The organism is Pseudoalteromonas sp. APC 3694, assembly GCF_030407565.1.
Classification (GTDB): domain Bacteria; phylum Pseudomonadota; class Gammaproteobacteria; order Enterobacterales; family Alteromonadaceae; genus Pseudoalteromonas; species Pseudoalteromonas tetraodonis.
Genome location: NZ_JASDDE010000007.1, coordinates 1 through 114,232, shown reverse-complemented (window position 1 = coordinate 114,232; position 114,232 = coordinate 1). Strand labels below are relative to the sequence as shown.

Sequence of the window (114,232 nt, the reverse complement as noted above, 5' to 3'; positions counted from 1 at the left end):
GTTAAGTTAATTTAAAAATGGCTCTACAAAATGATAAATCAAGCGATCAAAGCTGGTGAGAATCGGTGATCAAAGTCATGAGAATACGCAACCAATCGCATCTTTAATTAAACGACCTATGTTATCTGTATCGTGGTTTTCGTTTTTGTTGATATTAGCGGCTACATACAAGCCTGGCGCATCAATATTGCCCCAAATAACACCTGCACCATAAATTAAATCGTCAACAGAGCGGGTTGTTCCGTCGCCATACGTTAATTCAAACTCGCCGCGGTTAATACCCGCGGTCAGTTTTAGCTTATCAGTCACGTTATAGGTTACTGCACCGCCAAACGTATAGTTAAATTCAACTTGTTGTGCAGCAGCATCTCCAGACTCAAAATTTGCTTGGCATTGTGATTCTGTAATATTACTTTCATCACAAGTATAAAAAGCGCTATTTTTTAACTGAGTTTGAACACTAAAGTCAAAGTCGTTGTAGCTATTACGGTATTGCAGTGTTTTATCACCACGACCAGTACCATTTACTGCACCATCGTCTTTGTTGTAAGTGTAAACACCGGCAGCGTTTCCATCCCATACATAGCTGTAGTTTGTTGCATACACAACATCAAACCACGCACCCCATTGTTTACCAATCGTAATTTGGCCGTATTTATCGTGTTTAAGTCCTGCATAGCCTAAACGATTATATAAAAACTCATCTTGAATAGATTCAAAACGGTTGTTATATACAATATCGCTGCTGCCAACAGGGTTGACACCCCATTCAACTAAAGCCATTGCTTCCCAGCCGTTTTTTATTTGGCGTTTAAAATCAAAATTAATTCGTGAGGCACCATTGACGATTTCGTTTTGACCTTGAGTATTTATCACTCGCGCATCAATGTATCCGCCTACTGCGACTGTATTTTTTTCATCCTTAAACACTTCTACTGCTGAAACACTTGGAGCAGCTAAAATACCCGCAATTGCTAGCGATACTAATTTTCTTTTCATTGTGTGTGCCTTGCCTAAATTAAAGGCGTTTTTATAATTACTAAATTCGAAGTCGTGCAGACTAGCAAAGCAATAAAAGGCTCAAAAGTGAAAAATTATCAATGACAATTAGCACAAAACACGCAGCTTGTTCATTTTAAGTTAATGCTGTTTTTATTTTGTAGCCGTATAAACTGCCATTTAATTTTGGAATAAGACATTAGGCTTAAATGCAGGAGAGGGGATATTGAATTTTTTTCATAGTTGCGCCTGTCGGCATGGGTAGAGCTAAGACTCTAATACTATAATACTATAAAAGGAGTTAATATAGCCGTATTAATTGTTAATAAAAGTAAAATGCGACCAAGTCGCCTGTAAACGCGATTAAATAATTTATAAAAGGTTTTATGTTAGTTGTTTTTTTATTAAACATTTTTTTACTGCATCAACAGTACAATAATGAGTTTTACTCACCTTTTCAGCACATATACTCGCCCAGTACTTTGGCTATTTAATTGCTTTTATAGTTAATAAACAGCCACCGTTTACTTTGAGTTTGGTGCTATAAACTTTCATAGAAAAAAACGGTGATTTGGTTTAAACTGCGCGCAATTTAAATACTTCAGTCTCCCTTGGAGGGTAGCGCTATTATTAGTACAGCTAACATCACCATGCAATTTGGTGCTAAACCGTTATTTGAAAATATCTCAGCTAAATTTGGCGAATCAAACCGTTATGGTTTAATTGGTGCTAATGGTTGTGGTAAGTCGACCTTTATGAAAATCCTTAGTGGTGAATTAGAACCATCTTCGGGTAACGTAAGTACTGATCCAAATGAGCGCGTTGCTAAACTAAACCAAGATCAATTCGCCTACGAAGAATATTCTGTTATTGATACCGTGATTATGGGTCATAAAGAATTGTGGGATATCAAACAAGAACGTGACCGTATATATAGCCTACCTGAAATGAGTGAAGAAGACGGCATGAAAGTAGCCGATCTTGAAACTGAATTTGCTGAAATGGACGGTTACTCGGCTGAATCTAAAGCGGGTGAGTTACTATTAGGTGTGGGTATTGCTACAGAGCAGCACTACGGACCTATGTCAGAAATTGCACCAGGTTTTAAACTTCGTGTGCTTCTAGCTCAAGTTTTGTTTTCAGACCCTGATATCATGCTGCTCGATGAGCCTACCAATAACTTGGACATTTATACAATTAAGTGGCTTGAAGATGTATTGAATCAACGTGACTGTACCATGATCATCATCTCGCATGACCGTCACTTTTTAAATTCGGTATGTACGCACATGGCCGATATTGACTACGGTGAACTACGTATTTACCCGGGTAACTACGATGAATACATGTTTGCAGCTACTCAAGCACGCGAACGTTTATTAAGTGAAAACGCGAAAAAGAAAAGCCAAATAGCAGAGCTTCAACAGTTTGTATCGCGTTTTTCTGCCAACGCATCAAAGGCAAAGCAAGCCACTTCACGTGCAAAACGAATTGATAAAATTCAATTAGACGAAGTAAAAGCGTCGTCACGTCAGTCGCCATTTATTCGTTTTGAACAAGAAAAGCAGTTATTCCGTAACGCACTAGAAATGACCAGCTTATCGCAAGGCTTTGAAGAAACTTTATTCTCAGGCCTTGAGGGTTTGGTTGAAGTAGGTGAACGCATTGCTATTATTGGTGAAAATGGTGTGGGTAAAACAACATTATTAAACACTTTAGCAGGACGTTTAGCGCCTAAAAGCGGTGAGTTTAAATGGTCTGAAAATGCAAACATTGGCTACTATGCACAAGATCATGCCGATGAGTTTGAAAAAGACATGAATTTGTTTGAGTGGATGGAGCAATGGCAACAAGAGGGCGACGATGAGCAAGTTGTTCGTAGCTTCTTGGGTCGTATGTTGTTTTCACAAAACGATATCAAAAAATCTGTAAAAGTTATCTCAGGTGGTGAGCAAGGTCGTATGCTGTTTGGTAAAATCATGATGCATAAACCAAATATCTTATTAATGGATGAACCGACTAACCACATGGATATGGAATCTATAGAAGCGCTTAACTTAGCACTTGAAGCATATGAAGGTACCTTGATGTTTGTATCACACGATCGTCAGTTTGTATCATCAGTTGCTACCCGTATTTGGGAAATTAAAGACGGTAAAGTTATCGACTTTAGAGGTAACTACTCAGAATATTTAGCGAGTAAAGAAGCTTAATTGCTGATTGTTTCGCTGTTTAAAAAAAGCCATGTTTAACATGGCTTTTTTATTGCCTGCTGGTCGCATTAGTGCAGCATTTAAGTATATAATACCCGCCATAAAACCGGACATAAGTCCGCTATTTTTAAAATACATTACTGAGGAGTATTTATGACTGTTGGCATTATTATGGGTTCTAAATCAGATTGGCCAACCATGGAACACGCCGCCCTTATGCTAGAAAAATTTGGCATTGAGTATGAAACTAAAGTGGTTTCTGCCCACCGCACTCCTCAATTACTTGCCGATTACGCAAGTTCAGCCGCAGAACGCGGTATTAAAGTTATTATTGCAGGCGCAGGTGGCGCGGCGCACTTACCGGGTATGGCGGCGGCGTTTACATCTCTGCCAGTTTTAGGCGTACCCGTTAAATCTAAAGCGCTAAACGGTGTAGACTCTCTGTTATCTATTTGCCAAATGCCAAAAGGTGTTGCGGTAGGTACTCTTGCTATTGGTGAGCCCGGTGCTGCAAACGCAGGTTTATTAGCGGCACAAATCTTAGGATGTCAAAATCCAGAAATATTCGCAAAAATCGAAGCGTTCCGTAAAGAACAAACTGAGACTGTTTTAGCTAACCCAAATCCTGCAGAGTGATCATGAATATTTTAATTTTAGGGGCAGGGCAGCTAGCACGAATGATGAGCTTAGCTGGTGCACCGCTTAATTTAAATGTGGTTGCTTATGATGTAGGCAGCAAAAAGATTGTACATCCGCTTACCAATGAAGTGTACCCAACAACGCTCGAACAAGCGATAGAAAACGCTGATGCTATTACGGCCGAGTTTGAACATATTCCAGATGATGTACTTACACAGTGTTGTAATAGCAATAAGTTTTATCCGGGCAAACAAGCCATTAAAACCGGTGGCGACCGTACGCTTGAAAAAGCGCTCCTAGATAAAACCGCGGTCGCATGCGCGCCATATCAATTAATTACAGAAAAAGCGCATCTTGAACTCGCGGTTCAAACACTTGGTAAGCCATTAGTCATTAAAACATGCCAAGCGGGTTACGATGGTAAAGGCCAATGGCGTTTAAAATCAGACGATCAAATTGAGCAAATTTGGGCTGAAATGGCTGATTTTATTGCATCAGGCACTGAGCACGCTCCGCACACCATAATTGCAGAAAAAATGATCCCGTTTGATCGTGAAGTCTCTATTATTGGTGCGCGCGATAAACACGGCCATGTTGCTATTTATCCATTAACTGAAAACGAGCACACCGAGGGTGTGTTAACGCTTTCGGTTGCAGGTAAAAACAATAATAGCCAACTAGAGCAACAAGCAATAACGGCATTTACCCGAATTGCGAATGAGCTTAACTATGTTGGTGTACTCGCCATTGAGTTTTTTGATGTGCAAGGTACATTACTGGTTAATGAAATTGCGCCGCGAGTTCATAACTCAGGCCATTGGACGCAACAAGGTGCTCATTGCTCGCAATTTGAAAACCATATGCGCGCTGTTGCCGGCTTACCTTTGGGTAGTACGCAACTTAAGCAACCGACTGCTATGATAAATGTATTAGGCCAAGCACAAATCCCTACTGATGTGTTAAAAACAGCAGATGTAACCAGCCATTGGTACGGTAAAAGTGTAAAACCTGGTCGCAAAATGGGCCACATTAATGTATCTGCTGATAATTTACAGCAATTAGGTGAACGCCTTGGTGAACTCGCAATGTGTTTACCAGAGCAAGATTACCCCGGTGTATTAGCTACCAGCAAATCGCTATTATAAGTTAAAAAACAAAGCGATAAATTGAACTTAACTTCAATATATCGCTTTACCTTCTAAAGGTTCTTTTCAATGATCCATCCAAAGTTTCGTACTATTGTGTTTGCCTTTTTTATGGCACTTTTCATGTCAGGTTTTATGTCGTTAGTTATTTCTTTATTTAATGTTGGTATGGTCGATAACATCGTATCTATCTGGCTTAAAGCGTGGTTATTTGCCTTTTGTATTGCCTTTCCAACGGTTATATTTGTTGCCCCCGTTGTCCATAAACTGACTAATAAACTGATTCGCGCTTAACGTTATGATTATCGCTAAATTACATAAACCTGTATTTATAATATTACTGGCTTTGTGCATCACTCCATTTATTGGCGCTGGTAGTGCCTTGGTTATAGGGGCGTTATTTGCGATTACCTTGGGTAACCCGTTTGCTGAGTTATCACAAAAGGCCAGTAAATGGATGCTAAAGTTGGCGGTTGTGGGGTTGGGGTTTGCTGTTGATTTTAATCAGGTAATTGAGGTTGGTCGCAGCTCTTTAGTGTTAACAATTGTCAGTATTACTGCCATAATTGGGCTTGGCGAAATTTTAACTCAAGTGTTTAAACTTAATCGTAACACAGGCGTGTTAATTTCCTTTGGAACCGCTATTTGTGGGGGTAGCGCTATTGCGGCCATAGCACCGGTTATAAAAGCTAAAGATCATGAAGTGGCTGTGGCGCTGGGTATCGTATTTTTACTCAATGGTGTAGGGTTATTATTATTCCCTGCAATTGGGCATTATTTTGAATTAACCCAAGAGCAGTTTGGATTATGGGCTGCACTTGCAATTCATGATACCAGTAGCGTGGTAGGTGCATCGGCTACTTATGGTGCAGTGGCACTGAGCATAGCAACAACAGTGAAGCTTACTCGTGCTATGTGGATTATTCCATACACTACGCTTGCAGGTGTGTTTATGCGCTCAGATGAAAAGGCGAGTATTCCATTATTTATTGTAGGCTTTTTATTAGCCGCATTAATTAATACCTATGTGCCGTCGCTTTCATCTTATTGGGAGTTGATAAACATTGCAGCGAAGCAAATACTAGTGATGACACTGTTTTTAATTGGCAGTGGTTTGTCGTTATCGGTACTAAAGCAAGCGGGAATTAAACCGTTTTTAATGGCTGTGATTCTTTGGATCGTGGTTAGCAGTGTTATTTTATTATTAATTATAGATGGATTCATATAATGAGACATGATCTCGGTATTAAAATTATTGGTGGCTTTTTATTGTCACTGGTTTCAGCAAGCTATGTTCACGCAGAGTCATTACGGGTCGCAACGTTTAATGTCAGTATGGATGCAACCAATTACACCGCTAAAAATGAAAAAGTAAAAAGCGATGCCTTAGTTAACGCGCTGCGCTCTGACCACCAGCAAATTAAAAATATTGCTGAAATAATTCAACGCGTTCGTCCAGATGTGGTGCTTTTAAATGAATTTGACTACGTCCCTAAATCACAAGGGATAGAATACTTTAAAACCCATTACTTAAATGTAGGGCAAAATGATCAAGCGGCTATCGATTACCCTTATGTCTACATTGCACCAGTTAACACCGGCTTAGCCACAGAGTTTGATTTAGACAACGATGGCAAAAAAAATGGTGTGATGGGCGATGCGCAAGGTTTTGGATTTTTTGAAGGCCACTACGCAATGGCGTTTTTGTCTCGTTACCCCATTGATTTTGACAACATCAGAACCCTGCAAACGTTTAAGCACAAAGATTTACCGAATGTGAAAATGCCGGTAGATCCAAAAACCAATACAAATTGGTATAACGAAGAAGAATGGAGTGCTTTACGTTTAAGCTCTAAATCGTTTTGGGATATACCGGTAAAAGTAAATGATAAAGTAGTTCATATGTTAGCCTCGCATCCTACGCCGCCTGTGTTTGATGGTGATGAAGACAGAAACGGCATTCGTAATCATGATGAAATTAGATTAATTGCTGATTACGTTAATAACGAAAGTTACCTGTATGACGATAACGGTAAAAAGGGCGGTCTTGCAGCAAAATCACGCTTTGTGATTTTAGGTGACCTAAATGCCGCCCCTGAGGGCGATAAAAAGCGCACAAATACAACAGATCAGTTACTTAAAAGCCCGATGATTAATGCCGGTTTTATTCCAACCAGTGAGGGCGCTAAAGAGCAATACCCACAAGCTTATGCTAAAAATTACACTGCTAACTGGCAGGCACGCGTTGATTACGTTCTGCCTTCAAATTATGGACTAACCATTAAAGATGGTGGCGTATTTTGGCCGAAAAAACAAAGCGAATTGTACCGTTTAATCAAAGATAGAAACGCATCAAGTGACCACCGTTTGGTATGGCTTGATTTAACGGTTGAATAAACGGGTTACTCACCCCGATATCAGCGTTGTTTATCTTAAATAATTGCAATTATAAAGGTGCTTCTGCTTAAATACGGTTAATTATAATAACCGTCAAGAAGCACTATGATTTTTAAATTTTCATCTTCTAAAACACTTGTTGCAATGGCTGTTGCGTCAAGTGTTATGTTAGCGGGCTGTACAGCAACCGCCACAACTTCTAATGACTCAGCTATTCAAACAAATACCAAGGTTGCAAGTGTTGTTAACACACCTGCAGACATGGGTGTCTCAAAAATTACGCTTGAACAAGCGATGGCTCACCCTGATTGGATTGGACGTCAACCGCAAGGTGCATTTTGGAGTGCTGACTCAAGTACTGTTATTTACGCGCGAAAACAACAAGGTAGTGAGCTAAGAGATTTATTCACTCAAGCTGTAAACGCTCAAACAGCAGAGCAAGTGGCTTTAAATCAGCTTCACAGCGTAGGCTCAAGTAAAGCTGTTTTTTCTAACGATAAATCACTTCAAGCTTATGTGTTTGAAGGCAACATATTTATTAAAAACGTACAGTCAGGCGTAATTAAGCAAATTACGCAAAGCTCAGCCACCGAGTCAAAACCACAATTTTTAAACGATGGTAATTTAGCGTATCGCCAAGGTAATATCTTTTTTAAAGTAGATTTAACCACAGGTTTAACCCGTGAAATTGCTAATTTAATACTGGCTGACAAACCACAAGGCGTAAAAGAGCCAACAACTTATATTGCCAAAGAACAACATAAGCTGATTGATTACATTGCACTGCAGCATAAAAACAAACAAGACAAGTATGCGCGAAATGAGCAAGTCAAAACTCAAAATAGCTCAATTGCCAACACGCATTACTATTTAGGCGATGGCAACACGGTTGATGAAGCCCAGCTTTCTCCAAATGGCGACGCGTTAATTGTGGTTGTTCAAGAAAAAAGTTCATGGCGTGGTGAAGGCGACATTATGCCTAACTACATCACTGATGATGCGACTATAGAGCCTAAAAAAGTTCGCCGTCGCGTAGCTGATTCTAAAGAGCAAACCTCAGAGCTTGTTTATATTAACCTTGCAGATCAAAGCCAAACCACATTAGGGTTTAACACCTTACCTGGTTTTGATGAAGATGTACTTGCTGAGGTTAAAAAAGAAAACTTCGCCCGTGAAGGTAAAACCTATAAATCTAAAAAACAACCTCGTGGTATAAACGTTATTTCAGATTGGGGTTGGAATCAATCACCCATCAGCTGGAACGATGATGGTAGCCAAGTAGCGATTATGCTTGAAGCATGGGATAACAAAGATCGTTGGTTAGCTACTGTAGATTTTGAAAATAACAAACTTGTCTCTCAACATCGACTACATGACGACGCATGGATTGCGTATGCGTTTAACGACTTTGGTTGGTTAAATGATTCCAATACTCTGTATTATTTATCAGAAGAGTCGGGCTATAGTCAGCTTTATAAAAAGCCACTTGATGGTAAAGCGACTGCGCTTACCATGGGTAAATTTGAAGTATCTAATTTAACCCTTACTGATGACAATAGCGCTATTTACTATAAAGCGAATATTGAGCATCCAGGCCTTTACGAAATATACCGCGTTAATCTACAAACAGGTGATAGCGAGCAAGTAACAGACTTAAACGGTATGACGGATTACACCTTAAGCCCTGATCAATCTAAGTTATTACTTAGACATTCTAAAATCACTATGCCGACTGAACTTTATGTGGCAGAGGCTAAAGCAAACACAACCGCGACTCGTTTAACCAATACGGTATCTGATGCGTTTTTAGGTAAAAAACTCACAGCGCCTAAAATTGTTGCTGTGCCATCAAGTCATACAGATCAGCCCATATACGCCAAAGTCTATTACCCCGCTGATTACCAAGAGGGTGAAACAGGCAAAACCCGCAAAGCAGTTATTTTTAACCACGGTGCAGGGTACTTGCAAAATTCACACATGGGGTGGTCTGGCTACTTCCGTGAATTTATGTTCCATTCATTACTAGCAGATGAAGGTTATGTAGTAATGGATATGGATTACCGCGCATCTAAAGGCTATGGCCGTGATTGGCGAACGGCTATTTATCGCCAAATGGGAACACCTGAAACACAAGATCTAGCCGATGGCGTAAAATGGATGGCGGATAATGCCAATGTTAATACCCAAGCGGTAGGGACTTACGGTGGCTCTTATGGTGGATTTATGACCTTCATGGCGTTATTCACCGCGCCAGATTTGTTTCAATCAGGTGCTGCGCTTCGCCCTGTGACTGATTGGGCACATTACAATACAGGCTATACAGCTAACATTTTGAATCACCCAGATGTTGACCCAATTGCTTATGAACGTAGTTCACCTATTTACTATGCAGAAGGGCTTAAAAAGCATTTATTAATTAATGCGCCAATGGTTGATGATAATGTGTTCTTTCAAGATTCAGTGCGTTTAGTACAGCGTTTAATCGAGCTTGAGAAAGAAAACTTTGAAACAGCAATCTTCCCAGTAGAGCCGCATGGTTTTGTGCAGCCTTCGAGCTGGTTAGATGAATACCGTCGTATTTATAAGCTGTTTAAAGAAACGCTTTAATCGACTAAAAATAAAAACGCCACTTATGTGGCGTTTTTTTAACTGTGTTTAGTATCGTTTTTGATGTGTTTTACAACCAGCGGCACAGCTAATATAACCCCACCAATTGCGCCAATTAAATGCGCATCAACGGCCACTGTTGATTGAATAAGTTGACCAATTTCTGCGCTTGGACCATTAACTTGCTCAAGAATAAGTTTTATCCATACGCCAATAAACAAGATATAACCTGATTTTAACCCAACAGTGACATCTTTTATGGCCCCCCACACGATCACGCCATGCAATAGCGCACTCAGCCCTGTGTAAATTGTAATTGTGGGGCAAAACCAATAAACCCCCAAGCCACACCAAAGCGCAAGGAGTGCAATATTAAAGCTGTATTGCTTAGGTGTAGTGTATTCACCATGTAATAACCAAATAAGCGCGATACCAGCACAATTTAAACCTAGGTGTACCCAGTTGGCATGTACAAATTGGCTGGTAAATAAACGCCACAGTTGGCCTTGTTCAATTAATGGGCGATTAAACTCAAGCTCATTGTTCATACCAAGCGATGCTAAGAGCGTACTTAATACAATTAAACACAAAGGAGGTAAAACATAACGCGGCTGAAGGGGTAAATTAAGCATTTAATGATCATTTTTTTATATTTATTTTTGCATATTGTGCCTGTTTAACTTTAAGATGCCAATTATCTTCCATGCAATTTAAGTTTAATCAGTAATTATGAATTTTAAGCTCAACTCTTTATTTGCTCTCTCTTTAAGTGCACTGTCTTTCCCTTTATTTGCACAGCAAGCAAGCCAAATTGAAACCCGTGAACCAGAAGCCGCCACAGGGGTAGTACAAAAGCAATTAGTACCTGGCGATAAATACATGGTTGCGGCTGCAAATCCTTATGCCTCACAAGCGGGAAAGGCCATTTTAGCCCAAGGCGGAAGCGCCGTTGATGCCGCAATTGCCACCCAATTAGTGCTTACATTAGTTGAGCCGCAGTCATCAGGCATTGGTGGTGGTACGTTTATGATGTATTACAACAAAGCTAACAATAAACTCACTAGTTTTGATGGTCGCGAAACAGCCCCCAGTAATGCCGATGAAAACCTGTTTTTAAATGAACATGGCAAAGCTGTTAAATGGATTGAAGCAGTTGTAGGTGGTCGCTCTGTGGGTGTACCAGGTATTTTACATGCGTTTGCCAGTGCCCATAAACAATATGGTAATTTGCCATGGGCAACGTTATTTAAGCCAGCTATTGCACTAGCTGAACAAGGGTTTGAAGTATCTCCACGATTACATGGCTTACTCGTTAGGCAGTTAAACCCGGGTGTTATGAGTATGCCGGTGATCAATGAGTATTTTTTCCCCAATGGTGAAGTGATCAAAGTAGGCAGTATTAAAAAAAACCAGCCGCTTGCTAATTTATACAAAGACATTGCCTCACAAGGGATTGATGCTTTTTATAAAGGTGATAATGCAAAAGCCATGGTAAGTGCAGTGCAGAAATCAAAAATTGCCCCGGGTAAATTATCTGTACAAGATCTTGCTAACTACACCAGCAAAGAGCGCGCCCCTGTATGTATTAAATACCGCGTTTACAAAGTGTGCTCAATGGCACCACCTAGTAGTGGTGGTGTAGCGGTGCTACAAATTTTAGGCTTGCTTGAACATAAAGATATGGCCAATATTAAAGCGAATAGCGCAGAGGCTATTCATTACTTTAGCCAAGCATCGCGCATTGCGTTTGCCGATCGAAATAAATACCTTGGCGATCCTGATTTTACCCAAGTCCCTACTCAAGAGTTATTAAACAAAGATTACATCGCTACCCGTGCAAAGTTAATTAGCGAAGAAGATAAAAAAGCATTTCCTGGTGATCCAGTTGATTACTTAAGCTACGCAAATGATGACTCTTTTGAACTTCCGTCTACGTCACATGTCTCGATTGTTGATAGCAAAGGCAATGCTGTTTCTATGACCAGCTCTATAGAAATGGCGTTTGGCTCAACAGTGATGGTTAATGGTTATATTTTAAATAATCAGCTGACTGATTTTTCACTCTCGCCGCGTAAAAATGGCAAGTTAGTGGCTAACAGAGTAGAAGCCCATAAACGTCCGCGCAGCTCAATGTCACCCGTGATGGTATTTAATCAAGATGGGAGCTTACGTTTAGTGGTCGGCTCTCCTGGTGGTAGTCGCATTATTGATTATGTAGCGCAAGTTGTTATTGGCGTTTTAGATTGGAATTTAAACGCGCAACAAGCCATTAATTTACCGCGAACCACTAATCGCAACGACTACACCAGCGTAGAAAAAGGCACTGCACTTGAAGCGGTGGTACCAAAGCTTAAAAAGCGCGGCCATGATGTGCGCGTGATTGACTTAAACTCTGGGCTGCATGCGGTAGAAGTTAAAAATAACCGTTTGTATGGTGCCGCCGATCCTCGCAGGGAAGGGATGGCATTATCGGATTTAAGTAGTAATAAAGCCTCATTTAAATTCTAAAACATGTATAATCAACAGCAGGTTTGCAGCTAATGTATTACCTGCTGTTATTTATGTAATAGCTTAATAGTTAATGATTATTTGATTGAAAATAGTATGTTAACTAATGTAAAAAATTAGCAAATCTAAAAAATAACTGACACTGTTGTAACCATTGCACACAGCAAACGCTGGTCTAATGCCCGTTTTAATTTTTATAAACTCACAACAGCCAGCTAACATATTCACCAAATATGAGTGGCTTTATACTAAAGTAGCGCTTGTATTTGTAAATTTTCAATGGTCTGACAAGCTTAAATGTCATTGCAATTTAGCCTTTAACAATGATAATGGCAGATCATTACTTAAGATTCAGTAAAGCTTGGAAATATGACTACAAATACCGATCCAAATTATCTTTATATTCCTTATTCTGGCCCAGGCCTAATTGAAACCCCACTATTGAATAAAGGAAGTGCTTTTAGCCAAAAAGAACGTGAACACTTTAATCTTGCTGGTTTACTTCCTCCTCGTTACGAAACAATAGAAGAGCAAGTTGAGCGTTGTTACCAACAATACTCAAGTTTTAACGACAACTTAAATAAGCACATTTATTTACGCGCCATTCAAGATAATAACGAAACGCTTTATTACCGTTTAGTGCGCGATCATATCGAAGAAATGATGCCTATTATCTACACCCCAACAGTGGGTGATGCCTGTGAAAAGTTTTCTGATATTTATCGCAGTGCCCGTGGTTTATTTATTTCCTATGAAGATCGCTTTCACATTGACGATATTTTACGTAATGCCACAAAAGGCAAAGTAAAAGTGATTGTTGTTACCGACGGTGAGCGTATTTTAGGCCTTGGCGACCAAGGTATTGGTGGCATGGGGATTCCAATTGGTAAACTTTCTTTGTATACCGCGTGTGGCGGTATTAGCCCAGCTTATACGTTACCGGTTATGCTCGATGTGGGAACCAATAACGAAAAATTATTAAACGACCCAATGTACATGGGTGCTCGCCATAAACGTATTGCACAAGACGAATACGATGAGTTTTTAGACTTATTCATTAAAGCAGTTAAACGTCGCTGGCCAAATGTGTTACTGCAGTTTGAAGATTTTGCTCAGCCTAATGCAATGCCATTATTAAAGCGTTACCGTAATGAAATTTGTAGCTTTAATGATGACATTCAAGGTACTGCGTCGGTTACTGTGGGGTCTTTATTAGCAGCATGTCGTGTTAAAGGTGCTAAATTATCAACTCAAAAAGTTGTTTTTGTAGGCGCAGGCTCTGCAGGCTGTGGTATTGCTGAACAAATTGTTAGCACTATGGTTGCTGAGGGCATCAGTGAAGCACAGGCACGCAGCCAAGTATTTATGGTTGACCGTTTTGGCTTATTAACAGATGGTATGCAAGGCTTACGTGACTTTCAACAAATGCTTGCACAACCAACTAGCTGCTTAGCTGATTGGATCTACAGCGGTGAATACGCGTCGTTATTAGATGTAATGCATTGTGCTGAACCAGATATTTTAATTGGTGTATCAGGCCAACCTGGCTTATTTACCGAACAAGTCATTCGCGCTATGCATGCTAAATGTGAATCGCCAATTATTTTCCCGTTAAGTAATCCATCTAAGCAAGTTGAAGCGTATCCAGAAGATGTAATTAAATGGACCGATGGCAAAGCAATTGTTGCAACTGGCAGCCCATTCGACCCAGTAGTTTATAACGGTGTGACTTACCCAATTCCACAATGTAATAATAGTTACATATTCCCAGGTATTGGCTTAGGTGTAATTGCCGCCAAAGCAACCCGTATTACCGATGCGATGCTAATAATGTCGAGCGAAATGTTGGCTGAGTCGTCACCTTTAGCTAATACAGGTAAAGGTAGCTTACTACCGGCACTGACTGAAATTGAAACGCTTAGTAAACGTATTGCGTTTGCAGTGGCTAAAAAAGCAATTGAAGAGGGCGTAGCCCTTGAAATTTCAGACGATGCGCTGTGGGCAGCCATCGACAAAAACTACTGGTTACCAAAATACCGTAACTACAAGCGTTGCAGCATTTAATTACAGTAGAGATTAAAAAAAACAGGCTTTTGCCTGTTTTTTTATGCTTGTTCATCTTTAATTAACCGCATAAGGTGTTAACTGAGGCAATCAAATTTAAAAGGATAGACTTATGAAAACGCTTTCGATTTTAATCGCCGCATTACTCAGTACATCAGCTTATGCAAGAAACGCCCCAGAAGAGCCGCATATTTATGTTAAAGGTGAAGCTTCAGTAACGACGATGCCGGATCATGTTTTATTAACGGTGGGCATTACTGAAATAGATAAAGACTTAATTGCAGCAAAAAAACAAACCGATACCACTATGGCCAGTGCAATAAGTTTAGTAAAAAAACTAGGGGTAGATGATGCGGATATTAATGCCGGTCAAATTTCTATATACCGTGATAACCAATATAATCGTGAAACAGGTAGACAAGAGTTTACTGGCTTTAAAGTATCAAGAACGCTCACCATTAAACTCTCTGCAATTAATAAATACCCTGAATTACTACAGAGCTTAGTTAATAATGGCATTAATGAAATTAGACAAACACAATTTTTAGCTAGCAACTACGATGAGCTGCATAAAAAAGCACAAAAAATGGCAATTAAACAAGCCAAAGTCGCGGCAAAAGAGCTAAGTGACGACTTTGATGTAGAGTTAAAAGGCTTATATAGCGCGTCGTTAACCCCGCTTGATATGCCATCTACACCGTACATGCGCAGTGAAAAAGTAATGATGGCAGACAGTGCACCTGGTAATTATGTCCCAGATGCCTATCATGCGGGTGAAATTACTATTAGCGCGTCAAGCTATGCAATTTATTATATAGATTAGGGTTTGATGATCTTTCAATGCCAAATAGGCGCTGCCGAGGAGCGATAACTCTTTGCCCCTCGGCAGAATAAATATCTCTACAGAGCCTACTCGCTAATAGGTTGGTGCTGCTCAAAACGTGCCACCAACTGATTACCTTGTAACTCACTAATTCGCACTATTGCTTGTAGCATATTTCTAATTTCTCGCCGGTCATACTCATTACAAATGTGCTGATTAATATCATCAACAATGGCACCTAAATAATTAAACACACTGTTTCGAGCTTCAACATCCTCGTTGGCAATAAACAAAATATTTTTAAATGCTTCAATAACATTGGTCATTACATAGGCATCTGCTTTGGCATAATTACGCAAAGGAGTGAAGTTATCGTGCAGTAATTCATCAAAACTGGTTTCATGGAAATAGAGCAAAGGGGCTTCTTCTGATTGATAATATGCGTAGTTAATCGCATTAATCTTTAGGCGAGCAATCAATAAAATACTCAGCATATCAATAGCTTTAACCGCTGTCCCCGGATCGTTAATCCCTGGGCTCATTGCTTTTACAGCAATTTCAGAAATTTGGGTTAATCCATAACGGTAATGATCGCTAATGTATTCTTCTATATAAAAAATAAAGCAGTCTAAAATTTTCTCTATTAACTCTTCGTTTTCACAAATGTCTTTATTACACTTTAAGAACGGGTAGCCTTTAACGGTAAAGTAACCTTGCTTAACGGTAATAAAAAGTTCTATTTTTTCTTCAGCCAAAATAGCACACAGCTTATTTGTGTGAACCCCTTTGTAGTAACCCTCAGTAGTACTTTTTATTGAATGCCAATTTGAAAATTCAGGAAAGTTATCAACGGGGTTATCGCCTTGTTTGTTGATGATGTCTTGGATCTCTTGTTTGGTTTGTCTAAATAAACCATTTAATACGTTATCAACCTGAATTGCTTTTGAAATAGAGTGAATAAAAAAAACGAACAAGCCCAAAGAAATCAAACCAAAAATTAACGCAAAGAGTACCCCTAATGAGGGTATTGCCGTATTTCCGTTATCTAACTTATTAATATTAATGAGCATTATAATAGAATAAATAATACTGCCTAAATAAAACCCTAATACCATTTGATGCGATTTACGGGTAATAAGCCCAGGAACGACTCTGGGTGACAAGCTAGCGCTGGCCGCATTTAAAACCACCATCACCATAGAAAAACTAAATACGGTTAACGAAATAATACTGCCAGCCAAGGTGCTTAATATGGTTCGTGCGTTTTCTGCACTGTCTACTAATACAAATGAGATTAATGATTTAAATTGCTCAATAGGGGCTAAATACTCAACAGACATAGTGAGTACAGCAAAAATTAAAAACGCAACAGACAGGAGTGAGGGATAAAAGCCAATACTGTTTATTATTTCACGATAGTGATTGGTGATTTTTGTTCTTAAATACATATTATCCTTACTTGTTACTATTCCAATGTATAAATTACTCTAGCATAGTTCATGATAAAGCTTCTGATTTACCGCTTAACTTATGTGTTATTATTGCTGAAAAATTAAATGGACTATACTGTGATCATATCTAGCTATGCGGCCTTATTGGCCCTTTATTATATTTATTTGAGTGTTAATGTTATAAAAATACGTAAAGCCGAAGGGATTTCGTTAGGTAATGGCAGTAATACCGCGCTTGAACGTGCAACCCGAGCGCATGGTAATTTTATTGAGTACGTGCCCATTAGCTTAATTTTAGTTTTTTTATTGGAGTATCAAGGGTTAGCTAGTCATTATGTGCATGCACTAGGCGGTTTATTATTTATCAGCCGTGTTGTTCATGGTTCTGCCATTATTAACAATAATTTAAAGGCACGTGGATTGAGCATGATGAGCACCTTTGCTATTGTGATAATAAGCGCGGTGTTATTACTTTAAGTAGATAAACGATTATGCGGTTAGCTATTGTTTTTACATGTGTTTATTTTTTCAGTTCGCTGACATCATTTGCATGGGCAATAGAAAATAATAGCAAAAACACCGTTTCTAGTTTGCATGTTGTATACCCCAAAACAATGCGCAGTGGTGAAGATGAAATATTATATCCGTTAGTACTATTAAGAACAGCTCTGCAATTCAGCGGAGAAAATTTTACATTACAACCCTCAAGTATTTCGATGCCACAGAGCCGCGCGTTAAAGCAAATTCTTCATAATGATGAAATAAACGTAGCTTGGACCATGACCTCTAAACAGCGTGAGCAACAATTACTACCCGTTAGAGTGCCTATATTTAAGGGGTTATATGGGTGGCGTGTTTTGGTAACTACACAGGATAAAGTGAATACCTTATTAAACATCAATACCCTTAGCGACTTTAAAAGCATACACTTTATTCAAGGGCATGATTGGCCTGACACACAAATACTGCAGGATAACGGTTTAACTGTATCGACATCAATCGAATATAGTTCGTTATTTAATATGTTGATAAAAGGCCGAGGTGATGTATTTCCTCGTTCTGTGTTAGAGGTTGAAACTGAGCTCAATACCTTTAAAGATGAAGCCGTTGCTAACCTCACGATAGTGCCGCACTTATTGTTGCAATACCCAAGTGCAATCTACTTCTTTTTTAGTAAAGAAAAGCCCGAAATAGCGCAAGCGGTTGAGAAAGGCTTAGCTATTATGCGTAAAAACGGTGAGTTTGATCGTTTGTTTAAGGCTTATCATCGCAGTGCGATTGAGCATGCAGATATAAAAAATAAAATTATCATTAAATTAAAAAACAATCAGTTACCCGCATTAACACCCCTTAATGATGCATCACTTTGGTTTTCAGAAAAAGACATTTAAAACGCCATGACACAAAAAATATTTATTATTGGTTTACCACGCACTGGGACGACTAGCGTATGTAATGCATTTTTAGATTTTGGTATACCTACTGCCCATACTGCTTACACTAACGCTTGTTTTGAAAATGCGGTGGCTATCGCAGACACACCTGTATTTAACGATTATCAAACATTAGATAAATATTACCCAGGTTCTAAATTTATATATTTAAAGCGAGAATTTAGCGCGTGGCTGCCTTCAATCAAACAGCTTTTAGTGCGTATGCATACTAATTTAACGCGTGCTGATGGGGGCTTTAATATTCATTTAAAGCGCTGTTACTTAAATACGTTTAGTGATTTTTCACTCGAAAACATTAATCAGGATGAATATTTAACTAATTGTTATAACACTCATTTTAATAGTGCTAATGCTTACTTTGCTGACCGGCCTAATGATTTTTTAGCCATTGATATAGCAAATCCCGAGAGTTTTAATAAGCTATGTGAGTTTTTAAATATTACCAGCAGCTTAGCTGGCTTTGAAAAAATGAACATGGGCGGTAAAATCACTGCATGGAATGATATAAAGCACCCATTAAAAATTGAGTCAACGTCGAAAGGGCGGATTGATAAGTTTTTGCCTTATGAAAGTTAAATTTAAATCGCGATCAAAGATTTTTATTTTTAAATACGCTAAAATCCACGCATTATTTTATAAGTTGTATCCCTATGTTTGAATTAAAATACCACACGCCATTTGAATGGACCGAAGTTGTTTTAGCTGACTTCGAAACCTTTTTACAAGACCACGCTGCTGCTGAGAAAAAAGCATCTGGCATGGCTATGTCAATGCTTTCACATTATCCGGATAAGCGTAAATTAGTTAAAGCCATGACTGACTTAGCTCTTGAAGAGTTAGTTCATTTTAAACAAGTGCTTAAACTATTAATTGAACGCGATACTAATTTGGGTGATGATAAAAAAGATCCATACATTAAACAAATTCGTGCACACTTTAGGCATGGTCGTGACGGTTTTTTAATGGACAGACTATTAGTTGGTGGGGTAATTGAGGCGAGGGGACATGAACGTTTTTCTTTAGTTGCCGAGGCACTACCTGAAGGAAAAGAAAAAGATTTTTATGTCGCAATTGCTAAATCAGAAGAAAAACATAAAAATTTATTTGTGGAACTCGCCTACGAATACTTTGATAAGCAAGAAGTTGACGAACGCTTAGACGAGCTACTAACAATAGAAGCCGAAATTTGTAAAAACATTCCTTTTACAGCGGCTCTACATTAAAAATTACGGTATGTTGTTTTAAAAGCAAAAGTAACATACCAACTTTTCAATTTATAACTGCTCCCTTCATACTAATTAAACAATCAAATAAACCCTAAGTAGATCAACTTTACTGCGCTTACTTTACACAGCCTACTCATAAACAGCTATTATGAATTATTAAAGTTTAGCTTGTCGAAGGATGTGAACCGATGCAACCAATTAAACACATTGCCGTATTAACCTCAGGGGGCGATGCGCCTGGGATGAACACCGCATTATTTTCCATAGTAAAAACCGCTCAACAACATGGAATAAAAGTGTCGGGCGTTCGAAAAGGGTTTGAGGGTTTAATTGATAATGATTTAGTGACACTTGATTGCAAAAGCCTACAACAAACCATGCACTTAGGTGGTACTGTGTTAAAAACAGCGCGTAGTGAAAGATTTAGAGGTGACGCCGGTAGAAATCTAGCACTAGCTACAATTGAACATAATAATATTGACGCTTTAATTGTGATAGGTGGAGATGGCTCATTTAGAGGGTGTTTATGGTTATCACAAATTACTAACATACCGTATATAGGCATTCCAGGCACTATTGATAATGATATTGCGGGTACAGATTACACCTTAGGGTTTGATACAGCAGTAAACACATCAATGCAATGTATTGATAATATTAGAGATACTGCAGAATCACATAATAGGGTGTTTGTTATTGAAGTAATGGGACGTGATTCTGGTTATATTGGCACTTATGCCGGTTTAACCTCTGGCGCCGATTCGATATTAATACCTGAAAGTGATGAAGACATAACTTATTTAGTGAATAAAATTAGTGATTATCACAGTGAGCATGCTTTTATTGTGGTGGTATCTGAAGGTGATGAAATTGGCGTTGAGCATATATGTGAGAAAATAAGTACCGTTAATCCCAGTATAGATTTGCGCGTAACTAAGCTAGGGCACTTACAACGCGGCGGTAATCCATCTGCAGCGGATCGTATGTTAGCAATAAGATTAGGCGTACACAGTGTTAAGGCTTTATGTGCTGGAGAAAGCGCTAAAATGGTGGGTATTTTAAATAACACAGTTTCAAATACTTCTATGCAAGATGTTGTAAAACAACATGTAATAAATGAAGAGCTGCAAGGGCTGTTATCTGTATTTTGCCGCTAACGACTAATTAAATAGGAGTAATAAACAATGCGAGATAATAAAAATTATAAAATGAAAATTATTAAAGGTATTACAATAAGTTTTTTATTAGCCGGTTCAACAGTCGTATTGGCCAAAGATGATTGTGCAGATTTAACGGGATGTGCGAAAAAGGCCTGTGAAGTTAACCTCGAGTTATTAGCTTCAAAACGCCAAGGTAATTCACACAAAGTTGCAGGTCTCAATAAAGCACTTAATAACATAAACGCATATTGTACCAATGATGGATTAAAAGCAGAGTTACAACAAAAAATAGATGATACAAATTCAGAAATTGAAGAATATAAAATCGATCTTAAAAAAGCTAAGCACCAAGGTAAGCATGACAAAGTTGAAAAGTATCAGCAAAAGCTAAACGACGAAACTAAACAGCTTAAGCAATTAATTGATGAGCTAAATAGTTTGGTTGATTGAAATGTCATTACAGAGTTTTTATATTTAATAAAGTAGAGCATTTTATTGAATATAAATATTATGCGATAAAAGGGCTAAAATACCGTGTTTGTAAGTGACGTAATTGCCTACAGTTAGTTTGATTAAGTATACTTCCACCGTATTTAACATAATATAAATTATAGGTAGTTATATATCTATATATAAGCAGCGGTCTATTTTAAAAGCTTCAAGCTCACTAAGTCCAATACTAGACGGTATCGGACATTAAGTGGCTTTAAACAACTATTATGGTTATTCATAGTTATCACCTTGAGGTTCCCTAATGCTTAGCTTAATATTAAAGCACAAGCCGTAAAAAACATTGAAGTATTCATATGGAATTTGTACACCCACTCGAACCAATTTTAATTATTGATGATGTTAAACAGATCCGCGCTGATTTAAGCCAAGTATTAGCCGGTTTAGGTTTTGATGACATTATTGAGTGCGATAATTTTAATTGTGCTAAACCTCTGCTTATTGAAAAATCACCCAACGTTATATTCTTAGATGTTGATTTACCTGATTCTGAAAGCATTGAAATTTTAGAGTCAATTAACAACGAACACCCTCATGCACATGTTGTTATGTGTTCAGGCCACAATAGCTTTGAAACAGTGCAAAATACCTGGGAGCTAGGCGCAAAAGAATTTATAGCTAAGCCCTTTAATGCGCAAAAAGTTGATGCGGTAATGAAACGTTTAGAACTCATAGATTAAAGGAAATTATGCAGCACATTGTTACGACCATAATTGATGACCTATCTACCGTTATATTTGGTAAACAACAACAAATAAAATTAGCGTTAGCCTGTTTATTTAGTGAAGGCCATTTATTAATTGAAGACTTACCTGGCATGGGAAAAACCACTTTGTCGCATGCATTAGCTGCAGTACTGGGGTTATCTTATCAGCGTATACAATTTACCAGCGATTTATTGCCCGCTGATATTATTGGCACCAATATATTTAATAATAATGAACATAGTTTTTCATTTCATAAAGGCCCAATTTTCAGCCAAGTGGTGCTCGCTGATGAAATAAATCGCGCGGGTCCTAAAACACAAAGTGCTTTATTGGAGGCGATGGAAGAACATCAAGTAACAGTAGATGGAGACAAGTACCCGCTCCCTACTCCATTTTTTGTAATTGCTACTCAAAACCCTTTATATCAAGCAGGAACTTATCCGCTGCCAGAATCGCAATTAGATCGTTTTTTAATGCGTATAAGCTTAGGCTTTCCACCTAAAGATGCAGAAAAACGGTTACTGTTAAATAATCAAAAACGTGACTATTCGCAGTTACCGCAGCGAATTGAACAACATCAACTTAAGCAAATTCAAGATGCTATATCAAATATCACGCTAAGTTCGCCGGTGGTTGATTATATAATTGAGTTAGTGACTTATACTCGTGAGTCTCAAACATTAACGACTTCGCTTTCCCCAAGAGCCAGTATGGCACTGGCTAAATCGGCCAAAGCGTGGGCCTATATTGAAGGCCGTGATTATGTATTACCCGAAGATGTACAAGCTGTTTTTTCAAGTGTGTGTCAGCATCGATTAGGTTTACATAGTGATGCGGGCGATACACAAATAGCGGCCATCTTACAACATGTTTTAGTGCCCGTTTAGGTAAATGCGTATTTATAAATTTAAGCGCCCTACTTTTATTCACGATATAAAAAGCGCGATTTTAACGGCCTTATTAAAAAATAAGCACAAAAAAAATAGCATCACCTTAAAACATAATACTATTTATGTTTTACCATCCACGCTTGGCGTTTACTTTAGCGTTGTTGCATCATTAAATTTTGTAATGGGGATTAATTATCAAAATAATTTAATTCTGTTTATGGCTTATTTAATGTTTGTGATTATAATTTTTGCATTGTTATTGGGCTACAGTAATGCCAGAGGTTTAACTGTCAGCTTTAAATGCGCCATTGACAGTTTTGCGCCTCAGACACCACAGCTAGTTTGGCAAATAGAAGCCGATGATCCTTGTCAATCAGTTACATTAAGTTACCCCAATGATTTTAAAAATGCGTGTTACATTACGCGCGTTAAAAATGAAGCAATAAAATGTCAATTATCATTACCTTATACCAAGCGAGGCTGTTATCAGTTAAAGCCAATAAAAATTGCCAGTAATTACCCCTTTGGTTTAGTCAGTGTGTGGAGTTATATACAACCTAATAAAGTGGTGTATGTTTATCCGTCAATAATTAAAACAACAAATCAAAAACACCCAAACTTAGTTGCAAATAATACCGATGAAGGCACTGAAAAACATAACGGTGATGACGAATTTGAAAGTTTAATTACTCATTTGCCAGAAATGGGGTTACAGCGAATATCATGGAAGCACTATGCAAAAACACAGCAATTACTTGTAAAACAATTTAGTGATTTTAAATCAGTCGATGCACAATTCGATTTTAACTTAGTCACGGGCGATACCGAACAGCGTTTAGGGCAACTCTGTTTTTTAGTTTGCCAAGCATTTGAAAGTGACATTAATTATTCTTTAAAACTTCCTAATAAATTAATCGCCAGCAATTCAGGCAAGCTGCATCATCAGCGCTGTTTACAAGCGTTAAGCCAAGTCGGTAATGATAATGAATGAGATTAAAAACCATCGCGTTATCAACTTTGCTCTATCGTTTATTTATTTAGGGCTAGTCAGTTTTTTTACAGAGCACTTACCCCTGCCCTTTATTGCAATGCTAAGTGTGTTATGTGGCTGGAATATTTATTTAACAGTTAAGCAAAAGCAAAAACCCAACGCGTGGTTTGCTAATGGATTGGCCGCCATTGCTTTAATTATTATGCTAAGCAGCATAGGCTTTAAAGATACCGTTGTATTGTTTGTAGCCATGCTGTTATTGTCGTGTGTTTTTAAATTATTGCAGGCAAAATCAAAACAGCATTACCAATTGATCATTACCCTTACGTTCTTTTCACTCTCAGCGGTATATTTGTTTAGCCAAACCATTTTTACTACCTTAGTTATAAGCACTTTATATATTTTAAATTTTGCGGTGCTAGGGTTATTAGAGTCTAGTCATAGCTTAAAACTCTCTTCAAAACAAAGTGCTAAAATTATGCTACTGGCTTTTCCTTTAGCCGTAATACTTTTATTATTTTTACCTAAACTTCCGGCATTTTGGCAACTACCTGGGCCCAAAATGGCACAAACAGGATTATCTGAACAAGTCGATCCGTTTGATATAGCAAAGTTATCAAATTCAGATGAACTGGTATTTAGAGCAAAATTTAATGGTACACCACCCCCTAAGCCCTATTATTGGCGCGCTATTGTACATGATGAATTTGATGGTGCAGCGTGGAAAACATCCTCATTTTTAAAGCAAGCGTTGATATTACCCGCTAAAAAAAGTACGAGTGAAAATGAGGCTCAGTATACGGTTATAGCTGAGCCTGCTATTTCAGATTGGCTATATGGGCTTGGTTTTTCAACTAGTGAAACCCCCAATGTTATTGCCAATACTTTAGGTTTATTACGTAAACAACAATATAAATCCAAGGTTTTACAATATGCAGTTAATAGTGAACCATTATCTAGTACATCGCTTAATAAGTCCCAACAGCGGTTTTATAGCCAATTAACTGTTAGTAATAATCAAAAATCTCAGCAGTTAGCGCAACAATTAAAAAAGAATAGCGCCAATGCTGATGAATTTTTTAATCAACTTTTAAGCTATTTTTCAAAAAATGAATTTAGCTATACACTTACACCCACCCCCATGCGCGGCGAAAATACGCTCGATCAGTTTATGTTTAATAATAAACGCGGTTTTTGCGGGCATTATGCCAGTGCCGCCGCCTTTATTTTTAGAAGTGCAGGTATTCCTGCGCGTGTTGTCAGTGGCTATTTAGGAGGCGAGCTAAATAAAAACAGTGATTATATGACTATTCGTCAATACGATGCGCATGCCTGGGTTGAAGCATATACCGGTGCCGGTTGGAAAGTATTTGATGCCACAGCGGTTGTCGCACCCGAACGGTTAAACGGCTCCTTGTCACAAAGTACCACCCTTAATGACGAATTTAAAAATAATATTAACTTTGGACTCGTTAGTTTAAGTAACTATGCCGCAATTAATTGGCTTAGACTTGAATTAGAAAACTTAGATTATCAATGGTCTAGTTGGGTACTTGGGTTTGATAAAGACAAACAACAAGATTTATTTGCTACCTTATTTGGTAATAAGTTTATTTGGCTGGTGCCGCTTGGGGTTATTATTATTTTAATTTTGAGTTTTACAGCTTACTTTATTTATTTAAACAGACCTAAAGCCTCAACAAAACAACCGCCACTGGTCAATGAGTATTATGAAATTATTCGTTGGGCTAATAAACACGCGATTAGCTATCCTGAAAATGCCACGCCAACCCAAACTTTAGAACACATTAGCAACCAAGCGCCCCATGCAGAGCAACAAATAACCGCTTTTTGTGAGTTATTTAAGCAAGTGCGCTATGCAAGGCATCCATTTACTAAAGAACGTAAAAATCAGGCTAAATATCTGATAAAATTAATTAAATCTACAAAACAGAGAAATCTATGAACGCAGTAATTATCGGCGTTATTTTAATGCTTGGACTCACTTTAGTCCGTGTAAATGTGATTGTTGCAATGACAATAAGTGCGCTTGTTGCCGGATTAACCGCTGGCATGGGATTGAAAGAAAGCATCGATGCATTTAATTCAGGATTATCGTCAGGTGCCGAGATTGCTTTAAGTTATGCTATGTTGGGCGCATTTGCCGTGGCAATTTCTAAGTCAGGCCTAACACGTATTTTAGCTGCGAAGTTATTGGCAAAAGTTAACGCACAAACTGGCTCAAGCGAAACCCTGCTAAGCTATTTTATTCTGTTTATTATTTTGATTTGTGCTATTTCTTCACAAAATTTAGTCCCTGTTCATATTGCGTTTATTCCTATTCTAATTCCCCCGTTATTGGTGGTGTTTAACAAATTGCGAATAGACAGACGCGCTATTGCTTGTATTTTAACCTTTGGTTTAGCCACCTCGTATATGGTACTCCCTTATGGGTTTGGTGGAATTTATTTATACTCTATATTACATAAAAACCTAGTGGATAATGGCCTTGAAATAGTCAATACCAGCGTACCTATGGCGATGATTATTCCTGCTATTGGCATGTTCGTCGGCTTGTTGATTGCCCTATTTATTAGTTATCGAAAACGCCGCGAATACACAAGCACAGCATTAACAGTTCAAAGCCAACAAGCTGATGTTGAAAACCCAAAAAAGGTAATGCTGGTTGGTTTATTTGCCGTGCTTGCTTCTCTGATCGCTCAAAATGCCAGTGGCTCAATGATATTAGGTGGCCTAGTCGGGGTGGTTATATTTAGTGTATTTGGTGTGGTTAAGTGGGAAGAAAACGGCGACGTATTTAGTAAGGGTGTTGCCATGATGGCAATGATTGGTTTTATTATGATTTCTGCGCAAGGTTTTGCTGCTGTAATGAAAGAAACCGGACACGTTGCTAGCCTAGTCCATAGCAGCGCCGCCATTTTTGACGGTAATAAACCCATAGCAGCTGCAGTAATTTTATTAGTCGGCTTATTTATAACCATGGGAATTGGCAGCTCGTTTTCAACGGTGCCTATTATTGCCACCTTGTTTGTGCCCTTATGTTTAGAATTAAACTTTTCGGTTATGGCAACCGCTGCACTAGTAGGAACAGCGGGTGCGCTCGGTGATGCAGGCTCCCCTGCATCTGATTCTACATTAGGGCCAACGTCTGGCCTTAATGCTGATGGTCAGCACGACCATATTTGGGATTCAGTGGTACCAACCTTCATTCACTTTAATTTACCGCTATTGGTATTCGGCTGGATAGCCGCCATGGCACTTTAATTTTTAAAAGGTGTGCTTTGTGCACGCCTTTTTATTTTGAAATTTACACCCTCCTTTTTACTCATTATCCCAAACAAACATTAATGCTAAGTTTGTAGCACTAACAGGTGAAGTATGATGTGTTCTTAATGGGTTTTAATATAAGCACCAAAACTTGGTGCTTATATTAATTTACTATTTAGCGTTATAACTCAAAGCCATGTAGCATTTTATCGCATACTACCGGTGTTGGTCTGTGGTTATCATCTACGGCAACAAAGGTAAAACTACCCGTAATAGCAGAATGCTTATTATCTTTGTGCATGGTTTCTAGGAATATTTCAACATCTACCTTTAGGCTGGTATTCCCTACATGCGACACTTTTGAGATTAATTCGGCAAATGAACCTGCCGGAATAGCCTCTTTAAAATCTACCCTATCAGATGAAATAGTCACTAATGGCTTACGGCAAAAACGGGTAGCTGCTATAAAAGCAACTTCATCCATCCACGCTAATGCATCACCACCAAATAGCGTATTGTGGTGATTAGTACGCCCAGGAAATACAGCTTTAGTTACCGATGTGGTCGAATCTTTTATACGCTGCGCAATAATTGCTTCGCGCTCTACTTGAGTCATAATCTCTACTTTTTGTTTGCTAATGTGTCTTGCATCAATAATGCAGGGTCAAGGCGTTCACCTTGCCAATTAAATCGCCAATCTAAATGCGGGCCAGTTACACGGCCCGTAGCACCTATTTCAGCCACTTTCATACCTTGTGTAATTTTATCCCCCACTTTTACATCTAGCTTGCTTAAATGAATATAAGTTGAGGTAACACCGTGACCATGATCTAAAATTAATGTGCCACCTGAGTAATATAAATCTGGTTCAGCAAATACCACGGTACCGCTGATCGGCGCATACACAGGAGAGCCTGTTTTATTTGCTATGTCTAAACCAAAGTGTGGTCTGCGTGGTTCACCATTAAAGTAACGCTGGCTTCCATAAACACCTGAAATACGGCCCTCAGCAGGCCTAAGCACAGGCTGTAAAAAGTACTCTAGGTCAGAGTTAACAGCGCGCGCTTTTCTTACCGCGACCGCTTCACGGCTAATACGTTCACTGACCGCTTTTGGTGGTGATACATATTTTTTTGCAACACCGGTTATTTTATCGATGTTGTAGTCACGAAGGGTTATAACTAAATCTTGGCTGTGGTTTTTTCCACTTTTATCAACCCATGATAAAGTGTGATTTGGTTTTGCATCACGACCAAAACCAAATACAAATAAGCCAGTATCAGATAACTTTAATGGCTTATCATTTAAGCTAACCGATTTTGCGTTATTTAATTGCCCTGTAACCAAGCCGCCTTGAGTTAAATGCCCTTTTAGTTCAACTGCCAAAGCACTAAAACTAAATGATGCAATTAACGCTGACACTAATAAGGATTTAAGCATAACTAATTGACCCTTTGCCAACGCCTTCATAAGCGGTAATTTTTACGTCTTTTTCTGGATGCTGCAGTTTTACTTGGCCGGCAATAAACTCAGCAATACATTCTACCGTGGTATCAATTGGTAAAATGTCGCAACGTGATTCACTAATAGCCATTTCAAAGTAACCTTGCGCCGCAGTATACGCAAAACAAACATCATCACTTTTAGCTGAGATATGTTTTAATTCAGAGGCGTTTATTTCATCTTCACTAGTTGCTAAGTAAATATCACGCCATTTATCAGCCCACTGTTTTTGCAAACGAGGCATAGAAATACCGCCAAGGCTTATACCAATTTGTGAGCGATGACCATGAATAATACGCTGGCAATTACCATCATGCTTTTTAAGGCCATGGCTATAGTGGTAGTAAAAACTTTGGTTGTGCTCAGGCTTTAATACCAGTTCAATTTTTTCAATATTATCAGGAAGCTGTGGCAGTATTGTGGCAACTAAATACTCTGTAACCGACTCAATGGTTATCTTATCGGTATCTATCAGGCAAAAAGCTTGATGAGGCGCACTCATTGCAAGGTGCTTATTCTCACCAAATGTACAATCTAATGTTTTGTGATCAGCAAACTCGTTGATGCTGCCGTTTATGTTATTTGGAACAGCTAAACGGTGATCAATACACTCATCAATAATGCCTTTTATTTGCTTTTTAACTAAGCCAAAGTCTAAAACCATAGACTCTTCATTTAGTTTGCCATGTAAAGTCAAATCAACAATCCAACTTTCGCCAACTGCACCGCGTTTATTGCATAAGTAAGAAAAATCAATCACAGTGAGTGAGTTAACAAAAAGGGTCATAAATTTCCTTTAAACTGATTAAAAGTCAGCCCTAATTATAATGATTTCTGTTAGTAATTGCGCGGTTTAATCATACTAAAATCAGTTGCATTTACTGATTGCTTATAATTAAACCATTTTTTAACTGCTCCGAGTTGTTTAGCGTACAAGTGTACGCTAAAGTACGGGGCAATTTCTAAGCAAAGATAAAGTGTTATGGAACCTAAAAATAGCTATACAAAAGAAGATTTGATCCTTTGTGGTCAAGGTGAAATGTTTGGTGAAGGAAATTGTCGTTTGCCAAGTGACAACATGTTAATGATGGATCGTATCATTTCAATTACCGATGACGGTGGTGAACATGGTAAAGGTCAAATAGTTGCAGAGCTAGATATCGATCCTAGCCTTTGGTTTTTCGACTGTCATTTTAAAGGCGACCCAGTAATGCCTGGTTGTTTAGGCTTAGATGCAATGTGGCAACTTGTGGGCTTTTTCTTAGGTTGGTCTGGTGGTCCTGGTCTTGGTCGTGCACTCGGTGTAGGTGAAGTTAAATTTACTGGTCAAATATTGCCAACAGCTAAAAAAGTAACCTACCGTCTAGACATGAAACGCGTTATTAAGCGTAAATTGTTTATGGGTATGGCTGATGGAACCGTAGAAGTAGATGGCCGCGTGATCTACGAAGCAAAAGATTTAAAGGTAGGCTTATTCCAAGACACTAGCGCGTTTTAATTTTAAAGCACGCAACAAAAAAGCCTCTAACTAGAGGCTTTTTTGCTTAAATTCGTTGTGAGTTTATGTTTTATACATATTGCGATTTTCTATTGCCTCGCGCCAACCACCAAGCCACTCAGACTTAGGATCAACTTGTTGATAAGGGCAGTGCTCTTTTGAGCGACCAGCTAAACCAGCTTTAAAACCTTGAGAATGAGCTCTTTCTAAACGATCTCTTTTCTGTCTCTTCATCGGTAAAATCCTCACCTTTATATTTATATTTTTGTAGCATTAAATTCATCTACATTTAATAAATAGCCAACAAAAATGTTAAATTCAAACACAAAATACAATTAATTTGTTTGACTTTAACTAAGCTGCTGATGCAATGATAAATTAATTTAAAAATAATTTTATTGATCAACTATAACCAATTTAACTTTATTAAAATGTTCCGATACATCGGTTCAAAACACATAAGTGTCATATTTGTGACTAATAATATCCCCTTAAGTTCCCAATTAATTTGTAATCAAAAAATGAACGTCAGTGCTGTTTTAAAAACATTCCAAATAAAAGCTTGATTAATTAAAACCGATCGGTCTAATATGAAGCATGAACAAAACACCAGCAGTTGCAACTAGGCGTGGCCGCCCACCCAAAATAGCCAGAGACAGTGCCGATACAAAAGCGCTGCTCATTCGTGTGGGCTTAGAAACCTTAACTGAGTTTGGCTTTAGTGCCACCGGGCTCGACACCATATTAAAAAAAGCAAAAGTACCTAAAGGCTCCTTTTATCATTACTTTAAAAGTAAAGAAGCCTATGGCTTGGCTCTTGTTGATGCCTACGACGTTTTTTTTATAAATAAACTTAAATTTTACCTAGAGCAATCTGAAGTCCCCGCACTTGAGCGCATTGTTAATTTCACACAAAGCGCAATTGCTGGAATGCAAAAGTATGATTACAAACGCGGGTGCTTGGTGGGTAACTTAAATCAAGAGCTTAATCATTTAAGTGACGACTTTAAAACTCGTTTAATGCAAAGCTACATCGCTTGGCAACAACAATTAAAACGATGTTTAGATTTAGCCCAGCAGCAACAAACTATTAATCCACACATTAACACCGAACAAATGAGTGAATATTTTTGGGTGGGTTGGGAAGGCGCAGTAATGCGAGCTAAACTAACCCAATCAAGTAAGCCACTTACTTTATACACAGAAATGTTTTTACGCGCATTACTTAGGGTCTGTTGATCTTTCAAGGTTAAATTTACAGCAGTCTGTTTGGTATTTAGGCAAGGCAGAGCCTATGTGGTGTGGTTATTCCCCATAAATAAGCGATAACGCAGCATCAATGCCAAACAGGCGCTTCCCTTTGGGTTCTGCCTAGGGGCGATTTACTCTTTGTTGCTCGGTTTTGACTTAGCCCACTAGGTTACAAACCTCGCGCCGCAATTAAACCGCCCCTAGTTTGAACAAATTTCAATCTAAAAAGGTCATCAGACCCTTGTTAATGCATTTTTCATTATTAATTTAAAGACGATCGGTCTAAAAGGAAATCTAATGAGCAATTCTATCAAAGCTATTGTTATAGATAAGCAAGACGACAACTACACTGCAGCCCTAAGCACCATAAACAGTGGCGATCTGCCAAACGAAAATGTATTAATTGATGTGCTTTACAGTACCTTAAATTATAAAGATGGCTTAGCCATCACGGGTAAAGGCCCTGTTGTACGTAGCTTTCCTATGGTGCCGGGGATTGATTTAGTGGGTACAGTGACTAGCAGCGACAGTGCTGAATTTAAAAGTGGCGACCACGTTATTTTAAATGGTTTTGGTGTTGGCGAAAAGCACTGGGGTGGCTTATCTCAAAAAGCGGCACTGAGCAGTGATTGGTTAATTCCCCTACCCGCTAACTTATCACCTAAACAAGCTATGCAAATTGGTACTGCCGGTTATACGGCAATGCTCAGTGTTATTGCACTAGAAAAGCAAGGCGTTACTCCCGAGTCAGGTGAAGTGTTAGTCACCGGTGCTAATGGTGGCGTAGGCAGTTTTGCTATTTATTTACTAAGCCAGCTAGGTTATCAAGTAACCGCAGCAACAGGTCGCATGGAACAAGCTGACTATTTAAAATCATTAGGTGCAACTAATGTAATTGATAGGAATGAGTTTTCAAACTCTGGTAAACCACTGCAAAAAGAACGCTTTGCTGCTGCAATTGATTCTGTAGGTAGTCACACACTTGCAAATATTTGTGCATCACTTAAATATGGGGGGGTTGTTACTGCTTGCGGGCTTGCACAAGGTATGGATTTGCCAGCGTCTGTGGCACCATTTATTTTACGTGGTATTTCTTTGATGGGTATTGATAGCGTAATGCGCCCTAAAGCGGATCGTGTTGAAGCATGGGATCGTTTAGCTTCATTAGTTAATGCCGATTACTTGGATAAAATTTCAACTGAAATAAATCTTGATCAAGTCATTGAAAATGCCGAACAACTAATGCAGGGCCAAATTCGTGGTCGTGTTGTGGTTAATTGTCAAAGTTAAGCATTTTTGCTACTAAACTCTCGTTATTAAATTTATAATGTTCGCTGATTTTTTAATAACGAGAGAACACCTATGAACAACCAAGAACTTTTCAGTAATAACCCACTGCAAGGCGTTAAATTAGAGCAAGTGGTTGAAGAACTGGTTGAGCAATATGGGTGGGAACTCCTGCATGCCTACTTACAACTTAACTGCTTTAAAAATAACCCTGACATTAAATCTGCAGTTAAATTTTTGCGTAAAACCGAGTGGGCACAACAAAAAGTAGATAATTTCTATTTGTACCGTCTTAAAAACTTACCTCGCCCAGATGACGTACAATACGAACTACCGCCACGCGACCGTATTATCCCTGAAGGTGACAAACCGGGTGAACCATGCGAGTTAAGCTTTTCTGATGCTAAGCGTATTCAAGAGAAAAAAGCAGCCAAGCAACGTGCCCGTACTCGTAAACAACGTTCAAATTCAAGTAACCCTTGGGGTAACTAAGCTAATTTCATAAAAGAGCTAACTTTATTGTTAGCTTTTTTTGCTTAATGAAGAAATTAATAGCCTCGGTGTTTCCAAAAGTCGTCTTCTGTTTTGGTTTTTTCATTGATAAGATTAAATGTCTTATCAGCAATGACTTTTCCTGCTAATGATAAGGTCATACGCCAGTTACCTATTTTATCTTCTATAGGCTCCCATACCGTATCCCCTAAATAAAACGACCAATCGTTATCTTTAACATATACATTCCCCTCAAAAGGCAGCATTACTTCGCCATTGGTATCTATAATACCGGGATGATAAATACAATAATGTAGTTTTTCGCCTTTCGCTTTTTTGATATTTACTATTAAACCAAATTCTACATCAAGTTCTGCTTTTACTTGCGTAGTGAATTGCGTGATTTGTGGTAACGCTTTGTCAGCTTTGTCCCATTTGGAATATATACCGTAACTTTCTAATGTAATTTGTGGTTTAGATTTTGCCATTGAAATTTCTATTTTTTCTTTCTATTGTTAAGCCACCAGCCTCAGCGACTGATTTATTAATTAAGTAGTTGTTTTGGATTTTTAGGATAATAATTGCTGGGTTGCTGCTCGCATAAACTAAACTCGCGGGTATTTTTATACGGCAACTTCATAAAACCAGCGACACCAACATCAGTAATATTAACCGCGTACTGCATGAGTTTATTTAGTAAACGTTTAAATTCAACTTCTTTACTAGCATCGAGTAATCGATAGTAATGGTGAATCTTCATCCTATCTGGTAGTGCTTCAAAAATAATACAACCGGTATGATGTATCTGGTTTAGCTCAAATACACACTTAATCACCTTTTTAGGCAGTTGTAGTTGCTCATCGGGATCTTTACCATCTTCAAAGTATGAGTGCGGACGGGTTACATCGCTGGCTTTTACATTAACCACTTCATAATCAAGTTCTGGTAACTGGTTAAATTTAAACGCACCGGTGCCATCGCGTTCTAGCTGAATAGTTTTACGGGCATCAAATAAACAACACTTAAATAAGCCCTTTTGACTAATCGCTTGCGCAAGCATTACAGTATTATTTACCGCATCAGTAAACGCGGTTGCTAAAGCTTCATCGTGCATAATAAGTGATGACTCAACATACAAAGAATCATCTTTCCAATGAAAACTCAGCCCCCCTACTACAGGGTACTTCGCTAAGCGACTAATAGAGGCTAAAAACGCTTTTTCGGTATCCCCAGTATCAAACAAAAATTCTTTGTAATACCTATCTAACTGAGCATCGTTTACATCGAGTAATTGCTGTTTATGGTCGGCTTGGCGTAAAAACTGTTTTCGGGAACTATATACAACGGTTTCGGGCTCAGGATCTTGGCTAAACCAAAAAGGAATGCGTGCTTTAGTGTCTTGCTTTGGTAGCTCTGGTAAAAATGCTTTTGCCATGGTTTCTATGTTACGCATAAAATAGTCACCTGCTTTGTCTCTTACTAACCGTTCTTTTGAAAGCATGCCATCAATAACGTTTGCCAGCTCCTTAGGTAACATTAAACTACTGGCCGGAATAGCCTGAGCGCCAAATCGACAAGACTGAGCCGATGCAAGTGCATATAAAGTTGATGCAACCCCCTGCTCATCAAAACGAGGGGATGACTTTTCGCCAGACATTTGCGCATCACCAATAAAATACACATCACCCATTCGCGCGTTAGTGGTGCTTAAATCACCCGACATTAAATCCATAAAATTACTGGCAATTGGGTTTCCTTGTTCATCTACTTGGGCATAAACAGAGCTTCCCCAGTCAACCAATGAAAGCTGCTTTTCATTTTCATCCCAAACCAAGTTAGAGGGTTTAATATCACCATGTACAATAGGCTGCGGGCTTAAACCATTTTTATGATGGCGTAAATCAAGCAACACATTTCTTAATTTAACCGCTAAGCTCATTATTTTGGCGGCCGGTAAGCGCCCTTGCTTTAGTGATACTTTTTCAAGGTCTTCACCAATAGCGCGCGCCATCATCAAAATGCCTTGTTTTTTTATTCGCTCAAAACCATAAAATGTTGGCACTAAGGGATTTTTGATTTGCGAAAGCATATACGCTTCATCTTCAAGGCGATCACGTACACTTTGCGCGAGCGTTATTCTTGAAAATTTAAACACCCAAGGCAGGCCATGTTCATCATCCCCTGCAAATACAAACCCAAATGCCCCTGAGCCAATCATTTCTACCTTTTTATACCCAAGCAAAGTGAGCTGTTTAATACAAATATTAAGCCACTGACGATGTTTTTTTGCATCACGGTGTGACAGCAAATAAACAGACTGTTCTTCGTTAATATAAAAGTTACGAATTTCTTTTGCTTTCAATGCAGATTCTCTAGGTTAGTGGTTAAAAGCTGCGTATTGCCTTTATGTTTGATAGTAACGCGAGCATTGTTTTAATTAAACCTTTAAGCATGACAATATGTTTATCAAGCCGTTATTTCATGGTATTTAGTCATGATTTAGACGTATATCGCTGATATTTGCGGTTTCACCGTATCCTACTTACCCATAACAGCCTAAATAGGGTAAAACACCCCTTTAAATTATTCTTGGGTTAAAAAATGAAACGTATTATAAAAGCCTCTTCAATCGCGCTTGCACTGGGTATGTGTATTAATGCACAAGCAGCAGACTTTAATTTTTCTTCAAAAGTAGACAGCGACGCAAACACGCTGGTTGTATTTTATAGCCAAGATGGCAACAACAGCCAATTTAAAACACTTGATAAACAATTCGATGGCCAATTACAACGTGTTATCGATATAGAAAATTTTACCGGCGATTACGCTAAAGTGGCACAACTTGTTGCGCCAAGTAAAAGTAACTACAGCCGCGTTTTAGTCGTAGGTACTGGTAATACAAGCGAGTTTGATAAAGCAAAAGCAGCTAAGTTAGGCGGTAATATTCACGCTCAACTAGTTAAAGCCAAAGTAGGCACTGCAAGCGTTGTATTTGAAGATGTAACCGGTGTAAGTGACAATGCATTACTTGCTGCTAACTTTGCCCATGGTGCAAACTTACGCGATCATCGTTTTGAAAACTATAAAAAAGAACCAAACACTGAAACAGTTAGCTACACATTTGATGTTGATAACACCAAGCAAACTCGCAAGCTTTACACCCAATTAGAAAGCATTCAAGCCGGTGTGTTTTTAGCCCGCGATTTAACCTCTGAAGTCGCTACCGAAATGACACCTGTTGATTTTGCTAATGCGGCAAAAGAATTATCATCTTTGGGCGTAACCATCAAAGTATTGGAGCCTAAAGAAATAAAAGAACTGGGTATGGGTGCATTAGAAGCTGTTGGCCGAGGTAGCCAGCAAGGTGCCCGTTTAGTAGTTGCTCATTATAAAGGCTCTGACGATGCCCCTATTGCCCTTGTTGGTAAAGGCATTACGTTCGACTCAGGTGGTTACAGTATTAAAACCGGTGCGTCTATTGCACGTATGAAATCAGACATGGCTGGTGCTGCTGCCGTACTTGGTACTGTAAAAGCAATGGCGTTAGCTAAAGCAGATAAAAACGTAGTAGCCGTTATGGGAATGGCAGCTAATATGGTATCGCAATTTGCTGTTGCTCCAGGTGATGTTGTTCGCACTGCTGAAGGCTTAAGTGTAGAAATATTAAATACCGATGCTGAAGGTCGTTTAGTACTAAGTGATGCAATGTGGTATGCACGTGAGCACTACAAACCAGAGGTCATGATTGATGTTGCAACCTTAACGGGTTCTAAAATTCGTGCTGTTGGTAATGAATACGCAGCGGTATTCTCTGATGATGACACGCTAGTATCTCAACTTACTCTTGCAGGTAAACAAGTAAACGAAAACCTATGGCGCTTACCATTAGGTTATGAAGATATGTTGAAGTCTGACATTGCTGATATAACAAATGTAGGTTCAGGTGGCCCTGGTGCAACCACAGCCGCTACTTTCTTAGAGCATTTTGCTGGCGACACCCGTTGGGTACACATTGACATAGCCGGCAATGCATTAGCTAAAAAAGGCAAAGACGAAGTATCTGCTGGCGGTACCGGATTTGGCGTGCGTTTATTGAGTGAATGGCTACTAAGTAACCTGAACTCTGGTTAAGAGATTTACTAACGTATTGAATCAAAAATGATATTTATGTTTATTTTTCTCTAGCCAGAGATTTCCAGTGAAAACAAGGCGAAATTACGCGTCAATAGCTAGCCTATTGCAAGTAAATTCAACGCAGTTAGCGCTGAAAATAGCTGCTTGAGATTGATTTATTATCCAGAGTTCAGGTTAAGTAATTAAATATACATTAGTTAGCTTTACTAGCTAAAACACAAAACGCCAAAAGCACATATATGCTTTTGGCGTTTTTTATTGTTAGTTAAAGCAATATAACCTTTAATCTAGAAGGTCAAACACGTTTTAGTCGTAACCATACTTATTATTAAACGCTTCATCGCTCATGGTTAATAAAATAATAAACTCTACAAATGCAATGATCGCCGGAATAGCTGTCCAAAAGAACAACAGATAACCAAGGAATAATTATGAAATTTTCATAATTTAGCTCTGTAGATACTGAGGCAATCCCTTTATTTGCTAAGTTATCACGCCCCCTCAGTAACATAGCGGTTTTCCCAGTAGGGATGAATGTGCCAGTCGTAGCTGTTATTAGGTTCAATGTTAGTTAACGTCTCAACTTTTATATGACCCGCCGCATCTGCTGAAACATTTTGCACAGCACTCTTGCGTAGTTTGCGCTAAAGCAAAGAAACTAAAACAAGCACTAAACGCAAATAAAAAACCGAAAATACATAACTTCATTAATAACCTAAACTTTCATAGTAGTATTAGCTTGGCTTTTCAAATTTAAACACTGCTAATCCTAAAAGCGCTATTACTATTGCAAAAGCTAACCAAGATGATAAAAGCTGTGCTGCAAAAAACCAACCCACTGCAGCGGCAATAACACTAATAACAAGCTGAACCATAAGCGGAACTTTACCTTTGATACCGTAAGTAAGTTTATAAGCTTTAACTAATTCATCAGCCACAAAAAATTCACAAAGTGTTACGCTTTTAGTTAAACCGTGGGCATTTAACCTAATTTTAGCTGGGTTGCCATTTATTTCAAACTCATGAGTAGAGCTAAACTTAAAGTTTTGTGCTTCGCTAACTATCTCACCGTTAACTTTTACAACTTCTTTTCCCGATACGGGCGAGCAGTAATAAGTAACTTCTACGTCATCACTGTAAAACTAAAAATGCATTCCACTTTTGGCCGAAACCTCTACTTTATTTGCCATCATCATCCTTATTGATATTAACTTTATTATATCGTTTCCAAAACAAGTTAACGGTATGCTTACAACAATAAATTACTAACTCACTAATAAAAATCTATACCTCATATAAAAACAAACTGTAGGCCTAAAATCAAACTCGTTAACATTGCTGATCAGAACTAAACTTTTGTTAATCGGCAGTTAATTGATCTGCATCAATTCATTTTTGCACTTAAGTGCTATGCTAAGTTAGTCGTCATTTATAATGGGAAATATAAAATGAAACTACAACCTAGTAAGCACACCCTATGGCTCCCTCTATTAGCTATTTTATTTAGTGGTAACCTACTTGCTGCCAGTAATTTAAAAACTGAACAAGCAATACTAACGCCTCCCCCTATGGTGCCACCCGCCATTAATAGAGATCACAGTGCAAAAGTAGTTATCAATCTAGAAACCAGAGAACAAGTAGGTAGAATTGCTGATGGCGTTGAATATGTATTTTGGTCATTTGGTGAAACCGTACCAGGGAGCTTTATTCGAGTTAGAGAAGGTGATGAAATTGAGTTTAATCTCTCAAATCATCCTAGCTCAAAAATGCCGCACAATATTGACCTACATGCCGTAACAGGCCCTGGTGGTGGCGCGGAGTCGTCATTTACAGCGCCAGGGCACACTTCTACATTTAATTTTAAAGCACTTAACCCAGGGCTTTATATTTACCATTGCGCCACGGCTCCTGTTGGTATGCATATAGCCAATGGTATGTATGGCTTAATTTTAGTTGAACCAAAAGAAGGCCTTGCGCCCGTAGACCGAGAGTATTATTTAGTACAAGGGGATTTTTATACTAAGGGCGAATTTGGTGAAGCTGGCTTGCAACCTTTTGATATGGCAAAGGCAATTGATGAAAACGCAGACTACGTAGTATTTAATGGCTCAGTAGGCAGCACCACAGATGAAAACTCTTTAACCGCTAAAGTAGGTGAAACAGTTCGATTATATATTGGTAATGGTGGCCCTAATTTGGTTTCTTCTTTTCATGTAATAGGCGAAATTTTTGATACCGTTTATGTAGAAGGCGGCAGTTTAAAAAATCACAACGTACAAACCACATTGATCCCCGCTGGCGGCGCTGCCATTGTTGAATTTAAAGTAGAAGTACCGGGCACCTTTATTTTGGTCGATCATTCTATTTTTAGAGCATTTAACAAAGGCGCACTCGCAATGCTAAAAGTAGAAGGCCCAGACGACCATTCTATTTTTACAGGCAAAACAGCTGATAACGTATATTTACCAGAAGGCTCAGCAGTACAGTCGTTAGATAATACATTTACTAAAATAACAGCCAACAATAAAGATGACCAAATACGATTCGGCCAACGTGTTTATGAGGCTAACTGTATGGCTTGCCATCAAGCTAATGGCGAAGGTATTCCCGGAGCATTCCCACCTTTAGCAAAGTCTGATTATTTGAACAACAACCCACTTTTAGGTGTTAATGCGATTATTAAGGGCTTATCGGGTCCGATTACAGTTAATAACGTTAACTACAACGGCGTAATGCCAGCAATGAACCTAAATGACGAAGATATTGCCAATGTTATTACCTTTGTACTAAATAACTGGGATAACGCCGGCGGAAAAATCTCTGCTGAACAAGTTGCTAAGCAGCGCAAGTAACATGATTTTTTCTTTATTAACGATGACACTTGCATTGGCAGAGCCACCTAAAATGGTAGCCCTGCCCGCAGGTAACTACAGGCCGCTTTATATGAATAAAAACAGCCCACAAACATTTGTGGGCGCTTTTAGCATAGATATTACGCCTGTGACTAACGCGCAATATTTAAAGTTTGTAACAAACAATCCACGTTGGCAGCCACAGCAAATACCTAGTATATTTGCAGAAGCTCAATATTTACAACATTGGCAACAAAATCAAACAGCAAAGCAGCCATCACAGGGGCAATTAAACAGCCCTGTAGTTAACGTGTCGTGGTTTGCAGCCCAAGCTTATTGCCATTCACTTAATAAAAGCTTACCCACGGTTGCTCAGTGGGAACGTGTTGCCAGTGCCAGTGCAACCCAGCCCAATGGCAGTCTAGAAAAAAGCTATAACCAACGTATTTTACAATGGTATAGCCGCCCTAGTAGCAAACAACTCCCTGAGGTTGGTACTAACCCTGCAAACTATTGGGGGGCACAAGACTTACACGGCTTAATTTGGGAATGGACAGAGGATTTTAACTCCGCTTTAGTCAGCGGCGAATCTCGTGGTGATAGTGATATAAATCAAAAGCTATTTTGCGCCGCAGGAGCGCAAGGAGCAGCTGATCCCAGTGATTATGCCGCATTTATGCGCTTTGGCTTTCGCTCTAGTTTGCAGGCCAAATATACTTTACCTAATTTAGGGTTTCGCTGTGCGAAATCAAAGGAGTAAAAAATGATAAAATATAACCCAGCTATAATTTCTAATAATATAACACTTAAAATATTAGGGCTGATATGCATGCTTGCCAGCTCATACGCTTACTCGCAAAACATACCACAAGACTCTGTTTATCAACTTAACAGTACATGGTTAGATCAAGACGCTAATAAACGTACTTTAAGTAGCTTTAGCGGTAAAAAACAAGTCATAAGCCTTATTTACACACACTGCTTACATACTTGCCCTACTATTGTTTCTACCATGCAAGCCATTGAAAATAAGCTGAGTGAGACTGAAAAACAAGACGTAGGTTTTATTTTAGTATCGTTAACGCCCGACACAGATACACCTGCAGTACTAAAAGAATTTGCACAAAGCCGAAAGTTAAATTTACAAAACTGGAGTTTATTAACCGGCACACCACAAGACGTTCGTAGTTTAGCTATGGTATTAAATATAAAGTTTCAAAACATAGACAACAATGAAGTTAATCACTCCAACTTAATGACAGGTTTAGATGAGCAAGGACGCATTAAATTTCAAGAGCTTGGAGTAATAAATAACGCAGCAATAGCCGCTGAAAAGCTCGCAAATCTTTAAAGCACGCTACCCTTAACTAAGCTATACAATGAATAAACACTCGCACAAAGCAGAGTGTTTATTTAATTTCAAAAATTTTATTATGGGACAGGCATTTAATTTTTATTAAAAAGCAAATGCGCAGTTTATTTATTATTTACTCCAGTGTATGGCTTTCATTGAATCACAACAGTTAAAGCTTATTCGATTTTAGGGAGATTTTAACGAGAGTTAGAGGCTTACACTTCATATGATGGATATTTGCTAACTTAAGCTGACACAGAGCTATGAACGACCTCAAATCATTGTTGTTTTATTGTTTTAATTAATCACACCAACTGCTTACTTCCGCCAAAACAATAAGAGTAAATTTTACTGGTTAGAACATAAAAACAGCGGATGATCGTATTTACTCTGCATTAAATAACTTACAGATTAACCAACACCTTTGTACCACTTAGCTTGGTTCTGCGCAGCTAAATTCATTAACCTTACTTTACTCCCCGCAAAGTTTGCATATTGCCTACGAAAATGCTGAATTGCGTTTAGCCAGTGTTATTTAAACACTGTATTACAAAGCATTATTTAGCGTGTGCACTACTTTATGGTAGCGGTATGCGGTTAATGGAGGTACTACGTTTGCGGATACAAGATATTGACTTTGATTATAACTGTGTTCGAATTTGGGATGGTAAAGGGGGGCAAAAATCGTGTTGTAACGCTTGCAGGAGAACTGATACCACAAATACGAACACAAATTCAATTAGTCGATAATTATTTACAATTAGACCTAAATAACTCGCTGTTTTGTGGCGTGTATATGCCGCATTTATTACGTAAAAAATATCCAAATCATAACAAACAGCTGGGTTGGCAATATTTATTTCCATCTTATGAACTCAGTATTGATCCTGAGAGTAAACAGCTAAGGCGCCATCATATTGATGAAAAGCAATTACAGCGCGCTGTAAAAAAAGCGGCTTTTAATGCACATATTAATAAACACGTTACGCCACATATTTTGCGCCACTCATTCGCTACGCACTTACTGCAAAGCGGCGCTGATATACGCACAGTACAAACACAACTTGGGCACAGCGATATTCGTACAACACAAATTTATATCCATGTTTTACAGCAAGGTGCTAATGGGGTTATTAGCCCTTTTTCAAGATTATAAACTTCTCTATTTAAAACAAAAAAGCATAACCCACACGAGTTATGCTTTTTTAATTAATCTTAAACCAATTCATTTTACAAACGAATACCGCCGTCTATCTCTACTACACGGCCAGTAAAAAAGTCGTTTTCGATAATATACTGTGCAGTATGGGCTATTTCTGCGGTTTCACCTAAGCGCCCTACTGGTGTTACAGCAAGCATGCGCTGTTTTGCTTCTGGCTTCATTACATCGGTCATTGCGGTGCTAATAACACCTGGGGCAATTGCGCCAACGCGAATACCAAAACGGCCAAGCTCTTTAGCCCATGTAGTGGTTAATGCCACAACACCTGCTTTTGAGGCAGCATAGTTAGTTTGGCCAATATTACCCGCACGCGCTACGCTTGACATATTTACAATTACGCCGCCTTTGCCTGATTCAATCATGTGGCTAGCCGCTTCGCGCCCTGCCAAAAATACGCCTGTTAGGTTTACGTCAATCACTGATTGAAATTGATCAAGCGACATTTTTTTTACCACTTTGCCGTCTTTGGCTTTTATAAACATACCATCGCGTAAAATGCCGGCGTTATTAATTAATACCCCAATGTGTCCAAAGTCACTGTTAATGGTATTAAATACGTCTTCAACTTCGCTCTCAACGGTTACATTGGCGCTGTAGCCTTTAATAGTGCCTGTTACGCCAGCTAATGCAGATAGCTGCTCGGTTGCTTCATTTAACTGGGCTTGCGCCATATCAATTAAGGCAATATTAGCGCCCATTAAAGCAAACTTTTGCGCCATTGCAAAACCTAAGCCTTGTGCGCCACCGGTAATAACTACGGTATTATTTTTTATTTCCACAATACTTTCCTACTTCGAAAACAATTTAAAAATGGCACTAAAATCATCACTGCCTGCACCTTGGTGCTGCATCATAGTGTATAAATTTTTAGCCATTGAGCCCATTGGCGTCAGTGAATTACTCTGCTGCGCTGCTTCCATAGCAAGGCCTAAGTCTTTAGCCATTAAATCGACCATAAAGCCAGGTTTATAGTCGTTACTAGCTGGTGCGGTTTCCATAACGCCTGGGCAGGGGTTATAAAGTTCTAACGTCCAGTTTCGACCCGAGCTTGCGCTCATTATGTCGCTGAGTACTTTTGCATCGAGGCCATTATTAATGCCCATTTGAATGGCTTCACTGGTGCCTGCCATTAAAATACTCAACAGCATATTGTTACATATTTTGGCAACTTGCCCTGCACCAATATCACCAGCATGGAATATGTTTTTACCAATATCGACTAATACAGTATTGGCTTTATCGAATGCAGCTTGCTCACCACCAACGATAAACGTAAGCGTTCCTGCTGTTGCACCTGCTACACCACCCGATACCGGTGCATCAACAAACGCAATACCTTGCTCACTTAGGGCATGGCCAACGTCACGTGCTGATTGTGCATCTATAGTTGAACAATCAATCACTAAGGTACTTTTACTCAGTACTTTAATTAAACCCGATTGCTCGTCTGTGCCTAAATAAAGTGATTTAACATGTTTGCTTGCCGGTAGCATGCTAATCAGCACATCAGCCTCGTGAGCACAGTCACTGGCGCTTTGCGCCGCACTAGCCCCATGATTCACAAGCTCTTTAACGGCCTCTGCACTTAAGTCAAACACGCGCACACTGTGGCCTGCTTTAACTAAGTTTGCTGCCATTGGGCCGCCCATGTTTCCTAAACCAATAAATCCTATATTAAGTTTACTCATCGCTTTACCCTTGTAAATTTAGTTGTGAAAAGTACGGCTCTAGCGGATGTTGCTCGCCAAAGCGGTTTGTAAAAAAGCTCTCTACTACTTCTTTTGGTACATCAGCTAACGATTTAAACTGCCACTGTGGCGCACCGTCTTTATCGATTAGTAAGGCTCGTACACCTTCTTGAAACTCGCCCACTTCACCGGCACAAACCGACATGCCCAATTCCATTTTAAAACACTCAGCTAAATTTTTGCCTTTGCTGTGTTTAAGCTGCTCACTCACTAAAGCACAACTTAATGGACAACCATGCGCCAACGATTTTTGTGCACGTTGTAGCCATTTGTCATCTGTGGTTAGATTTAAAATGTAATCTACCTGCTCCTGCAACGTGTCAAACTCGCCTAACTTTTGAATTAGCGATAAGCTGGCTTTTAAATTGCCTTTAGGCATACGGCTAGAGTTGTTATCTAACTCAATGAGCAAGTTACTTAGCTTGTCGTGGTTTAAACTTGCTGTTTTACCCCATTTAGTATTGAGTAACGCTTCAACAAGCTCTGGGTACTTATCGGCATTTACAAAGTGATCGGCAAGCGATACAAGCTTAGCGTCTTCACAATTTATAGATGCCGAGGTAAGCCCTAAAAACAAACCAACATGGGCGGGCATTTTATGTAAAAAATAACTGCCGCCTACATCAGGGTAAAGCCCAATGGTTTGCTCTGGCATGGCAATGCGTGATGTTTCAGTAACCACACGGTGACTGGCACCGGCCATTAAACCTAAACCGCCGCCCATTACAATACCGTTACCCCAGACTAAAATGGGTTTGTTGTAGCAGTGAATTAGGTAATCGAGTTGATACTCTTGAGTAAAAAACTCTTCAACCAGTGAGCTCGGTTTACCCTCACTCATTGCTTTGTGTAAGCTCACTACATCGCCACCGGCGCAAAATGCTTTTTCACCTGCGCCTTTAAGAACCACTAATGCAATGTTATCGTCTTTGTCCCATTGCTGTAGTTGTGGCTCGAGTAAGCTGATCATCTCAAAATTTAACGCGTTTAATGACTTAGGCGCGTTAAGCGTTGCAAAACCAATGAGTCGGCCATTATCTGTGGTTGCCGTTTCAAATACCACGGCAGCATCAGCTGAATTTAAACGGGTTAATTCACTCATTAGCCATTCACCCAATTAGCTTTACGCTTTTCTAAAAAGGCGTTAACGCCCTCTTGCTGATCTTCGGTATCAAATAAACCAACAAACAGTTCACGCTCCAGTGGTAATGCATTTGCCATAGGCTGATGACGCCCTTTTTGAATCAATGTTTTACATGCAGCAACCGACGATGGGCTTTGCTCTGCCACTTGGTTAGCCAGTTTTAATGCTGCGGCAAAGCTTTCACCTTGTGCAACCACTTCTTCTACTAAACCAATTTGCATGGCTTTATCGGCTTTTAAACGCTCACCGCATAAAATCATGCGTTTTGCCCAGCCCTCGCCAACAAGCCATGCTAAATTTTGTGTACCACCGGCACATGGCAATAAACCCACTTTGGCTTCAGGTAACGCCATTTGTGCTTGCTCTTCTGCAATACGAATATCACAAGCAAGCGCTACTTCAAGGCCGCCCCCCATTGCATAGCCATTAATGGCTGCAACCGACACGCCTCTAAAATTAGTTAGCGCTTCAAATGCTTCACCAAATACACATGACATATCTGCAGCGACACCTTTATCGCCACTGGCAAATACATTTAAGTCGGCACCGGCGCTAAAAAACTTCTCGCCTTCACCAGTCAGTATTAATGCATAAATATTTTTATTGGTGTTGAGCTGATTAACGGTGTCTTTAAGCGCCACTAAGGTGTCTTTCGTCCAGGTATTCGCTGGCGGATTCGACATAGTTAAAATAGCTACATGGCCTTCAATAGTTAATTCAATGCTAGGATTTGACATACTAATCTCCTTATAAAACTTCGCTGGCTGATTCGGCTAAAATACGACGCGCAATAATCACGCGCATAATTTCGTTAGTGCCTTCTAGAATTTGATGAACACGTACATCTCTAACATGACGCTCAAGTGGATATTCTTTTATGTAACCGTAGCCACCATGAATTTGCAGGGCGTCGTTACATACGGTAAAGCCCACATCGGTTGCAAAACGTTTTGCCATAGCACAATACGTGGTTTTTTCGCTGTCGTTATTATCAAGCTTAAACGCAGCCAGCCTTACCATTTGGCGCGCGGCTACAAGCTCGGTGTTCATATCGGCAATTTTAAATTGTAGCGCTTGAAACGCAGCCAATGGCTTACCAAATTGGGTACGCTCTTTTAAATACTCACGTGCAGTATTTAATGCAGCTTGTGCAGTACCAATAGAACAAGTGGCAATATTAATACGGCCACCATCTAAACCTTGCATGGCAAACTTAAAGCCTTCACCTTCTTGACCTAATAAGTTTGCGGCTGGAATACGCACATCTTCAAAGCTAATTAAACGTGTAGGCTGTGCATTCCACCCCATTTTTTCTTCTGCTTTACCGTATTCCACACCTTGTGCATCTGCAGGTACAACAAAAGCCGAAATACCACTTGGGCCATCAGCCCCTGTACGAGCCATGACCACTAAAATTTCTGTTTCACCGGCGCCAGAAATAAACATTTTTGAGCCGTTAATAACATACTCATCACCCTCACGCATGGCTTTAGTTTTTAATGACGCAGCATCAGAACCCGAGCCGGGCTCCGTTAAACAATAAGAGGCTAACAACTCGCCCATTACCAATTGCTCAACGTATTTGTCTTTTACTGCATCGGTACCAAAGCTTGCGATCATCCAGGTTGCCATATTATGAATGGTCAGCATAGCCGTAGTAGCTGTACAACCCAGTGCAAGTTGCTCAAAAATAATGCTTGAATCTAAACGAGATAAACCTAAGCCACCGGCTTCTTCTGGGGTGTATAAACCACAAAAACCAAGCTCACCAGCGGCTTTAATGGTGTCTTTTGGGAAAATATGTTCGCGATCCCACTTAGCTGCATGTGGTGCTAGTTCAGATTCTGCGAATTGACGAGCGGTTTGCGCAAAAGCTTGTTGATCTTCAGATAAGTTAAAGTCCATGGTAGACCTCTTGTTTTGTTTGTTGTCGGTGCATCCCATCAAGGGAGTTATTAGTGAGGAGCGACAACACTGTGTGTTGTGCCCCTCTTTTTTGTTAATTATGCGGTTAAACTGTTACTTAAGATTAATACTCATATTTGGACCTGAGGCAATGTCATCTTCAAACCAGCGTGAGGTAATAGTTTTAGTTTCTGTATAAAAACGAATACCTTGTTTACCATACGTATGAGTATCACCGTAGAATGAGCCTTTCCAACCCGTGAACGAGAAAAATGGCAATGGCACAGGAATTGGCACATTAATACCCACTTGACCCACTTCAATTTCGTGTTGGAACTTACGTGCAGCTGCACCACTTGATGTAAATAATGAGGTACCGTTGCCGTAAGGGCTTTCGTTAATAAGCGCAATGGCTTCTTCAAGGGTATCAACAAACATACACGCCAGTACTGGGCCAAAAATCTCTTCTTTGTACAAGTTCATCTCTTTGGTTACATCAGTAAATAACGTTGGACCTACCCAGTTACCTTGCTCAAACCCTTCAACAGTAAAATCAGAGCCATCAATTAAACAGGTTGCGCCTTGTGCTTTACCATCGGCAATCAGTGATAAAATACGCGCTTTTGCAGCTGGTGATGTTTGCGGACCATATGCGGCGTCTGCATCATCCCATACACCTGGGCGTACACCTTCAAATCCGGCTTTAATTTCATCAACCCAGTCTTTTGCTTGGCCAACAAATACCGCCACTGAAATACCCATACAACGCTGACCTGCCGCACCTACAGAGGCCCCCACAAGGTTATTAACAACATGCGATTTGCTTGCATCAGGCATAATTACCATGTGGTTTTTAGCGCCCACACAGGCTTGCACACGTTTTAGATGTTGTGTGCCTTTAGAATAAATGTATGCACCCACACCACACGAGCCAACAAACGAAATAGCGCGAACCGCTTTGTCTTCTAATAAACGGTCTACTTGTGGTTTTGTACCGTGCACAACTTGTAAAACACCCTTTGGTGCACCCGCTTCAATAAATAGCTCAGCTAAACGCATTGGCGTAAGTGGGTCTTGCTCAGAGGGTTTTAAAATAAAGGTGTTACCGCACACAATTGCCAGTGGGAACATCCAAAGTGGGATCATCGCCGGAAAATTAAATGGCGTAATACCTGCACATACACCCAATGGTTGCATGTATGAATAGGTATCAATTTTACGGGCTACGTTTTCCATCGTCTCGCCCATCATTAATGATGGCGCATTAGCAGCTTGCTCAACTACCTCAATACCACGCCACACATCACCTTTGGCATCTTCAAATGTTTTACCTAATTCATGACAAATAATAGTGGCTAATTCATCATGGTTTTCTTTTAACAGCGCCGCGTATTTCATCATAATGCGAGCACGTTCTGTAATAGGAACGTCTTTCCACGTTTTAAACGTTTCACTGGCAGAGGCAATAGCCGCGTCCATTTCAGCGTCTGTAGCACAAGGTACTTGCGCTAACACTTCTTGATTAGCAGGATTTACAACATCAATTAATTCATTTGAAGTTGATTGAATAAATTCGCCGTTAATGAGTAAGGGTACTTGGTGCATAATTAAAATCCTATTGATTAAATTGGGTACCGCAGCGTTTTTGTTATAGTTGCTGCGGCTTTATTATTAGTTAAAGTGCTTCTACGGCCATGGCAACGGCTTCACCGCCACCAATACATAAAGAGGCTACGCCCTTTTTAAGACCCCGGTTTTTAAGTGCATGGATAAGTGTTACTAAAATACGCGCACCGCTGGCACCAATAGGATGGCCCAATGCACAGGCTCCACCGTTAACATTAACTTTGTTCTCATCAAGCTTTAACTCGTTAATAGCTAGCATGGTAACCATGGCAAATGCTTCATTAATTTCCCACAAATCAACATCGGCGGTTGTCCACCCTGCTTTTTCAAGCACACTGTTCATTGCACCAACAGGCGCTACGGTAAATTCACTGGGTTTTTGAGAGTGCGTGCTGTGAGCCACAATTTTGCACAGTGGTGTTAAACCCTCTGCTTTTGCTTTTGATTCGCTCATTAAAATCAGTGCTGCGCCACCATCTGAAATAGACGATGCGTTTGCCGCAGTAATGGTGCCGTCTTTTTTAAATGCTGCACGTAAACTTGGGATTTTTTCAGGGCGAGCATTACCAGGTTGTTCATCAATTGAAACTGTTACATCGCCTTTGCGGGTTTTAATAGTATGAGGGACGATTTCGTTGTCAAAGCTACCGTTTTCTATGGCTGCGTTTGCTTTACTTAACGAACCCAGTGCAAACGCGTCCATTTGCTCACGGCCAATGCCATATTCATCAGCCGTGTCTTGAGCAAAACAACCCATTGCTTTATTGTCGTAAGCGTCTTCAAGGCCATCGCTCATCATATGATCTTTTATTTCACCGTGGCCCATACGCATGCCGCCACGTGCTTTAGGAATAAAATAAGGCGCATTAGTCATACTTTCCATACCACCGGCAATGGCTGATTCAATAGAACCTGCTTTAATAAGGTCATTCGCTAACATGGCCGCTTTTAAACCCGAGCCACATACTTTATTAATTGTGGTAGCGCCTGTGCTCAGTGAAAGCCCTGCTTTAAGCATAGCCTGACGTGCAGGTGCTTGGCCTAAGCCAGCTGGTAATACACAGCCCATAATCACTTCATCAATTGCATCATTGCTTAAACCCGTTTGAGCAAGTGCACCTGCAATAGCTGTAGCACCTAGTTCGGTAGACTGCGCATCACTTAGTGCGCCCATAAATCCCCCCATTGGGGTGCGTTTTGCTGCTACAATTACAACGCTTTCAAAAGACATAAAAAGGCTCCATTTTCAATTACCGCAAACATGTTTTATTATGTTTAGCTTAATGTTTAAACTAATCTGATAAATACGAGCATACATAAAATTTACGTTTACGCCAACGTAAATCTAAACTCAACTTTCTAATTAGTGTAAAAACTGTAAAGCAAGCTTGGTAAAAATGTATTACAACCTCCTAAAATGGCTTATAACGTTTATAAACACTCAACTTCTACTGTAAATCCGCATTTATTTTGTACGTCTAAAGTATAACAACCAGATCGCACTTTACCTTTACGTAAACTTCACTTATATTGGTGATATTCGAATGAGGTAAACATTACAATGAAATCAGATAATCAAACAAACTTTGCAAATTCAGCCAATGAGCCGGCTAAAAACGAACAAACTTTTAGTATCAGCGAATTAGCGAAAGAATTTGATATTACCACGCGCTCTATTCGCTTTTACGAAGACCAAGGGCTTATATCGCCAGAGCGCAATGGCCAAACTCGTATTTACTCAAAGCGCGATAAAGTGCGCCTAAAGTTAATACTACGTGGTAAACGTTTAGGGTTTACCTTGGCTGAAACCGGTCGTTTGTTTGAACTTTATGATGCAGACAAATCAAGCGCTAAACAGTTAGTTACTATGCTTGACCTCATCAGCGAAAAAAAGGCCGACCTATCTCAACAAATGGACGACATTAAAGTTGTACTAATGGAGTTGGTTACCGCAGAACGTCGTTGTCGCGACACGCTTAGTAAAATAGATGAATAAAATATAATAAACATCATCAAACACACAGGAATGAATCATGAGCACTATTTCACTATATAAAGAAATGAATTTTGGTCTTGGCGAAACAGCGGACATGATCCGCAGTCATGTTAATAGCTTCGCAAGTCAAGAAATTGCCCCACTAGCTGAAAAAACTGACCTTGATAATGCGTTCCCCAATGAACTTTGGCCGCAAATGGGTGAAATGGGCGTGCTTGGCATGACCGTGGATGAAGAATTTGGTGGTGCTGGCTTAGGCTATTTAGAGCACGTTATTGCCATGGAAGAAATTAGCCGTGCAAGTGCCTCAATTGGCTTAAGCTATGGTGCGCATTCAAACCTGTGTGTTAATCAAATAAACCGTAATGGCTCACAAGCACAAAAAGAAAAATATTTACCTAAACTTATTAGCGGTGAACACATTGGTGCCTTGGCCATGAGTGAGCCTAACGCAGGCTCTGATGTTGTATCAATGAAACTTAAAGCCGAGAAAAAAGGCGATAAGTACATTTTAAACGGCAATAAAATGTGGATCACCAATGGCCCTGACGCTGATACTCTTGTTATTTACGCAAAAACAGATTTAAATGCCGGTGCGAAAGGTATTACCGCCTTTATTGTTGAGAAAACATTCCCAGGGTTTTCTACCGCACAAAAACTCGACAAACTCGGTATGCGCGGATCAAACACCTGTGAATTGGTCTTTGATAACTGCGAAGTACCTGAAGAAAATATTTTAGGTAACTTAAACGAAGGCGTTAAGGTACTTATGAGCGGCCTTGATTACGAGCGAGTTGTTTTAGCTGCAGGCCCATTAGGAATTATGCAAGCATGTATGGATATTGTGGTGCCTTACATTCATGAGCGTAAGCAGTTTGACAGTCCTATTGGTCAATTTCAGTTAATTCAAGGCAAAATTGCCGATATGTATACACAAATGAATGCAGCCCGCTCTTATGTGTACACAGTAGCAAAAGCCTGTGATCGCGGCGAAACCACCCGTAAAGACGCAGCTGGCGCAATTTTATACGCTGCAGAACTTGCAACTAAAATGGCCCTTGATGCAATCCAAATTTTAGGCGGCAATGGCTACATAAACGAATACGCAACAGGTCGCTTACTGCGTGATGCGAAATTATACGAAATTGGCGCAGGCACTTCAGAAATACGCCGCATGTTGATTGGCCGTGAATTATTTACTGAAAGCCGTTAAGGATTAATTTATGACGATTTTAAAATCGAGCGTTAATCCCCACGATCCTAGTTTTGTGCAAAACCACAAAAATATGTCGGCGCTGGTGGATGATTTACGCGATAAAGTTGCCAATATTAGCTTAGGTGGTGGCGCTGCACTTAAAGAGCGCCATGAAAGCAGAGGAAAGCTGTTTGTTCGCGACCGTATCAGTACTTTATTAGATGAAGGCTCACCCTTTTTAGAAATATCGCAATTTGCTGCATTTGGTGTGTATGAACAAGAGATACCTTGTGCCGGTGTGGTTGCAGGTATTGGTCGCGTAAAAGGCGTTGAATGTATGGTGATTGCAAACGACGCGACAGTTAAAGGTGGCACCTATTTCCCGCTTACTGTTAAAAAGCATTTACGCGCACAAGATATTGCTGAGCGTTGCCACTTACCGTGTATTTACTTAGTTGATTCTGGCGGTGCCAACCTGCCAGAGCAAGACGATGTATTTCCAGATAAACTGCACTTTGGGCGTATTTTTTACAATCAAGCACGTATGTCGGGTAAAGGCATTCCACAAATTGCAGTGGTTATGGGCTTATGTACCGCAGGTGGTGCTTATGTGCCCGCTATGGCCGATGAAAGCATCATCGTAAAAGAGCAAGGCACTATATTTTTAGCAGGCCCACCACTGGTAAAAGCGGCAACCGGTGAAGAAGTTACCGCAGAAGAACTTGGTGGCGCCGATGTTCATTGTAAAACATCGGGTGTGGCCGATCATTACGCAGAAAATGATGCGCATTCATTATCAATTGCACGCCAATGTATAGAGCGAATTAATTACACACGCCCTACCTCCCCATTATTAGATGATGTAAAAGCTCCCCGTTACGATATTAACGAGCTTTACGGCATTGTTGGTACTGATCTTAAAAAGCCATTTGATGTGCGTGAAGTAATAGCCCGCACTGTCGATGACTCGTCTTTTGATGAATTTAAACGTTACTTTGGCGAAACACTGGTGACAGGCTTTGCCAGCATTTATGGCAACCCTGTGGGCATAGTGGCTAACAACGGTATTTTATTTAGTGAGTCGGCGCAAAAAGGCGCGCACTTTATTCAGCTGTGTGCTCAGCGCAACATTCCATTGGTATTTTTACAAAATATTACTGGCTTTATGGTCGGTAAAAAATACGAAGCCGAAGGCATTGCTAAACATGGCGCTAAAATGGTGATGGCGGTGTCGTGTGCTGATGTACCAAAATTCACCGTGCTTATTGGTGGCTCTTATGGCGCCGGCAATTATGGAATGTGTGGCCGTGCATTTGAACCGACCATGATGTGGATGTGGCCAAATGCCCGTATTTCAGTCATGGGTGGTGAGCAAGCTGCAGGTGTTATGGCACAAGTTAAACAAGATGGATTAGCCCGTAAAGGCGAAAGCATGAACGAGCAAGAAGTTAGCGATTTTAAAAAGCCAATTATTAGTCAATACGAACAACAAGGTCATCCTTATTATGCCAGTGCCCGCTTATGGGACGATGGCATTATAGACCCTGTCGATACACGTAATGTGTTGGGGCTTGCATTAACTGCAGCTAAAAATGCACCACAGCGTGAGTCTAAGTTTGGCGTATTTAGAATGTAACCGGAGCGCACAATGTCAGTAACACTACAAATAACAAAATCTAATGTGGCTGTACTCGTTTTAAGCCGCCCAGACAAACGTAATGCGTTTAATAGCGACGTTATCCATGAGCTTATTCAATGTATTGAACATGCTAATACGCTCGATATTCGTGCCTTAGTACTCAAAACCGAAGGTAAACATTTTTCAGCCGGTGCCGACTTAGCCTGGATGAAATCGATGGCAGATAATAACTATAACGATAACCTAGCTGATTCAATGCAACTGGCTAAACTTATGCAAGTATTAGCACAGAGCCCGCATCCTACAATTTGTGCGGTACAAGGTGCCGCCTTTGGTGGGGCATTAGGCTTAATTGCCTGCTGTGATATTGCGCTTAGTAAAGACGATGCACAATTTTGTTTAAGTGAAGTTAAACTTGGGCTAATACCTGCCGTGATCAGCCCTTATGTGATTAAGGCCATTGGTGAGCGTGCTGCACGCAGATATTTTTTAACTGCAGAAGTGTTTGATGCCCACACAGCAAAGCAACTAGGTTTAGTGCATCAAATTACTGGGAACTTAGAGACAGCCCTCGATAATTTGCTGCAAACCTTGATTGATAACGGCCCTATTGCCGTTAAAGCCGCAAAAGCACTTATTAACGATGTTGCCAATAAAGAGATAAACGAGGAGCTAATTACACTGACTGCAGAGCGTATAGCTAAAATTCGTGTATCAACTGAAGGCCAAGAAGGACTGAGCGCCTTTTTTGAAAAACGCCCTCCCCAATGGCAACTCTAGGACGCATTATGAACACAGTACACTTACAAAAAATTCTGATTGCTAATCGCGGAGAGATTGCTTGTCGTATTATGCGAACAGCAAAGCAAATGGGCTTGACCACAGTTGCGGTTTATTCAGATGCAGATAAAAACGCTCAACATGTGAAAATGGCGGATGAAGCCTACCATATTGGTGCAGCGCCGAGTAAAGACTCATACCTAGTTGCAGATAAAATACTTAACGTTGCCAAAATGAGTGGCGCCGATTGCATTCATCCTGGTTATGGATTTTTATCTGAAAACAGCGAATTTGCTAATGTTTGTGAAGCCAATAACATTGCCTTTATTGGGCCACCAGCAGGTAGCATAGAAGCTATGGGCTCTAAAACCCGTGCAAAAGAAATTATGGCAGCCGCTAATGTTCCTTTGGTTCCAGGTTATTATGGCGATAAACAAGACCCTAGCTTTTTACAAGCTGAGGCTGAAAAAATTGGCTACCCTGTGCTTATCAAAGCGGCCTTTGGTGGCGGTGGTAAAGGGATGCGAGTGGTAGAAAAGCCGAAAGACTTTATAACTGCACTTGAAGGCGCCCAACGTGAAGCCATTGCCGGTTTTGGTAACGATTTAGTGCTATTAGAGCGCTACGTTAATCAACCTCGCCATGTTGAAGTACAAGTATTTGCAGATAATCACGGTAACTGTGTTTATTTGGGTGATCGTGACTGTTCCTTACAACGTCGACACCAAAAGGTGATTGAAGAAGCCCCTGCTCCAGGTTTATCTGCCGCGCTGCGTAAAGAAATGGGCGAAGCGGCTGTTCGCTGTGCATTAGCCATTAATTACCGTGGTGCGGGTACTGTTGAGTTTTTACTTTGCGGTAATGAATTTTTCTTTATGGAAATGAACACTCGCCTGCAAGTAGAGCACCCAGTGACCGAAATGGTAACCGGCGTTGATTTAGTTAACTGGCAAATTAATATAGCGGGCGGGCAAACACTGCCGTTAAAGCAATCTGATATTCAACTGCAGGGCCATAGCTTTGAAGCGCGTATTTACGCCGAAGACCCTGCAAATGACTTTATTCCGTGCTCAGGCACCATTGAAGCGCTACATGTCCCCGTTAATAGTGAATTTGTACGCATAGATACTGGGATTGCCCAAGGTGATGAAATAAGCCCCTACTACGACCCAATGATTGCAAAGTTAATTGTTCATGATGATAATCGCGAACAAGCGCTTTCTCGTTTGCAACAGGCGCTTGAGCAATTTCATTTAGCAGGCTTTAGTACCAATATTGGCTTTTTACATAACTTAGCTTGCCACGCAAGTTTTAAACAAGGCGCGCCAAGTACACACTTTATTGCTGAGCAAGGTGATTCACTCGCTGCAGTTGATGAGTCATTATTGCTATCAAGCCAGCTTATTGCCGCTTTTGCCTATTTAGAGTCGTTAAACACGCACCAAGCACAAAACAATAGTGCCAGCCCTTGGCAACAACTGAGTGGGTTTACTTTAAATGCACCGCAGGCAATTAAAATCCCATTTGTAGCTTTACCGCTAAGCGCCGTCAAAACAGCGCAGGGTTACAATGTGACACACAGCGCGGGCGTATACAGTGTACAAGGGACGCTAAATAATGGTGTGTGCAACGTATTTATTAACGGTGAAAAGCACAGTGCGCATGTCAGCATAACTGACAATGAAATTACTGTAATGAATAAAGCACTGCAAACTAAGTTTGAATGTGTTGATAAACATTATATTAGTTCACACGAAAATGACGCGCTGCCGCTCGCTGCGCCACTCAATGGCACGGTAGTAAAACATTTAATTGAAGTAGGTAGCACTATCACTAAAGGTGATGCCGTTGTTATTATCGAAGCCATGAAAATGGAATATACACTTAATGCACCGCATGACGGCATATTACAGAGTTACTGCTTTGGTGAAGGTGAACTAGTTTCACACGGCGCACTGTTAGCCATTGTTGAAGATACGACTGTTCAGGAAGGTGCTTAATGAGTGCCTTTGCAAACAAAGTTCGTATTGTTGAAGTGGGTGCACGTGATGGTTTACAAAATGAAAAAACCGTCAGCACTGAAGATAAAGTAACACTTATTAATGCCCTCGCCGCCGCGGGATTAAAAGACATAGAAGCTGGTGCGTTCGTATCCCCAAAATGGGTGCCACAAATGACAGACTCAAGTGAGGTGATCAGTGCGCTTGACCTTCCAGAGATTAATTTAAGTGCCTTAACGCCAAATTTAAAAGGCGCACAAGCTGCGCATGCTGTTGGTATTAAAGAATTTGCTATATTTACGGCGGCCAGCGAAGCGTTTTGTCAAAAAAATATAAATTGTTCAATAGCGCAAAGTATTGATCGTTTTAGCGAGGTAATGACTTTTGCTAAAGCCAATAATATACGCGTTCGTGGTTATGTAAGCTGTGTTTTAGGCTGCCCTTATGAGGGAGACGTTGACCCTCAGGTTGTTTTAAACGTGGCACAAAAGTTATTAGCGCTTGGCTGCTATGAAGTGAGCCTTGGCGATACTATTGGTGTCGGCACCGCAGGTAAAGTGACTGAGCTGCTTACATTGCTGCTCAAGCATATTGATAAAAGTAAGCTTGCAGTACACTTTCATGATACATATGGACAGGCGCTCACAAATATTTACGCTGCCTTAAGCCTAGGTATTTCAACGGTTGACGCTGCCGTTGCTGGCCTTGGTGGCTGCCCTTACGCTAAGGGTGCGTCAGGAAATGTTGCCACCGAAGATGTTGTTTACTTACTGCAAGGGCTTGGCATTGAACATGGAATTGATTTAAAAAGGCTTGCACAAGCAGGTTGGCAAATTACTAATGCGCTTAATAAACAGCCTGTTAGTAAAGTTTCAGTGGCATTACACACACAATAATTGCAATAGCATAGAATGAGGAGTCACTCATGGCCGGTTTTGATAAAGTAGTTTCGAGTTACGAAGCTGCAATGGAAGGTTTAAAAGACGGCGATACTATCATCGCTGGTGGTTTTGGTTTATGCGGTATTCCCGAGGGATTAATAGCACAAATTAAAAAAATGCAAACCAAAGAGTTAACGGTCGTATCTAACAATTGCGGCGTTGATGACTTTGGTTTAGGGCTTTTATTACAAGACAAACAAATTAAAAAAGTGGTTGCCTCTTATGTTGGCGAAAATGCTCTTTTTGAACAACAACTACTTAATGGCGAAATTGATGTAGAGCTAACACCGCAAGGGACTCTAGCAGAAAAAATGCGTGCTGGTGGTGCCGGTATTCCTGCTTTTTATACCGCCACGGGTTACGGTACGCCAGTAGCTGAGGGTAAAGAAGTAAAAGAATTTAATGGTCGCCCTTATATTTTAGAAGAGTCAATTACCGGTGAATTTGCCATTGTAAAAGCATGGAAAGCGGACCGTTACGGTAATTTAGTATTTCGCCATACCGCAATGAACTTTAACCCAATGGCCGCAACCGCAGGTAAAATTACCGTTGCCGAAGTGGAAGAGATTGTTGAACCCGGTGAGCTAGAGCCAAGTCAAATTCATACCCCTGGCATTTTTGTAAATCGCGTGATCAAGGGCAACTTTGAAAAACGCATTGAACGTGTTACCACACGAGATTAAGCAGGAGCACTTAAAATGGCATTATCACGTGAACAAGTCGCAATGCGCGTCGCTCAAGAGCTACAAGATGGGTACTATGTTAATTTAGGCATAGGTATTCCGACACTCGTCGCAAACTATGTACCCGATGGCATAGAAGTTATGCTACAGTCCGAAAATGGCCTATTAGGTATGGGTGAATACCCAACCAAAGACACAGTAGATGCAGATATGATCAACGCGGGTAAAGAAACCGTGACGGCAGCCACGGGGGCAGCTATATTTAACAGTGCAGATAGTTTTGCCATGATACGGGGTGGTCATGTAGACTTAACGGTTCTGGGCGCTTTTGAAGTGGATCAAAACGGGTCTATTGCTTCATGGATGATCCCTAAAAAATTAATAAAAGGCATGGGCGGTGCGATGGATTTAGTCGCCGGTGCAAAAAACATTATTGTTACCATGACCCATGCCAGCAAACACGGCGATTCTAAATTATTAGAAAGCTGTACGTTACCGCTAACGGGCGTTAACTGCGTTAAAAAAATAGTAACCGATTTAGCCGTATTAGAAGTTAAAGACGGCGCATTTCATTTGCTAGAACGCGCACCAGGCGTATCAGTTGATGAAATTATTAGTAAAACGGCAGGTAAATTGCTTGTTGACGGTGATATTCCTGAGATGGTGTTTTAAACTACTCACAATTTCACCCTGTAACGACCTCATTCCCAGTGCCAATGGCGCTGAGTTACCCAAAATCCCTCGCAAGAGGGATTTTTTTTGTCTTTATTTTAGTTTTTGCACTATAGTGACAATTTAACGCACCACTTGGGTGAATTCGCCCTAATAAAAAAATTAAATAACTGATATAGTTAACTTTTATTTTTGGTTTAATAATTGCCTGTAATAAGGTGATTGAAATAACTTTATATTGGATACCATGCAAACACCTATTCGCGGCCTTCGCTCTTTTTGTTTTGCTGCAAAAAGCTTAAGTTTTAAACATGCCGCCAAAGAGCTGTATTTAACGCCATCGGCGGTCAGCCATCAAATAAAGCAGCTAGAAGAGCAGCTGGGCATTGATTTATTTCAAAGGCAAACCCGCTCCATAAGCTTAACGCCAGCTGGAAAAAACTTTTTTGAAGCGATTTACCCCATTATAAATATGCTGGAAAGCACCATTACCGAATTTAGTCAGTTACAACAAAATGTAAATTTAACTATTACCCTGCCCGAGTTTTTTGCCAGTGAATTGCTAATGCCAAAACTGAGTGAGTGGACGAGTGAGCATCCTAATATTAATTTACACATGGACACCCTTAAAACGCGCAAAGAGCTGACTCGCCAAAGTGATTTATCAATCATTTTATCTTCGAGTAAACCGCTTGATGGGCTGGCTACTGAGTTATTTAATTTAGAATATATTCCAGCGTGTAATAAAAAGCTGCTCGATCAGTGGCAAAACGATCACTGCCAGGCGCTCAATCAAGTGCCGCTTATTGTTCATAAAGCACGGCCTTGGGCATGGCATCAATGGGCTGAAAAAGTCGGTATTGATGACTTTTCCCCTGCACAAATTATTCAAATAGATAGTATGTTTGGCGTTGCACGCGCTGCACAGCAAGGTATGGGCATTGCACTTATTCCTTTGCCAATAAGCCAGAGCTGGCTGGATGAGCAATGGCTTTACAAACTGTTTGAGCAACCACTAACAACAAAAGACAAATACTATTTAGTTCAGCATGGCTCAAGTACCGCTAATCACCCTCTCGATTTGTTTGCAAAATGGGTGATTAACACCTTTAGGCAAACTAAATAGCACATTCAATTAAGCGCTCCTTGTTGAGCGCTTATTAGCTAATTTTAAAGTGTGCAATTTTTATTTTTAACCCCCCTACCGGAAAAACAACAAAAGCGTTTATTTGTCAGTGCTTTACATATTGGAAAAATCTAAAACCCCATAAGTGAGTTTTTTTCACTTATTAGTTTTGTTTTTATCGCTTGTCGAAATTGAGTAAAAGCTCTAAAGTTAACTCAACCAAACGGCAACACGCTAAAAAATATAAAACGTGTTACTTAAATCAGATTTCATTAGTTTGTAACAACGAGCTAGTAAAAAAGAATCTTTATTGTGTGTGAAGATGTTGTCAGTGTAAAAAACAGCTCAAGTTCGGTGGTGACTTAGCTTGAGTTGTTTTTATTTTTACTCTTACACCCGCCAATAAACTTAAGAATCTTTATTGTGTGTGAAGATGTTGTCAGTGTAAAAAACAACTCAAGTCCGGTGGTGACTGAGCTTGGGTTGTTTTTATTTTCATTCTCATCAACAACAATAAGCCAGAGTTAGTTTTGTACTAATACAACCCCCCGAATCTTTATTGTGTGTGAAGATGTTGTCAATTGAAATGCAGCGACCGTTAAGTATCTACTTAATCATCGCTGCTTTTTTTTGCTTAAAATTTACTGTTTTCTGGCTACAAATTCTAAAACAGTCGCATTAATACAATATCTATCTTGCCCTCTAGGCCCCTCACCCGGAAATAAATGCCCTAAGTGAATACCGGTACTTTTAGACTTAAGCTCAATTCGCTGCATTCCCCAGCTATTATCTTCATGTTGGGTTACACTGTCTTTTATTGGGTGAGTAAATGAAAGCCAACCGGTGCCTGAGTTAAATCTATCGCGGGTATCAAATAATGGCTCACCGCTTAGTTTATCAATAAAGATGCCATCGGGCGTGTTTTTAAAAATAGCATATTCTTTGCAGTAAGGGCTGTCGGTTTTAGCGTTAAACGCTACTTTATAAGCTTCACTGTCACCGAGTTTAAATGCACCTAGCGCTTTATAAAACAGCTCGGCATCCATATAACCTTGGCGAGAATACACTTCTACTCCATCTTCTAAAAATAGTATGGTGGGTGTAGCCCAGGTAGCCGATTTGATGGTTAAGCCATTTAGCTGATCAGCATGGCGAAATGTCATTGGTATTGTGCCTTTATAGTCATTAGCTACCGCCGCTTTAAATTTTTCACAGTAAGGGCAGTAATCGCGAGAGTCTAAAATAACAATTTGTTTGCCAGTCGACAATGCAGTGTTATCAACCTGCTGCTTTTCATCTTGACTAAAAACAACGCCGGTTGAATGGTCTGGGCAATAACCGTTTGGATTTTTTTCAAGGTAATTTTGATGATACTCTTCAGCAGAATAAAATTGCTCTAGTGGCTTAATTTGTGTAGCTATTGTTCCATAACCTGCTTTGGCGAGTAACTGCTGGTACTGCTGTGTTACAGCAATCGCGGTGTTTGCTTGCTCGTCACTTGTAGTTAAAATAATAGAGCGATATTGTGTACCTACATCATTACCTTGGCGGTTTTTTTGAGTCGGATCGTGGCTTTCGTAATAATTTTGCAGCAGCTCTTTTGCCGAAATAATATTGCTATTAAATGTAACCTGCACCACTTCAGCGTAGTTATCTTCATCAAAGCGACGCGATAGCTTAGTTATATTCCTGTAAGTTGGTTTAAACCCATGCCCATCGGCATAGCCCGACTCTGCATCGAGCACCCCATTAAGTGCTTCATAGCGTTTTTCTGCCCCCCAAAAACAACCCGAGCCAAGCACTAGCTTTTCTACATGCATGGTAGCATTTAAATCACTGGATTTAGTTACCTCATCTGACGAGATAGCGCTCATCGTACTTAGTAATCCCAACATAGCAAATGTAGCTAATATTAACCCCTTAAACATACGATTACCTCTTAGTTTTAGTTACCTTTGAGCAGACCTTTAAACGCAACAATAAATTTCACACGCAATAAAACTTTACGAAGACGGGAATTTAATCTATCCGAGCTTGTCTATTAATATCGTAATATTACAGCGACTGTGATAGCTTAAATGTAATTAATATTAATGAGTTATCGATATGAGCATGATTCCTAGTATAAAAATTTTAACGAACTCTAGCCTGCTTTTTGATGTTTCTCACTACAGCAAACCACACATACTTGCGACGCAAAAAAAGCTTTGGGCACTCGCCCAATACTGTAAAAATAGTAATGAGTTTATTGATTTAGTACCGGCTATGAACTCATTAACTTTGTATTTAAAGTCTTCAGAAATGCTCCATAAATGGCACAACAACTTAGCTAAGTTATGGGAGGAAGTGGATGATTACCCGTTTGATAGCCAGCACCACCAAATTAATACCTACTACCAAGGTGAAGATTTAGATTACGTAGCTAACTATCATCAACTCACAATTGATGAAGTGATTAACTTACATAGTAAAGAGTTATATCACGTTCTATTTTTAGGCTTTGTTCCCGGTTTTCCTTATTTACATGGGCTCAACTCACGGTTATTTACCCCAAGGCGCGATAACCCGCGAGTGAGTGTACCTAAAGGCGCAATTGCTATTGGAGCAGACCAAACTGGTATTTACCCTGAAGATTCGCCAGGTGGTTGGCATATTATAGCTCACACTGATGCCTGCTTATTTGATTCTAAAGCGGCTAATCCTTGCTTATTTAAACCTGGCGATACCATAGAGTTTGTGCCTGTAAAAGGAGTAAGCAATGATTAAAGTAATCAAGAGCGGTATTCAACTAACAATCCAAGATTTAGGCCGTGTGGGTTTTCGACATTTAGGGGTAAGCCGCTCAGGCAGCCTTGATACCTATGCACACATTATTGCGAACCGTTTATTAAATAACACCGACAACGCTGCCGTGCTGGAATTAACCGTGGGTTTATGCGAACTGCAATTTCAGTGTGATACCGTTATTGCCCTTCATGGAGCCGACCTCAAAGCAACCCTTGATGGACACCCACTTTATTCAGGCTGGAGTTACCCAATAAAAGCAATGCAAACACTTAAATTTGCAACTGGCCGTGGTGGCTCCCGTGCTTATATTGCAGTAAAAGGCGGTATTGAATGCCCAGAGGTTATGGGTTCTAAATCTACCGATTTAGGGGCAGCCATTGGAGGCTTTAATGGCCGTGCACTGCAAAGCGGCGACGTGCTAGCCATAAGTCCTTATACTAAACCATGGTTATGTAATAAGGGCGCTCTTACCCCACCTAAACGTAATATTATCCGTTTACATGTTGGTCCTCATTATGAGCTACTAACACCCGAGTGCATTAATGCTTTTTGTGATACCGCATTTACTATTAATCCAAATAGTAATCGTATGGGGGTGCGCTTAGATCATAAAAATGCTGATATTATGCAACATACACTTTCATTGCCCTCTGTAGCCGTAGCACCTGGGAGCATACAGCTTCCACCTGATGGCAACCCTATAGTGTTATTAAATGACGGGCAAACAACGGGGGGTTATCCTTTAATAGCGCATGTGATAGAAGCCGACTTACATCAGTTTGCACAATTTAGAACTGCCGATCCAATCACCTTTAAATTTGTATCACTTGAGCAAGCAAATGCTGCAAAAAATAAGCTCGATGCTCACCTAGCACAACTTAAGCTGAGTTTAAGCCGCTACTGGGATTAATTAATAGTGCACTCACGTTCACTCACTGAGTAACTCAACCGCTATTTATTTATTTTTCGCTTTGCACTTTCTTGGTGCAAGGCGAACTAATTGTTGCAATTTAATTTAACTTTAACGTAATTTTAAATTAAAAATTGCACATTGCATTTTAATCTCCTTGCCAATATCACCACATTGGTGCAACGCCAATTTATTTGGTGCATAAATTATTCTTATTATTTTAAAAAAGCCATGTGACTTAGGTATTTATTTCTGATAAAACAAGGTTAGTCTTTAGCAAACTCGCTATCGTAGGCACTTAATAGGAATGAGGAAAAATTATGTGTTCAATATTCGGCGTACTCGATATTAAATCGGATCCCAGCCAGTTACGCGCTCAGGCAATCGAAATGTCCAAACTGCTTCGCCACCGCGGGCCTGATTGGTCTGGTGTGTATTCATCTGATAAAGCAATTTTAGTGCATGAGCGCTTAGCCATTGTTGGCGTATCAAGCGGTGCTCAACCCCTTTACAACCCAGAAAAAACCCATATTTTAGCGGTTAATGGCGAAATTTATAACCACAAAGAGCTGGCCGCTAATTTAGAGGTCGACTTTGATTTTCAAACCCAGTCAGATTGTGAAGTGATTTTAGCCCTGTATAAACAAAAAGGGCCGGCATTTTTAGATGACTTAAATGGTATTTTTGCTTTTTGTTTATATGACGAAGAGCAAGACGCGTACTTAATTGGTCGCGATCACATTGGTATTATTCCACTGTACACAGGTCACGATGAGCACGGTAACTTTTATGTAGCGTCAGAGCTCAAAGCGCTCTCACCTATTTGTAAGCACATTGAAGAGTTTCCGCCGGGGCATTACCTGTACAGCAAAGACGGCAAATTAACCCCATACTATCAACGTGATTGGCAACGCTATGACGCTGTTAAAAACAACGATGCTAAAGCAGAAGATGTAAAAGATGCATTGGAAGCGGCGGTTAAGCGCCAGCTTATGTGTGATGTACCCTATGGCGTATTGCTATCGGGTGGCTTAGATTCATCGGTTATTTCCGCTATTACCCAGCGCTTTGCTGCAAAACGTATTGAAGATAACGATGAAAGTGATGCTTGGTGGCCTAAACTGCATTCCTTTTCGGTGGGTTTAGAAGGCTCCCCCGATTTAGCCGCAGCGCAAAAGGTAGCTGATATGATAGGGACTATTCACCACCCCATTATCTTTACTATTCAACAAGGTATTGATGCACTTAAAGAAGTGATTTACCACATTGAAACTTACGATGTAACCACCATTCGTGCATCAACCCCAATGTACTTAATGGCCCGTCAAATTAAAGCCATGGGTATAAAAATGGTGCTCTCAGGTGAAGGTGCAGATGAATTATTTGGCGGTTATTTATATTTTCATAAAGCGCCTAATGCACAAGAGTTTCATGAAGAACTGAACCGTAAAGTTTCAAAACTGCATATGTTTGATTGTTTACGTGCTAATAAATCAATGGCGGCTTGGGGTGTTGAAGCACGCGTACCATTTTTAGATAAAGAGTTTGTTGATGTGGCAATGCGCATTAACCCTGAAGCTAAAATGTGTAGAGACGGAAAAATTGAAAAACACATTTTACGTGCAGGCTTTGACGGCTACCTCCCAGATGAAGTGTTATGGCGTCAAAAAGAGCAATTCTCTGATGGCGTTGGCTACAGCTGGATAGATACCTTAAAAGAGTTTGTTAATGAGCAAGTAACGGATCAAGAATTGGCGAATGCCAAATTTAAATACCCAATTAATACCCCAGACTCTAAAGAAGCGTATTTTTACCGCCGTATTTTTGAGTCGCACTTCCCAGGCGATGCATCGGCTAAGTGTGTACCACATGGTAAATCAGTTGCGTGTTCAACCCCAGAAGCACTTGCATGGGATGCATCATTTCAAAATAATGCCGATCCATCAGGGCGCGCCGCGGGCGTTCACAATGAAGCATATATAAAATAGTTCACACACTACCTACGCTGCAGGTTAAATACTGCAGCTTTACTTCGCTATTTTTTGTACATAATTTTCTTAAAAATTTTATAGTACTGAGAGAAGTAAATAAGAATACAAAAGCCATTCCATCTCTTTTTAGTTTCTGTTGTTTGTCCCTTCTCTAAAAGCGAAGCGTCTCTTTGCCATTTTTGTGAATTAAATCTCACAGGTAAGATAAGCCTTCAACCAAATTAGTTTTAATAGCAGAATAATTTAGTCGCTTTTTACAAAAACTATTTCAATCCAACTTTTCATTAGCCTCATTGAAAAATGTTTAACTGGCTCATAACCCTAAAAAATAAAAATATTATTAAAATGTAACTAAAAAATCATTTTAACAATTAATAGTAATTTAAAACCCTGGCTTGGGTTTTTACGTATACAATAGCGCTTTTAGTTATTTTCTTGCCTGATTAGGCCGAATATTCACTTACTTAGCTTTGCATTCATTGCTATTTACGACTATAAAATAAAGTGCTAACGCGTTAGTTTGCATTTTCTCAGCGACCAGACATGTACAAAAAAAGACAAAGTCAGCTCAAAATTTTAGCAAAGTGTTAATTCTTTCGTATTTAATATTTAACTCCCCTAGCAGTAAAGGTATGATGGGCAATTGAATTAGTTAGTCTTCTAATTATTCGTGTTGTTAGCTTTGACAAAGAATCTAATAACACGAATACAGTGAACTATAAAAAACTGGCATTAAGCCAGCCTGTTTCATTAACCAATGAGGTATTGCATGAGCGAGAATCATGACAAGTACAGTATTGACAATACGGACTACACCGTAGGTCAAGACAACGTGCAAAAATGGGGGTTTGATATACATAACCCTGTATTCGGAATAAGTGCAGGGTTAATAGCGCTGTTTTTAATTGCCGTATTAGTATCTGATGCCGAAGTTGCTAAAACGACGCTAGATGGTATTAAAACCGATATTATTAATAATTTTGACGGCCTGTTTATGTGGGCTGCTAACTTCTTTGTTATTTTTTGTTTAGTTTTAATTTTTTCGCCTTATGGCAATATCCGTTTAGGCGGCGACGATGCTAAACCATCTCACTCTCGTATTTCTTGGCTGGCAATGTTATTTGCAGCAGGTATGGGTATTGGCTTAATGTTTTGGGCGGTTGCTGAACCAGTGGCTTATTACACCGGCTGGTATGAAACACCACTCAATGTAACAGCTAACACACCAGAAGCCGCAAAAATGGCAATGGGTGCAACTATGTTCCATTGGGGTCTTCATCCTTGGGCCATTTATGCGGTTGTCGCGCTTTCGTTAGCGTTTTTTACTTACAATAAAGGCTTACCGCTTTCTATTCGTTCGATTTTTTACCCAATTTTAGGTGATAAAGCGTGGGGATGGCCTGGTCATATAATTGATATTTTAGCTGTATTAGCAACCTTATTTGGTTTAGCTACGTCGCTTGGGTTAGGTGCACAACAAGCTTCTGCCGGTATTAACCACGTATTTGGTTTAGAAGGTGGCGTAGGTTCGCAAATTCTGGTTATTACAGGTGTTACTTTACTAGCCGTCGTCTCTGTTATTCGAGGCATTGATGGTGGCGTTAAATTACTTAGTAACGTCAATATGCTTATTGCTTTAGTGCTACTGGTATTTGTATGTTTAGTTGGTTTTGCTGTATCTATGGGTAATATACCAAACACGGTAATGGGCTATGTAGAAAACATTATTCCGTTAAGTAACCCACATGGTCGTGAAGATGAAACATGGATGCATGGATGGACAGTATTTTATTGGGCTTGGTGGATTTCGTGGTCACCGTTTGTAGGTATGTTTATTGCCCGTGTTTCACGTGGTCGTACAATTCGTGAGTTTTTAACCGCTGTACTACTTATTCCTACAGCAGTCACTATCCTGTGGATGTCTATTTATGGCGGCATCGCAATTGACCAAGTAGTTAATGGAATTGGTGCCCTAGGAACTGACGGTTTAACAAGTGTGCCTATGGCGATGTTCCAAATGCTTGATGAAATGCCAATGGCGAACGTTTTATCTTTCATTGCTATTGTTTTAGTACTGGTATTCTTTATTACTTCTTCTGATTCAGGGTCACTTGTAATCGATTCAATCACAGCAGGTGGTAAGATTGATGCGCCGGTACCACAGCGTATTTTTTGGGCGTCTGTTGAGGGTGCTATCGCTGCTGCATTACTTTGGATTGGTGGCACTCAAGCGATTGAAGCACTGCAAGCGGGGGCTATATCAACCGGTCTGCCATTTACCATTGTATTGTTATTGATGTGTGTAAGCTTAATTTTAGGTTTACGAACTGAGCCTCGCCCAGTTAAATAACACACATTTCATAATAAAAAGCCGCAAATTGCGGCTTTTTTTGTGCTTTATTTTTAACAGTAATGCTTCAATAGCTAAAGCCAAATTTCACTCAGTGGCGTGTCTGATCTATAGTGGTAACTCAGCTGCGCTTGCAGCAGCTCGGCAGTGGCTAGTGCATCAGTAAGCGCGTTATGGTTTTGATACAATGGCAATGAATAACGCTCCCGTGTATCACTTAACCTAAGTGATCCTAGCTTTGAATTAAACAGCCTGCCTAATAGCCCCTGCCGTGCTTTAAGCGCCCGCCTTTCTATTTCCATCGTATCAACTAGTGCAAACTCAATGCCCTCTTTTATACGCATAAGTAGCGCGTTATAAAAAAAATGACGTTCTATTGCAGCATAATGTACCACCACCACTTTGCCTTTAAGGGCATCAAGCAGTGGCGCTAAAATATGATTAAGATCAGGGGCTTCATCCACTTCTGAATGAGTAATTCCATGAATAACTATTGACTCTTCACTTAAACCTCGTCGAGGTTGCACAACCCAGTGGCGGCTCTCTTTACAATAAATACGATTTACATTAAAAGGCACCAGCCCCACACTAACAATATCATCGCTATTCGCATCAAGGCCGGTTGTTTCAAAGTCGAGCGCCACAAAAGGGACATCTTTAAGTGGAGCAGCCTGATTGGTAAACGCTTGTTGATAAAAGTCTTTAAGCAGCGGGTTTTGCGCAGTTTGCAATAACTGCTCGTAGCGCTGTGGCCACCTTAACGTTGATTTACTCATAATTTATTTCACACCCGAATGCGCAGAATAACTAAATTTTAAAAAGCTCTGGGCTTTCTCTAAAATAGCAAAAGCTTCTTTTAAATTACTTTGCTCAAAGGGTGAAAGTAAATGGGGGTCTAAATCGTTATCTGGGGCTTCACCTTGCTCTATTTGCCACGCCTGATGACGAATACGTACTGTGGCAATATACTCAAACGCATCACGTAAATCTTGTGCTTTACCTTTAGGCAGTAAATTTGCCTCTATAATATCTTCTAAGCGCTCAAACGAATTTTGTTTACGTGAGCCAACCGCTAACGCATGAACGCGCACCACATCAGATAGCGGCGCCGTACCACGGCGTTTTAAGTTCATTGATCGCTTATGCTGGCCATTATGCTCAAGCACAAAGCCATTAAAAAACCCTAGTGGCGGCGTTCTATTGCGGGCATTGGCAGCAAGGTTCGCTAAAAAGCGTTTGTTTACTTTGCTTTCTTTGGCCACCAGCGTTTTAAGCTCATCGGCCCATTTTAGCTTGCCCCATACACCATCTAAGTCAAAAAATATCGAGCTATTAAGCAGTGCTTGCGGTTTCGGTTCGGCCATCCAGCTAGCAAATTTTTCTTTCCATTGTGTACGGGTCATACGCCATTTTTTAAACGACGCCATAATTTCACCGTCACAATAGGTATAGCCACATTTAGCTAAACCATCACACACAAAATCTGATAGGTTTTGAAAATACTCATCGTGCAGTGCTTCATCAAAACTATTATCCAAAATGAGAGCATTATCTTGATCGGTCACAATTAGCTGCTCGTCGCGGGCCATTGAGCCTAAGGCTATAAAACAATAAGGAATAGGCGGCTCGCCAAATTTTTCTTCGGCCAATGCTAATAAACGCTGTTTAAAGGTACGCCCTATGACCGCCATAGCGGTTCCGATCATATGCGAATTTGCATCTTCATTAACCATACGTACAAATACATTAGGTAATTGGCGTGCGTAATGAACTAGGTCATCAACTGATTGCTGCGCTAAAATACCGCGTACTAACAGTAAGCTACTTTGTGATTCATAACGTAAAATGTCAGACAGTGATATTACCCCAATTGGCCGTTTTTTATGTACCACAGGTAAATGATGTAAGTTATCTCTTAGCATGGCTAATACGGCTTCAAATACATAGGCGTTGCTATCAAGTAGTACTAAGCTTGATGTCATTACTTCTTTGGCGGGTGTATCATATGTTAACCCTTGGGCGACCACTTTAGTGCGAATGTCTCTGTCGGTTATAATTCCAACGACTTGACCGTCGTCTTCTTCTGGGTCGTCGCTTATTTGTTTTTCTATGTCAGTAACTAACACTGAAGACACTGATTCTTGGGTCATTAAAAACGCGACGTCTTGAATAGCAGTTTGCATTGTTACTGTGACCACATCACGGTGTAATAATGACTTCACTTTCGCGGTGGTTAAATCATTGCTGTCGGCTTGCTCTACAATGGCTTGATGCAAACGTACGTTACCATCAACTTCGAAAAAATCGGCAAAGGTTTCGTATTTATCACAGTATTCATTGAAGGTATTAACATTAATACAATAGGTTAAGGTGTCTTCAAGCGCACGAGCCGGAAAGCGCACTTTGCGGTTCATCAATAGGCCCATTTGGCCAAAAATGCCGCCTGTGGCTAAACGATTATAGAGCTCGCCATTACGACGTGAAATTTCAACCGAGCCACTACGAATAATATATAAGTCACTAATATCTTGGCCTAAATGTAAAATATCAGTTTGTGCACGAAAATAGGCAACTTCAATTTGCATTGCTAGTTCGTTTAGTGCCTCGCTCTCAAGCGTATCAAAGGGGGGGTGTTCAACTAAAAATTGGGCTATTTCAACTTGCTCGGCCTGCATGGGTGGTCCTTGTGGCTTTAATCTAGTTGAATTGTGGGCTTAATTGGCTATTTTTTCAAAGAAAAATAGCCAATTAGCGTAATTAGTTAGTCTAGCTGCTCCAGCTCTTGGGCTAATTGCTTTGATTCATCGCCACGAGGACTGGTAAAACGGGCTAACCCTAAATAAATCACCGGTGTTAAGTAAAGCGTAAACAATACCGCTAACGCGAGTCCACCAAATACCACCCAGCCAATGGCGTTACGTGCTTCTGCTCCGGCACCTGTTGACATAATTAGGGGTAACGCACCGAGTAAGGTCGATATTAAGGTCATGGTGATTGGTCTTAAACGTACCAATGCAGCTTGTTCAACCGCTTTTCGAACACTCAGCCCCTGATCTCTTAATTGATCAGCAAACTCGACCAATAAAATTGCATTTTTAGCGATTAACCCAATTAACATCACTAGGCCTATTTGCGAGTAAATATTTAGTGAGGTGCCGGTTAAATATAGCGCTAGAATGGCCGATGTAATCCCAAATGGTACAGTGATCATTACTACAATAGCGCTGTTAACATTTTCAAATTGCGCCGCAAGTACTAAAAACACAATTAAGAATGCCAATACGTAGGTCATTAATACTTCGTTGGAGGTTTCTTCAAATGTCAGTGCTTCCCCTTTAAATGCAAGAGTAATACCTGCTGGTAATGATTGCTCAGACACTTGCTTTATTTGTTCTACTAAGGTGGCAATTGTTAAGCCCTCAGGCAGCTCCATACTGAGCTCTATGGCACGGCGCTGAGCATGACGCTCAAGCTCGGCAGCAACCCCTTCCTCTGAAATGTTAGCGACACTACTGAGCGGCACCAATTGATTATTACGAGCTCTAATAAACAAGTTTGCTAAATCACTCGGGTCGTTAATTGTTTGATTTTGTGCCTGTAGCATAATAGGAATAGATTGATCGCCAATGTTTAAATCAGCGATATCGTCACCATTAATAGCGGCTCTTAACGTAATTGCGATATCACTTAAAGACACGCCAAGTTCTTCTGCGCGTCGTCTGTCAATATTAACACGCAATTGCGGCTGCGATGGCTGATACGATACTCTTACCGGCGCAACTTCTGGCACGGCTTTTTCAAGATCAGCTGAGAACTGCTGTGCAGCCTTAAATATTTCAAGGTAATCTTGTCCCAGTAAAGCGATTTCTATGCCGCCACCTTGGCCACGTAAATTTAAGCTATTTGCCCCACCAGGGTAAGCAGGTGCACCAGGGATGTTGCCTAAAGGCTGGCGAATTTTATTAATAATTTCTTGTTGGCTAAAGTTACGTTCATCCCAATGCTTTAATGGCACAGTAATAAACACAATATTGGGATCCCATTGCCCAACCACAGTGTAAATAGACTCAATTTCACCACTTTCAACGAAAGGCAGTAAGGTATCTTCCATTTTAATGGCTTGTCTATCCATAAAATTTAAGCCTACGCCATCAGGCCCGCGGGCAAATATTCTAATTTTACCGCGATCTTCAGTAGGGAGCAGTTCGTTATCTAAACTCATATACAAAGCACCCGAACCGCCTGCAACTAATAAACAAACAATAAAGGTAACCCACGCATGATCCAGTACTTTATGGATTGTTTTGGTATAAATATTGGCAAGCACGTTACCAAATTTCGCAAAGGGGTGAAAACCACCTTGTTTGAGTTTTAATTTTGAGGTGAGCGCCGGCACTAACGATAACGCAACAAAGCTAGATATAATTACCGCACCAGCTAGTACGCCACCAAACTCTCTAAATAAACGCCCTGCTGTAGAGGGTAAAAATGCGATGGGTACAAACACAGCCGCTAATACTGCAGTGGTGGCAATAACGGCAAAAAATACTTCGCGGGTACCAACAACCGCTGCGGCACGCCTTCCAAGGCCTAACCCTCGCTGGCGTTGAATATTTTCACTCACTACAATTGCATCATCAACAATTAATCCTGTCGCTAATACCAGTGCTAATAAGGTTAAAATATTAATTGAAAACCCAAGTGCCCATATCAGTGCTAATGAGCCTATAAGCGCAACAGGAATGGCAAATGCTGGGACTAATGTTGCACGCCATGAACCAATAAACACCCATAAGGTGATGATCACTAGCAGTACCGTTAGAACCAATGAGTTAATCACTTCATCTACTGAGCTTCTAATAAACTGCGCGTCATCTGATGTTAGCGTAAACTCCATCTCAGGAAAGCGCTCACGCATCCCCTCTATAAGGTTGAGTACTTCATCAGAAATTTCGATAGTGTTGGACTGTGCTTGGCGAATAATTTCCATACCAATAACAGGTTTACCATTAAGTCTTACCATAGAGCGCGGATCGGCCGGACCAAAGTACACGGCAGCAATATCGCTAATACGAGTATCGCCCTGAATTATAATGTCGCCCACCTGTGCGGGGGTAACAGACGTTGCATCAGCGCGCACTATTATTTGCTGATCGTTTGATTTTAAACTCCCTGCAGGCACATCAAAGGGGGCTTGCCTAAGTACATCGGCAACATCTGGAATCGTTAAGTTAAAACTGCTGAGCTTTAATGGATTAATGCGAACCCTGAGCACACGTTCTCTATCGCCGTTTAATCGTACGTCGGCAACACCAGGAATAGTTAAAAACTGCGGCGCTAAATCAACATCAACCCGCTCTGTTAATGCCTCTAACGATAAACTTTCACTTGATACTGTTAATGAAACCACCGCTTCAGCGTCGTTATCAGCCTTAATAATAGAAACGCGCTCTACCTCTTCAGGGAGCTCTCTTTGCACTCGAGCAACTGACTCACGCGTTTCATTTGCAGCGTCGTCAAGGTTAACACCCGGTCTAAATTCAACCACAATACGTGAATTACCTTCTTCACTTTGCGCACGAATCGATTTAACACCGCTCACACGGGCCACGGCACCTTCAAGTTTACTGGTAACTTCAGTATCAACGGTTTCAGGTGAACCACCAGGGAACGAGGCTGATACGGTAATTCGGGGTCTGTCTACATCTGGAAGCTCTCGAACTTCTACGCCTGCTATGGCGGCAATTCCGGCAATAATAATCAGTAAATTCAGAACCACAATAAGCACTGGGCGGCGAATAGCCATTGATGGCAAGTCTTGCATCATAGGTTGCTGTTTCATGGCTACTCCTGCGTATTAGCGATTGGCGCTGAGAAGCTTAGCTCTTGGTTCGCACGTAAGCGTTGTACGCCCTCTACCACTAAGTTATCTTGTTCTTTTAAAGCGCCCGAAACTAATAAACGACCAGCAAGGCGCTGTTCAATTTTCACATCAATTCGAGTGGCTTTTTTATCAACACTTGTCCAAACGTAAGGGCCTGTTGCTCCCCACAGTAATGCCGCCTCAGGTACAGCAGCAAAACGTTGCCCTTCTACTTCAATATGAACACGAAAACTCATGCCAGGTAAGAACTTTTGCTGCGGGTTTTCAAGCTGCGCTTTTACACGTAAGGTGCGGGTTTGTGGGTCTATTCGTGAATCTAGATAAGCAATTTTTGCGTTTACAGCATTTTGTGACTGCCAAGGAAATACTTTTACATTGCCTTTATTGCGCAGCATATAAACGGCCGATTCTGGGGCGTTAAAATTTATATATAAAGCACGCGTATCATCAATACTTGCAATCGCCGTTTGGGGAGTAATTCTGTCACCCACTTCAACGTCGGTAAGTCCCATAGTGCCGTTAAAAGGCGCACGAACTTGGCGGTCTTCAAATTCTGTTTCTGCTTGGGTAAGGGTCACTTTTGCTAATTCAACAACTGTTTTTGCATCATCCACATCACTTTGTGGCACTGCCCCTTTTGCTTGGCTTTGCTTTAAACGTGCGAGGGTTCTTTGGGTGTCAGCAAGTTTTATTTTTGCCTCTTCAAGTGCTGCTTTTTGTCTGCGTGAATCAAGTTCAAGTAACACATCACCGGCCTTTACGCTATCACCCGGTTTAAAATGCACCGCCGTTACTTTATCGCCCACAGCCGGATATAAAATAACCGAATGAATTGCTTCGGCGTTACCAACAGCCTGAACTTGCTCTTTAGCACGTTCCATCGCTACCTGCTCCACCACTACATTGGCACTCTTTACAGATAAACTTAACGACATTAAAGAAAAAAACACGCTGGTAAAAAGAATTCGCGATTTCAAAAGATCACCCTAATTAATTATTATTTGCATTATGTTACGCAGTTTAACAGCTATATGATCAATAAATAGCTAAGTACGATAAATTAGCAAAACAATAAGCTGAAATTAAGCATGCTAGCCACTCTTACATATTTTTACAGCTGCATACAAAATCCACACATATTTAAATTACATTTATGACTATGATTTAGCTCATCAATATTTTTAATAAAGGCACATTTATGAAAAAGAGTTTAATTATGGTGATCTTGCTATCAGGCTGTGCATCACCAGGGATTGATCGGGCAGATCAAAATCAAGTTGTTAAACGTTATTATGCGTCTGTTGAATCAATACAAAAAGTAACACTCTCCTCAGAAGTGGGAACTGGAATAGCTGCTGGTGCGGGGTTTGGCTTTGTAGATAGCTTGGATGGCAATAAAGAAGAAATGATTGGCGGCGCGATTGTTGGTGGACTAGTCGGTGGATTATTTACTGCTTTATTTGAAGGGGGTAATAGCGCGTATCAGTATAATTTATATGCTGCTGATGAAGGTGAATTTACCGTTATTCAAAAGAAAAAGCTCGATAAAAACACAAAATGTGTGCTCGTCAATGCTGCCAACAAGGTCACGCTCTCTACTACAGATACAAGCAATTGTGAAAAGAGTATAAAATAAAAAACCTCAGTTAAAACTGAGGTTTTTTTATTAATAACGTACAAACAAAAAGTACCGCTTATTTATTTCGCTGTGCGTTTTTTTGCGCTTTTTTAGCTTCTTTACGTTGTTGTAAAACAGCTTGTGCTTCGTTACCAATGTGGCCTTCACCGCGCGCTTGAGCAAGCTCTATTTGCTTTTGGCGCTCTGCAAAGCGAGCGCGTTGTTCATCGGTTACATTGTCAATACAGTGGTGACACGACACCCCTTCCATGTATTCTGGTTTTTGCTTTTCTTCTTCTGTGATAGGCATGCGACATGCATGACACTGATCGTATGAGCCTTTTTGTAAGTCATGATTTACCGCTACACGGTTATCAAATACAAAACACTCGCCTTCCCACATGGTTTCTTCTTTTGGCACTTCTTCTAGGTATTTTAATATGCCGCCTTCAAGGTGGTATACCTCATCAAAACCTTGCTCTTTCATATAGGCTGTTGATTTTTCACAGCGAATACCACCAGTACAAAACATGGCTACTTTATTATGTTTTGATGGGTCTAAGTTTTCTTTGGCCCACTGAGGAAATTCACGGAACGTTTTAGTGTTTGGGTCTACTGCGTTTTGAAACGTACCAATTTCAATTTCGTAATCATTCCGGGTATCAACAAGGATCACCTCTGGATCAGAAATAAGGGCATTCCATTCATGTGGCTTAACATAACTGCCCACTACTTTTAATGGGTCTACGCCTTCAACACCCATAGTCACAATTTCTTTTTTCAGCTTAACTTTTGTGCGGTAAAACGGGCATTCGTCATCAAATGATTCTTTGGTAACAATGTTGTCTAAATTTGGTTGGGTGTCTAACCACGCAAGTAAATTATCTATGCCTTCACGTTTTGCAGAGACAGTACCGTTAATCCCCTCTGCGGCAATTAATAAAGTGCCTCGTACTTCGTTTTGCTCCATTACATTGAGTAAAGGTTGGCGAAGTGCTTCAAAATCCGGTAGAGAAACAAATTTATACAGAGCGCAAACAACAAAGTGTTCGCTGGTTACATTATCTTTATGGACAGCAGTCATGGTATTCCTATTTTGCTTTTAAAACCCACAAGGGGCGTTTACCGAATCGTAAATCCGGCGCATATGGGGCGCATATTTTACGCTTTTTTTATTTAAATGCAAAAAAATGAATGATAATGCGCTTTTTACTGTTAGCGCAGTAGCTCAGTGGGCTATAATGCGCGGATAAATTTATACAGACTTGCTCATATTGGAGAAACATACATTGCACTTTACTGAACTTGGGATTGATACTCGCCTAGAAACACAATTAGCGCACCAAGGGATCACCCAGCCTACCGATATTCAAGCCCATGCTGTGCCAACGGCACTGGCGGGACATGACATTTTCGCTCAGTCAAAAACTGGGTCAGGCAAAACTTTAGCGTTTTTATTACCGGCTGTGCAACGTGTAATGAAACAAAAAGCACTCAGTAAACGTGATCCTCGTGTACTTATTGTTGCTCCAACTCGTGAGCTTGCGACCCAAGTTTTTACTCAACTTCGATTACTTATTGCCGGTACCAACATAAAGGCCGTTAAAATCCTCGGTGGCGAAAATTTTAACGACCAAATTAAAGCACTGCGTAACGACCCTCACTTTGTGGTCGCCACACCTGGGCGTTTAGCCGATCATTTAAAGCAACGTTCATTACAATTAAGTGGCCTAGAGTTACTTATATTTGATGAAGCTGACCGTATTTTAGATTTAGGTTTTACCGATCAACTTAAATTAATTAATGAACTGGCCGATCATCGTCTTCGTCAAACTTTATTGTTTTCGGCGACATTAGATCATGCTCAAGTTGATGCGTTATCGCGTAATTTATTAAAAAAACCAAAACAAATTATGCTCAGTGCAGCCAATGAGCAGCACAGTGATATTAAACAAACACTGTATTTAGCTGACCATCTTGATCATAAAGAAGCACTGCTTGAGCACTTTTTAAACCAAGATAACGTTGGCCAGTGCATTATATTTACTGCCACACGGGCTGATACCAGCCGTTTAAGTGAATCATTAAATAGTAAAGGCTTTAAATCTGTCGCATTAGCTGGGGATTTAACTCAAAGTAAGCGCCTTGATATTATGGATGCGTTTAGCCGTGAAAACTTTAAAATATTAATTACTACAGATGTTGCTTCGCGCGGTTTAGATTTACTCAGTGTTACCCATGTTATTAACTTTGATTTACCAAAACACGCAGAAGAATACGTTCATCGTATTGGTAGAACTGGTCGTGCTGGTTTTAAAGGTAACGCATTATCACTTGTGGGCCCTAAAGATTGGGCAAGTTACTTGGCAATAAAATCATTTTTAAATGATGAATTAACGTTTGCTGCTGTTGAGGGTTTAAAAGCGAAATTTAAAGGTATTAAAGAGAAAAAAGTAGCGCCAATTAAACCGACTAAAAAAGCAGTGACCGCGAATAAGCCACAGCCAAAACGAAAAGCAAAACCGAAAAAGCCAGCGGCCCCAATTAAAGCACCTCTTAATATTGATGGTGATACCCCGATGCGTCGTAAAAAAAAGCCTGAGCAGGAATAATTATGAGTTACCTAGGAACCACCCAAACCCTTTTTGTTAAAGAAGTCAGCAACGAAGGTGCCTATTTAGATGGGCATGACTTAGGTGAAGTTTTTTTACCTAAACATGAAATAAAACATGAGCTTGAAGCCGGCGATAGCATCAGTGTATTCACATTTTTAGATAATGCAAACCTGCCAACAGCCACAACTAAAAAGCCGCATGCTCAAGTGGGTGAATATGCCCTACTGCGTGTAAAAGAAATAAACAGCATAGGCGCGTTTTTAGATTGGGGCTTAGAAAAAGACGTACTCGCACCGTTTAATGAACAAAAACCACGTATGCAAGAAGGCTATTCATATTTAGTGCGTTTATATCTTGATAACGCCAGTCAGCGTATTTGTGCCTCAACTAACTTTAACCGTTTTTTATCAAAAGATGAGCCTCAGTATAGTCACTTACAAGAAGTTGACTTAATTGTTGCAGGCAAAACTGATATTGGTTACAAGGTGCTTATTGAAGAATCCCATTTTGGCGTCGTGTTTTACAACATGGTGTTTAAAAACCTGTTTGTTGGTCAAAAGCTAAAAGGATTTATTCAAAAAGTACGTGAAGACGGAAAAATTGACGTCATACTTGAAAAACCAGGCATGGGTAAAGTAAGCGAGCTTGGTGAAAAAATAATGGAAAAACTAAAGGATGAGGGTGGCATATTAGCCATAGGCGATAAGTCTGAACCTGAATTAATTAAAAAAGTGTTTTCGACCAGCAAAGCAAATTACAAAAAAGCCATTGGCGGTTTATTTAAACAAGGCTTAATTGATATTGAAGCTAAGTCTATTCGTTTAAAATAATTAAATAAAAAGCCACTTAAGTTTTATACCTAAGTGGCTTTTTAGTATCTGAAATTTATAACCTAATATTTTTATAAGGTAAGGTACAGCGAGAATATTCATTTGAGTATTCAATTAATTCTTTTTTAGAATCTAGATTTAACGGCGCTAGCCTAAAAACTTTTTCTGTACACTCATTTTGCATTTCATCATGTGTCGCAACACAGTCTCTGCTGCTAACATCTATTCCTGCTAACACACCTTCATTGGTGTAACACAGATGCTGGGCATAATTTTGAGCAATTTTTTTAAACTTGAATAAATCAACGGGGTAACCAGATACCAAGTCAGTAACGTTTGAAACATCATCATACATTTTAGTTGAAAAAACATATTTATTTACAGCAAAGCCACTAATGATAATTACAACTAAAAATATTATTATGCGCAAAGCAAATCCCTCACTGCACACCCATAATTTAAATGTAGCACAAAGAAAAGCAGTTGTAAGGAACTGCTCTCAATTATGCTAATTTTTAATTTAAGCTATTGATTCATTTACATCATTTAGTACTTTTACAGGGTTTTGTGCCTGAGTGATCGGACGCCCAATCACTAAATAGTCACTACCCGCTTCAATCGCTTCTTTAGGTGTCATAATACGTTTTTGATCGCCTGCATCACTGCCCGCTGGGCGAATACCTGGCGTAACTAATTTAAACTCTTTCCCTAAAGCAGCCTTTAAACTTTGCGCTTCTTGCGCGGAACAAACAACACCGTCAAGTCCTGCTTGCTTTGTTAATTTAGCTAAATGCATAACTTGCTCTTGGGGTGATTTAGTTATACCTAAACGCTCAAGTTCAGCTTCGTCCATGCTGGTTAATACAGTTACCGCAATCAGTAATGGCGCTTTATCGCCAAACTGCTCGAGTGCTTGTTTAGCTTTATGCATCATTTCATAACCGCCCGATGCATGCACATTGACCATCCATACACCCATTTTAGCCGCAGCAGTCACCGCTTTAGCAACGGTGTTTGGAATATCGTGAAACTTTAAATCTAAAAATACATCAAAACCTAAATCGACCAATTCTTTAACAAATGCAGAACCAAAATAAGTAAACATTTCTTTGCCCACTTTTAATCGACAGGTATCTGGTGATAACTGTTTTACAAATGCTAAAGCAGTTTGCTGATCATCATAATCAAGCGCGATAAGAATTTTTTTTGATTTTTCGAAAGACATAACTATCCTACTAGTGAGCGAAAAGTATAAAGATTAAAATCCGTCTAAGCCTCTGCTAGGCACAATGGTTTCCCAGTGTTTACATGAAGGGCAATTCCAATAAATGGTGTAGCTAGTAAAGCCACAATGCTGACATTGAAAGTCAGGTTTAGTGGCAATGTAAGAAGTAACAAGTTTATCGATTTGATTAAGTACATCTTTTGTATTTTTATTTTCTGTACTCATTAACTGTAATAAAAAACTAAAGCCACGAATAGTGGGCTGACGTTTTAAATTATCAGTTAAAAATTCAAAGGCTTGTTCAGTGTGTCCTTGCTCAAGCAAGGCTTGGCAATGCTGTATTTTTATCATCACTCCACCCTTTTCTAGTAACTCAGTAATGAGTTCATGAAATTGGTGAGTTAATTTTAATTGCTTATAGCTGTGAGCTAACTTTTCAATAAACAATGGCGCAAAAAAAGTAAATTGGCAGATTAATTCTCGCCAATAGTAAATTGCTTTGACGTAATCTTCTTTGGTATAAGCTGACAGTCCAAGCTCATATAAAGGCCTAATTGTTTTAAAGTTTAAGCTAATGGCTTTGCGCATAAGTTGTGGGTTATTACTGGCAATGGCATGCTCACAGTAAAAATTAGCGATGGCTTTAAAGTGTTGTTCTTTTGAAAAAAGCTCAGTATGCGCTTCAAACATATTAATGCCTTTTTGCCATTCACGGGTTTGTGAATATAAAGAAATTATCGGTTCGAGTGCATCTGCATGGCTATTTTTTACCAGCCATATTAAATGTTCTTCTGCGCTGTCTAATAAGCCAGCCATAATATAATCTTCGGCTAGTTCTAAACGGCTATTAGCGGCTTGTTTTTCGTTAAGACTTGGGTGTTTTAGCAGCAGTTCGTGAATTTTTATTGCGCGGTCAAGCTCACCACGACGGCGAAACATGGTGGCTAAAGTAGAATAATGTTCAACAGAGTCAGCAGCTACTTCGAGCAAATTAATTAAATGCTCAAGCCCCTGATCTTCTTCTCTGTCCAGTAAAAACTTTAAGCCTTTACTGTATTCAGAAGTAATTTGACGATTAAACTGATGAGCCTGATTTTTTGCACTGTTTTTCCCCATAATCCAACCATAACCGGCAGCAACGGGAAGCAGTAAAAACAACAGCTCAATCATAATTAGGTGTCTTTGTTGGCAATACGCTTTTTATTATCTTTTTCAGGCGTTAATTGCTTTTTTAAACGGTAATTTTGCCACTTTAATTGCGTGAACAATTTAAAACTCACAAAACAACCCACTACAACACCTAGCAAAAAGCAGATACTTATTATAACGGCTAAAGGTAATGTATTACTGGCTATTATGTAGTTAATTTGTGTTAATTGTGGGTTTTGAGAACCCAATACAAATGCACCAATTAAAAAAAGTGCCGCCAGAATAATTTTTAATACCTTGAACAAGTAACTACTCCAATAAGTTTACTAAGCAATGCTCTCGTTTACACGGTCACGTAGTTCTTTGCCTGGTTTAAAATGAGGTACATGCTTACCATCTAACTCTACAGTTTCACCTGTTTTAGGGTTACGGCCTGTACGAGGCGCACGGTAATGCAAAGAGAAACTTCCAAAACCTCGGATCTCAATACGATCTGAAGAAGATAATGAGCCGGCCATTTGTTCAAGAATTTCTTTGACAGCGTTCTCAACATCTTTCACAGGAATATGTGAATGTTGTTCAGCAAGTGTTTCTATCAGTTCTGACTTAGTCATAGCGTTTCCTTAAAAAGAAATAGTGGAAGGGCATAAACTGCCCTTCCAATTAAAAGACTATAATTAACTAGTCTTTTTGTGCATTTGCGAAAGCAGCTGCCATTGCGTTTTCAAACACTGGCTCTTCTTTCTTAAGCTTCTCTAGTACTTCTTTCTCTTCTGCTTCGAAAAGAGCTTTAACAGATAAGCTTAAAGTGCGGTTCTTACGATCAACACCAACGTATTTAACTTCAATCTCGTCGCCTACAGAAACAACAGTAGTTGCATCTTCAACGCGCTCTTGAGCGATATCAGCTACACGGATGTAACCTTCAACGCCTTCGATAAGTTCAACAGTTGCGCCTTTCGCATCAACTTCAGTCACTTTACCTTTAACAATAGCACCTTTTTTGTTTGCATCAAGGTAGTTATTGAATGGGTCAGCTTCGATTTGCTTAACACCTAGAGAGATACGTTCACGCTCTGGGTCAACTTGCAATACGATAGCAGTGATTTCGTCGCCTTTCTTGAATTCACGTACAGCTTCTTCGCCAGGTGTATTCCAAGAAATGTCTGAAAGGTGTACAAGACCATCAATACCACCGTCAAGACCGATAAAGATACCGAAGTCAGTGATTGATTTGATCTTACCAGTAACTTGGTCGCCTTTGTTTTGTAGACGAGCAAATTCCTGCCAAGGATTAGCAATACATTGCTTAAGACCAAGAGAAATACGACGACGTTCTTCGTCGATTTCAAGAACCATAACTTCAACAGTGTCGCCTAAGCTAACAACTTTAGAAGGGTGGATATTCTTGTTAGTCCAATCCATTTCAGAAACGTGTACTAGACCTTCAACGCCTTCTTCGATTTCTACGAAGCAACCGTAATCAGTAAGGTTAGTTACACGGCCAGAAAGTTTAGAACCTTCTGGGTAACGACCAGCGATAGCTGCCCATGGATCTTCGCCAAGCTGTTTAAGGCCTAGAGATACACGAGTTTTATCTTTGTCGAATTTAAGAACTTTAACTGCGATTTCGTCGCCAACATTAACGATTTCTGAAGGGTGTTTAACACGCTTCCACGCCATATCAGTAATGTGTAGTAGACCATCAACACCACCAAGGTCAACGAATGCACCGTAGTCAGTAAGGTTCTTAACGATACCTTTAACTTCTTGACCTTCAACAAGGTTAGCAAGAAGCTCTTCACGTTCTTGTGAGTTTTCTGATTCGATAACTGCACGACGTGAAACAACAACGTTGTTACGTTTTTGATCAAGCTTGATCACTTTAAATTCAAGCTCTTTGCCTTCAAGGTGAGTTGTGTCACGTACTGGACGAACATCAACAAGTGAACCAGGTAGGAAAGCACGGATTGAATCAACTTCAACTGTGAAACCGCCTTTAACTTTACCGTTGATAACACCAGTAACAGTCTCTTGCTCTTCACATGCTTTCTCAAGACGGATCCACGCTTCGTGACGCTTCGCTTTCTCACGAGAAAGGATAGTTTCACCGAAACCGTCTTCGATTGCATCTAGTGCAACATCTACTTCGTCGCCAACAGCAACTTCTAGTTCACCAGCAGCATTTTTGAACTGCTCTGCAGGGATAGCACTTTCTGATTTAAGACCAGCATCTACAAGTACAATGTTGTTCTCGATTGAGATTACTGTACCTTTAACGATAGAGCCTTGCTCTGCTTCAAAACCCTTTAAGCTTTCTTCAAATAACTGCGCAAAATTTTCTGACATACGAATATACGTCTCATATATTAATACCAATAAGCAACCATGCTGCATGGGGTTGTTAAAATAGCACTGGCATCCTGCTGGTGCATAAAATGTATTTAGCTTCGTTTAGGAAGCTTACCTTCTGAGATGCTCGCATCTAATAAAGTTATAACTTTATCAAAGACTTGCTGCGCGTTGAGTTCGCTAGTATCAAGCTCAATCGCATCCTCTGCAGGTACAAGCGGCGCAACGGCACGATTCATATCGCGATCATCACGTGCTTGAATGTCCTGTAATAGACCACTTAGTGTAACATTAAGCCCGCGCTCATTCAACTCAACAAAACGTCTGCGAGCACGTTCTTCTGCACTTGCGGTTAGAAATATCTTTAATGGCGCATCTGGAAATACCACAGTGCCCATATCGCGGCCATCGGCAATTAAACCGTTTTCTGTTCTAAACGCACGCTGGCGGCGAAGCAACGCTTCTCGAACACGCGGTAATGCGGCCACTTTAGACGCTGCAGCCCCCACTTCTTCATTTCGAATAGTGGTTGTGACATCTTCGCCTTCTAAAATAATCTTTCCTGCATTAGTGTCACTGTCTATCAAAAACTGCACATCAAGATTTGCAGCTAATGGGACGAGTGCTTCTTCGTTATCTAACGCAATTTGGTGATGAAGTGCTGCAAGTGATAGTACGCGATAAATTGCTCCGCTATCTAACACATCCCAGCCTAATTTTTCAGCCAATAGGCGACAAACAGTTCCTTTACCAGAACCACTTGGGCCATCTACGGTGATTACGGGCATTAATAACTCCGGCATTTAAAACCTCCTTCAATGCACACCAAAATAAACCGCCACATTATACGCCAATTAATAAAGATTATCCGCTTTTAGTATGTAACTTTTTATAAATACTTATAAATAGCCTATTTACTGACAGATGCTAACACTTTGAAAAATGTTGGGAATGTCTTATAAGTACAGGCCGGATCGTTAATCGTTATGGGCTTACCCCCTACTGCCACCATTGCAAAGCACATGGCAATACGGTGATCGTCGTAGGTATCTACAGCCACATTATTAAAATGTTTTGGCGGTGTGATCTCAATAAAGTCGTGCCCTTCAACCACGTCAGCCCCTACTTTTTTAAGCTCGGTGGCCATTGCATGTAAACGGTCAGTTTCTTTTACCCGCCAGTTATAAATATTACGAATAGCGCTTGGCCCTTTAGCAAACAAGGCAACAGTCGCCAAGGTCATGGCAGCATCAGGTATCGCATTAGCATCTATATCGATACCGTTAAGCTCGCCTTTACGAACAACTAAACGCTCGTCATACCAATCAATTTTGGCACCCACTTGCTCCATCACTTTAGCAAAACCAATATCACCTTGAACTGATTTAGCGCCGACGCCTTTAATTTCTATTTCGCCACCGGCAATTGCTGCAGCAGCAATAAAATAAGACGCCGATGAAGCATCACCTTCAACCATTATGCGCTCAACAGCTTGGTATTGCTGTGCACTTTTAACGAAGAACGTAGTGTAATTATCATGCTCAACAGTTACACCAAAACGCGCCATTACATCCAGCGTAATATCAATATAAGGCTTAGAGACTAAGGTGCCTTTAATTTTAATGTGTGTATCGCCTTTAAATAACGGCGCAGCCATAAGCAGCGCCGTTAAAAATTGACTTGAAATACTGCCGTCAATTTCGACTTCACCACCGGATATTTGCCCACCGATAATTTTAAGTGGTGGGTAATCTTTATTTTTTAAATAACTTACATTACCACCCAAGGCTTGTAAAGCATCAACTAAATGCCCTATAGGGCGCTCTTCCATGCGCGGCTCACCAATTAACTCATACTCACCAGCAATCGCACTCAGTACTGCCGTTAATGGCCGATACGCTGTACCTGCATTACCTAAAAACAACGGCTCAGTTGGCGTATTAAACACGCCACTCACGCCCTCTACGGTTGCTACGGTGCGCTCAGTATTAAGCGTTACATTAACGCCTAAGTGCTTTAACGCACCCAACATATGGCGAATATCGTCGCTGTCGAGTAAGTTTTCAACAACCGTGGTGCCGTTAGATAATGCTGCTAATAATAAAATTCGGTTTGATAAACTCTTTGAGCCCGGTAATGTCACACTGCCATTCACTTGTGAAATAGGGGCTAAGGAAAGTTGCTCCATTAACTATTCTCCTTAGCGAAGTTAGCCATAAAGTCAACTAAGGCTTGTACACCTTCCAATGGCATCGCGTTATAAATACTGGCGCGCATCCCGCCAACAATACGATGACCTTCAAGCGCTAACAAGCCCGCTTCTTTTGACTCTTTAACAAACTTATCATTTAAGCTTTCATCAACCAGCCAAAAAGGTACATTCATACGTGAACGGCAATGCTTCGCTACTTTATTGGTATAAAAATCTGAACCATCAATAAAATCATAAAGCAGCTGCGCTTTGGCAATATTATGAGCTTCCATGGCTTTTACACCCCCGGTTTGCTCAAGCCATGCAAATACTTCTGCCGCTAAATACCAAGCAAAAGTCGGTGGGGTGTTAAACATGCTGCCTTGTTTTGCTTCAAGGGCGTAATCTAAAATACCCGGCTTGGCGAGCCCTTCACGCTCAAGTAGCGTTTTGCGAACAATCACAATAGCAATGCCCGACGGACCGATATTTTTTTGTGCACCCGCGTAGATTAAATCAAATTGATTAACGTCAATTTCGCGCGATAGAATAGTCGACGACATATCGGCGACAATCGGTGCTGTTGGGTGACTAGGTACATCAAAAATCTCTAGACCATCTACAGTTTCATTTGGGCAGTAATGAATATATGCAGCATCGGCTGGTAAAACCCAATCGGCTACCTGCTTGATAGAAAATAAACCGTTATCATCATTACGTACGTCAATTGTGTGAGTTTGAGTAAACTTATCGGCTTCGTTGGTTGCACTTTTTGACCAAACGCCATTTTCACAATAAACTGCTTTTTTACCGTTAACATGAAGGTTTAAAGGTACGGCACTGAATTGACCTCGACCACCACCGTGCATAAATAGCACTTCAAACTCGTCACTTATATTCATTAAACGACGCAGGCTGGCTTCACATTTAGCGGTTAATGCTAAAAATTCATGACTACGATGACTTATTTCCATCACCGATACACCAAGACCTTGCCAGTTTAAAAACTCTTTTTGTGCCTTTTGCATAACAGCCGGTGGTAACATTGCAGGGCCTGCACAAAAATTATAAATACTCATTACCTTTTCCTCATTCCAGTAATTTACTGTTTAACTTGAACTAATACCAATCCGCAATAATACTTAATCATTTTACGGGGCTAAACGTGTCGCTACCTGCGTTAAAAAATTCTCATTTAGAACAACTAAATAGCAAATTTTTTGCCTAGCTATCAAGACGTTTTTCCAGCCTCAAAATAGACCACTTAATTAAGTGAATTGGTATTAAACTAATTCAAGTGTCTTTAGTTTTTTTCAACCACATAAAAAAAGCGGCCAAGGCCGCTTTTTTCAATCTCAATTATTCTGAAGGAGGATTGTCATCCGCTACTTCATCTATAACTGTATCTACTGTTTCAACGTCTTCGATATCAATCAAGTCACTTTCAGTCACTTCAATCTCTTCTATACGTTGTAAACCAACTACTTGCTCTTCGTCAATAGTTCTGATCAAAATAACACCTTGGGTGTTACGTCCAACCGTAGAAACTTCATTAACGCGAGTTCGTACTAAGGTACCACGATTCGAAATAATCATTATTTCGTCGTTGTCATCAACTTGAACAGCACCAACAACGGCACCATTACGCTCACTCACCTTAATTGATACAACACCTTGTGTTGCACGACTCTTAGATGGGTAGTCTTCAAGTTGAGTACGCTTGCCGTAACCATTTTCTGTTACTGTTAATATTGCACCGTCATTCTTAGGTACAATCAGTGATACAACACGTTGTTCGTCTGGCATCTTAATACCACGAACACCCGTTGCAGTACGACCCATAGGGCGTACACCTTTGAAGCGAATCTCAGGCTTACCTTCTTCATCAAGAACAGGGTTACCATTTTCATCAACTACCGTGGTTTCTTCAGCTTCTTTAAAGCGTACAACTTTACCCGCATCAGTGAACAACATAATTTCGTTGCTACCATCGGTAATATCAACACCAATTAAGCTATCACCTTCGTTTAAGTTAACGGCAATAATACCGCTAGCACGTTGACGGCTGTATGCAGTCAATGGTGTTTTCTTAACCGTACCAAATGCTGTCGCCATAAAGATGTATTTATCATCTTCATAATCGCGTACCGGCAAAATAGCAGTAATACGTTCATCTGCTTCAAGCGGTAATAAGTTAACAATTGGCTTACCGCGCGCTGCGCGACTTGCAAGTGGTAACTGATACACTTTAAGCCAATATAATCGACCCGCTGTAGAGAAACAAAGAATAGTATCGTGCGTATTGGCAACAAGTAGACGTTCAATGAAATCTTCATCTTTCATCTTGGTTGCTGACTTGCCTTTACCACCACGACGCTGCGCTTCGTAATCACTTAACGCTTGATACTTAACGTACCCTTCGTGTGATAAGGTCACAACCACGTTCTCTTCGTTAATTAAGTCTTCAAGGCTAATATCGTGTGCAGCTGCATTAATTTCAGTGCGGCGCTCATCACCATATTGTTCTTTAATTTCAACTAACTCATCACGAATAACTTCCATTAAACGTTCTGGATTTGCCAAAATGAATAATAACTCGGCAATCAACTCAAGTAATGATTGATATTCGGTAAGAATTTTTTCGTGTTCAAGACCAGTAAGTTTGTGTAAACGTAAGTCTAATATTGCTTGAGCTTGTTGCTCAGAAATATAGTACTGACCATCACGAATACCAAGCTCGCTTGCTAACCAATCTGGGCGTGCCACGTTGTCTTCGCCTGCTTTATCAAGCATGGCTTTAACATTACCTAATTCCCATGGACGCGCTGTTAATGCAACTTTTGCTTCAGCAGGTGTTGGCGACTTACGAATAAGTTCGATAATTGGGTCAATGTTAGCCAGTGCAATCGCTAAACCTTCTAGCGTATGCGCACGATCGCGAGCTTTGCGTAAATCAAACACCGTACGACGGGTAACAACTTCACGGCGGTGAATAATAAACTCTTCAAGCATTTCTTTTAAGTTGAAACACTTAGGTTGGTTATTAATTAACGCAACCATATTCATACCAAACACAGTTTGTAACTGAGTTTGTGAATAAAGGTTGTTTAAAATAACTTCACCTACGTCACCACGTTTGATCTCGATAACGATACGCATACCGTCTTTATCTGATTCATCACGTAATGCGCTGATCCCTTCAATTTTTTTATCTTTAACTAGCTCGGCGATTTTTTCAATCAAACGTGCTTTGTTAACTTGGTAAGGGATTTCATGAACAATAATCGTTTCGCGACCCGTCTTTTCATCGGTTTCGATGTCAGCACGCGCACGCATGTACACTTTACCACGACCGGTTTGATAAGCTTGTTCAATGCCTTTTTTACCGTTAATAATCGCCGCAGTTGGGAAATCAGGCCCAGGAATGTAATCCATTAACTCAGTAATGGTCAATTCAGGGTTTTGAATAAGCGCTAAACAGCCATTCACGACTTCTGTTAAGTTATGTGGCGGGATATTTGTCGCCATACCAACCGCAATACCCGATGAACCATTTACTAATAGGTTAGGTATTTTAGTGGGTAACACATCAGGAATTTGCTCTGTGCCATCGTAGTTAGGCACAAAATCAACCGTTTCTTTTTCAAGATCGGCTAATAATTCGTGCGACATTTTTGCCATACGTACTTCTGTATAACGCATTGCCGCTGCTGAATCACCATCAACCGAACCAAAGTTACCCTGACCATCTACTAGCATGTAACGCAGTGAGAATGGCTGAGCCATACGTACGATGGTGTCATAAACTGCACTGTCGCCGTGTGGGTGGTATTTACCGATTACGTCACCGACCACACGGGCCGATTTTTTGTAAGGCTTGTTCCAGTCATTACTAAGCTCGTTCATTGCAAACAAGACGCGGCGGTGAACAGGTTTTAAACCGTCACGTACGTCTGGTAATGCACGTCCTACAATTACACTCATGGCGTAATCTAAGTAGGAGTTTTTTAACTCGTCTTCAATATTGACTGGCAGAATTTCATTGGCGAGATCAGTCATTTGATATCACATTCCTTCAGTATCAGCTCTTAACAACCCATTATTAGGTATTAAGAGTGTTTGTTATTATTTCTAAGCAACCATGCTATCACAATTAATTTTAATTTACAGGCGCAAAACTTTGCGATTTATCAATTTAGCCCTATATAATGGCCTCAGATTGACGAGGAAGTATTTTATGACCGAACATCAAAATGTAGATAACGCAGAAATAGCAAAGTTTGAAGCCATCGCAGAACGTTGGTGGGATTTAGAAGGCGAATTTAAGCCGCTTCACGAAATTAATCCATTACGATTAGATTTCATCGCAGACAAAACTAAAGGATTATTTGACAAAGAAACCCTCGATGTAGGATGTGGCGGCGGTATTTTAAGTCACAGCATGGCGCGAATGGGGGCAAAGGTAACAGGTATCGATATGGGGCAAGAGCCTTTAACTGTCGCTAAGTTACACAGTTTAGAAACAAGTGTACCCGTTGAATATATAAAAGTACCTGCTGAACAATTTGCTGATGAGCACCCTGAGCGCTTTGATGTGATTACTTGTATGGAAATGTTAGAACATGTCCCCGACCCTGCTTCTATTATCCATGCAGTCGCTAAATTAGCAAAACCTGGGGCCGATGTATTCTTCTCCACCCTTAATAAAACCCCTAAAGCTTACTTATACGCTATTGTCGGCGCAGAAAAACTGTTAAAAATGGTGCCAGAAGGTACCCACGACCATAAAAAGTTCATTAAACCTGCGCAATTAATTGCATGGGCAGAACAAGCAGGGTTAAAGGTACGTGCCAGTGCAGGATTAAGTTACAACCCACTCTCAAAGCAATATACGGTTAATGATGATGTTAGCGTAAATTATATGCTGCACTTTGAGAAGTTAGCGTAATGACAAGCTCGCAAACACCTACTAGCCCAATTGAATATCAAGCATTGCTATTTGACTTAGATGGCACTTTACTTGATACCGCTGATGATTTAGGCGCTGCACTTAATAGTGTGCTGCATAATCACCAACAACCACAAGTGGGCAGTGATATATATCGGCCCGCAGCTTCAAATGGTGCAGCAGCATTACTTGCTGCTGGTTTTAAAGAAGGCTGGGGGCAACAATCGCAAGAGCAGCTTTTAGCAGAGCTAGTTGCATACTACGCTGCCAATATTGCCACCCATACCCAATGCTTTGTAGGTATAGAACAGTTACTCATTGCCCTTGATAATAAAGGGATCCCGTGGGGCATTATGACCAATAAGCCTGGCTTTTTAACCGATCCTTTAGTCAAGGCGATTCCTGCATTAAAAAATGCGCAAATTGTGATAAGTGGTGATACCTTAGCTGAATCTAAGCCCTCACCCCTTCCTTTATTACATTGTGCTGAGCAAATGAGTGTTGATCCTTCGCGCTGCCTATATATAGGTGATGCGCTGCGAGATATACAAGCAGGTAAAGCAGCGAATATGCACACCGCTACCGCACTGTGGGGATATGTACCGAGTGTGGACGAGGCATTAGCTTGGAATGCAGATTTTAATTGGCATAGCCCTATAGATGCTTTCAACCACATATAGTGCCATACTAATTTATAAACACTACATATTGTGATTGTGTTAGTTTTTATGCAAAGCTTGATGATAAAAAAAGCAGACAAAATTTATTTTTAAAAAGCGTAAATTTAATCTTTCCTTAGTTGATTTTTACAAATTTCAACTTAACCGAATGATCAAAGGTTAATGCCTACTAACACAATTACGTTATCCCAACGTTATCCACAATCAGAGCGGTTTCTGTCCCTTGCAAAAGATCACAGACCACACTATCTTGTGATCTCTAATTTGAACAACACCAGATATTGTGGCTAAATGTTATTCAATTAAATTTACCTATGCGGTAGAAATAACAATAAAAGAATAGGCACTGGGCGTTTTGAGTGCACTCATTGGTCAAAAATATTTAATTCCCAAGGAATACAGGCAAAACTATGAACCAACAGTTATCTGTAAGCAAACGTGACGGCCGTAAAGAGCCACTTGATCTAGACAAGATCCATCGCGTTATTGAATGGGCCGCCGAAGGTTTAAACAATGTTTCGGTTTCACAAGTTGAACTTAAATCACATATTCAATTTTATGACGGTATTCGTACTAAAGATATTCATGAGACGATTATCAAAGCCGCTGCGGATCAGATCTCAAAAGAATCACCTGATTATCAGTATCTTGCTGCTCGTTTAGCTGTATTCCATTTACGTAAAAAAGCGTATGGCCAATTTGAGCCACCGCGTCTTTTTGACCACGTTACTAACATGGTTGAACAAAAACGCTACGACGCCCATTTGCTTGTTGATTACACAGAGCAAGAACTTGATGAACTAGATACTTACTTAGATCATTCACGCGATCTTAACTTTAGCTACGCAGCAGTAAAGCAGCTTGAAGGTAAATACTTAGTACAAAACCGTGTAACCGGTGAAATTTACGAAAGCGCGCAGTTTTTATATATATTAGTAGCAGCAAGCTTATTCTCAGATTATCCACGTGAAACGCGTATTGATTACATCAAACGTTTTTACGACGCGGTTTCACTATTTAAAATTTCTTTGCCTACACCAATTATGTCGGGTGTGCGTACGCCAACGCGTCAGTTTAGCTCATGTGTACTGATTGAGTGTGGCGACAGCTTAGATTCAATTAATGCGACTTCATCAGCCATTGTTAAATACGTTTCTCAACGTGCTGGTATTGGTATAAATGCCGGACGTATTCGTGCATTAGGTAGCCCTATTCGTAACGGCGAAGCGTACCACACAGGCTGTATTCCGTTTTATAAGCACTTTCAAACAGCGGTTAAAAGCTGTTCGCAAGGCGGTGTACGTGGCGGTGCAGCTACTTTATTCTACCCGCTTTGGCACTTAGAAGTAGAAAATCTGCTGGTACTTAAAAATAACCGTGGCGTTGATGATAACCGCGTACGTCATCTAGATTATGGTGTGCAGTTTAATAAACTAATGTATTCGCGTTTAATTAAAGACGATTACATCACGTTATTCAGCCCATCTGATGTGCCTGGCCTTTACGATGCATTTTTTGAAGACCAAGACGAGTTTGACGCGCTATATGTAAAATATGAGCAAGACGAGTCAATTCGTAAAAAACGCATTAAAGCCATTGAACTGTTTTCTATGTTTGCTCAAGAACGTGCCAGCACCGGTCGTATTTACTTGCAGAACGTTGACCACTGTAATACACACAGTCCGTTTATCTCAAAAGTGGCGCCTATACGTCAATCTAACTTATGTTTAGAAATTGCTTTACCGACTAAGCCTCTTAGCAACGTGAATGACGAAGAAGGTGAAATTGCCTTGTGTACATTGTCTGCATTTAACTTAGGTGCCATTGAGTCACTTGATGAACTAGAAGAGTTAGCTGAGCTTGCAGTACGTGCACTTGATAACCTACTTGATTTCCAAGACTACCCTGTACCTGCAGCTAAAAATGCCACTATGGGGCGTCGTACGCTAGGCATAGGTGTTATTAACTACGCCTATTACTTAGCTAAAAACGGTAAGCGTTATTCAGATGGCAGCGCAAATGCTCTAACGCACAAAACGTTTGAAGCAATTCAGTACTACCTAATGAAGGCATCTAACGAACTTGCTAAAGAGCGTGGAGCATGTCCTAAATTTAACGAAACTACATACTCGCAAGGTATTATGCCAACCGATACGTACAAACGTGATTTAGACAAGATTTGTGATGAACCACTGCATCTTGATTGGGATACATTACGTGCCAGCATTAAAGAGCATGGTATGCGTAACTCCACGCTGAGTGCATTAATGCCATCAGAAACGTCATCGCAAATCTCAAATGCAACTAATGGTATCGAGCCACCGCGTGGTCACATTAGTGTTAAAGCAAGTAAAGACGGTATTTTAAAGCAAGTTGTTCCTGACTACGAACGCCTTAAAGATAACTACGAATTACTGTGGGATATTCCATCAAACGATGGTTACTTACAATTAGTAGGCATAATGCAGAAATTTATCGACCAAACAATTTCAGCAAATACTAATTATGATCCAAATAGATACGAAGGCGGTAGAGTACCTATGAAAGTCTTATTAAAAGACTTACTTGGTGCATACAAACTAGGTGTTAAAACACTTTACTACCATAATACCCGCGATGGCGCATCAGATGCTCAAGAAGACACTCCAGAAGTGGAAGATGATGATTGTGCAGGCGGCGCGTGTAAAATTTAATAGTTAAACTTAAAGCGGGCGCCTTGCCCGCTTTGTCCTGATAGTCTTAGTGATAGTTTTTTGAGTGATAAACATGTCTTATACTACTTTTAGCAGAAATCATAATAACCAAATGCAAGAGCCAATGTTTTTTGGTCAAACCGTTAACGTGTCACGTTACGATCAACAAAAATACCCTATTTTTGAAAAACTAATTGAAAAACAATTGTCTTTCTTTTGGCGACCTGAAGAAGTTGATGTAAGTAAAGACCGTTTAGACTTTCAAGCGCTTCCCGAACACGAAAAGCATATATTTTTAAGCAACTTAAAATACCAAACGTTGCTTGATAGTGTTCAAGGCCGCTCACCTAACGTAGCATTACTTCCTATCGTATCAATTCCTGAACTAGAAACGTGGATTGAGACATGGGCGTTTAGTGAAACTATCCACAGCCGTTCTTATACGCATATTATTCGTAACGTAACTCAAGCGCCTGAACTCATTTTTGATGACATTGTTAGCAATGACAAAATTAGTGAGCGTGCCGATGCGGTAACTACTTATTATGATGACCTAATCAATTCTGTATCGCTTTACAACCTATACGGTGAAGGCAAACACGAAATTAATGGCCAAACCGTAGTAGTTAATTTATTTGAGCTGAAAAAGAAATTGTACTTGGCCATGATGTCAGTGAACATCCTTGAGGCTATTCGCTTTTATGTGAGTTTTGCCTGTTCATTTGCGTTTGCAGAGCGTGAATTGATGGAAGGTAATGCTAAAATTATAAAGCTTATTGCCCGTGATGAAGCACTTCACCTTTCAGGTACTCAGCATATTTTAAATATCATGCAAGATGGCAAAGATGACCCTGAAATGGCGATTGTTGCCGCACAATGCCGTGAAGAAGCAATTAAGATGTTTGTTGAAGCCGCAGAGCAAGAAAAAGAATGGGCCGAGTACCTATTCAAAGATGGCTCGATGATTGGTTTGAATAAACACATTCTATGTCAGTACGTTGAATATATTACCAATGCGCGTATGACCGCGATTGGTCTGCCTGCACAGTTTGAAAACAACAGTAACCCTATTCCATGGATCAACTCATGGTTAGTGTCTGACAATGTGCAAGTTGCTCCTCAAGAGGCCGAAATAAGCTCATACTTAGTTGGTCAAATTGATTCACAAGTAGATGCCGATGAGTTTGGTGACTTTGATTTATAATGACTGATAGAACGACTGCAAGTATTACGCTTGCAGATAACAGCCAGCGTATTGATTTTACCGCTGGCTGCCCTTCTCTTTTACATTGCCTAGAATCAAATAAGATTGATGCCGCTTACCAATGCCGTGAGGGATATTGCGGTGCGTGTCGAGCAACACTTGTCTCTGGTAAAGTTAATTACAATGAAGAGCCGTTAGCGTTTGTTCGCGATGGTGAAATACTCTTGTGTTGCTGCAAACCAAATGGTGATATCAGTATTAATTTAAAGTAACTAACTCACATTAAGCGTATTTAACAGCACGAGAATAATATATAACAGCTAGGTTTGTACCAAACCTGTTTGCCGTGTTTTTAAACTCAAACACGCCTACTAGTACAGTGTTATTTACTCTGAATATTCTGCAGGCACAAATCGGTAATGGCCCGTAATTGTATACGCAAAAAGCATATCGCTCATTTCTGGTCCACGACCAATATTATGCACAATAAGCGGGTTGCCGCTGCCCTGTTCTATTTCATTAACGACCATACCAATATGCGGTAAATTACCTGGCAGCATCCAAGTCACTATGTCACCGGCTTTATAATCCTCTGCATTAAGCGATTTACTTAACACTTTTGCATGGCGCTCAAAGTAAACTTGTAAGTTAGGCACACGTCGATGATCAATATTTTTATCTGGCTTGGTTAATCCCCAAATACGCTTAGAAGGATATGCTCGAAAATTGTTCTGCATGTCTTCATGTACTAATTTTTGCAAATCAATACCAAGCTGTCGGTACGACCTAATTAAAACATCGGTACACACACCAATATTAGCGGGCACATCACCACCTGGGTACTCAAGCTTATGATAGGCACCATCGTAAGTTACTGGTTGTGTTGTTCTATGGATTAATGCATTAACGATATCATCATCAAAAGAGCTCGCCTGCACCTTAAAGGCAAATAGAGCTAGTGAATAAAACAAAAAACGTGACATATAAATTCCTTTTATAATAGTAATTAACTAAAGCTGTTGAATAATATAATCAGGAATATTAAATTTATTTCCATTACTGGTATAGTGCGCATCAAGTTTATAGGCCATTATTTCAAGTGGAGCATCATTGTAACCACAGGTTTGGATTTCATTGATGTAACGCATTATAAAAGCGTGCGCACCGAGTTCACGCCATTGAACTACATGTGCAAGCTCATGAAAATGTACTCTTAAATTATCCACAGCGCTAGGTAATATATAATATGTATTTTTATAGGTTATTCCAGCTACATCCATATCAATAAAATTGCTTAAACCAAGTTCACGTAAACCTGTAAAGTCAGGTTTAGGAATTTTATCAACAACTACATAAAATGCAGTTTTCAAAAATTCATTTGGGTAAAAGCCCTCAAACTCGTTAGCAAATTTTTCACAGCATATTCTTTTATGTGCATACTCGCTATTCGTTTTATCAATCCATTGTTCTATTTGCGCTAGCATTTTTTCTCCAAAAAATTACTCGGTAAGTTATTAATAAATATTTTATGAAGTTGAACTTTATCTTCTTCATAAAAAAGCGCCAAGTGTATAACTACTGGCGCTGATTATTAATAATGACTATAAAGTTTCCTAACCTTCTTCTTCAACCAGTGACTCTAATAGCTCATGGATCTCTGACTTTAATTCTTTATCTTCAATTTTATTCGCACTGACTTTAGCATCTTGTAGGTTTTTAATCGCCGCTTCTTTGTCACCCAGCTCAAGCTGTAAAGTAGCCATAGAAAATGCAACCGACGACATATGATCTTTGTTATTGATTTCAATCGACTTCTGTAATGCTTTTTCATAAGTCTCAATAGCGTCTTCTAGCTCTTCGGTAAAATCTGCTAAAGTTTCCCACTGTACAGGGTGATCTTTAGCGGTATTTTCGTTTTCAATACAAATTGCTTTGAGCTCTGCATATAAAGATTCGAATTGTTTAGTATCATTCTTATTGGCAGCTGCCATCAGCTTTTCTGCTAAATCGTGAACCGCTTTGTATACTTTAGTATTCATAATTACTTGCTACCTTAATTAATGCGCCTTTTTAATTTTTTACAGCGCTGTATCCGAAACATATGTCTTAATAGTACATTATTATTAAGCGCCGCGTTGTTACAAAAGTATTATAAGCAACAATAAACGCTGTTTAGTTTATTGACGTGGATATTAGGGTGCTACACTTAATGCCTACTATAAAAAGCAACAGTTAATATCTACCCTATGCAAAATTGCAATCAATGCGGTAAGTGCTGCACAAAATACGGTGCGGCAGATTTAGATACTAATCAGGATGAAATTCAAATGTGGGCGTTATTCAACCCTGAAATATTTCAATACGTTAAAAACGATAAATTATGGTTTGACCCAACAACGGGTGAGCAATTAACGCAATGCCCATTTTTAGAGCTTGCCAATAAAGCATCTCCTGAAGAAAAAGATAAATATACTTGCAGTATTTATCATGACCGACCCCAAGATTGCAGGCATTATCCAAGCTTAATTTCAGAAATGATAAACGATGAATGTGAAATGCTTGAACCAGTTGATAAGCAAAATCATTTTAGAGCACAAAAAAAGTTAGACATACTGATGATAGACAGCCGCTCCTAAATTTAACTGTAATAATGCCGTGCTAAATTAAATTTATCGCTCTCTTGTGTTATTAAACGCAAATTTTAAAGTTATAGTATAACATTGTTGATAGCATAATTTTGTAGTGTTATATTATATCACAACATAACAACCAAGAATTGAAGTAACTATGACTAAGCTAACACTCATATCCTCAGCACTACTGTCTGTTTTGTGTTCTCACTCTGCACTTGCAGCGACGATTAACGGCACGGTAACAGATACAAAAAAGCAACCCATTGCCAATGCCACGATTCATGTTCATGGTAAGTCAAAAAGCGTGCAAAGTAATGCACAAGGCCAGTTTAGTATTGACATAGATGCTAAAAGTCAATTACATATCAGTAAAGATAACTACCTAGATTCTCGTATATCGCTTGAAAATACAGACAACACTATTAATGTTACTTTAAAGCCAACTTCGGTTGAAACTGTGGTTGTATATGCCTCAGCCCTGCATAAAAATAGCTTAGAAATGATTTCACCAGTAAGTGTGCTATCAGGCGATGAGCTAAAAAATAAAGCTAAGCCGACGCTAGGTGAGACACTTAAAGGAATACCAGGAGTAAACGCGAGTTATTTCGGCCCTGTCTCTTCAAGTCCGATTATTCGTGGCCTAGGTGGTCCTCGTGTTAAAATTACTCAAAACGGTTTAGATAGCAGTGATGCATCACGTATTGGTCCAGATCACGCAACATCAAGTGATAGCTTAGCCGCTGAACAAATTGAAGTACTACGAGGCCCAAGCACCCTACTATATGGCTCTGGTGCGATTGGCGGTGTAGTAAATGTGGTTGATAACCGTATTCCAACCAATAATATTGACGCACTCTCGGGAGCGGCGCAATACACACACGATACCGTTTCAAATGCGAACACTTATGCGGCAAAATTAGAAACAGGCAGCAATAATTTTAATTTTCATTTTGATGGCACCAAACGCAGTGGTGATGACTATCAAACGCCTCGCTTTAACCTACCGGATGAACATGAAGAAGGTGAATTACACATTGAGGGCGATGAAGAAACAGCCACTTCAGTTGAAAATACCTTTATCGACAGTGAAACAGTAAACTTTGGTACCAGCTATGTCGGTGAGCATTTAACTGTTGGCTTTTCATACGGCAATATTGAAACAGATTATGGCATTCCTGGGCATTCACATGATCACGGTCATGCCCATGAAGAAGAAGGCGATCATGAAGCGCACGCAGATGAAGAACACGCAGAAACTCCCGTTTATGCTCATTTAGAGCAAGATCGTTGGCAAGGACTGGTAAGTTATGCATTTCATGATAACTGGATTGAATCGATTAATCTTCGTCTTGGCTACACCGACTATACGCACAGTGAAATTGAAGATGGCGCGATTGGCACCACGTTTAGTAACGAAACCACAGAAGCACGTTTAAATGTAGAGCATCAGTTAGGCCAATGGCATGGCATGATTGGCTATCACTATAGTGAATCGGATTACGATGCAATTGGCGAAGAAGCGTTTACGCCTGCAAGTGTCACTACCACCCATGCGTTATATCTACTTGAAGAACGCACATTTGGCGATGTCACCGTAGAGCTTGGCGCCCGCCTAGAAGATTATGATATCAAAAGTGATGTGGATACGCATCAGCATAGCCATGATGACGAACCTGTATCAGCAGATGAAACAGTTAACTACACCCAAAGCTTTACTAATCTAAGTGCCTCAGCAGGTGCGATTTGGGAGTATATGCCAAGTCACAACCTAGCCGTTAGCTTATCACATTCAGAGCGTGCACCGCTTTCAGCGGAGCTACTCTCTAATGGTGTGCATATTGCTACCGGAACTTACGAACTTGGCTTGGGTTACCATATTGAAGGTAACGAAGCGCATTTTGAGCCTGAAGAAATTAAACAAGAAACATCAACTAATCTAGATATTAGTTTACGTCGTTTTAGTGGAGACTTTGGTTACACTGTCAACTTCTTCTATAACGACATTAAAAACTTTTATTATCAGCAAAACACAGGATTAGTGTTTGATGAAATGGATGGTTTTGAACCTGCTGCCATTGGTCACAGTGACGCAATTGATGTTTATCAGTTCACAAGTAAAGATGCTGAGCTGTATGGTTTTGAATTTGATGTATATTATCAAATAAACCCCAGCGCCATGGTAAAAGTATTTGGTGATTCTACTCGCGCCAAACTAAAAGATAATGAAGGAAATTTACCACGCATTCCTGCTAATAAATTGGGTTCAGAACTGCAATACACCCTAGGTAGCGCACAATTTACCTTAACAGGAACCCATTATTTTGAGCAAAATGATATTAGTGCATACGAAACAGCAACAGATGGCTATACATTAATTGATTTACAAGCTAATTATCAGCTTGATTTAGGTGCCGTTGACACTCAGCTTTACCTAAGTGTTGATAACATTACTGATGAACTTGGTTTTGTACATAGCTCATTTATTAAAGACACAGCGCCACTTCCTGGACGTAACTTCCAATTTGGGGTTAGAGGCTACTTTTAAACAAAGATCAGTTTAATAAGACAATAAAAAACCGCATTCATATTAATGAATGCGGTTTTTTCATAACTAAAATGTTATGTACGTTCTAATTAAAGAATTGCGTGTAACTCAACGTCAAATACTAGAGTTGAGTAAGGCGCGATTGCAGCACCGGCACCACGTTCACCATAAGCAAGCTCATGAGGAACGTATAAACGCCATTTAGTACCTACTGGCATCATTTGTAATGCTTCAGTCCAACCTTTGATCACGCCACCTACTGGGAATTCAGCAGGTTGACCGCGCTCGTATGAGCTATCAAAAACAGTACCGTTTACTAAAGTACCGTGGTAATCAACACGTACTGTAGACTCTGCAGTTGGCTTTTCGCCTTCACCTGTTGCAAGTACTTCGTACTGAAGACCTGACTCAGTAACTGTAATTTCAGGACGTTTTGCGTTTTCTTCTAAAAATGCAATACCTTCAGCAGCCAATACTTTAGCTTCTTCTTCACGACGAGCTTGGATCTCTTCGTTGATTTTCTCAAATGCAGCTTGGATCTCAGGGATCTCTACTTGAAAAGCACTGCCTGCATACGCATCTTTCATGCCTTCAAATACTGAATTTAAGTTTAAACCTTCAAAAGGGTTAGCCTTAAGTTGCTCACCCATTTGTAAGCCAATACCGTAACTTGCTTTTTCAGCATCTGTAGTAAAATTATCTGACATAATGTGTTATTCACGTTTTGTTAGTTAAAAGACCCGTATATGCTATCACAAAATAAAAGCCGTTTGGGGCTAGTTTTTATTGAGTTTTTCTTTAATTAAACCAATAGCAAAGGTACACACAGGTAAACTGAGCAAAATTCCAACAAGTAAGCTCATCGGCAACAATCCGACCACGCCGATCAACAAAAGAGGCACAGCCACCAAACCGATAATGCCAATGTAAAACGCGCCCCACACTGGCCAAAAATGATCGTATTTTGTGATTAAATGCCCGGATAAAAGATTAAACCCGATGCCATATAAGAAAGTCATCATCAGCGCATTATCTGGGTATGCATCAATGGCCATTTTTTGTAATAACGATATGGCACTTTGGTAACAATAACCAAACACAGTCCATAGCAGGATGTGCTTGAGTAAACGTTTAGAAAAGGATAACTCCGGGGACTGTGACATAATAAAGCTCCAGATAGCAAAAAACCGCCAATAAGGCGGTTTTTTAAATAATGGTGGAGAGATAGGGATTTGAACCCTAGAGGGGCTATAAACCCCTGCCGGTTTTCAAGACCGGTGCATTCGACCACTCTGCCATCTCTCCGTACGGCGCGCATAATAAGATCATACGCTTAGCTTGTAAAGCCCTATTTTACTAAAACTGATTAAATAGTTAAATATTAACCAAGATAGTCATAAACCCTAGTAATATTGTTTAGGTCTGCGGGCAATCCAAGAACATACTAAACACACCAATAAGCTGGCAGTTAAAAATGCAATACTTTGAAATATTAAATCGAAGCGGTTTAAATCATCACTTGGGATCACAACTAACACAAACGAAGGCAGTACGGTGAATAATAGAACATAGCAGCATATTTTAAAGGCTCTGCCAAAATCAAATCGTCGAGACTGTTGCATCCACCATGTTAGCAATACCAGCACACATATTGCTGTAGCAGCAATAAAATGCTCAGCTTGAGTGCTCATTGCAACATAAAATGTCGCAAGCGCGCCAACAACACCCCAGATTGACCAAGCAAACCAGTTTTCTTTTTCGCGTAAAAATAAATTTCCCATCATTTTCGTCTTCTTTATCGTTATTATTGGTAAGACTTTCCATACATTACCAAAAAACAACCGATTAAAAAACAAACTGAAGAAGATTTATTGCGTATGGTGCTTCCGTGCGCTTCTCGCAGCTACAATATTAACCGCTGTAGTGTAACACGATTAACTTAATGAATTATGACTATATTGAATATAAAAAGTTCATACTATTTTTACAAAAAACTAAAAAAGTTTTCTGGCTTGTGCCTCGGTGACTTTTTACATTCGATTGCAGGCGTCCCTAAATACAAATAACCCACGATTTCATCATCATCACTTAAGTTAAGTGCTTGTTTAACACTTACGCTTTGTGCAAAGTAACCCGTGCGCCAAATACCACCTAAACCTTGTGCAAATGCGGCTTGTTGCATAGCCAATACGCCACAACCTGCACTTTGTACTTGTTCAATTCTAGGCACTTTTGGGTGTGGTTGATATTTTGCAATCGCAATAATAATCATTGGGGCTCTAAGCGGTAACTCCTTAGCGCGATTAATTACTTTTTCAGCCTGCTGCTCTGCTAAAGCGCTTTGATAATAAATTTCACCCAACTTATGACGCGCATCACCCTGAACAATAATATATTGCCACGGTGCAATACAGCCATGATCGGGCACTCTGAGCCCAGCCTGCTGAATAATGTTTAATTGTTCTTCATTAGGGCCTGGCTCTGTCAACTTTGCATCAGATTGACGGCTTAATAAAAGCTCAATAGCGTCCATTATAATTACTCAAAAGACAAAACAATAGCATACCATTGAAACCCTTAGGTTAAAATATAATGAGCACCCCGCTGTTATTATTTGCTTATCAAGAAAGTACCTAGGTTAAAAAAGTACACAAATAATATCTCAACCCAAATAGCCGTGTATTTTTGCCATTACAAAGTGGCGCTCGCCTTTTGCGTGTAAATAATTAGGTCGAACTAATGAGGGGCTTTATAGATTTAATTTAGCAAGTTAAGCGTTGTAGTCGCGACTTCACTGAAAGTCGCAATAGCGTATTTATTAGCTATACAAGGAATGGGGTAAGGTAAAAAACAACAATATAAGGGTCTGATTAAAAGTTAACTATCTTTAAAAAATAATCAGACCCGTGTACTTACTTAAATTGCATATTAAATACTGCGTGCAACTTGTAAAGCTTCAAATATAGCGCGCTTGGCATCAATAGCCGCTGCTAGTTTAGCGCCACCAATAACATGAACCTTGGCATTCTCTGCTTGCGCCTTAAATAGTTCGTCATTAGACACTTGGCCAATACAAGCAATCACAGTATCAACTGGCAATACTTGCGTTTCGCCAGAAACACTGATCGTTAGGCCGTTTTTATCAAAACTATGGTATTGGCAATCTGCAATTTGTTTAACACCATGTTGTTTAGCAACTTGACGATGGATCCAACCAGTAGTTTTACCTAAGTCACCACCAAAGCGCCCTGCACTGCGTTTTAGCATATAGAGTTGACGTTCATCTTTATGCGGCTGAGGTTCACACTCTATGCCCCATTGGGTTTTAAAGTCGCTGATGCTTTGTGATTTATGTTCGCTTAAAAATGCCACCATATCAAAACCTATACCGCCTGCGCCTAATATAGCAATAGAATTACCCAGCTCTACTTCACCGCGTATAACTTCATCGTAAGCAAATACACGCTTATTATCGCTGCATTTAATCGTAGCTTCACGTGGTCTTACACCCGTGGCAAAAACCACATCGTCAAACTGGCTCAGCATACTATCATCAAATGCTTTGCCTAATTCAATGGTGACGTTTAAACGCTTAAGTTCATTGGTAAAGTAAGCCAATGTATGGTTAAAGTCTTCTTTACCTGGTATTTGCATGGCTAAATTAAACTGCCCACCCATATGCTGCTTTTGGTCAATAAGCGTTACATTGTGACCTTTTTGCGCTAAGTAACAACTTGAAGAAAGCCCAGCAGGACCCGCTCCAACCACTAATACATTTTTAGCTGTTGCGGCTTTTTCTAGAGGGTAATCAAGTTCAAAACCCGCTTGTGGGTTAACTAAGCACGTGGCACGTTTACCTTTAAATACGTGGTCTAAACAGCCCTGATTACATCCAATACAAATATTAATATGGTCAGAGCGCTTGGCTTGGTATTTATTAAAAAACTCAGGATCGGCAAGTAAAGGACGCGCCATAGAGATTAAATCAGCTTCACCCGCCGTTAAAATATCATTGGCAATTTCTGGTGTATTAATGCGGTTTACGGCAATAACAGGCACGCTAATAACATCTTTTAAACGCTTTGACGCTTCTTTAAATGCACCTGGGGGTACCATGCTTGCAATTGTCGGTACCCGTGCTTCATGCCAACCAATGCCAGTATTGAAAATATCAACACCTGCTTTTTCAAGTGCAATAGCTTGTTGTGTTACTTCCTCAGGAGTTGAGCCATTCGGAATTAAATCGATAACAGACAGTCTAAAAATAATTAGAAATTTATCTGAAACTTTAGCTCTTACTGCTTTTACAATCTCAACAGCTAAACGCATTCTGTTTTCAAGACTGCCACCAAACTCATCGTCTCGTTTGTTTGTATGCGGTGCCATAAACTCATTGATTAAGTAACCTTCAGAGCCCATCACCTCTACGCCGTCGTAACCTGCTTTTTCTGCTAAATATGCAGAGTGAGCAAAATCTTTAATGGTTTTTTTAATTGAACTTAAAGACATAGCCTTAGGTTTATAAGGGTTGATCGGTGCTTTTATAGCACTTGGGGCTTGATTGAATGGATGATAAGCATAGCGCCCAGCATGCAATAACTGCAGGCAAATTTTACCACCATGTTGATGAACAGCTTGCGTATAAGCACGGTGTTTAAAAACATCATAATAACTATTAAATGATGATGAAATAGGCGTTAACTTGCCGCGAAGATTAGGGCTATATCCCCCCGTAATGAGCATTGCTGTGCCACCTTTAGCACGTGCTTCATAAAAAGCACGTAGGCGTTTACGATTATGCCATCCCTCTTCGAGGCCGGTATGCATTGATCCCATTACTAAACGGTTGCGTAATTGTGTGTGTTTTAGTTCTAATTTTTGTTCTAACATCCTGTGCCCCAATAACTGGTCTAACCTGTGTGCATTTAGTCAATTCTGCTTTAATGACCAACAATAAGCAATATATGAGCAGATTAAACTTAATAATTTTTTAACTTAAAACCTGTTGACTGCGTTTATCTTGACCAATAGCGTGAGTTAAAAGTAGTGACTACAGCCATAATTTCAGTAATTATTTATTAAATAAACACGTGTTTAATCTCAAGTGTAATTGAATTTATAAATGTTTCGTTACGATTTAGCAGTTAAATTTATTTATATTCTACGCTAAGATGGCAATAACGTTTTAGCTGTACCAATTTAAGGAGCTATTTTGATAGCAAAGGTATTTAAAGGTATATGGACGGGGATCAACTTCTCACGTCGTTTAATACTCAACGTATTGTTTTTATTTTTGGTCGTCATTTTTATCGTATCGGTATCAAGTGACGGTGATAAAATTATTGTCGAAGAGGGCTCTGTTCTTAGACTTAACCTTAATGGCCCTATTGTCGAAGAAAAAACCTATATAGACCCTGTTGAAGCCGCTATTAATGATGCAACGGCCAGTGCTGACTCACCCAGTGAAATATTGCTCGACGATGTAGTTGAAGTAATTAATGAAGCAGCACAAGACTCGCGTATAAGCGCTATTTTGCTTGATTTACAAGAAATGCCAAAAGCACATTTAAATAAGCTCAAACAAATTACGCAGGCACTTGAAACATTTAAAGCAACTGGTAAAAAAGTGATTGCCTCAGGGTATTACTACACCCAAGCACAATATTACATTGCCGCGCATGCAGACGAAATTGCGATGCATCCTTATGGTAGCGTACTTATTGAAGGCTACGGTATGTACCCGCTTTACTTCAAAGACGCATTAGAAAAGTTAGAAGTCACTCAGCATATATTCCGTGTAGGTACCTTTAAATCGGCCGTTGAACCGTTTATCAGAAACGATATGTCAGAGGCAGCTAAAGAAGCAAACCGCGTATGGCTTGGTGCTTTATGGAATGAATATAAGCAAGACGTTAGTGCTGTGCGTCCTTTTGATGAGTCAAACTTTGATGAAACAATGGATGTTTATTTAGCTAAAATGCAAGCCGCTAATGGTGATGCCGGTAAGTATGCACTGGATAACCAATGGGTTGATTCATTAAAAACCAATCAGCAAATTCGCCAACAATTAATTGAATTGGTTGGAGAAAATGAAGATGGAAAAACATTCAAACAAGTCTCTTTTGGTGAATACTTAAGTTTAGTAAAACCGCCTATTGAGTTTGATAACCCTATGACTGAAAAAGTCGCTGTTGTGGTTGCTAAAGGCACTATTGTTGATGGTGAACGCCGTGCTGGTGAAATTGGTGGTGATTCAACTGCAGCCTTACTTCGCAAAGCCCGACTTGATGACAAGGTTAAAGCGGTGGTTTTACGTATAGATTCAGGCGGTGGCAGCATGTTTGCCTCAGAAGTAATTCGTGCTGAAGTACTTGCACTTAAAGCTGCTGGTAAACCCGTTATTGCATCAATGAGCTCAGTAGCTGCATCAGGCGGTTATTGGATTGCATCGGCGGCCAATGAAATTTGGGCAGCGCCGAGTACAATTACCGGTTCAATTGGCGTATTTGGTACCTTTATGACATTTGAAGATACCCTAGCTAAAATAGGCGTGTATTCAGATGGCGTAGCGACCACCGAATTGGCAGGTTTTTCAATCACTCGCCCACTTAACGAGAAAATGGCTAAAGTTATTCAAATGAGTGTTGAAGAAGCGTATGGACGCTTTTTAGATGTGGTTGCTGAGGCACGTAATATGACCCCAGAGCAAGTTGATAAAATTGCCCAAGGTCGGGTATGGATTGCCTCTCAAGCTCAAGAGCTTGGTTTAGTTGATAAACTTGGTAATAAACAAGATGCGATTAAAGCAGCTGCAGAGCTTGCAAAGCTTAACTACTATGACGTTAAAACAATTAAGCAATCGCTTAGCCCACAAGAAAAAATGCTTCAAGATATTTTCGGCAGTGCCGCCGTTAAATCAGTACTTGGGCTTGAAACACAAAAAACAGCAGTATTAGCCAGCCAAGCTAATCTGCAAAGTGTTATTAAACAATTAAGCAGTGAAGTAGAAAACCTAAAAGATTATAACGATCCACAAGGTGTTTATGCCCGCTGTTTAGAGTGTACAGTTGCACAATAGTGCCTTAACAGGCTGTATTGATTAGCAGTTAGCGTTATACTAAGCCCAGTTTTTTTACTGGGCTTTTTTATGAAACGTAAACGCATTTATATCGCTTACACTGGCGGTACCATAGGAATGAAAAAATCAATTCGCGGCTATATTCCTGCTGAAGGGTTTTTAACCGAAACCGTGGTTAATAACGCAGAGTTTAATCGTGAAGAAATGCCATTATTTGATATTCATGAATACTGCCCACTTATAGATTCTTCAGATATGTCACCGGCTCATTGGCAACTCATCGCCGATGACATAAAAAGTAAATACCAAGATTACGATGGCTTTGTGGTACTGCATGGTACTGACACTATGGCCTATACTGCATCAGCTCTGTCGTTTATGTTTGAAAACTTAACTAAACCTATTATTGTGACCGGCTCACAAATTCCGTTGTCTCAATTACGCTCAGATGGTCAAGTTAACCTCCTTAATGCCATGTATTTAGCGGCTAACTACCCCATTGCAGAAGTCAGCTTATTTTTTAATAATCAGTTGTTCAGAGGTAATCGTGCCACCAAAGCCCATGCAGATGGGTTTGATGCATTCGCCTCACCTAACTTAGAGCCGCTTGCGCTTTCAGGTATTAATATTCAGCTGATCAAAGGGCAATTAAGCCCGTATGTAGAAAATGAACTCCAAGTTACCTCTATTACACCGCAAGCTATTGGCGTGCTGTATTTATACCCAGGGATCAGCAAAGAAGTAGTAAAAAGCTTAGTTAATGGCAATATTAAAGCCCTTGTACTGCTAAGCTTTGGCGTAGGCAATGCGCCACAAGACCCTGAGTTTTTAGATATTCTGGATGAAGCAAGTAAACGGGGTGTTATTATTACTAATTTAACCCAATGTTTAAAAGGCCAAGTGAACATGGGCGGTTATGCCACGGGTAATGCGCTGTTAAACATAGGCGTGATCAGCGGTTACGATATGACCTTAGAAGCATGCTTAACTAAGCTGCATTACTTGTTTAGTCAAAACCTAGAAATTGAAACAATTCGCCATTTAATGCAAGATAACCTGCGTGGTGAGCTGACTCGTTAAGTAATCAGTTAAGCGAATAACAAAAAAGGACGCTATATAGCGTCCTTTTTAGTTTACTTAGATTTTATTAACGAACTTTTGCGTCAATATCAACTAAGTCAGTTAAATGACACGTTTCACCACTGTGGGTTTTAATGCCATGCTCACCAAAGTAATCACGCTGGGCTTGAACTAAGTGCCCATTACTTGGTGTTGTTAGCGTTGCTAAGTAGGTTTGTGTTGCACTAAGCACAGGAAACGCCAGACCCGTCATAACGGCTTGGCCAGTCACTTTACGCATCGCTAATGACTCTTTTTCAAGCGTGTCAATAAACTCAACGCCTTGCGCTACACTATCAAGGTAATCAGCACGGATAATACACCCTGCACGCCATGTTTGTAGCGTTTTCGCTAAATCAACTTTCCATTGATGAGTTCGTGAAGCGCCTTTAATTAATGCAAGTCCTTGACGATAAGCCAACAGGCTCGCAAGGGTAAACGCATCTTTTAATTCATCTAAATCAATATCAACTTGCGTGGTATTTTGTGCGCTGTATGTCATTTCTTGTGCGGCAGTGGTATTACACGCATTGGTTAAATGACGAGCTTGTACAGCAGCCACTAGCGATGGTACCGCAATACCTAATTCAAGGGCGTTTTGTGCTGTCCATAAACCGGTGCCTTTTGCGCCTACTTTATTGTCAATTAAATCTACAAGCGGCACATTATGCGAATTTTCAAGTGATAAAATATGGCTTGAGATTGACAGTAAATAGCTATTTAGCTGCCCTTGAGACCATTCGTTAAATATTTCTGCAATTTCTTTAGGTGACCGATTAGTGCCGTGACGCAATAGCTGATACATTTCTGCAATCAGTTGCATGAGTGCGTATTCAATTCCATTGTGAACCATTTTTACAAAATGGCCGCTAGCTGACTGGCCTACACGCGCAAAACACGACTCGCCTTTATAGCTTGCAGCAACCTTTGTAAACCATGGCTCGACACGCTCCCAGCCGCCTTCAGAACCACTGGCCATCATAGCTGGACCGTGACGTGCACCCTCAGCACCGCCTGAAATACCCATAGTGGCAAATTCAAACTTATCTTGGTATTTGAGCTTACGGTTAATACCGTCTTTATAATTACTGTTACCACAATCAACAATAATATCACTACACTGAACACCCGCTTCAATAAGCTCGTTGCAAACCGCATCAACTAACTCACCTGCAGGCACAAGTAATAAAATAGAACGCGGTGCTTCTAAACGCCTAACCATATCCCCTAGATCAGAGACAATGTGAAGTTTATCAGCCATGCCTTGTGATTTAGCACAACTTAGTAATTCTTCACCCGCATTTGGGTTTTTGTCATAAGCGACAAGCGTTATCCCTTTTTCAATCAAGTTCAGGGCAAGATTTTTCCCCATAACGCCTAACCCTACTAATGCAACTTGCATTTAGTGCCCTCCTCGGTAACAACTATTTGGTTAGTAAATTAAAATAATACCGCGTGCATTATACTCAGACCGCAGCCATGAGCAAAGCTACATGCATTTATTACAGTTAAAATAAACGCCGCAATTATATCAAACAACCGCCCTCTGAGGGGAAGAAATAGCAGTGCTATTTAAATTTTTAGATCATTGACGCCCTGTGACACCGGTGTCATAATGATGACATATTCATTTTGTATATAATAGTCGCAATGTTATAAAAATTGCATAAAACTAAAGATTGCTCTTTATTAGTAATCGCTAAAAACAAAATAACCGTCAACTTGCTTAAAAAAAGCACACAGGAGAATTTAATGTTAAGACGTACAAAAATAGTCGCGACACTTGGACCTGCAACAGATAGAGATAATAACTTAGAAAAAATTATTCGTGCAGGCGCAAATGTCGTTCGATTAAATTTCTCACACGGTGTTGCACAAGATCATAAAGACCGTGCACAAGCTGTTCGAGATATTGCAACTAAACTTGGTAAGCACATCGCGATTCTCGCTGACTTACAAGGCCCAAAAATTCGCGTTTCAACCTTCAAAGAAGGCAAAGTGACCTTATCTGTTGGTGCAAAATTTATTCTTGATGCCAAAATGGAAAAAGGCCAAGGCGATATTAACGCCGTCGGTATTGACTACAAAGAGCTACCACAAGATGTTGTCCCTGGTGATTTATTGCTATTAAACGATGGCTTAATTCAACTCACCGTAGAACATGTTGAAGGTCATTTAGTGCACACTGTGGTTACTGTGGGTGGGGTGCTCTCGAACAATAAAGGGATTAATCGTTTGGGTGGAGGCTTAACGGCACCTGCGTTTACCGACAAAGACAAAGAAGACTTAATAACTGCGGCTGAAATTAATGTTGACTATATTGCCGTTTCATTCCCACGTAGTGGAGATGATATGCGTTATGTACGTTCACTTGCAGAAGCTGCAGGCTCTAATGCTCAGCTTTTAGCTAAAATTGAACGTGCTGAAGCAGTAGAAACGCAAGAAGCAGTTGATGACATTATTTTAGCGTCTGACGCTGTGATGGTTGCTCGTGGTGATTTAGGTGTTGAGATTGGTGACGCAGCTTTAATGGGCAAACAAAAACTCATTATTCGTCGCGCACGCTCGCTTAATCGTACTGTTGTAACAGCCACACAAATGATGGAATCGATGATCGATAACCCAATGCCAACTCGTGCAGAGGTTATGGATGTTGCCAATGCAGTACTTGATGGCACAGATGCAGTGATGCTTTCTGCTGAAACAGCCGCTGGTGATTACCCGGAAGAAACCGTTGCTACTATGGCGCGTGTTTGTTTAGGTGCTGAATCCCAAAAAGAAACACACGTTTCTAAACATCGTTTAGACAGCCGTTTTTCTTCTAATGCCGAGTCAATTGCCTTATCAGCTATGTATGCCGCTAACCACTTAGACTCTGTTAAAGCGATTATCACCCTAACTGAGTCGGGTAGCACGGCAAAATTGATGTCGCGTATTAGCTCTGGACTGCCGATTTATTCACTTTCACGTCATGCAAGTACATTAGGTCAAACAGCACTGTATCGTGGTGTTTACCCTGTATTTTTTGACTCTACAAAATGTGAAAAAGATAGCATGGTTAAAGATGCATTAAGCACACTTGTAGCCGCAGGCTCTTTACAAGCAGGCGATACCGTGATCATTACCCACGGTGATGCGATGGAAACGATTGGTGCAACCAACACGATGAAAATAGTCACGGTTTCGTAACTGTAACGCACATAAAAAAACGCGAGCTAAAAGCTCGCGTTTTTTTATGTTATTTATTAAAGTTAGCTAGCCAGTGCTGCTTTTACTTTATCACGGTAACTTCTACTTACTTTAAGCTCTTGTCCGTTATCTAACACTAATAAATATTCACCACTAACCTGAGTTACCAGCTTGCTAATTTGTTTGGTGTTAACAATCGCGCTGCGATGAACACGTACAAATAAGCTTGGATCTAATTCTTGTTCAAGCTCTTTCATAGTTTTACGTAATATATGCGTTTGCCCATCTTGGCAATGCAGACACATGTAATCACCTGCCGCATCTACCCACTGTATAGTAGCAACGGGTACTCTGACAATTTCGCCCTGCTCTTTTACGGCCAATGACTCAGGATAACGACGATCTGTAAGGGTATCGCCTGTGGCTAATTTCTTTAAAATTTCTTCGCAGTTATTGCCTGTTATCCCTGCTACGAAGCTCGCTAGTTTTTTCTTATGGGCGTTATCCTGCTGAGTTTTTAAATAGGTATGCACTTTTTCTACCGCCTGTTTTAATCTGTTATCATCAACGGGTTTTAAAATGTAATCTAAAGCATGAATTTCAAATGCTTTAACAGCAAAGTGATCAAACGCCGTAACAAACACAATGGCAGGTAAATCTTTACTGCTTTCACTTAAAGCACGTGCGACTTCAAAACCGTTCATACCAGGCATTTGAATATCAAGAAAGACAAGATCAATTTTTTCGTTTTTACAACTTTCAATCGCATCAAAACCTGAGCTACACAGTTTGATCACTTCAATATCAGAAAACTCTTCAAGCCTGACGGCTAAACCTTTACGTGCTAATGGTTCATCATCAACAATAAGCGTTTTTATTCTTGTCATTTCTTCACAGCCTTCTCAAACGGGACTCGCAGATTAACTTTTAATCCACTTGGCGTATTATGTGATAATACAAACGAGTAATTATTTTCGTAGAGCGTTTTTAATCTGTCTCGGGTGTTTGCCACCCCTACGCCTTGTGCATTAACTAACTGACCATTTTCAATATCAGTGCCAGGCCCATTATCGCCCACTTCAAGTAATAATTCATTAGCAAAAACTTGCGCTTTTATATCAATAACACCACCTTCTGACATATGGGCAATGGCGTATTTAATGGCATTTTCGATGATCGGTTGTAATATTAAGCTTGGCACTAATGCTTGTTTGGCCTGCTCACTCACGTCCACATTAACTTGTAAGCGCTCATCAAAACGTACACGTTCAATTTCTAAATAGAGCATTAATGCATGTAACTCTTGCTCCAGCGGCACTTTTTTAATTGGATCAGTATTAAGCGTATAGCGTAAAAAGTCACTCAATTTAGATACCATCAAGTTAGCATCTTTATTTTCTTTTACCAAAACTAAGGTTGATATTGCATTGAGCGTATTAAACAAAAAATGAGGATTTAGCTGGTATCTAAGCATTTTTAACTGCGCTTCGTGCGCCATTGTGGTCGCTTTTAAGGCTTTTTGACGTTCACTTTGTAATAACTGGTAATACTTAACCCCAAAGTACAAACCACTCCAACACAAAATAATATAAACAGAATCAAGACCTTGTTGTAAATAATAAAACCATTCTTCAGGACGGTATCCGTGGCGATAAATTTCCCACAGGTTAAACTTTTGCACCACGGCCCATAATGTACCGGTTATATAAGAGGCGCCAAATACAACAATAATTAATACCCAAGGTGAGGCATTCCAAATTTTGCGATAAATATAACGCAGAGGCACAGTCATTAAACAGCCCGCATAGGCGTTTAGTAAAATAACGAATACGTAAATATCACGCATTTCGAATACTTTAGAACCAATATAGTTAACTAACGCATAACCTATCCAGCCTGCAATTTGCAAAAGCCAGAAAAAACGTTGTCTGTTATCAATTAAAGACTGCCAATTCAAAATTAATTATTACCTTGTAAATTTGTGACTATTATATCGATTTATCGTCAGGTATAGCACTACCAACTGTCTTACTTTTTAATAGCCCTATCGCAAACAATAAATTAAATAACCTGAACTCTGGATAATAAATCAATCTCAAGCAGCTATTTTCAGCGCTAACT

General features: G+C 40.0%; 99 protein-coding genes, 1 tRNA gene and 2 pseudogenes. 56 read left to right on the top strand and 46 right to left on the bottom strand.

Translation table 11 applies throughout. The features are described from left to right. Window positions 1–90 precede the first annotated feature (90 nt). Window positions 91–999: pseudogene (locus tag QMA00_RS04605) on the bottom strand (porin); the annotation flags it as partial. 626 nt (window positions 1,000–1,625) lie between these two features. On the opposite strand from QMA00_RS04605, the gene QMA00_RS04600 reads away from it, so the two are divergent. The 7 genes from QMA00_RS04600 (at window position 1,626) to QMA00_RS04570 (ending at window position 10,000) form a co-directional block, all read left to right on the top strand. Continuing rightward, window positions 1,626–3,212, top strand: a complete 1,587-nt coding sequence (locus tag QMA00_RS04600; protein WP_214552433.1) for an ABC-F family ATPase — start codon at window positions 1,626–1,628, stop codon at window positions 3,210–3,212. Window positions 3,213–3,365: 153 nt separating this feature from the next. Then, window positions 3,366–3,848: a 5-(carboxyamino)imidazole ribonucleotide mutase gene (gene purE, locus QMA00_RS04595; RefSeq protein ID WP_013464946.1), complete on the top strand. Its 483-nt coding sequence runs from the start codon at window positions 3,366–3,368 to the stop codon at window positions 3,846–3,848. Window positions 3,849–3,850: 2 nt separating this feature from the next. Further along, on the top strand, window positions 3,851–4,996 hold the full coding sequence (locus QMA00_RS04590; protein ID WP_262975921.1) for a 5-(carboxyamino)imidazole ribonucleotide synthase: 1,146 nt from the start codon (window positions 3,851–3,853) through the stop codon (window positions 4,994–4,996). A gap of 69 nt (window positions 4,997–5,065) precedes the next feature. Continuing rightward, window positions 5,066–5,290, top strand: coding sequence for a DUF2798 domain-containing protein (locus QMA00_RS04585; protein ID WP_013464944.1), 225 nt, complete (start codon window positions 5,066–5,068; stop codon window positions 5,288–5,290). Window positions 5,291–5,294: 4 nt separating this feature from the next. Next, window positions 5,295–6,224, top strand: a complete 930-nt coding sequence (locus QMA00_RS04580) for a putative sulfate exporter family transporter (protein WP_262975922.1) — start codon at window positions 5,295–5,297, stop codon at window positions 6,222–6,224. Next, window positions 6,224–7,393, top strand: a complete 1,170-nt coding sequence (locus tag QMA00_RS04575; RefSeq protein ID WP_262975923.1) for an endonuclease/exonuclease/phosphatase family protein — start codon at window positions 6,224–6,226, stop codon at window positions 7,391–7,393. The genes QMA00_RS04580 and QMA00_RS04575 overlap by 1 nt, the downstream gene beginning before the upstream one ends. A gap of 105 nt (window positions 7,394–7,498) precedes the next feature. Continuing rightward, window positions 7,499–10,000, top strand: coding sequence for a prolyl oligopeptidase family serine peptidase (locus QMA00_RS04570; RefSeq protein ID WP_262975924.1), 2,502 nt, complete (start codon window positions 7,499–7,501; stop codon window positions 9,998–10,000). 38 nt (window positions 10,001–10,038) lie between these two features. Here the strand turns inward: QMA00_RS04570 and rrtA are convergent, their stop codons facing one another. Next, window positions 10,039–10,632: a rhombosortase gene (rrtA, locus tag QMA00_RS04565; protein WP_262975925.1), complete on the bottom strand. Its 594-nt coding sequence runs from the start codon at window positions 10,630–10,632 to the stop codon at window positions 10,039–10,041. 97 nt (window positions 10,633–10,729) lie between these two features. On the opposite strand from rrtA, the gene ggt reads away from it, so the two are divergent. The 3 genes from ggt to QMA00_RS04550 all read left to right on the top strand — a co-directional run bounded on the left by ggt (window position 10,730) and on the right by QMA00_RS04550 (window position 15,395). After that, window positions 10,730–12,508 (top strand): gamma-glutamyltransferase, encoded by a 1,779-nt coding sequence (gene ggt / locus QMA00_RS04560; protein WP_290156196.1) that lies wholly within the window; start codon window positions 10,730–10,732, stop codon window positions 12,506–12,508. A gap of 369 nt (window positions 12,509–12,877) precedes the next feature. Then, window positions 12,878–14,572 carry an NAD-dependent malic enzyme gene (locus tag QMA00_RS04555; protein ID WP_076921262.1) on the top strand — a complete coding sequence of 565 codons (1,695 nt, stop codon included), beginning with the start codon at window positions 12,878–12,880 and terminating at the stop codon, window positions 14,570–14,572. 112 nt (window positions 14,573–14,684) lie between these two features. Beyond that, entirely contained in the window at window positions 14,685–15,395 is a 711-nt protein-coding gene (locus tag QMA00_RS04550) for an SIMPL domain-containing protein (RefSeq protein WP_076921260.1), read from the top strand. An 86-nt stretch (window positions 15,396–15,481) separates the two neighbouring features. Here QMA00_RS04550 and QMA00_RS04545 read toward each other — a convergent pair whose 3' ends face one another. Beyond that, complete coding sequence (locus tag QMA00_RS04545; RefSeq protein ID WP_076921258.1) at window positions 15,482–16,843, bottom strand: DUF2254 domain-containing protein; 1,362 nt, start codon at window positions 16,841–16,843, stop codon at window positions 15,482–15,484. 120 nt (window positions 16,844–16,963) lie between these two features. On the opposite strand from QMA00_RS04545, the gene QMA00_RS04540 reads away from it, so the two are divergent. The 11 genes from QMA00_RS04540 to QMA00_RS04490 all read left to right on the top strand — a co-directional run bounded on the left by QMA00_RS04540 (window position 16,964) and on the right by QMA00_RS04490 (window position 27,069). Further along, the gene (locus tag QMA00_RS04540) at window positions 16,964–17,323 is read left to right on the top strand and encodes an MAPEG family protein (protein WP_076921410.1); all 360 of its coding nucleotides are present in this window, start codon (window positions 16,964–16,966) and stop codon (window positions 17,321–17,323) included. Between the two features lie 239 nt (window positions 17,324–17,562). Then, a complete protein-coding gene (locus QMA00_RS04535) occupies window positions 17,563–18,237 on the top strand; it encodes a transporter substrate-binding domain-containing protein (RefSeq protein ID WP_254843629.1) in 675 nt (224 codons plus the stop codon). A gap of 6 nt (window positions 18,238–18,243) precedes the next feature. Beyond that, window positions 18,244–18,876: a sulfotransferase gene (locus tag QMA00_RS04530; protein WP_076921254.1), complete on the top strand. Its 633-nt coding sequence runs from the start codon at window positions 18,244–18,246 to the stop codon at window positions 18,874–18,876. Window positions 18,877–18,950: 74 nt separating this feature from the next. Further along, a complete protein-coding gene (locus tag QMA00_RS04525) occupies window positions 18,951–19,523 on the top strand; it encodes a tRNA-(ms[2]io[6]A)-hydroxylase (protein WP_076921252.1) in 573 nt (190 codons plus the stop codon). Window positions 19,524–19,714: 191 nt separating this feature from the next. Continuing rightward, entirely contained in the window at window positions 19,715–20,683 is a 969-nt protein-coding gene (locus QMA00_RS04520; RefSeq protein WP_076921250.1) for an ATP-dependent 6-phosphofructokinase, read from the top strand. A gap of 27 nt (window positions 20,684–20,710) precedes the next feature. Continuing rightward, window positions 20,711–21,136, top strand: a complete 426-nt coding sequence (locus QMA00_RS04515) for a DUF1090 domain-containing protein (protein WP_083703505.1) — start codon at window positions 20,711–20,713, stop codon at window positions 21,134–21,136. 356 nt (window positions 21,137–21,492) lie between these two features. Beyond that, window positions 21,493–21,876 (top strand): response regulator, encoded by a 384-nt coding sequence (locus QMA00_RS04510; protein ID WP_290156191.1) that lies wholly within the window; start codon window positions 21,493–21,495, stop codon window positions 21,874–21,876. A gap of 8 nt (window positions 21,877–21,884) precedes the next feature. Beyond that, entirely contained in the window at window positions 21,885–22,790 is a 906-nt protein-coding gene (locus QMA00_RS04505) for a MoxR family ATPase (protein ID WP_138626588.1), read from the top strand. A gap of 232 nt (window positions 22,791–23,022) precedes the next feature. Beyond that, window positions 23,023–23,784, top strand: coding sequence for a DUF58 domain-containing protein (locus QMA00_RS04500; RefSeq protein ID WP_290156188.1), 762 nt, complete (start codon window positions 23,023–23,025; stop codon window positions 23,782–23,784). Further along, window positions 23,777–25,750, top strand: coding sequence for a DUF3488 and transglutaminase-like domain-containing protein (locus tag QMA00_RS04495; RefSeq protein WP_290156186.1), 1,974 nt, complete (start codon window positions 23,777–23,779; stop codon window positions 25,748–25,750). The genes QMA00_RS04500 and QMA00_RS04495 overlap by 8 nt, the downstream gene beginning before the upstream one ends. Beyond that, window positions 25,747–27,069 (top strand): Na+/H+ antiporter family protein, encoded by a 1,323-nt coding sequence (locus tag QMA00_RS04490; RefSeq protein WP_290156185.1) that lies wholly within the window; start codon window positions 25,747–25,749, stop codon window positions 27,067–27,069. The genes QMA00_RS04495 and QMA00_RS04490 overlap by 4 nt, the downstream gene beginning before the upstream one ends. 184 nt (window positions 27,070–27,253) lie before the next feature. Here QMA00_RS04490 and QMA00_RS04485 read toward each other — a convergent pair whose 3' ends face one another. The 3 genes from QMA00_RS04485 to QMA00_RS04475 are packed head-to-tail and all read right to left on the bottom strand — an operon-like array spanning window position 27,254 to window position 29,362. Next, the gene (locus tag QMA00_RS04485; RefSeq protein WP_008114650.1) at window positions 27,254–27,688 is read right to left on the bottom strand and encodes an acyl-CoA thioesterase; all 435 of its coding nucleotides are present in this window, start codon (window positions 27,686–27,688) and stop codon (window positions 27,254–27,256) included. A 5-nt stretch (window positions 27,689–27,693) separates the two neighbouring features. Then, window positions 27,694–28,512: a M23 family metallopeptidase gene (locus QMA00_RS04480; RefSeq protein ID WP_138563251.1), complete on the bottom strand. Its 819-nt coding sequence runs from the start codon at window positions 28,510–28,512 to the stop codon at window positions 27,694–27,696. Next, complete coding sequence (locus tag QMA00_RS04475) at window positions 28,505–29,362, bottom strand: 6-carboxytetrahydropterin synthase (RefSeq protein ID WP_290156182.1); 858 nt, start codon at window positions 29,360–29,362, stop codon at window positions 28,505–28,507. The genes QMA00_RS04480 and QMA00_RS04475 overlap by 8 nt, the downstream gene beginning before the upstream one ends. A 195-nt stretch (window positions 29,363–29,557) precedes the next feature. Here QMA00_RS04475 and fabA point away from each other — a divergent pair, with 195 nt between their 5' ends. Beyond that, window positions 29,558–30,073, top strand: coding sequence for a bifunctional 3-hydroxydecanoyl-ACP dehydratase/trans-2-decenoyl-ACP isomerase (gene fabA, locus QMA00_RS04470; RefSeq protein WP_010389976.1), 516 nt, complete (start codon window positions 29,558–29,560; stop codon window positions 30,071–30,073). 63 nt (window positions 30,074–30,136) lie between these two features. Here the strand turns inward: fabA and rmf are convergent, their stop codons facing one another. Next, window positions 30,137–30,307, bottom strand: coding sequence for a ribosome modulation factor (gene rmf, locus QMA00_RS04465; protein ID WP_008114656.1), 171 nt, complete (start codon window positions 30,305–30,307; stop codon window positions 30,137–30,139). A gap of 363 nt (window positions 30,308–30,670) precedes the next feature. Here rmf and QMA00_RS04460 point away from each other — a divergent pair, with 363 nt between their 5' ends. The 3 genes from QMA00_RS04460 (at window position 30,671) to QMA00_RS04450 (ending at window position 33,103) form a co-directional block, all read left to right on the top strand. Next, window positions 30,671–31,312 (top strand): TetR/AcrR family transcriptional regulator, encoded by a 642-nt coding sequence (locus QMA00_RS04460; protein WP_290156180.1) that lies wholly within the window; start codon window positions 30,671–30,673, stop codon window positions 31,310–31,312. Between the two features lie 309 nt (window positions 31,313–31,621). After that, window positions 31,622–32,614 carry an MDR family oxidoreductase gene (locus QMA00_RS04455; RefSeq protein ID WP_290156179.1) on the top strand — a complete coding sequence of 331 codons (993 nt, stop codon included), beginning with the start codon at window positions 31,622–31,624 and terminating at the stop codon, window positions 32,612–32,614. A gap of 72 nt (window positions 32,615–32,686) precedes the next feature. Next, window positions 32,687–33,103, top strand: a complete 417-nt coding sequence (locus QMA00_RS04450; RefSeq protein WP_290156178.1) for a VF530 family DNA-binding protein — start codon at window positions 32,687–32,689, stop codon at window positions 33,101–33,103. A 56-nt stretch (window positions 33,104–33,159) separates the two neighbouring features. Here QMA00_RS04450 and QMA00_RS04445 read toward each other — a convergent pair whose 3' ends face one another. Beyond that, window positions 33,160–33,591 (bottom strand): DUF3859 domain-containing protein, encoded by a 432-nt coding sequence (locus QMA00_RS04445; protein WP_290156176.1) that lies wholly within the window; start codon window positions 33,589–33,591, stop codon window positions 33,160–33,162. A gap of 56 nt (window positions 33,592–33,647) precedes the next feature. Beyond that, window positions 33,648–35,465 (bottom strand): phosphotransferase, encoded by a 1,818-nt coding sequence (locus QMA00_RS04440; RefSeq protein WP_290156174.1) that lies wholly within the window; start codon window positions 35,463–35,465, stop codon window positions 33,648–33,650. A gap of 239 nt (window positions 35,466–35,704) precedes the next feature. On the opposite strand from QMA00_RS04440, the gene QMA00_RS04435 reads away from it, so the two are divergent. Continuing rightward, window positions 35,705–37,234, top strand: coding sequence for a leucyl aminopeptidase (locus tag QMA00_RS04435; protein ID WP_290156172.1), 1,530 nt, complete (start codon window positions 35,705–35,707; stop codon window positions 37,232–37,234). A gap of 494 nt (window positions 37,235–37,728) precedes the next feature. Here the strand turns inward: QMA00_RS04435 and QMA00_RS04430 are convergent, their stop codons facing one another. Together QMA00_RS04430 and QMA00_RS04425 are read right to left on the bottom strand one after the other, a co-directional pair. Further along, the gene (locus tag QMA00_RS04430; protein WP_262976320.1) at window positions 37,729–37,860 is read right to left on the bottom strand and encodes a hypothetical protein; all 132 of its coding nucleotides are present in this window, start codon (window positions 37,858–37,860) and stop codon (window positions 37,729–37,731) included. Between the two features lie 111 nt (window positions 37,861–37,971). Continuing rightward, the gene (locus QMA00_RS04425) at window positions 37,972–38,175 is read right to left on the bottom strand and encodes a hypothetical protein (protein WP_262976321.1); all 204 of its coding nucleotides are present in this window, start codon (window positions 38,173–38,175) and stop codon (window positions 37,972–37,974) included. Window positions 38,176–38,685: 510 nt separating this feature from the next. Between QMA00_RS04425 and nirK the strand changes: the two genes are divergently transcribed. The 4 genes and pseudogenes from nirK to QMA00_RS04405 form a co-directional block, all read left to right on the top strand. Further along, window positions 38,686–40,089 carry a copper-containing nitrite reductase gene (nirK, locus tag QMA00_RS04420; protein WP_262976322.1) on the top strand — a complete coding sequence of 468 codons (1,404 nt, stop codon included), beginning with the start codon at window positions 38,686–38,688 and terminating at the stop codon, window positions 40,087–40,089. 1 nt (window position 40,090) lies between these two features. Continuing rightward, on the top strand, window positions 40,091–40,849 hold the full coding sequence (locus tag QMA00_RS04415; RefSeq protein WP_089368260.1) for a formylglycine-generating enzyme family protein: 759 nt from the start codon (window positions 40,091–40,093) through the stop codon (window positions 40,847–40,849). 3 nt (window positions 40,850–40,852) lie between these two features. Next, window positions 40,853–41,440 carry an SCO family protein gene (locus QMA00_RS04410; protein ID WP_138562106.1) on the top strand — a complete coding sequence of 196 codons (588 nt, stop codon included), beginning with the start codon at window positions 40,853–40,855 and terminating at the stop codon, window positions 41,438–41,440. A 555-nt stretch (window positions 41,441–41,995) separates the two neighbouring features. Next, a pseudogene (locus QMA00_RS04405) lies at window positions 41,996–42,599 on the top strand (integron integrase); the annotation flags it as partial. Window positions 42,600–42,673: 74 nt separating this feature from the next. Here QMA00_RS04405 and QMA00_RS04400 read toward each other — a convergent pair. The 7 genes from QMA00_RS04400 to QMA00_RS04370 form a co-directional block, all read right to left on the bottom strand. Then, complete coding sequence (locus QMA00_RS04400) at window positions 42,674–43,444, bottom strand: SDR family oxidoreductase (protein ID WP_008114682.1); 771 nt, start codon at window positions 43,442–43,444, stop codon at window positions 42,674–42,676. A 9-nt stretch (window positions 43,445–43,453) separates the two neighbouring features. Beyond that, on the bottom strand, window positions 43,454–44,353 hold the full coding sequence (mmsB, locus tag QMA00_RS04395; RefSeq protein WP_290156166.1) for a 3-hydroxyisobutyrate dehydrogenase: 900 nt from the start codon (window positions 44,351–44,353) through the stop codon (window positions 43,454–43,456). A gap of 4 nt (window positions 44,354–44,357) precedes the next feature. Then, complete coding sequence (locus tag QMA00_RS04390; RefSeq protein WP_290156164.1) at window positions 44,358–45,515, bottom strand: enoyl-CoA hydratase/isomerase family protein; 1,158 nt, start codon at window positions 45,513–45,515, stop codon at window positions 44,358–44,360. Next, complete coding sequence (locus QMA00_RS04385; RefSeq protein WP_290156162.1) at window positions 45,515–46,294, bottom strand: enoyl-CoA hydratase; 780 nt, start codon at window positions 46,292–46,294, stop codon at window positions 45,515–45,517. Before QMA00_RS04385 ends, QMA00_RS04390 begins: the two co-directional genes overlap by 1 nt. A gap of 10 nt (window positions 46,295–46,304) precedes the next feature. Beyond that, window positions 46,305–47,462 (bottom strand): acyl-CoA dehydrogenase family protein, encoded by a 1,158-nt coding sequence (locus QMA00_RS04380; protein ID WP_290156160.1) that lies wholly within the window; start codon window positions 47,460–47,462, stop codon window positions 46,305–46,307. Between the two features lie 114 nt (window positions 47,463–47,576). Beyond that, entirely contained in the window at window positions 47,577–49,067 is a 1,491-nt protein-coding gene (locus QMA00_RS04375; RefSeq protein ID WP_069439443.1) for a CoA-acylating methylmalonate-semialdehyde dehydrogenase, read from the bottom strand. A gap of 70 nt (window positions 49,068–49,137) precedes the next feature. Then, a complete protein-coding gene (locus tag QMA00_RS04370; RefSeq protein WP_290156159.1) occupies window positions 49,138–50,319 on the bottom strand; it encodes an acetyl-CoA C-acyltransferase in 1,182 nt (393 codons plus the stop codon). 330 nt (window positions 50,320–50,649) lie between these two features. Here QMA00_RS04370 and QMA00_RS04365 point away from each other — a divergent pair, with 330 nt between their 5' ends. The 9 genes from QMA00_RS04365 to QMA00_RS04325 all read left to right on the top strand — a co-directional run bounded on the left by QMA00_RS04365 (window position 50,650) and on the right by QMA00_RS04325 (window position 60,120). Next, window positions 50,650–51,084 carry a MerR family DNA-binding transcriptional regulator gene (locus QMA00_RS04365; RefSeq protein ID WP_008114692.1) on the top strand — a complete coding sequence of 145 codons (435 nt, stop codon included), beginning with the start codon at window positions 50,650–50,652 and terminating at the stop codon, window positions 51,082–51,084. Between the two features lie 37 nt (window positions 51,085–51,121). After that, a complete protein-coding gene (locus tag QMA00_RS04360) occupies window positions 51,122–52,297 on the top strand; it encodes an isovaleryl-CoA dehydrogenase (protein ID WP_096038417.1) in 1,176 nt (391 codons plus the stop codon). A gap of 10 nt (window positions 52,298–52,307) precedes the next feature. Continuing rightward, window positions 52,308–53,915, top strand: coding sequence for a carboxyl transferase domain-containing protein (locus tag QMA00_RS04355; RefSeq protein ID WP_290156155.1), 1,608 nt, complete (start codon window positions 52,308–52,310; stop codon window positions 53,913–53,915). A gap of 12 nt (window positions 53,916–53,927) precedes the next feature. After that, window positions 53,928–54,698, top strand: a complete 771-nt coding sequence (locus QMA00_RS04350) for an enoyl-CoA hydratase/isomerase family protein (protein ID WP_076921137.1) — start codon at window positions 53,928–53,930, stop codon at window positions 54,696–54,698. 8 nt (window positions 54,699–54,706) lie between these two features. Next, entirely contained in the window at window positions 54,707–56,698 is a 1,992-nt protein-coding gene (locus QMA00_RS04345; RefSeq protein WP_076921135.1) for an acetyl/propionyl/methylcrotonyl-CoA carboxylase subunit alpha, read from the top strand. After that, window positions 56,698–57,594 (top strand): hydroxymethylglutaryl-CoA lyase, encoded by an 897-nt coding sequence (locus QMA00_RS04340; RefSeq protein WP_076921133.1) that lies wholly within the window; start codon window positions 56,698–56,700, stop codon window positions 57,592–57,594. The genes QMA00_RS04345 and QMA00_RS04340 overlap by 1 nt, the downstream gene beginning before the upstream one ends. A 29-nt stretch (window positions 57,595–57,623) precedes the next feature. Next, on the top strand, window positions 57,624–58,322 hold the full coding sequence (locus QMA00_RS04335; protein ID WP_013464896.1) for a CoA transferase subunit A: 699 nt from the start codon (window positions 57,624–57,626) through the stop codon (window positions 58,320–58,322). A 15-nt stretch (window positions 58,323–58,337) separates the two neighbouring features. Beyond that, window positions 58,338–58,994, top strand: a complete 657-nt coding sequence (locus QMA00_RS04330) for a 3-oxoacid CoA-transferase subunit B (protein ID WP_013464895.1) — start codon at window positions 58,338–58,340, stop codon at window positions 58,992–58,994. Between the two features lie 247 nt (window positions 58,995–59,241). Continuing rightward, a complete protein-coding gene (locus QMA00_RS04325; protein ID WP_013464894.1) occupies window positions 59,242–60,120 on the top strand; it encodes a LysR family transcriptional regulator in 879 nt (292 codons plus the stop codon). 641 nt (window positions 60,121–60,761) lie between these two features. Here QMA00_RS04325 and msrA read toward each other — a convergent pair. Next, complete coding sequence (gene msrA / locus QMA00_RS04320; protein ID WP_076921129.1) at window positions 60,762–62,048, bottom strand: peptide-methionine (S)-S-oxide reductase MsrA; 1,287 nt, start codon at window positions 62,046–62,048, stop codon at window positions 60,762–60,764. 178 nt (window positions 62,049–62,226) lie between these two features. Between msrA and pxpB the strand changes: the two genes are divergently transcribed. From pxpB to QMA00_RS04300, 4 genes are all read left to right on the top strand, one after another. Further along, entirely contained in the window at window positions 62,227–62,886 is a 660-nt protein-coding gene (gene pxpB, locus QMA00_RS04315) for a 5-oxoprolinase subunit PxpB (RefSeq protein ID WP_076921126.1), read from the top strand. Beyond that, complete coding sequence (locus QMA00_RS04310; RefSeq protein ID WP_076921124.1) at window positions 62,879–63,817, top strand: biotin-dependent carboxyltransferase family protein; 939 nt, start codon at window positions 62,879–62,881, stop codon at window positions 63,815–63,817. Before pxpB ends, QMA00_RS04310 begins: the two co-directional genes overlap by 8 nt. A 320-nt stretch (window positions 63,818–64,137) precedes the next feature. Beyond that, window positions 64,138–65,805 (top strand): asparagine synthase B, encoded by a 1,668-nt coding sequence (gene asnB / locus QMA00_RS04305; protein WP_076921123.1) that lies wholly within the window; start codon window positions 64,138–64,140, stop codon window positions 65,803–65,805. A 772-nt stretch (window positions 65,806–66,577) separates the two neighbouring features. Next, the gene (locus tag QMA00_RS04300) at window positions 66,578–68,158 is read left to right on the top strand and encodes a BCCT family transporter (RefSeq protein ID WP_036982759.1); all 1,581 of its coding nucleotides are present in this window, start codon (window positions 66,578–66,580) and stop codon (window positions 68,156–68,158) included. Window positions 68,159–68,232: 74 nt separating this feature from the next. On the opposite strand, the gene QMA00_RS04295 is transcribed toward QMA00_RS04300, so the two are convergent. From QMA00_RS04295 to QMA00_RS04280, 4 genes are all read right to left on the bottom strand, one after another. Further along, window positions 68,233–68,934: a 3'-5' exonuclease gene (locus tag QMA00_RS04295; RefSeq protein WP_076921121.1), complete on the bottom strand. Its 702-nt coding sequence runs from the start codon at window positions 68,932–68,934 to the stop codon at window positions 68,233–68,235. A 3-nt stretch (window positions 68,935–68,937) separates the two neighbouring features. Further along, entirely contained in the window at window positions 68,938–70,833 is a 1,896-nt protein-coding gene (locus tag QMA00_RS04290; RefSeq protein WP_076921119.1) for a putative nucleotidyltransferase substrate binding domain-containing protein, read from the bottom strand. A gap of 86 nt (window positions 70,834–70,919) precedes the next feature. Beyond that, on the bottom strand, window positions 70,920–74,000 hold the full coding sequence (locus QMA00_RS04285; protein ID WP_076921117.1) for an efflux RND transporter permease subunit: 3,081 nt from the start codon (window positions 73,998–74,000) through the stop codon (window positions 70,920–70,922). Between the two features lie 2 nt (window positions 74,001–74,002). Next, window positions 74,003–75,019 carry an efflux RND transporter periplasmic adaptor subunit gene (locus tag QMA00_RS04280; RefSeq protein ID WP_016899935.1) on the bottom strand — a complete coding sequence of 339 codons (1,017 nt, stop codon included), beginning with the start codon at window positions 75,017–75,019 and terminating at the stop codon, window positions 74,003–74,005. Window positions 75,020–75,240: 221 nt separating this feature from the next. Between QMA00_RS04280 and QMA00_RS04275 the strand changes: the two genes are divergently transcribed. Next, window positions 75,241–75,678, top strand: coding sequence for a hypothetical protein (locus QMA00_RS04275; RefSeq protein WP_033103483.1), 438 nt, complete (start codon window positions 75,241–75,243; stop codon window positions 75,676–75,678). Between the two features lie 58 nt (window positions 75,679–75,736). Here the strand turns inward: QMA00_RS04275 and QMA00_RS04270 are convergent, their stop codons facing one another. Beyond that, window positions 75,737–76,744: a rhodanese-related sulfurtransferase gene (locus tag QMA00_RS04270; RefSeq protein WP_076921116.1), complete on the bottom strand. Its 1,008-nt coding sequence runs from the start codon at window positions 76,742–76,744 to the stop codon at window positions 75,737–75,739. A gap of 205 nt (window positions 76,745–76,949) precedes the next feature. Here QMA00_RS04270 and QMA00_RS04265 point away from each other — a divergent pair, with 205 nt between their 5' ends. Together QMA00_RS04265 and QMA00_RS04260 are read left to right on the top strand one after the other, a co-directional pair. Then, the gene (locus QMA00_RS04265) at window positions 76,950–78,272 is read left to right on the top strand and encodes a DEAD/DEAH box helicase (RefSeq protein ID WP_076921114.1); all 1,323 of its coding nucleotides are present in this window, start codon (window positions 76,950–76,952) and stop codon (window positions 78,270–78,272) included. Window positions 78,273–78,274: 2 nt separating this feature from the next. Beyond that, complete coding sequence (locus QMA00_RS04260; protein ID WP_010389931.1) at window positions 78,275–79,105, top strand: S1-like domain-containing RNA-binding protein; 831 nt, start codon at window positions 78,275–78,277, stop codon at window positions 79,103–79,105. 55 nt (window positions 79,106–79,160) lie between these two features. Here the strand turns inward: QMA00_RS04260 and QMA00_RS04255 are convergent, their stop codons facing one another. The 10 genes from QMA00_RS04255 to gyrA form a co-directional block, all read right to left on the bottom strand. Beyond that, window positions 79,161–79,535 (bottom strand): hypothetical protein, encoded by a 375-nt coding sequence (locus QMA00_RS04255; RefSeq protein ID WP_016899933.1) that lies wholly within the window; start codon window positions 79,533–79,535, stop codon window positions 79,161–79,163. Between the two features lie 90 nt (window positions 79,536–79,625). Next, window positions 79,626–80,330 carry an orotidine-5'-phosphate decarboxylase gene (pyrF, locus tag QMA00_RS04250; protein WP_076921112.1) on the bottom strand — a complete coding sequence of 235 codons (705 nt, stop codon included), beginning with the start codon at window positions 80,328–80,330 and terminating at the stop codon, window positions 79,626–79,628. A gap of 33 nt (window positions 80,331–80,363) precedes the next feature. Further along, complete coding sequence (gene lapB / locus QMA00_RS04245; RefSeq protein WP_008465696.1) at window positions 80,364–81,500, bottom strand: lipopolysaccharide assembly protein LapB; 1,137 nt, start codon at window positions 81,498–81,500, stop codon at window positions 80,364–80,366. A 2-nt stretch (window positions 81,501–81,502) separates the two neighbouring features. Further along, the gene (locus QMA00_RS04240; protein WP_008114742.1) at window positions 81,503–81,784 is read right to left on the bottom strand and encodes a LapA family protein; all 282 of its coding nucleotides are present in this window, start codon (window positions 81,782–81,784) and stop codon (window positions 81,503–81,505) included. A 21-nt stretch (window positions 81,785–81,805) separates the two neighbouring features. Continuing rightward, window positions 81,806–82,093: an integration host factor subunit beta gene (ihfB, locus tag QMA00_RS04235; RefSeq protein WP_008114744.1), complete on the bottom strand. Its 288-nt coding sequence runs from the start codon at window positions 82,091–82,093 to the stop codon at window positions 81,806–81,808. Window positions 82,094–82,160: 67 nt separating this feature from the next. Continuing rightward, complete coding sequence (rpsA, locus tag QMA00_RS04230; protein WP_002961176.1) at window positions 82,161–83,828, bottom strand: 30S ribosomal protein S1; 1,668 nt, start codon at window positions 83,826–83,828, stop codon at window positions 82,161–82,163. A 95-nt stretch (window positions 83,829–83,923) separates the two neighbouring features. Beyond that, window positions 83,924–84,634: a (d)CMP kinase gene (gene cmk, locus QMA00_RS04225; RefSeq protein ID WP_076921110.1), complete on the bottom strand. Its 711-nt coding sequence runs from the start codon at window positions 84,632–84,634 to the stop codon at window positions 83,924–83,926. A 107-nt stretch (window positions 84,635–84,741) separates the two neighbouring features. Continuing rightward, window positions 84,742–86,019: a 3-phosphoshikimate 1-carboxyvinyltransferase gene (gene aroA / locus QMA00_RS04220; RefSeq protein ID WP_076921107.1), complete on the bottom strand. Its 1,278-nt coding sequence runs from the start codon at window positions 86,017–86,019 to the stop codon at window positions 84,742–84,744. Beyond that, window positions 86,019–87,101: a 3-phosphoserine/phosphohydroxythreonine transaminase gene (gene serC / locus QMA00_RS04215; protein ID WP_076921105.1), complete on the bottom strand. Its 1,083-nt coding sequence runs from the start codon at window positions 87,099–87,101 to the stop codon at window positions 86,019–86,021. Before serC ends, aroA begins: the two co-directional genes overlap by 1 nt. A gap of 280 nt (window positions 87,102–87,381) precedes the next feature. Next, window positions 87,382–90,081, bottom strand: coding sequence for a DNA topoisomerase (ATP-hydrolyzing) subunit A (gene gyrA / locus QMA00_RS04210; RefSeq protein WP_076921103.1), 2,700 nt, complete (start codon window positions 90,079–90,081; stop codon window positions 87,382–87,384). Window positions 90,082–90,259: 178 nt separating this feature from the next. Between gyrA and ubiG the strand changes: the two genes are divergently transcribed. The 5 genes from ubiG to yfaE all read left to right on the top strand — a co-directional run bounded on the left by ubiG (window position 90,260) and on the right by yfaE (window position 95,819). Then, window positions 90,260–90,970: a bifunctional 2-polyprenyl-6-hydroxyphenol methylase/3-demethylubiquinol 3-O-methyltransferase UbiG gene (gene ubiG, locus QMA00_RS04205; protein ID WP_054200873.1), complete on the top strand. Its 711-nt coding sequence runs from the start codon at window positions 90,260–90,262 to the stop codon at window positions 90,968–90,970. Further along, window positions 90,970–91,650 carry an HAD-IA family hydrolase gene (locus tag QMA00_RS04200; protein WP_076921101.1) on the top strand — a complete coding sequence of 227 codons (681 nt, stop codon included), beginning with the start codon at window positions 90,970–90,972 and terminating at the stop codon, window positions 91,648–91,650. The genes ubiG and QMA00_RS04200 overlap by 1 nt, the downstream gene beginning before the upstream one ends. Window positions 91,651–92,060: 410 nt before the next feature. Continuing rightward, on the top strand, window positions 92,061–94,343 hold the full coding sequence (nrdA, locus tag QMA00_RS04195; protein ID WP_010389918.1) for a class 1a ribonucleoside-diphosphate reductase subunit alpha: 2,283 nt from the start codon (window positions 92,061–92,063) through the stop codon (window positions 94,341–94,343). A 73-nt stretch (window positions 94,344–94,416) separates the two neighbouring features. Beyond that, window positions 94,417–95,547, top strand: a complete 1,131-nt coding sequence (nrdB, locus tag QMA00_RS04190; protein ID WP_010389917.1) for a class Ia ribonucleoside-diphosphate reductase subunit beta — start codon at window positions 94,417–94,419, stop codon at window positions 95,545–95,547. After that, window positions 95,547–95,819 (top strand): class I ribonucleotide reductase maintenance protein YfaE, encoded by a 273-nt coding sequence (gene yfaE / locus QMA00_RS04185; protein ID WP_076921099.1) that lies wholly within the window; start codon window positions 95,547–95,549, stop codon window positions 95,817–95,819. Before nrdB ends, yfaE begins: the two co-directional genes overlap by 1 nt. Window positions 95,820–95,933: 114 nt before the next feature. Here the strand turns inward: yfaE and QMA00_RS04180 are convergent, their stop codons facing one another. From QMA00_RS04180 to QMA00_RS04170, 3 genes are all read right to left on the bottom strand, one after another. Next, the gene (locus tag QMA00_RS04180) at window positions 95,934–96,530 is read right to left on the bottom strand and encodes a DUF1287 domain-containing protein (RefSeq protein WP_076921097.1); all 597 of its coding nucleotides are present in this window, start codon (window positions 96,528–96,530) and stop codon (window positions 95,934–95,936) included. 27 nt (window positions 96,531–96,557) lie between these two features. After that, complete coding sequence (locus tag QMA00_RS04175) at window positions 96,558–97,031, bottom strand: hypothetical protein (protein WP_076921095.1); 474 nt, start codon at window positions 97,029–97,031, stop codon at window positions 96,558–96,560. A gap of 129 nt (window positions 97,032–97,160) precedes the next feature. Continuing rightward, complete coding sequence (locus QMA00_RS04170; protein WP_010389912.1) at window positions 97,161–97,586, bottom strand: tetratricopeptide repeat protein; 426 nt, start codon at window positions 97,584–97,586, stop codon at window positions 97,161–97,163. Between the two features lie 207 nt (window positions 97,587–97,793). Between QMA00_RS04170 and QMA00_RS04165 the strand changes: the two genes are divergently transcribed. Together QMA00_RS04165 and QMA00_RS04160 are read left to right on the top strand one after the other, a co-directional pair. Then, on the top strand, window positions 97,794–98,183 hold the full coding sequence (locus tag QMA00_RS04165; RefSeq protein ID WP_010389911.1) for a YkgJ family cysteine cluster protein: 390 nt from the start codon (window positions 97,794–97,796) through the stop codon (window positions 98,181–98,183). A gap of 151 nt (window positions 98,184–98,334) precedes the next feature. Further along, complete coding sequence (locus QMA00_RS04160; protein ID WP_076921094.1) at window positions 98,335–100,725, top strand: TonB-dependent receptor; 2,391 nt, start codon at window positions 98,335–98,337, stop codon at window positions 100,723–100,725. An 89-nt stretch (window positions 100,726–100,814) separates the two neighbouring features. Here QMA00_RS04160 and QMA00_RS04155 read toward each other — a convergent pair whose 3' ends face one another. From QMA00_RS04155 to QMA00_RS04130, 6 genes are all read right to left on the bottom strand, one after another. Beyond that, window positions 100,815–101,432, bottom strand: a complete 618-nt coding sequence (locus QMA00_RS04155) for an FKBP-type peptidyl-prolyl cis-trans isomerase (protein ID WP_008112467.1) — start codon at window positions 101,430–101,432, stop codon at window positions 100,815–100,817. 69 nt (window positions 101,433–101,501) lie between these two features. Beyond that, entirely contained in the window at window positions 101,502–101,825 is a 324-nt protein-coding gene (locus QMA00_RS04150) for a hypothetical protein (protein ID WP_013464868.1), read from the bottom strand. A 114-nt stretch (window positions 101,826–101,939) separates the two neighbouring features. Continuing rightward, window positions 101,940–102,030, bottom strand: a tRNA-Ser gene (locus QMA00_RS04145). A 98-nt stretch (window positions 102,031–102,128) separates the two neighbouring features. Beyond that, on the bottom strand, window positions 102,129–102,506 hold the full coding sequence (locus QMA00_RS04140; RefSeq protein ID WP_076921406.1) for a hypothetical protein: 378 nt from the start codon (window positions 102,504–102,506) through the stop codon (window positions 102,129–102,131). Window positions 102,507–102,709: 203 nt separating this feature from the next. Next, complete coding sequence (locus QMA00_RS04135) at window positions 102,710–103,258, bottom strand: NAD(P)H nitroreductase (RefSeq protein WP_076921092.1); 549 nt, start codon at window positions 103,256–103,258, stop codon at window positions 102,710–102,712. Between the two features lie 395 nt (window positions 103,259–103,653). After that, window positions 103,654–105,615: an NADPH-dependent 2,4-dienoyl-CoA reductase gene (locus tag QMA00_RS04130; RefSeq protein WP_076921090.1), complete on the bottom strand. Its 1,962-nt coding sequence runs from the start codon at window positions 105,613–105,615 to the stop codon at window positions 103,654–103,656. A gap of 322 nt (window positions 105,616–105,937) precedes the next feature. Between QMA00_RS04130 and sppA the strand changes: the two genes are divergently transcribed. Together sppA and ansA are read left to right on the top strand one after the other, a co-directional pair. Next, complete coding sequence (gene sppA, locus QMA00_RS04125) at window positions 105,938–107,803, top strand: signal peptide peptidase SppA (protein ID WP_008112457.1); 1,866 nt, start codon at window positions 105,938–105,940, stop codon at window positions 107,801–107,803. A gap of 69 nt (window positions 107,804–107,872) precedes the next feature. After that, complete coding sequence (gene ansA / locus QMA00_RS04120) at window positions 107,873–108,883, top strand: asparaginase (protein ID WP_076921088.1); 1,011 nt, start codon at window positions 107,873–107,875, stop codon at window positions 108,881–108,883. Between the two features lie 67 nt (window positions 108,884–108,950). Here the strand turns inward: ansA and gndA are convergent, their stop codons facing one another. Further along, on the bottom strand, window positions 108,951–110,324 hold the full coding sequence (gene gndA, locus QMA00_RS04115; protein ID WP_013464864.1) for an NADP-dependent phosphogluconate dehydrogenase: 1,374 nt from the start codon (window positions 110,322–110,324) through the stop codon (window positions 108,951–108,953). Window positions 110,325–110,674: 350 nt separating this feature from the next. Between gndA and pyk the strand changes: the two genes are divergently transcribed. Continuing rightward, window positions 110,675–112,111, top strand: a complete 1,437-nt coding sequence (gene pyk / locus QMA00_RS04110) for a pyruvate kinase (RefSeq protein WP_076921086.1) — start codon at window positions 110,675–110,677, stop codon at window positions 112,109–112,111. A 62-nt stretch (window positions 112,112–112,173) separates the two neighbouring features. Here pyk and QMA00_RS04105 read toward each other — a convergent pair whose 3' ends face one another. Together QMA00_RS04105 and QMA00_RS04100 are read right to left on the bottom strand one after the other, a co-directional pair. After that, window positions 112,174–112,998, bottom strand: coding sequence for a LytTR family DNA-binding domain-containing protein (locus QMA00_RS04105; protein WP_008110464.1), 825 nt, complete (start codon window positions 112,996–112,998; stop codon window positions 112,174–112,176). Further along, window positions 112,995–114,068, bottom strand: a complete 1,074-nt coding sequence (locus tag QMA00_RS04100; protein ID WP_008110465.1) for a histidine kinase — start codon at window positions 114,066–114,068, stop codon at window positions 112,995–112,997. Before QMA00_RS04100 ends, QMA00_RS04105 begins: the two co-directional genes overlap by 4 nt. Window positions 114,069–114,232 lie beyond the last annotated feature (164 nt).

What these genes read in the sequence shown, in the direction of transcription:
- QMA00_RS04490 (WP_290156185.1), top strand. Translation starts at nt 25,747, where the DNA reads ATGAACGCAGTAATTATCGGCGTTATTTTAATGCTTGGACTCACTTTA.
- QMA00_RS04300 (WP_036982759.1), top strand. Translation starts at nt 66,578, where the DNA reads ATGAGCGAGAATCATGACAAGTACAGTATTGACAATACGGACTACACC.
- ansA (WP_076921088.1), top strand. Translation starts at nt 107,873, where the DNA reads ATGAAACGTAAACGCATTTATATCGCTTACACTGGCGGTACCATAGGA.
- QMA00_RS04365 (WP_008114692.1), top strand. Translation starts at nt 50,650, where the DNA reads ATGAAATCAGATAATCAAACAAACTTTGCAAATTCAGCCAATGAGCCG.
- QMA00_RS04590 (WP_262975921.1), top strand. Translation starts at nt 3,851, where the DNA reads ATGAATATTTTAATTTTAGGGGCAGGGCAGCTAGCACGAATGATGAGC.
- QMA00_RS04485 (WP_008114650.1), bottom strand. Translation starts at nt 27,688, where the DNA reads ATGACTCAAGTAGAGCGCGAAGCAATTATTGCGCAGCGTATAAAAGAT.
- QMA00_RS04380 (WP_290156160.1), bottom strand. Translation starts at nt 47,462, where the DNA reads ATGGACTTTAACTTATCTGAAGATCAACAAGCTTTTGCGCAAACCGCT.
- QMA00_RS04135 (WP_076921092.1), bottom strand. Translation starts at nt 103,258, where the DNA reads ATGGACGCTATTGAGCTTTTATTAAGCCGTCAATCTGATGCAAAGTTG.
- QMA00_RS04500 (WP_290156188.1), top strand. Translation starts at nt 23,023, where the DNA reads ATGTTTGTGATTATAATTTTTGCATTGTTATTGGGCTACAGTAATGCC.
- msrA (WP_076921129.1), bottom strand. Translation starts at nt 62,048, where the DNA reads ATGTTTAAGGGGTTAATATTAGCTACATTTGCTATGTTGGGATTACTA.
- QMA00_RS04370 (WP_290156159.1), bottom strand. Translation starts at nt 50,319, where the DNA reads ATGTCTTTTGAAAGCGTTGTAATTGTAGCAGCAAAACGCACCCCAATG.
- QMA00_RS04575 (WP_262975923.1), top strand. Translation starts at nt 6,224, where the DNA reads ATGAGACATGATCTCGGTATTAAAATTATTGGTGGCTTTTTATTGTCA.
- QMA00_RS04525 (WP_076921252.1), top strand. Translation starts at nt 18,951, where the DNA reads ATGTTTGAATTAAAATACCACACGCCATTTGAATGGACCGAAGTTGTT.
- QMA00_RS04410 (WP_138562106.1), top strand. Translation starts at nt 40,853, where the DNA reads ATGATAAAATATAACCCAGCTATAATTTCTAATAATATAACACTTAAA.
- lapB (WP_008465696.1), bottom strand. Translation starts at nt 81,500, where the DNA reads ATGATTGAGCTGTTGTTTTTACTGCTTCCCGTTGCTGCCGGTTATGGT.
- fabA (WP_010389976.1), top strand. Translation starts at nt 29,558, where the DNA reads ATGGAACCTAAAAATAGCTATACAAAAGAAGATTTGATCCTTTGTGGT.
- asnB (WP_076921123.1), top strand. Translation starts at nt 64,138, where the DNA reads ATGTGTTCAATATTCGGCGTACTCGATATTAAATCGGATCCCAGCCAG.
- QMA00_RS04170 (WP_010389912.1), bottom strand. Translation starts at nt 97,586, where the DNA reads ATGAATACTAAAGTATACAAAGCGGTTCACGATTTAGCAGAAAAGCTG.
- QMA00_RS04360 (WP_096038417.1), top strand. Translation starts at nt 51,122, where the DNA reads ATGAGCACTATTTCACTATATAAAGAAATGAATTTTGGTCTTGGCGAA.
- ihfB (WP_008114744.1), bottom strand. Translation starts at nt 82,093, where the DNA reads ATGACTAAGTCAGAACTGATAGAAACACTTGCTGAACAACATTCACAT.
- QMA00_RS04180 (WP_076921097.1), bottom strand. Translation starts at nt 96,530, where the DNA reads ATGTCACGTTTTTTGTTTTATTCACTAGCTCTATTTGCCTTTAAGGTG.
- rmf (WP_008114656.1), bottom strand. Translation starts at nt 30,307, where the DNA reads ATGAAGAGACAGAAAAGAGATCGTTTAGAAAGAGCTCATTCTCAAGGT.
- QMA00_RS04340 (WP_076921133.1), top strand. Translation starts at nt 56,698, where the DNA reads ATGAGTGCCTTTGCAAACAAAGTTCGTATTGTTGAAGTGGGTGCACGT.
- QMA00_RS04275 (WP_033103483.1), top strand. Translation starts at nt 75,241, where the DNA reads ATGAAAAAGAGTTTAATTATGGTGATCTTGCTATCAGGCTGTGCATCA.
- QMA00_RS04585 (WP_013464944.1), top strand. Translation starts at nt 5,066, where the DNA reads ATGATCCATCCAAAGTTTCGTACTATTGTGTTTGCCTTTTTTATGGCA.
- QMA00_RS04355 (WP_290156155.1), top strand. Translation starts at nt 52,308, where the DNA reads ATGACGATTTTAAAATCGAGCGTTAATCCCCACGATCCTAGTTTTGTG.
- rpsA (WP_002961176.1), bottom strand. Translation starts at nt 83,828, where the DNA reads ATGTCAGAAAATTTTGCGCAGTTATTTGAAGAAAGCTTAAAGGGTTTT.
- pyrF (WP_076921112.1), bottom strand. Translation starts at nt 80,330, where the DNA reads ATGTCTTTCGAAAAATCAAAAAAAATTCTTATCGCGCTTGATTATGAT.
- QMA00_RS04105 (WP_008110464.1), bottom strand. Translation starts at nt 112,998, where the DNA reads ATGACAAGAATAAAAACGCTTATTGTTGATGATGAACCATTAGCACGT.
- nirK (WP_262976322.1), top strand. Translation starts at nt 38,686, where the DNA reads ATGAAACTACAACCTAGTAAGCACACCCTATGGCTCCCTCTATTAGCT.
- pxpB (WP_076921126.1), top strand. Translation starts at nt 62,227, where the DNA reads ATGAGCATGATTCCTAGTATAAAAATTTTAACGAACTCTAGCCTGCTT.
- QMA00_RS04290 (WP_076921119.1), bottom strand. Translation starts at nt 70,833, where the DNA reads ATGCAGGCCGAGCAAGTTGAAATAGCCCAATTTTTAGTTGAACACCCC.
- QMA00_RS04455 (WP_290156179.1), top strand. Translation starts at nt 31,622, where the DNA reads ATGAGCAATTCTATCAAAGCTATTGTTATAGATAAGCAAGACGACAAC.
- QMA00_RS04200 (WP_076921101.1), top strand. Translation starts at nt 90,970, where the DNA reads ATGACAAGCTCGCAAACACCTACTAGCCCAATTGAATATCAAGCATTG.
- nrdA (WP_010389918.1), top strand. Translation starts at nt 92,061, where the DNA reads ATGAACCAACAGTTATCTGTAAGCAAACGTGACGGCCGTAAAGAGCCA.
- cmk (WP_076921110.1), bottom strand. Translation starts at nt 84,634, where the DNA reads ATGCCGGAGTTATTAATGCCCGTAATCACCGTAGATGGCCCAAGTGGT.
- aroA (WP_076921107.1), bottom strand. Translation starts at nt 86,019, where the DNA reads ATGGAGCAACTTTCCTTAGCCCCTATTTCACAAGTGAATGGCAGTGTG.
- QMA00_RS04285 (WP_076921117.1), bottom strand. Translation starts at nt 74,000, where the DNA reads ATGAAACAGCAACCTATGATGCAAGACTTGCCATCAATGGCTATTCGC.
- mmsB (WP_290156166.1), bottom strand. Translation starts at nt 44,353, where the DNA reads ATGAGTAAACTTAATATAGGATTTATTGGTTTAGGAAACATGGGCGGC.
- QMA00_RS04130 (WP_076921090.1), bottom strand. Translation starts at nt 105,615, where the DNA reads ATGTTAGAACAAAAATTAGAACTAAAACACACACAATTACGCAACCGT.
- QMA00_RS04475 (WP_290156182.1), bottom strand. Translation starts at nt 29,362, where the DNA reads ATGACCCTTTTTGTTAACTCACTCACTGTGATTGATTTTTCTTACTTA.
- QMA00_RS04385 (WP_290156162.1), bottom strand. Translation starts at nt 46,294, where the DNA reads ATGTCAAATCCTAGCATTGAATTAACTATTGAAGGCCATGTAGCTATT.
- QMA00_RS04555 (WP_076921262.1), top strand. Translation starts at nt 12,878, where the DNA reads ATGACTACAAATACCGATCCAAATTATCTTTATATTCCTTATTCTGGC.
- QMA00_RS04570 (WP_262975924.1), top strand. Translation starts at nt 7,499, where the DNA reads ATGATTTTTAAATTTTCATCTTCTAAAACACTTGTTGCAATGGCTGTT.
- QMA00_RS04335 (WP_013464896.1), top strand. Translation starts at nt 57,624, where the DNA reads ATGGCCGGTTTTGATAAAGTAGTTTCGAGTTACGAAGCTGCAATGGAA.
- QMA00_RS04435 (WP_290156172.1), top strand. Translation starts at nt 35,705, where the DNA reads ATGAAACGTATTATAAAAGCCTCTTCAATCGCGCTTGCACTGGGTATG.
- QMA00_RS04460 (WP_290156180.1), top strand. Translation starts at nt 30,671, where the DNA reads ATGAACAAAACACCAGCAGTTGCAACTAGGCGTGGCCGCCCACCCAAA.
- QMA00_RS04415 (WP_089368260.1), top strand. Translation starts at nt 40,091, where the DNA reads ATGATTTTTTCTTTATTAACGATGACACTTGCATTGGCAGAGCCACCT.
- serC (WP_076921105.1), bottom strand. Translation starts at nt 87,101, where the DNA reads ATGAGTATTTATAATTTTTGTGCAGGCCCTGCAATGTTACCACCGGCT.
- QMA00_RS04295 (WP_076921121.1), bottom strand. Translation starts at nt 68,934, where the DNA reads ATGAGTAAATCAACGTTAAGGTGGCCACAGCGCTACGAGCAGTTATTG.
- ubiG (WP_054200873.1), top strand. Translation starts at nt 90,260, where the DNA reads ATGACCGAACATCAAAATGTAGATAACGCAGAAATAGCAAAGTTTGAA.
- QMA00_RS04390 (WP_290156164.1), bottom strand. Translation starts at nt 45,515, where the DNA reads ATGAGTGAATTAACCCGTTTAAATTCAGCTGATGCTGCCGTGGTATTT.
- QMA00_RS04520 (WP_076921250.1), top strand. Translation starts at nt 19,715, where the DNA reads ATGCAACCAATTAAACACATTGCCGTATTAACCTCAGGGGGCGATGCG.
- QMA00_RS04445 (WP_290156176.1), bottom strand. Translation starts at nt 33,591, where the DNA reads ATGGCAAAATCTAAACCACAAATTACATTAGAAAGTTACGGTATATAT.
- gndA (WP_013464864.1), bottom strand. Translation starts at nt 110,324, where the DNA reads ATGCAAGTTGCATTAGTAGGGTTAGGCGTTATGGGGAAAAATCTTGCC.
- QMA00_RS04375 (WP_069439443.1), bottom strand. Translation starts at nt 49,067, where the DNA reads ATGCACCAAGTACCCTTACTCATTAACGGCGAATTTATTCAATCAACT.
- QMA00_RS04515 (WP_083703505.1), top strand. Translation starts at nt 20,711, where the DNA reads ATGCGAGATAATAAAAATTATAAAATGAAAATTATTAAAGGTATTACA.
- yfaE (WP_076921099.1), top strand. Translation starts at nt 95,547, where the DNA reads ATGACTGATAGAACGACTGCAAGTATTACGCTTGCAGATAACAGCCAG.
- QMA00_RS04480 (WP_138563251.1), bottom strand. Translation starts at nt 28,512, where the DNA reads ATGCTTAAATCCTTATTAGTGTCAGCGTTAATTGCATCATTTAGTTTT.
- gyrA (WP_076921103.1), bottom strand. Translation starts at nt 90,081, where the DNA reads ATGACTGATCTCGCCAATGAAATTCTGCCAGTCAATATTGAAGACGAG.
- nrdB (WP_010389917.1), top strand. Translation starts at nt 94,417, where the DNA reads ATGTCTTATACTACTTTTAGCAGAAATCATAATAACCAAATGCAAGAG.
- QMA00_RS04505 (WP_138626588.1), top strand. Translation starts at nt 21,885, where the DNA reads ATGCAGCACATTGTTACGACCATAATTGATGACCTATCTACCGTTATA.
- QMA00_RS04270 (WP_076921116.1), bottom strand. Translation starts at nt 76,744, where the DNA reads ATGACTGCTGTCCATAAAGATAATGTAACCAGCGAACACTTTGTTGTT.
- QMA00_RS04175 (WP_076921095.1), bottom strand. Translation starts at nt 97,031, where the DNA reads ATGCTAGCGCAAATAGAACAATGGATTGATAAAACGAATAGCGAGTAT.
- QMA00_RS04165 (WP_010389911.1), top strand. Translation starts at nt 97,794, where the DNA reads ATGCAAAATTGCAATCAATGCGGTAAGTGCTGCACAAAATACGGTGCG.
- QMA00_RS04140 (WP_076921406.1), bottom strand. Translation starts at nt 102,506, where the DNA reads ATGGGAAATTTATTTTTACGCGAAAAAGAAAACTGGTTTGCTTGGTCA.
- QMA00_RS04535 (WP_254843629.1), top strand. Translation starts at nt 17,563, where the DNA reads ATGCCACAGAGCCGCGCGTTAAAGCAAATTCTTCATAATGATGAAATA.
- QMA00_RS04495 (WP_290156186.1), top strand. Translation starts at nt 23,777, where the DNA reads ATGAATGAGATTAAAAACCATCGCGTTATCAACTTTGCTCTATCGTTT.
- QMA00_RS04330 (WP_013464895.1), top strand. Translation starts at nt 58,338, where the DNA reads ATGGCATTATCACGTGAACAAGTCGCAATGCGCGTCGCTCAAGAGCTA.
- QMA00_RS04260 (WP_010389931.1), top strand. Translation starts at nt 78,275, where the DNA reads ATGAGTTACCTAGGAACCACCCAAACCCTTTTTGTTAAAGAAGTCAGC.
- QMA00_RS04160 (WP_076921094.1), top strand. Translation starts at nt 98,335, where the DNA reads ATGACTAAGCTAACACTCATATCCTCAGCACTACTGTCTGTTTTGTGT.
- QMA00_RS04155 (WP_008112467.1), bottom strand. Translation starts at nt 101,432, where the DNA reads ATGTCAGATAATTTTACTACAGATGCTGAAAAAGCAAGTTACGGTATT.
- QMA00_RS04325 (WP_013464894.1), top strand. Translation starts at nt 59,242, where the DNA reads ATGCAAACACCTATTCGCGGCCTTCGCTCTTTTTGTTTTGCTGCAAAA.
- QMA00_RS04510 (WP_290156191.1), top strand. Translation starts at nt 21,493, where the DNA reads ATGGAATTTGTACACCCACTCGAACCAATTTTAATTATTGATGATGTT.
- QMA00_RS04530 (WP_076921254.1), top strand. Translation starts at nt 18,244, where the DNA reads ATGACACAAAAAATATTTATTATTGGTTTACCACGCACTGGGACGACT.
- purE (WP_013464946.1), top strand. Translation starts at nt 3,366, where the DNA reads ATGACTGTTGGCATTATTATGGGTTCTAAATCAGATTGGCCAACCATG.
- QMA00_RS04345 (WP_076921135.1), top strand. Translation starts at nt 54,707, where the DNA reads ATGAACACAGTACACTTACAAAAAATTCTGATTGCTAATCGCGGAGAG.
- QMA00_RS04580 (WP_262975922.1), top strand. Translation starts at nt 5,295, where the DNA reads ATGATTATCGCTAAATTACATAAACCTGTATTTATAATATTACTGGCT.
- QMA00_RS04550 (WP_076921260.1), top strand. Translation starts at nt 14,685, where the DNA reads ATGAAAACGCTTTCGATTTTAATCGCCGCATTACTCAGTACATCAGCT.
- pyk (WP_076921086.1), top strand. Translation starts at nt 110,675, where the DNA reads ATGTTAAGACGTACAAAAATAGTCGCGACACTTGGACCTGCAACAGAT.
- rrtA (WP_262975925.1), bottom strand. Translation starts at nt 10,632, where the DNA reads ATGCTTAATTTACCCCTTCAGCCGCGTTATGTTTTACCTCCTTTGTGT.
- ggt (WP_290156196.1), top strand. Translation starts at nt 10,730, where the DNA reads ATGAATTTTAAGCTCAACTCTTTATTTGCTCTCTCTTTAAGTGCACTG.
- QMA00_RS04450 (WP_290156178.1), top strand. Translation starts at nt 32,687, where the DNA reads ATGAACAACCAAGAACTTTTCAGTAATAACCCACTGCAAGGCGTTAAA.
- QMA00_RS04545 (WP_076921258.1), bottom strand. Translation starts at nt 16,843, where the DNA reads ATGTATTTAAGAACAAAAATCACCAATCACTATCGTGAAATAATAAAC.
- QMA00_RS04350 (WP_076921137.1), top strand. Translation starts at nt 53,928, where the DNA reads ATGTCAGTAACACTACAAATAACAAAATCTAATGTGGCTGTACTCGTT.
- QMA00_RS04310 (WP_076921124.1), top strand. Translation starts at nt 62,879, where the DNA reads ATGATTAAAGTAATCAAGAGCGGTATTCAACTAACAATCCAAGATTTA.